This window comes from Reyranella sp. (genome assembly GCF_004297265.1).
Lineage (GTDB): Bacteria > Pseudomonadota > Alphaproteobacteria > Reyranellales > Reyranellaceae > Reyranella.
Genome location: NZ_SCUT01000030.1, coordinates 111,252 through 209,226, shown reverse-complemented (window position 1 = coordinate 209,226; position 97,975 = coordinate 111,252). Strand labels below are relative to the sequence as shown.

90 protein-coding genes and 2 pseudogenes (1 of these 92 running past the window's edge) are annotated in these 97,975 nt (G+C 63.9%); 57 read left to right on the top strand and 35 right to left on the bottom strand.

Annotation, left to right across the window (positions count from 1 at the left end; translation table 11 throughout):
* Both EPO41_RS14850 and EPO41_RS14845 read left to right on the top strand, forming a co-directional pair.
* A pseudogene (locus tag EPO41_RS14850) lies at positions 1-193 on the top strand (hypothetical protein); the annotation flags it as partial.
* 133 nt (positions 194-326) lie between these two features.
* On the top strand, positions 327-3,437 hold the full coding sequence (locus EPO41_RS14845) for a glycosyltransferase (RefSeq protein WP_296326421.1): 3,111 nt from the start codon (positions 327-329) through the stop codon (positions 3,435-3,437).
* An 8-nt stretch (positions 3,438-3,445) separates the two neighbouring features.
* On the opposite strand, the gene EPO41_RS14840 is transcribed toward EPO41_RS14845, so the two are convergent.
* Both EPO41_RS14840 and EPO41_RS14835 read right to left on the bottom strand, forming a co-directional pair.
* Positions 3,446-5,239 (bottom strand): glycosyltransferase, encoded by a 1,794-nt coding sequence (locus EPO41_RS14840; protein ID WP_296326419.1) that lies wholly within the window; start codon positions 5,237-5,239, stop codon positions 3,446-3,448.
* A 32-nt stretch (positions 5,240-5,271) separates the two neighbouring features.
* Positions 5,272-5,769 carry a hypothetical protein gene (locus EPO41_RS14835; protein ID WP_296326414.1) on the bottom strand — a complete coding sequence of 166 codons (498 nt, stop codon included), beginning with the start codon at positions 5,767-5,769 and terminating at the stop codon, positions 5,272-5,274.
* 296 nt (positions 5,770-6,065) lie between these two features.
* On the opposite strand from EPO41_RS14835, the gene EPO41_RS14830 reads away from it, so the two are divergent.
* From EPO41_RS14830 to EPO41_RS14820, 3 genes are all read left to right on the top strand, one after another.
* Complete coding sequence (locus EPO41_RS14830; protein ID WP_296326409.1) at positions 6,066-7,268, top strand: polysaccharide biosynthesis/export family protein; 1,203 nt, start codon at positions 6,066-6,068, stop codon at positions 7,266-7,268.
* Between the two features lie 89 nt (positions 7,269-7,357).
* The gene (locus EPO41_RS14825; protein ID WP_296326407.1) at positions 7,358-8,578 is read left to right on the top strand and encodes an NAD-dependent epimerase/dehydratase family protein; all 1,221 of its coding nucleotides are present in this window, start codon (positions 7,358-7,360) and stop codon (positions 8,576-8,578) included.
* A gap of 30 nt (positions 8,579-8,608) precedes the next feature.
* A complete protein-coding gene (locus tag EPO41_RS14820) occupies positions 8,609-9,544 on the top strand; it encodes an NAD-dependent epimerase/dehydratase family protein (protein ID WP_296326405.1) in 936 nt (311 codons plus the stop codon).
* A 19-nt stretch (positions 9,545-9,563) separates the two neighbouring features.
* Here the strand turns inward: EPO41_RS14820 and EPO41_RS14815 are convergent, their stop codons facing one another.
* Genes EPO41_RS14815 through rfbC (EPO41_RS14805) form a run of 3 tightly spaced genes read right to left on the bottom strand, consistent with a single transcriptional unit; the run spans position 9,564 to position 12,043 of the window.
* Positions 9,564-10,541, bottom strand: a complete 978-nt coding sequence (locus EPO41_RS14815; RefSeq protein ID WP_296326402.1) for a hypothetical protein — start codon at positions 10,539-10,541, stop codon at positions 9,564-9,566.
* 50 nt (positions 10,542-10,591) lie between these two features.
* Entirely contained in the window at positions 10,592-11,488 is an 897-nt protein-coding gene (gene rfbD / locus EPO41_RS14810; RefSeq protein ID WP_296326399.1) for a dTDP-4-dehydrorhamnose reductase, read from the bottom strand.
* A gap of 3 nt (positions 11,489-11,491) precedes the next feature.
* On the bottom strand, positions 11,492-12,043 hold the full coding sequence (gene rfbC / locus EPO41_RS14805) for a dTDP-4-dehydrorhamnose 3,5-epimerase (RefSeq protein WP_296326396.1): 552 nt from the start codon (positions 12,041-12,043) through the stop codon (positions 11,492-11,494).
* 90 nt (positions 12,044-12,133) lie between these two features.
* Between rfbC (EPO41_RS14805) and rfbA the strand changes: the two genes are divergently transcribed.
* The 6 genes from rfbA to EPO41_RS14775 all read left to right on the top strand — a co-directional run bounded on the left by rfbA (position 12,134) and on the right by EPO41_RS14775 (position 20,828).
* Entirely contained in the window at positions 12,134-13,021 is an 888-nt protein-coding gene (rfbA, locus tag EPO41_RS14800) for a glucose-1-phosphate thymidylyltransferase RfbA (RefSeq protein WP_296326393.1), read from the top strand.
* A 110-nt stretch (positions 13,022-13,131) separates the two neighbouring features.
* Complete coding sequence (locus EPO41_RS14795) at positions 13,132-16,134, top strand: glycosyltransferase family 2 protein (protein WP_296326391.1); 3,003 nt, start codon at positions 13,132-13,134, stop codon at positions 16,132-16,134.
* Positions 16,135-16,185: 51 nt separating this feature from the next.
* On the top strand, positions 16,186-17,274 hold the full coding sequence (locus tag EPO41_RS14790; protein ID WP_296326386.1) for a glycosyltransferase family 4 protein: 1,089 nt from the start codon (positions 16,186-16,188) through the stop codon (positions 17,272-17,274).
* Positions 17,275-17,379: 105 nt separating this feature from the next.
* Positions 17,380-18,774 (top strand): hypothetical protein, encoded by a 1,395-nt coding sequence (locus tag EPO41_RS14785; protein WP_296326383.1) that lies wholly within the window; start codon positions 17,380-17,382, stop codon positions 18,772-18,774.
* Positions 18,775-18,984: 210 nt separating this feature from the next.
* Positions 18,985-19,806, top strand: coding sequence for an ABC transporter permease (locus tag EPO41_RS14780; protein ID WP_296326380.1), 822 nt, complete (start codon positions 18,985-18,987; stop codon positions 19,804-19,806).
* 539 nt (positions 19,807-20,345) lie between these two features.
* Positions 20,346-20,828, top strand: a complete 483-nt coding sequence (locus EPO41_RS14775) for a hypothetical protein (RefSeq protein ID WP_296326377.1) — start codon at positions 20,346-20,348, stop codon at positions 20,826-20,828.
* Between the two features lie 332 nt (positions 20,829-21,160).
* Here the strand turns inward: EPO41_RS14775 and EPO41_RS14770 are convergent, their stop codons facing one another.
* From EPO41_RS14770 to EPO41_RS14760, 3 genes are all read right to left on the bottom strand, one after another.
* Complete coding sequence (locus tag EPO41_RS14770; protein WP_296326374.1) at positions 21,161-22,810, bottom strand: hypothetical protein; 1,650 nt, start codon at positions 22,808-22,810, stop codon at positions 21,161-21,163.
* Positions 22,811-23,475: 665 nt separating this feature from the next.
* A complete protein-coding gene (locus tag EPO41_RS14765) occupies positions 23,476-24,624 on the bottom strand; it encodes a glycosyltransferase family 61 protein (RefSeq protein WP_296326371.1) in 1,149 nt (382 codons plus the stop codon).
* 115 nt (positions 24,625-24,739) lie between these two features.
* Positions 24,740-25,288 carry a MarR family winged helix-turn-helix transcriptional regulator gene (locus tag EPO41_RS14760; protein ID WP_296326369.1) on the bottom strand — a complete coding sequence of 183 codons (549 nt, stop codon included), beginning with the start codon at positions 25,286-25,288 and terminating at the stop codon, positions 24,740-24,742.
* Between the two features lie 171 nt (positions 25,289-25,459).
* Between EPO41_RS14760 and EPO41_RS14755 the strand changes: the two genes are divergently transcribed.
* A complete protein-coding gene (locus tag EPO41_RS14755; protein WP_296326366.1) occupies positions 25,460-25,852 on the top strand; it encodes a hypothetical protein in 393 nt (130 codons plus the stop codon).
* Positions 25,853-25,979: 127 nt separating this feature from the next.
* On the opposite strand, the gene EPO41_RS14750 is transcribed toward EPO41_RS14755, so the two are convergent.
* On the bottom strand, positions 25,980-26,669 hold the full coding sequence (locus EPO41_RS14750) for a hypothetical protein (RefSeq protein WP_296326363.1): 690 nt from the start codon (positions 26,667-26,669) through the stop codon (positions 25,980-25,982).
* Positions 26,670-26,898: 229 nt separating this feature from the next.
* On the opposite strand from EPO41_RS14750, the gene cysD reads away from it, so the two are divergent.
* Positions 26,899-27,831 carry a sulfate adenylyltransferase subunit CysD gene (cysD, locus tag EPO41_RS14745; protein ID WP_296326434.1) on the top strand — a complete coding sequence of 311 codons (933 nt, stop codon included), beginning with the start codon at positions 26,899-26,901 and terminating at the stop codon, positions 27,829-27,831.
* Positions 27,831-29,729, top strand: coding sequence for a sulfate adenylyltransferase subunit CysN (gene cysN, locus EPO41_RS14740; RefSeq protein ID WP_296326359.1), 1,899 nt, complete (start codon positions 27,831-27,833; stop codon positions 29,727-29,729). The genes cysD and cysN overlap by 1 nt, the downstream gene beginning before the upstream one ends.
* Before the next feature lie 123 nt (positions 29,730-29,852).
* Here cysN and EPO41_RS14735 read toward each other — a convergent pair whose 3' ends face one another.
* The 4 genes from EPO41_RS14735 to EPO41_RS14720 form a co-directional block, all read right to left on the bottom strand.
* The gene (locus tag EPO41_RS14735) at positions 29,853-30,677 is read right to left on the bottom strand and encodes a sugar phosphate isomerase/epimerase family protein (RefSeq protein WP_296326358.1); all 825 of its coding nucleotides are present in this window, start codon (positions 30,675-30,677) and stop codon (positions 29,853-29,855) included.
* On the bottom strand, positions 30,674-31,465 hold the full coding sequence (locus EPO41_RS14730) for an NAD-dependent epimerase/dehydratase family protein (RefSeq protein WP_296326355.1): 792 nt from the start codon (positions 31,463-31,465) through the stop codon (positions 30,674-30,676). The genes EPO41_RS14735 and EPO41_RS14730 overlap by 4 nt, the downstream gene beginning before the upstream one ends.
* 7 nt (positions 31,466-31,472) lie before the next feature.
* Positions 31,473-32,561, bottom strand: coding sequence for an FAD-dependent oxidoreductase (locus tag EPO41_RS14725; RefSeq protein ID WP_296326351.1), 1,089 nt, complete (start codon positions 32,559-32,561; stop codon positions 31,473-31,475).
* Positions 32,562-32,855: 294 nt separating this feature from the next.
* Complete coding sequence (locus EPO41_RS14720; protein WP_296326348.1) at positions 32,856-33,353, bottom strand: hypothetical protein; 498 nt, start codon at positions 33,351-33,353, stop codon at positions 32,856-32,858.
* Positions 33,354-33,432: 79 nt separating this feature from the next.
* On the opposite strand from EPO41_RS14720, the gene EPO41_RS14715 reads away from it, so the two are divergent.
* From EPO41_RS14715 to EPO41_RS14700, 4 genes are all read left to right on the top strand, one after another.
* Positions 33,433-35,643, top strand: coding sequence for a hypothetical protein (locus EPO41_RS14715; protein ID WP_296326345.1), 2,211 nt, complete (start codon positions 33,433-33,435; stop codon positions 35,641-35,643).
* Positions 35,644-35,932: 289 nt separating this feature from the next.
* Entirely contained in the window at positions 35,933-36,589 is a 657-nt protein-coding gene (locus tag EPO41_RS14710) for a hypothetical protein (protein ID WP_296326342.1), read from the top strand.
* A 245-nt stretch (positions 36,590-36,834) separates the two neighbouring features.
* Positions 36,835-37,185, top strand: coding sequence for a hypothetical protein (locus EPO41_RS14705; protein ID WP_296326339.1), 351 nt, complete (start codon positions 36,835-36,837; stop codon positions 37,183-37,185).
* 326 nt (positions 37,186-37,511) lie between these two features.
* Positions 37,512-37,751, top strand: coding sequence for a hypothetical protein (locus EPO41_RS14700; RefSeq protein ID WP_296326337.1), 240 nt, complete (start codon positions 37,512-37,514; stop codon positions 37,749-37,751).
* Between the two features lie 267 nt (positions 37,752-38,018).
* Here the strand turns inward: EPO41_RS14700 and EPO41_RS14695 are convergent, their stop codons facing one another.
* The gene (locus EPO41_RS14695; protein WP_296326334.1) at positions 38,019-38,567 is read right to left on the bottom strand and encodes a hypothetical protein; all 549 of its coding nucleotides are present in this window, start codon (positions 38,565-38,567) and stop codon (positions 38,019-38,021) included.
* A gap of 107 nt (positions 38,568-38,674) precedes the next feature.
* Here EPO41_RS14695 and EPO41_RS14690 point away from each other — a divergent pair, with 107 nt between their 5' ends.
* The gene (locus EPO41_RS14690; protein WP_296326332.1) at positions 38,675-38,875 is read left to right on the top strand and encodes a hypothetical protein; all 201 of its coding nucleotides are present in this window, start codon (positions 38,675-38,677) and stop codon (positions 38,873-38,875) included.
* A gap of 80 nt (positions 38,876-38,955) precedes the next feature.
* On the opposite strand, the gene EPO41_RS14685 is transcribed toward EPO41_RS14690, so the two are convergent.
* Positions 38,956-39,294 (bottom strand): hypothetical protein, encoded by a 339-nt coding sequence (locus EPO41_RS14685; RefSeq protein WP_296326330.1) that lies wholly within the window; start codon positions 39,292-39,294, stop codon positions 38,956-38,958.
* 156 nt (positions 39,295-39,450) lie between these two features.
* Between EPO41_RS14685 and EPO41_RS14680 the strand changes: the two genes are divergently transcribed.
* The 8 genes from EPO41_RS14680 to EPO41_RS14645 all read left to right on the top strand — a co-directional run bounded on the left by EPO41_RS14680 (position 39,451) and on the right by EPO41_RS14645 (position 46,953).
* Positions 39,451-40,422, top strand: coding sequence for a UDP-glucuronic acid decarboxylase family protein (locus tag EPO41_RS14680; RefSeq protein WP_296326327.1), 972 nt, complete (start codon positions 39,451-39,453; stop codon positions 40,420-40,422).
* 45 nt (positions 40,423-40,467) lie between these two features.
* The gene (locus tag EPO41_RS14675; RefSeq protein WP_296326321.1) at positions 40,468-40,941 is read left to right on the top strand and encodes an Rrf2 family transcriptional regulator; all 474 of its coding nucleotides are present in this window, start codon (positions 40,468-40,470) and stop codon (positions 40,939-40,941) included.
* 133 nt (positions 40,942-41,074) lie between these two features.
* A complete protein-coding gene (locus EPO41_RS14670) occupies positions 41,075-42,121 on the top strand; it encodes a sulfate ABC transporter substrate-binding protein (RefSeq protein WP_296326432.1) in 1,047 nt (348 codons plus the stop codon).
* A 14-nt stretch (positions 42,122-42,135) separates the two neighbouring features.
* Positions 42,136-42,978, top strand: coding sequence for a sulfate ABC transporter permease subunit CysT (cysT, locus tag EPO41_RS14665; protein WP_296326431.1), 843 nt, complete (start codon positions 42,136-42,138; stop codon positions 42,976-42,978).
* Positions 42,971-43,813, top strand: a complete 843-nt coding sequence (gene cysW / locus EPO41_RS14660; RefSeq protein ID WP_296326319.1) for a sulfate ABC transporter permease subunit CysW — start codon at positions 42,971-42,973, stop codon at positions 43,811-43,813. The genes cysT and cysW overlap by 8 nt, the downstream gene beginning before the upstream one ends.
* Positions 43,779-44,894, top strand: a complete 1,116-nt coding sequence (locus tag EPO41_RS14655) for a sulfate/molybdate ABC transporter ATP-binding protein (protein ID WP_296326316.1) — start codon at positions 43,779-43,781, stop codon at positions 44,892-44,894. The genes cysW and EPO41_RS14655 overlap by 35 nt, the downstream gene beginning before the upstream one ends.
* Before the next feature lie 26 nt (positions 44,895-44,920).
* Positions 44,921-46,336: an FAD/NAD(P)-binding protein gene (locus EPO41_RS14650; RefSeq protein ID WP_296326313.1), complete on the top strand. Its 1,416-nt coding sequence runs from the start codon at positions 44,921-44,923 to the stop codon at positions 46,334-46,336.
* A gap of 26 nt (positions 46,337-46,362) precedes the next feature.
* A complete protein-coding gene (locus EPO41_RS14645) occupies positions 46,363-46,953 on the top strand; it encodes an NUDIX hydrolase (protein WP_296326310.1) in 591 nt (196 codons plus the stop codon).
* A 13-nt stretch (positions 46,954-46,966) separates the two neighbouring features.
* On the opposite strand, the gene rfbB is transcribed toward EPO41_RS14645, so the two are convergent.
* On the bottom strand, positions 46,967-48,028 hold the full coding sequence (gene rfbB / locus EPO41_RS14640) for a dTDP-glucose 4,6-dehydratase (RefSeq protein WP_296326308.1): 1,062 nt from the start codon (positions 48,026-48,028) through the stop codon (positions 46,967-46,969).
* Between the two features lie 139 nt (positions 48,029-48,167).
* Here rfbB and yghU point away from each other — a divergent pair, with 139 nt between their 5' ends.
* The 10 genes from yghU (at position 48,168) to EPO41_RS14590 (ending at position 56,173) form a co-directional block, all read left to right on the top strand.
* Positions 48,168-49,043, top strand: coding sequence for a glutathione-dependent disulfide-bond oxidoreductase (gene yghU / locus EPO41_RS14635; protein ID WP_296326303.1), 876 nt, complete (start codon positions 48,168-48,170; stop codon positions 49,041-49,043).
* A 97-nt stretch (positions 49,044-49,140) separates the two neighbouring features.
* Positions 49,141-50,148: an asparaginase gene (locus EPO41_RS14630; RefSeq protein WP_296326299.1), complete on the top strand. Its 1,008-nt coding sequence runs from the start codon at positions 49,141-49,143 to the stop codon at positions 50,146-50,148.
* Positions 50,149-50,182: 34 nt separating this feature from the next.
* Entirely contained in the window at positions 50,183-51,085 is a 903-nt protein-coding gene (locus tag EPO41_RS14625; RefSeq protein WP_296326295.1) for a LysR family transcriptional regulator, read from the top strand.
* A gap of 108 nt (positions 51,086-51,193) precedes the next feature.
* Positions 51,194-52,180: a tripartite tricarboxylate transporter substrate binding protein gene (locus EPO41_RS14620; protein ID WP_296326292.1), complete on the top strand. Its 987-nt coding sequence runs from the start codon at positions 51,194-51,196 to the stop codon at positions 52,178-52,180.
* A 16-nt stretch (positions 52,181-52,196) separates the two neighbouring features.
* Positions 52,197-53,282, top strand: coding sequence for a hypothetical protein (locus EPO41_RS14615; protein WP_296326289.1), 1,086 nt, complete (start codon positions 52,197-52,199; stop codon positions 53,280-53,282).
* A gap of 17 nt (positions 53,283-53,299) precedes the next feature.
* A complete protein-coding gene (locus EPO41_RS14610; RefSeq protein WP_296326286.1) occupies positions 53,300-53,818 on the top strand; it encodes a UGSC family (seleno)protein in 519 nt (172 codons plus the stop codon).
* Positions 53,819-53,889: 71 nt separating this feature from the next.
* The gene (locus EPO41_RS14605) at positions 53,890-54,219 is read left to right on the top strand and encodes a metalloregulator ArsR/SmtB family transcription factor (protein WP_296326282.1); all 330 of its coding nucleotides are present in this window, start codon (positions 53,890-53,892) and stop codon (positions 54,217-54,219) included.
* On the top strand, positions 54,216-54,716 hold the full coding sequence (locus EPO41_RS14600; protein WP_296326279.1) for an SRPBCC domain-containing protein: 501 nt from the start codon (positions 54,216-54,218) through the stop codon (positions 54,714-54,716). The genes EPO41_RS14605 and EPO41_RS14600 overlap by 4 nt, the downstream gene beginning before the upstream one ends.
* 12 nt (positions 54,717-54,728) lie before the next feature.
* Positions 54,729-55,145: a GFA family protein gene (locus EPO41_RS14595; protein ID WP_296326276.1), complete on the top strand. Its 417-nt coding sequence runs from the start codon at positions 54,729-54,731 to the stop codon at positions 55,143-55,145.
* Positions 55,146-55,198: 53 nt separating this feature from the next.
* Positions 55,199-56,173, top strand: a complete 975-nt coding sequence (locus EPO41_RS14590; RefSeq protein WP_296326274.1) for a tripartite tricarboxylate transporter substrate binding protein — start codon at positions 55,199-55,201, stop codon at positions 56,171-56,173.
* A gap of 31 nt (positions 56,174-56,204) precedes the next feature.
* Here the strand turns inward: EPO41_RS14590 and ogt are convergent, their stop codons facing one another.
* A complete protein-coding gene (gene ogt / locus EPO41_RS14585) occupies positions 56,205-56,723 on the bottom strand; it encodes a methylated-DNA--[protein]-cysteine S-methyltransferase (RefSeq protein WP_296326272.1) in 519 nt (172 codons plus the stop codon).
* Positions 56,716-57,768, bottom strand: coding sequence for an AlkA N-terminal domain-containing protein (locus EPO41_RS29755; RefSeq protein WP_363246971.1), 1,053 nt, complete (start codon positions 57,766-57,768; stop codon positions 56,716-56,718). The genes ogt and EPO41_RS29755 overlap by 8 nt, the downstream gene beginning before the upstream one ends.
* A 116-nt stretch (positions 57,769-57,884) precedes the next feature.
* On the opposite strand from EPO41_RS29755, the gene EPO41_RS14570 reads away from it, so the two are divergent.
* The 4 genes from EPO41_RS14570 (at position 57,885) to EPO41_RS14555 (ending at position 61,692) form a co-directional block, all read left to right on the top strand.
* Positions 57,885-59,306 carry an MFS transporter gene (locus EPO41_RS14570; RefSeq protein WP_296326269.1) on the top strand — a complete coding sequence of 474 codons (1,422 nt, stop codon included), beginning with the start codon at positions 57,885-57,887 and terminating at the stop codon, positions 59,304-59,306.
* 21 nt (positions 59,307-59,327) lie between these two features.
* Entirely contained in the window at positions 59,328-60,797 is a 1,470-nt protein-coding gene (locus EPO41_RS14565) for a DUF2252 domain-containing protein (RefSeq protein ID WP_296326265.1), read from the top strand.
* A gap of 79 nt (positions 60,798-60,876) precedes the next feature.
* The gene (locus EPO41_RS14560; RefSeq protein ID WP_296326262.1) at positions 60,877-61,200 is read left to right on the top strand and encodes an antibiotic biosynthesis monooxygenase family protein; all 324 of its coding nucleotides are present in this window, start codon (positions 60,877-60,879) and stop codon (positions 61,198-61,200) included.
* An 81-nt stretch (positions 61,201-61,281) separates the two neighbouring features.
* Positions 61,282-61,692 (top strand): nuclear transport factor 2 family protein, encoded by a 411-nt coding sequence (locus tag EPO41_RS14555; RefSeq protein WP_296326259.1) that lies wholly within the window; start codon positions 61,282-61,284, stop codon positions 61,690-61,692.
* Positions 61,693-61,698: 6 nt separating this feature from the next.
* Here EPO41_RS14555 and EPO41_RS14550 read toward each other — a convergent pair whose 3' ends face one another.
* A complete protein-coding gene (locus EPO41_RS14550) occupies positions 61,699-63,741 on the bottom strand; it encodes a molybdopterin-dependent oxidoreductase (RefSeq protein ID WP_296326257.1) in 2,043 nt (680 codons plus the stop codon).
* 126 nt (positions 63,742-63,867) lie between these two features.
* Positions 63,868-64,080 (bottom strand): annotated as a pseudogene (gene rpmE / locus EPO41_RS14545) (50S ribosomal protein L31); the annotation flags it as partial.
* 126 nt (positions 64,081-64,206) lie between these two features.
* On the opposite strand from rpmE, the gene cyaY reads away from it, so the two are divergent.
* A complete protein-coding gene (cyaY, locus tag EPO41_RS14540) occupies positions 64,207-64,512 on the top strand; it encodes an iron donor protein CyaY (RefSeq protein WP_296326254.1) in 306 nt (101 codons plus the stop codon).
* Complete coding sequence (locus EPO41_RS14535) at positions 64,509-66,263, top strand: ABC transporter transmembrane domain-containing protein (RefSeq protein WP_296326252.1); 1,755 nt, start codon at positions 64,509-64,511, stop codon at positions 66,261-66,263. Before cyaY ends, EPO41_RS14535 begins: the two co-directional genes overlap by 4 nt.
* Before the next feature lie 206 nt (positions 66,264-66,469).
* On the opposite strand, the gene EPO41_RS14530 is transcribed toward EPO41_RS14535, so the two are convergent.
* Together EPO41_RS14530 and EPO41_RS14525 are read right to left on the bottom strand one after the other, a co-directional pair.
* Positions 66,470-68,113, bottom strand: a complete 1,644-nt coding sequence (locus EPO41_RS14530) for an AMP-binding protein (protein ID WP_363246970.1) — start codon at positions 68,111-68,113, stop codon at positions 66,470-66,472.
* Between the two features lie 17 nt (positions 68,114-68,130).
* A complete protein-coding gene (locus tag EPO41_RS14525; RefSeq protein WP_296326248.1) occupies positions 68,131-69,399 on the bottom strand; it encodes a hypothetical protein in 1,269 nt (422 codons plus the stop codon).
* Between the two features lie 79 nt (positions 69,400-69,478).
* Here EPO41_RS14525 and EPO41_RS14520 point away from each other — a divergent pair, with 79 nt between their 5' ends.
* Both EPO41_RS14520 and EPO41_RS14515 read left to right on the top strand, forming a co-directional pair.
* The gene (locus EPO41_RS14520) at positions 69,479-71,590 is read left to right on the top strand and encodes a molybdopterin oxidoreductase family protein (RefSeq protein ID WP_296326246.1); all 2,112 of its coding nucleotides are present in this window, start codon (positions 69,479-69,481) and stop codon (positions 71,588-71,590) included.
* Positions 71,587-72,522, top strand: coding sequence for a division plane positioning ATPase MipZ (locus tag EPO41_RS14515; protein WP_296326244.1), 936 nt, complete (start codon positions 71,587-71,589; stop codon positions 72,520-72,522). The genes EPO41_RS14520 and EPO41_RS14515 overlap by 4 nt, the downstream gene beginning before the upstream one ends.
* On the opposite strand, the gene EPO41_RS14510 is transcribed toward EPO41_RS14515, so the two are convergent.
* Positions 72,440-73,696, bottom strand: coding sequence for an MFS transporter (locus EPO41_RS14510; RefSeq protein WP_296326242.1), 1,257 nt, complete (start codon positions 73,694-73,696; stop codon positions 72,440-72,442). The two genes, EPO41_RS14515 and EPO41_RS14510, sit on opposite strands and share 83 nt — an antisense overlap.
* Positions 73,697-73,760: 64 nt before the next feature.
* Here EPO41_RS14510 and EPO41_RS14505 point away from each other — a divergent pair, with 64 nt between their 5' ends.
* Genes EPO41_RS14505 through EPO41_RS14495 form a run of 3 tightly spaced genes read left to right on the top strand, consistent with a single transcriptional unit; the run spans position 73,761 to position 76,955 of the window.
* Complete coding sequence (locus EPO41_RS14505; protein WP_296326241.1) at positions 73,761-74,477, top strand: VWA domain-containing protein; 717 nt, start codon at positions 73,761-73,763, stop codon at positions 74,475-74,477.
* Positions 74,474-75,673: an acyl-CoA dehydrogenase family protein gene (locus tag EPO41_RS14500; protein WP_296326240.1), complete on the top strand. Its 1,200-nt coding sequence runs from the start codon at positions 74,474-74,476 to the stop codon at positions 75,671-75,673. The genes EPO41_RS14505 and EPO41_RS14500 overlap by 4 nt, the downstream gene beginning before the upstream one ends.
* Entirely contained in the window at positions 75,666-76,955 is a 1,290-nt protein-coding gene (locus EPO41_RS14495; protein WP_296326239.1) for a hypothetical protein, read from the top strand. Before EPO41_RS14500 ends, EPO41_RS14495 begins: the two co-directional genes overlap by 8 nt.
* On the opposite strand, the gene EPO41_RS14490 is transcribed toward EPO41_RS14495, so the two are convergent.
* Both EPO41_RS14490 and EPO41_RS14485 read right to left on the bottom strand, forming a co-directional pair.
* Positions 76,952-77,704 (bottom strand): SDR family NAD(P)-dependent oxidoreductase, encoded by a 753-nt coding sequence (locus tag EPO41_RS14490; RefSeq protein ID WP_296326236.1) that lies wholly within the window; start codon positions 77,702-77,704, stop codon positions 76,952-76,954. The two genes, EPO41_RS14495 and EPO41_RS14490, sit on opposite strands and share 4 nt — an antisense overlap.
* 11 nt (positions 77,705-77,715) lie before the next feature.
* Positions 77,716-78,969, bottom strand: coding sequence for a hypothetical protein (locus EPO41_RS14485; RefSeq protein ID WP_296326233.1), 1,254 nt, complete (start codon positions 78,967-78,969; stop codon positions 77,716-77,718).
* 100 nt (positions 78,970-79,069) lie between these two features.
* Here EPO41_RS14485 and EPO41_RS14480 point away from each other — a divergent pair, with 100 nt between their 5' ends.
* Both EPO41_RS14480 and gmk read left to right on the top strand, forming a co-directional pair.
* Positions 79,070-79,954, top strand: coding sequence for a YicC/YloC family endoribonuclease (locus EPO41_RS14480; protein WP_296326231.1), 885 nt, complete (start codon positions 79,070-79,072; stop codon positions 79,952-79,954).
* Entirely contained in the window at positions 79,944-80,594 is a 651-nt protein-coding gene (gene gmk, locus EPO41_RS14475; RefSeq protein WP_296326228.1) for a guanylate kinase, read from the top strand. Before EPO41_RS14480 ends, gmk begins: the two co-directional genes overlap by 11 nt.
* Here gmk and EPO41_RS14470 read toward each other — a convergent pair.
* From EPO41_RS14470 to EPO41_RS14455, 4 genes are read right to left on the bottom strand one after another with little or no spacing between them, the layout of a single operon-like run.
* Complete coding sequence (locus EPO41_RS14470) at positions 80,569-81,372, bottom strand: 1-acyl-sn-glycerol-3-phosphate acyltransferase (RefSeq protein ID WP_296326225.1); 804 nt, start codon at positions 81,370-81,372, stop codon at positions 80,569-80,571. The genes gmk and EPO41_RS14470 overlap by 26 nt on opposite strands.
* A gap of 21 nt (positions 81,373-81,393) precedes the next feature.
* Positions 81,394-82,233 carry a 16S rRNA (adenine(1518)-N(6)/adenine(1519)-N(6))-dimethyltransferase RsmA gene (rsmA, locus tag EPO41_RS14465; RefSeq protein ID WP_296326223.1) on the bottom strand — a complete coding sequence of 280 codons (840 nt, stop codon included), beginning with the start codon at positions 82,231-82,233 and terminating at the stop codon, positions 81,394-81,396.
* The gene (gene pdxA / locus EPO41_RS14460) at positions 82,230-83,228 is read right to left on the bottom strand and encodes a 4-hydroxythreonine-4-phosphate dehydrogenase PdxA (RefSeq protein ID WP_296326220.1); all 999 of its coding nucleotides are present in this window, start codon (positions 83,226-83,228) and stop codon (positions 82,230-82,232) included. Before pdxA ends, rsmA begins: the two co-directional genes overlap by 4 nt.
* A gap of 19 nt (positions 83,229-83,247) precedes the next feature.
* Complete coding sequence (locus EPO41_RS14455) at positions 83,248-84,582, bottom strand: peptidylprolyl isomerase (protein ID WP_296326216.1); 1,335 nt, start codon at positions 84,580-84,582, stop codon at positions 83,248-83,250.
* A 137-nt stretch (positions 84,583-84,719) separates the two neighbouring features.
* Between EPO41_RS14455 and EPO41_RS14450 the strand changes: the two genes are divergently transcribed.
* Both EPO41_RS14450 and EPO41_RS14445 read left to right on the top strand, forming a co-directional pair.
* Positions 84,720-85,763: an FkbM family methyltransferase gene (locus EPO41_RS14450; protein WP_296326213.1), complete on the top strand. Its 1,044-nt coding sequence runs from the start codon at positions 84,720-84,722 to the stop codon at positions 85,761-85,763.
* 36 nt (positions 85,764-85,799) lie between these two features.
* On the top strand, positions 85,800-86,957 hold the full coding sequence (locus EPO41_RS14445; protein WP_296326211.1) for an AGE family epimerase/isomerase: 1,158 nt from the start codon (positions 85,800-85,802) through the stop codon (positions 86,955-86,957).
* A gap of 10 nt (positions 86,958-86,967) precedes the next feature.
* Here the strand turns inward: EPO41_RS14445 and rfbC (EPO41_RS14440) are convergent, their stop codons facing one another.
* The 4 genes from rfbC (EPO41_RS14440) to EPO41_RS14425 form a co-directional block, all read right to left on the bottom strand.
* A complete protein-coding gene (gene rfbC / locus EPO41_RS14440) occupies positions 86,968-87,474 on the bottom strand; it encodes a dTDP-4-dehydrorhamnose 3,5-epimerase (protein WP_296326208.1) in 507 nt (168 codons plus the stop codon).
* Positions 87,475-87,491: 17 nt separating this feature from the next.
* Positions 87,492-88,607, bottom strand: a complete 1,116-nt coding sequence (locus EPO41_RS14435) for a hypothetical protein (RefSeq protein WP_296326205.1) — start codon at positions 88,605-88,607, stop codon at positions 87,492-87,494.
* Entirely contained in the window at positions 88,559-89,578 is a 1,020-nt protein-coding gene (locus tag EPO41_RS14430; RefSeq protein WP_296326201.1) for a GDP-mannose 4,6-dehydratase, read from the bottom strand. The genes EPO41_RS14435 and EPO41_RS14430 overlap by 49 nt, the downstream gene beginning before the upstream one ends.
* 113 nt (positions 89,579-89,691) lie before the next feature.
* Positions 89,692-90,624, bottom strand: coding sequence for a class I SAM-dependent methyltransferase (locus EPO41_RS14425; protein WP_296326199.1), 933 nt, complete (start codon positions 90,622-90,624; stop codon positions 89,692-89,694).
* 138 nt (positions 90,625-90,762) lie between these two features.
* On the opposite strand from EPO41_RS14425, the gene EPO41_RS14420 reads away from it, so the two are divergent.
* The 3 genes from EPO41_RS14420 to EPO41_RS14410 all read left to right on the top strand — a co-directional run bounded on the left by EPO41_RS14420 (position 90,763) and on the right by EPO41_RS14410 (position 93,824).
* Complete coding sequence (locus EPO41_RS14420) at positions 90,763-91,713, top strand: NAD(P)-dependent oxidoreductase (protein ID WP_296326195.1); 951 nt, start codon at positions 90,763-90,765, stop codon at positions 91,711-91,713.
* A gap of 75 nt (positions 91,714-91,788) precedes the next feature.
* Positions 91,789-92,715 (top strand): thiamine pyrophosphate-dependent dehydrogenase E1 component subunit alpha, encoded by a 927-nt coding sequence (locus EPO41_RS14415; protein WP_296326193.1) that lies wholly within the window; start codon positions 91,789-91,791, stop codon positions 92,713-92,715.
* Between the two features lie 14 nt (positions 92,716-92,729).
* Complete coding sequence (locus tag EPO41_RS14410) at positions 92,730-93,824, top strand: transketolase C-terminal domain-containing protein (RefSeq protein WP_296326190.1); 1,095 nt, start codon at positions 92,730-92,732, stop codon at positions 93,822-93,824.
* On the opposite strand, the gene EPO41_RS14405 is transcribed toward EPO41_RS14410, so the two are convergent.
* Complete coding sequence (locus EPO41_RS14405; protein ID WP_296326187.1) at positions 93,821-94,798, bottom strand: NAD-dependent epimerase/dehydratase family protein; 978 nt, start codon at positions 94,796-94,798, stop codon at positions 93,821-93,823. The two genes, EPO41_RS14410 and EPO41_RS14405, sit on opposite strands and share 4 nt — an antisense overlap.
* Positions 94,799-94,927: 129 nt before the next feature.
* Between EPO41_RS14405 and EPO41_RS14400 the strand changes: the two genes are divergently transcribed.
* Together EPO41_RS14400 and EPO41_RS14395 are read left to right on the top strand one after the other, a co-directional pair.
* The gene (locus tag EPO41_RS14400; RefSeq protein ID WP_296326184.1) at positions 94,928-96,958 is read left to right on the top strand and encodes a radical SAM protein; all 2,031 of its coding nucleotides are present in this window, start codon (positions 94,928-94,930) and stop codon (positions 96,956-96,958) included.
* Entirely contained in the window at positions 96,880-97,947 is a 1,068-nt protein-coding gene (locus EPO41_RS14395; RefSeq protein WP_296326181.1) for an aldo/keto reductase, read from the top strand. The genes EPO41_RS14400 and EPO41_RS14395 overlap by 79 nt, the downstream gene beginning before the upstream one ends.
* Here EPO41_RS14395 and EPO41_RS14390 read toward each other — a convergent pair.
* Positions 97,901-97,975, bottom strand: partial view of an HAD-IIIA family hydrolase gene (locus EPO41_RS14390; RefSeq protein ID WP_296326179.1) — the 3' portion only. The gene runs 1,143 nt beyond the window's last position; the window shows 75 of its 1,218 coding nt (coding positions 1,144-1,218); its start codon lies beyond the right edge, outside the window; its stop codon occupies positions 97,901-97,903. The two genes, EPO41_RS14395 and EPO41_RS14390, sit on opposite strands and share 47 nt — an antisense overlap.

Sequence of the window (97,975 nt, the reverse complement as noted above, 5' to 3'; positions counted from 1 at the left end):
GCACGAGTTCCGCGGCCTCGACCCGCGCCGGCTGAAGGAGGCGATGCGGCAGCCCCGCATCGTCGACCTGCGCAACATCTTCGATCCCGACGAAATGCGATCCCTCGGCTTTGCCTACGAGAGCATCGGCCGGGGCGGCAACCAGTCTCCGGGAAACGGCCCCGGAGTACCGTCCGCCCCGCCCGGCCCCTGACCGGGCCCTGACCGGCCCCGGGTTGGTCACGGCGCCGTGCGCCGGGGTCCCTTGACGTGACGGCCGGCGTACAGGTCAGATGACCTGTATTGACCCAACTCCTTGATTCGACTTGTCCGCCCGCGGAGGTGTGGTGAACCACGACGCCGATAAAGAAGCCGGCTACCAGCTTGGCAGCCGTGACGTAGGCAGTGTCGCCATCGAGGAAGTGCTGTGCCAGCCGGTGCCCGTCGGGCACCTGGAGACGCTCGTCCCGCGGACGTCGGTGGCATGGTCGATGACCTTCCCGGGGCTCGATTCGCTTCCGCGCTTCGAAGGCGTTTCCCGAAGGCTGCGGATCTGCATCGCCACGGAGGACATTGTCGGGCCTGTACGCAACGGAGGCATCGGCACGACCTACGCGGCCCTGGCAGAGTTTCTGGCCAAGCAGGGTCACGAGGTGATGATCCTCTATCTGAAAGGCCATGAAGTCGAAAACGAGACCCTGGATCACTGGGTCGAGCATTATGACAACAAGGGGATCAGGTTCGTTCCGGTACCGAACTACGCCCATGCCGACAGGTACTCCGCCGGCAACGATCGATGGATACATGCATCCTACAACCTGATGCGCTATCTCATCGCCTACCCTGCCGACGTGGTCCATGTCTCGGAATGGCGGGGAAGCGGCTATCTCAGCCTCCTGGCGAAGCGCCAGGGTCTCGCGCTCGACAACACCCTCTTCATCGTCAAGGCATCCTCGCCCTGGATGTGGAACAGGCTGTACGGCCTGCAGCCGCTCGAGCGCCTCGACGATCTGGCGAGGGTCCACGGCGAGCGGCGCAGCGTCGAACTGGCCGACATGGTCATCGGCGGCAGCCTGCATCTTCTGCGCTGGATGCTCAGTCAGGGCTACGCCATCGCCCCCAACACCACCTTCGTCCAGCCGAACGTGGCGACATTCGATCACCTCGCCCCGCTGCAGAGCCGTCGCGGATTGGAGTATGGCACGCGCCATCCGATCGACGAGATCGTCTTCTTCGGAAGGCTGGAGGCGCGCAAGGGTCTGTTGATCTTCATCCAGGCCATCAACCGCATGTTGCGGGAGAACCGGCCGCTTCCAAAGGTCATATCGTTCCTGGGAAAGGCCGGTTCCTCCCTGACGGAACGCAACGGCGAAAGCGTCCTCGAGTTCATCCGGGCCGAAACCGCGACCTGGCCCACGAAGATCGAGATCCACACCGATTTCCAGCAGGTCGAGGCGCTGGAGTATCTTCTGGCCGGCGACCGCCTCGCGGTGATGCCTTCGATCATCGAGAATTCGTCGCTTGCCGTCTACGAAGCGGCGATCTGCGGGATCCCCTTCGTCGCCTCCGACTCCGGCGGCACACCGGAGCTGATCCTGCCATCCGATCGGCCCCACGTGCTCTGCCCGGCCCATCCGGTCTTCCTTGCTCAAAAGCTCGTCGAGGTGATGCAGCAGGGCGGGTATGTCGCCGCGCCCAGTTTCGACAATGCCGTGAACCTGGAGCAATGGACGCGGTTCCACGACGATCTCGGCCGAGGCCTGCTGCAGCACTTGCTGCCGCGGCGGCCGGCCAGACCGAGTGGCCCCGCCGCCAGCATTTCCGTCTGCATCTATCACATCGACGACGACGCCCGCCTGATGACGACGCTGTCATCGCTGCCCAAGGATCATCCCATCGAGATACTCGTCGCGATCGACACCGATGATGCTTCCGCCGTGCAGCGCGTGACCTCCGCCGTCGACGACGCGGGCTTGCGGGTGAATGTTCTCTCGGCCTTCGATCTCGGTGCCGGTGCGGCGTTCAATCTCCTGGCCGCCGCAAGCCGCGGCGATCGCCTGCTGTTCATCTGGTCGGGTACGCTTTTCCGAGCGGATGCCCTTTCAACCTTCGCAAGAGTGGCTGAAGTCAGTCGCTGCGACGTAATGACGTGCCTGTTTCGCGTGATGTTCCCCGCACAGTCGACGGGCCGCAACTTCCTCAGCGCCGAACTGCTCGGTGACACAGCCCAGGGATTCTTTCACACCGATATCACGCCGATGCCGCTCTTCGTCCGGCGCACAGCCTTCGACACCCTCGGCGGCTTCACCGCTGACTACGGCGTTCTCGCCCACGATCATGAGTTCGTTGCGAAGGCGCAGCTTGCGGGATTCGACTGTCAAACCGTCCTGCGGGAACTCTGCAGCGTGGACGGCTGGGATGACGAGCGCCTGCACAAGAAGAAGTACAGCCGCGCCACGTCCGAGTTTCGCTCGGCCCGGCCGCAACTTGCGGCGGCCCCCTTGGCATTGCGCGAAACCCTGCTGATGGCCAAGGGCCTGCAGAGAGCGCTGGGTCGCCGCGGTCGATTGGGAGGGTCCGTCGCCATTCGGCGGGCGCCGCTGCATGTGAAGGGTCGCGTGGAGACCCTGCTGGACGCCATCGCCACGCCGTTGCGCCGGCTCGGCTGGTTGCCCGAATCGAAGCGGGTGCACCTGCGTCGCCGTAGAGCCGGCGCCTTGCCGCCGAACGCGAAGTACAGACGGCTGGCCGCAGAGAGCGAGGCGGCTGCTGCCCTGGGGATGGGCTTCCATTGGCAGGCCGACAATGGGGCGCGGTACATCGGCCGCGTATTCGGAATCCACAACGGTATCGTGCATGGCTGGGCAAGAGACCTCGACCATCCAAGGCGTGTGGTGGAGATCGAGGCCGTCATCGACCATCGTCGCTCCCTGACGGTGCTGGCAAACCTCACGGCGCCGGCGATCGCGTTCCCCAGCCGAGAGTCGCGAGGCTGCGGTTTCGCACTGGAGGTCTGGCGTGGTCCCTTTGGCTTCAAGGGCGACTGGCGTACCAGGGACCTCAGGATTTCCATCAAGGGCACGGATATCGTGCTGGGGGAGTTCTCCGTCCCGGCAAATGTGACGGCGTTGGAGGAAACCGGCCATGAAGGCTATTGCGACCTCGTGGATTCGAGGATTCGCGGCTGGATATGGCAACCAGACCATCCCGAGCATTCGGTCGAAGTGGCGGCTTTCGTGGACGGAAGGTTCCTGGCGCGCACGGTCGCCAACGCCGTACGCAACGATCTGCGGTCACATAATATCGGCACAGGCGCCTATGGCTTCCAGATCGCGCTGCCGCGTGCTCTGAAAGAGGGGCAAACGCATCGTATCGACGTCGTCGTTGCCGATACCGGCGTCCTCCTGAAGCGGGGTCGCCTTGTCCTGAAGGGAAACGATCTCACCTACGCGAAATGACTTGAGCCTCAGAGATCGCCCAGCTCGAGATTCTGAGCGTAGCGAGCAACCATCTCGGCGTCGAACCGGCCGCGATAGGCGTTGAAGACGAGGGCCCGCGCGCCAGCCTGGTCCAGCTTGGCCGCCTGGATGTCGGCCCGTGCCGTATCGCGACGATATCTGACGGCCGGCCATTGGAGAACGCCGATCCTCAATCCGCGGCCGTAGGCCTTGGCTAGGCTGACCCAGTCGAGGCACGGATACTCGCAGCTCATCTCGTGGAAACATCCCAGGGGCGCGAAGGCTGCCTTGCGCACCGCCATCGCCGTATCGCCGAAGAAATTGTAGAAGAGGCCCGCGGAATGAGCCTCGCCGAGGAAGATGAGGCGGCCGGAACTCGGCGCCCCTTCGTGGCCGTCGAAGATCTCGAGATTGGTGACCACGACATCGTGTGCGCTCGCGGCCGCCGCCAGGCGGGCCAACCCATCGCGAACGTAGAAGTTGTCGTCGTCGAGAAAGGCCACGACGTCTCCCTCGGCCGCGGCGAGCCCCAGATTACAGGCGGCCGCCTGGGGAAGTCGTTCCTTCAGGTCCAGAACCTTCAGACGGCGTCGCTGGCCGGCAACCGCTTCGATCCGGTCCTTCATGCCGCTCATGGGGGTCGCATTGTCGACGACGATGATTTCGACATCCTGGCCGTCGATGGTTTCCGGGATGCTGGAGAGCGCGCGCTCCAGCAACGGCAGGCGGTCATAGTGGAGGACGCAGACCGAGATCTTCACGGACGTTGTCTTCTTCGCACGGATGGGTTGAGCGAGAATATTCTCCAGCAGGTCCTTCCAATCGACTTCGGTTTCCGGGAGCGGATCTTGTCCCGCATCGTGCAAGGCGGAAGAGATTGCCGCCGCAAGACCGGAGACGAGATCGCCGTCGGACATCGGCCGCGCCGGATGCGTCAAATGACGCGGGCAACGCGCCCGGATGGCTTCTATCTCGTCGCCATCGGATGAAATGCCGACGGCCAGACGTCCCGCCTGCCCTGCATAGACGAGGGCGGCTTCCCGATTCGATTCCGGCACGACCCGAAAGCGGAACGTCCACCGGGCCGCTCTCTGGCCCAGCCATTCCTTGCTCAGGCCGTACCGCGAATCGCCGATCGGTCCGAGGAACGTGACCAGGCGCCCGCCCAGCACGCCGCTTCTGTCCAGCTGCTCGATGGCTTCGATGAATTCCGGCACGCCGCTCGAGCGCTGGAACGTTCCGACGAGGACGATCTCCTGAACGTCCGCCGCAGGGCCGGGAAGCGGCGGGCGGGCAACGCGACGGCAGGAAACGTGCGGAAGCTGGTTCAGGCTTTCTCCCAGGGTGACCGGCGGGCCGGACGCGTCGTCGACGATGAGGGCATCCGCCAGGGATAGGCACTGGCGCTCCATGGCGTCGCCGATCACGGGGGAGAGATCGCCGACCTCCGCATCTCCGGCGATGAGCCGGTCGCGTGACGGCACGTTCGACCACAGCGCAAAGCGTGTTTTCGCGAAGGCCTCGCCGCATGCCCTTGCCATGAGGGGTGCCTGGGCGATCCCGCCCCGCAAGGGCGCGATGACGAGGTCGGGAGGATTTTCGGCCAATTGCATTGCAAGCCGGTGGCTTGCAAGCATGTGCCGCGTCGCAGTCGCGCGGTTCTGCGCGGTGAGAAGCGGGGGGAGGGCGCCTGAACCGACCCGTGAGGCGTCGATCACCATCACGTCGTGCCCCATGCCGGAGAGGCTGCGTGCCGCTTGCTGAAAGGCATGGGTGGGTCCCTGCCAACCATCCGTCGACACGGCATCGATCAGTGCAATGCGAAGTCTGTCCATCAGTCGAGGTCGATCGCCGTCCCGGTTGAGGCATCGACAATGGCGAGGCCCGACGAAGCGTCGACAGGAGGCAGACTGAAACCGTGCAGTCCGTCGCCCCCCTCCGACAGGCTATCCTCGCGAAACAGAGTGGCCGTTTGAGTGGCAACGATGTGGCCGTTCGCGCACAGGAGCAGGCGCCGCCGGTGCTCGAGGTCCTGGCGGTTCAGGGCCCATCCGGTCAGGCCCGCGGCGGCAGGGCGTCGGTCGATCCGGAGGACCAGGGATCCCGTCTTGAAGGTGGCGGCTTTTGGAGCAGCCGCACGAAATGAAAAGCGCCCCAGTTCGCGCAGCGGGTGACCGCAAAAAAAGCGGACACGCGCGGACGGATCGAAGTGTTTCGCGGGAACTGCGAAGCCGCAGTACCCATCTCCGATTCCCTGTTTGTGCACGTCGGCGCGATAACGATCGGCAAGCACCCTGCGCAATTTTCCGCCGCGGGCCGTTTCGAAATGCACGACTGCGCGATCGCCGGGGGCCTCCGGGTCGATCGCCCACCCCCGGACTTGACCTCGGGACAGCCCATCTACGTGACCAATGTGAGCCATGCGCGGTGGGCCCGATCTGAGGGATGCCAAATTTAACGGGATAGACATGAATATTTTGGGGCGCTCCCGCACACCGTTCAACGATTTAATACACAACGGTCACGGCCGCATGCTGCCTTGCGTCTGGAAATTTATGATACGTTTGATCCCAGCCTGTTGCCGACCCGAGGCACGGGACCACTTCCTTTCACGGATTCCGGCAGGAAATGACGCTGTTTTTGCGGATACTGTTATGTTCCTTCCTCCTGAGCCTCGCGGCCTGCGATGCCCTCCCGGGGGTTGCGCCGACCGCCACTCAGCTGATCCGGACCAAGGACGAAAACTGGGACGTGTACGTCGTGAAAGTCACGTCCCTGGTGAGTCGCACTCTGGCGAGTTACCGACCGGAGAGCTTCCCGGCCGCCTTCCGAGCGAGCAAGTACACACCCAATGTGGCACTGAAGCCGGGAGATCTCATCGGCGTGACCGTTTACGAGACGGCCGGTTCCACCTTGTTCCAAGGGACAGTCCCTCCGATGCTGACGGGCACGCCGGGTATGGCGGCCCCGCAGGCGTCCACGCTTCCGCTCCAGTTGATCGAGTCCGACGGAAAAGTGACGGTACCCTATGTCGGGCGAGTGAGCGTGGCGGGGCGCACACCTTCGCAGGCTGCCGCTCTCATCCAGGAAGGCCTGGCCAGTCAGACGGTACGTCCGCAAGTCGTGGTGTCGCTGGTGAGCAACGCGGCCAACACCATTTCCGTCGGCGGCGAAGTCAACAGGTCGGGCCTCATGCCACTGACCTTGCGCGGCGAGAAGCTGCTCGATGCAGTGGCCTGGGCCGGTGGGCCCAAATCGTCCGCCATCCAGATGGATCTCCGGCTCATGCGCGGGCGGGAGGTTTTCTCGGTGCCGCTGACCCAGGTGATGTCGGTTCCCGAAGACAATATCCTGGCCCAGCCCAACGACAATATTTCGCTGGTTTTCAATCCCAAGACCTTCCTCGTCATGGGAGCGACGCAGAAGGTCAACCAGTATCCCTTCGACGTCGAATCGATCACCTTGGCGGAAGCCCTGGCGCGTGCAGGTGGCGGGGTCGAGACGATCACGAATCTCGCGGCCATATACCTCTTCCGTTACGAGCCCGCTCCTCTGGCGCGGAAAGTGCTTACTGTCGATCATCAAGCTGTCGATACGCGGTATGTGTCGTCTCGCGTGGACGGCCTTGAAGCTGCGGGCACCATCCCGTTCATCTACAGGATCGATCTCACCCAGGCGGATGGCTATTTCTTTGCCCAGCAGGTGCAATTGCGCAACAAGGACATCGTCGTGCTGGCAACGGCGGAGGCCGCGCAGTTCCTGAAGCTGATGCAGGTCATTCGTGCGGTTTCCGGGACGTACTACGATCTGACGAGGAGCACGAACTACTGAGGCTCGCTGCCGCCCCCGACGTCACGGTCGGGGGGAACTTGTTAAGCTCGCCGAAGCCGGGTAAGGAGTCCCTATGTTGGAACTGCACAATGGCTGAGGGCACGGTCGTTGTCTTTGGCGGTGACGGCTTCTGCGGTTGGCCTACCAGCCTGCATTTGAGCCGCGCCGGATATGACGTTGTAATCGTCGACAATTTCTCCCGTCGCCGTATCGAGGCCGAGCTTTCCGCAAGCTCACTGACACCGATTCGCTCGCTGGACGAGCGGCTGGCAACCTGGAAGGCCCTGACAGGCCGGACGATCGATTTCCGGCAGCTGGACGCCTCAACCGATTTCGACGCGATCCGTGACGTATTGAGCGAGTTCCGCCCGCTGGCCTGCGTTCATTTTGCCGAACAGCGCGCGGCCCCATACTCGATGAAGTCGGCGGCCTGCAAGCGCTACACGGTCAACAACAATCTCAACGCGACCAACAACATCCTGGCCGCCATCGTCGAGGTGGATCGCAACATCCAGTGCGTGCATCTCGGCACCATGGGCGTCTACGGATACGGCGCCCTGGGAGGGGTGGTTCCGGAAGGATATTTCAACATCAAGGTTCCGCTGCCCAATGGAACCTACGTCGATCGTGAGATCCTGTACCCGCCGGATCCCGGCAGCATCTATCACATGACCAAGACGCAGGACGCTCTCTTCTTCCAGTTCTATGCCAAGAACGACAAGCTGAAGATCACCGACCTGCATCAAGGCATCGTGTGGGGAACGCAGACACCCGAGACGGTGCTGGACGAGAGTCTCATAAACAGGTTCGACTACGATGGCGACTACGGGACGGTGCTCAACCGTTTCCTGATGCAGGCTGCCGTCGGGTACCCCTTGACCGTTCACGGGACGGGCGGGCAGACGAGGGCGTTCATTCATATCCGTGACACGGTGAATTGCGTCCGACGGGCCATTGAATCGCCTCCCGAGGCCGGCGATCGCGTCCGCATCATCAATCAGATGACCGAGACACATCGCATTCGCGACCTCGCTGCGCTCGTGCAGAAGCTCACCGGCGCTGACGTGGAGAACATCCCCAACCCGCGCAATGAGGCCGAGGAGAACGAACTCACGGTCTCAAATCCCAACTTCCAGGCACTCGGAGTGTCCGCGACGACCCTGGAGCACGGCCTGCTCGAGGAGATCACGGCCATTGCCCGCCTCTATCGCGATCGAGCCGATTTCTCGAAGATCCCGTGCGCATCGTACTGGACGCCGGAGCGCGCGCGCATCGCCCGGGAGCATTTCGACAAGATCGCTGCAGAATAGCAGCCCGGATTTACCGCAGCGGTTCAGCGCGTGGCCAAGCAGAAAATCCTGATTACCGGTGGGCGCGGCTTCATCGGGACCAACTTGATGCGCCGGATCAGGAACAGGAGCCCGGAGACGGAACTCGTCGTATTCGACAACGGCTCGATGACGGTGCATGGGGGCGCCGGCGAGGGGACGTTCATCGATGAGGAGGGCGATGTCCGCGATCTCGCCGCAGTCAGGCGTGTCGTCAGCGGTTGCACCTCGATCGTCCATCTCGCAGGCCAGACGCGCGTGGTGGAATCGATCCAGGATCCGGAGCTCAGTTTCGAGGTCAATGCGCGGGGCACGTTGAACGTGTTGCTGGCCGCCCGGGATGCGGGCATCCGTCATGTCGTGCTCGCCTCGACAGGCGGCGCCATGTTCGGCGATGGCAGCAACCCGATCCATGAAGGCATGCTGCCCAAGCCATCGTCGCCCTACGGAGCGTCGAAGCTCGCGATGGAAGCCTATGCGCACGCCTTTGCCGGTTCATACGGCCTGCACTCGGCCGTGCTGCGGTTCGCGAACGTCTATGGACCCTACTCGGGCCGCAAGGGCAGCGTCATCGCCCACCTGTTCCGGCAGATCCTCGCTCACGAGCCGATCACCATTTATGGCGATGGAAGCCAGGCCCGCGACTTCGTCTTCGTCGACGACCTGTGCGACGGGATCATCCAGGCGATGGACGCCGCAGCCTCCGGCATCTTCCATCTCGGCTCAGGGAGCCCGACGTCGCTCACCGAACTGCTGGAGAAGGTGGGCCACGTCGTCGGTCCGGACTGGCCTCTCGAAGTGCGCCATGCGCCATGGAGGGTTGGTGAGGTGAGGCGAACCTACACCGATATCTCCAAGGCGGGGGAGGCTTTCCGCTATTCGCCCAGGACCGGGCTGGATGCAGGCCTCCAGGCAACGTGGCGCTGGTTCCTCGACCGGGAGCGATGACCGCGTGATCGGCAGGCGATCAGTAGTTGTCGCTGTCGGGCAGTATCCTTTCGAAGAGTTCGACATAGGCCCGCCGGACGACCTCGGGAGCGTGTCGCTGCCAGATCTCCCTCTGCACGTCCGCCACATAGAGGCTGCGTCGCGCGGGATCGGCCAGGAATTCCAGGACGCGGTCGACGTCGAGCGTCGTGCCGACGGAAAACTGAGGATAGCCGGCCGCCGCGAGGATCTCGTCACAGGCCGGTGATCCGCTGGCCAGGGTGGGAACGCCTTGCGTCATCGCCGTCGCAAAGCGATTGGGACTCTTGAAGGGCTCCGCTGGAGAATGCGACACGACGCAAAGCGCTGCGGCGGCGAGTTCCGACCTGACGGCATCGATGGACCAGGCGGTACAGAAATCGGCATAGGCCGGATAGCGGCGCCGAAGCGTGTTCGGGGTGGTGACGAGCACCGGCTGATAGCCGTGCGCCGATACGAGGTGATCGATCATCCAGCGCACACTCTCGAAGTTGCCGCGCGTCGTATGGCCGAACCAGACGAGACGGCGGGAGTCCGCCGGGCTGGCGGGAGACGGTACGGCGCCGTAGTCGACGAGTTCGGGCAGGTACACGCACGGCTTGGCGGGGAAGCGGGCGTTGAGTTCGGCCTTCAACTGTCGCGTGGGGGCGATCAGCACATCGGCGCGATCGATGATCTCGAGGCAGCGGCTTTGCGAATGCAGAACACCTTCGTCGGTCCTGAAGATGCTGTCCGTCGCGAAGAAGCGATCGCAGATGTCATAGACCACCACCTGGTCTCGATTCCTGTTGATCTCCTCCAGGTTCCGGTCGCTGCACAGCTGGACGATGACCGCGATGTCCGCGTCTTCGCCGTAGTCCAGTTCGACCTCCCAGCGCGGGTCATGCCGCAGCAATTCGACGACGCTCTTCGCCCGCAGGCGGGAGGTGGCGTACTGTTCCAGCGGATACCAGATCGGCACGAAGCAGACTTTAGGCACGAAGCATACCGTCGTTTATGCGTTGGTCGCCGCGAGCAACCAGAACAGGCCTAGATGCCTGAAGCGACGAGGTCGTCCAGCACGGTGGCGAGGCCGGCCGACCAGTCCGGTGTCGAACGCCCCAGAACCTGCTCCAGCTTTGACAAATCGAGGCGCGAATTGATCGGACGCTGTGCCTTGGTTGGGTAATCGGCCGTGCCGATGGGAAGGAGGCGCTCCACCTTCAATGGAACGCCTCGTGCCCGCAGGCCTTCGACGATGGCGGTCGCGAAGCCGTGCCAGCTGGTGCTGCCGGCGGCCGCCACGTGGACGAGGCCCCCCGTACGTTCGATGGCCGAAGGAAGTCCTCCGGCCGAGGCGAAGAAGGCGGCCAGCGCATCGGCAATGATGGCCGCCGACGTGGGGGCGCCGATCTGGTCGGCGACGATGCGCAGCTCCTCGCGTTCCCCGGCCAGTCGCATGATGGTGCGCAGGAAGTTGCTGCCCGTTGGCGCATATACCCACGATGTCCGGACGATGAGATGCTGGCCCGCCGCTTCGCGGATGGCGGCCTCACCGGCCAGCTTGCTGGCGCCGTAGACCGAAAGCGGGCCGGTCTCGTCGCATTCTTTCCAGGCAACGCTTCCATGGCCGCTGTAGACGTAGTCGGTCGAGAAGTGCAGCAGCGGTACACGCCGCCTTGCCGCCCACTGGGCGAGGGCTCGCGGCGCTTCGGCGTTGACGACGAATGCGAGATCGCGTTCGTCTTCGGCCCGATCGACGGCCGTGTAGGCGGCAGGATTCACGATGACGTCCGGCGAAATCTCGTCCAGACGCGGTCCGATGTCCTGCGGTTGCGTCAGATCGAGCACGGTGCGGGCGGCAGGCACGACGGTCCCGAAGGCCGCCAGCTTCGTTGCCAGAGCCGACCCGACCTGTCCCGTCACGCCGGTGACAAGAATACGCAACCGTCAGCCCTCGTACCGGGGAAGGTTCGGGATCTCCGAGAGCAGGGGAGCCGCCGCGTCCTTGGCTGAAACCTGGGGAGTGGCGACGCGCCAATCGATGCCGAGCGCCGGATCGCACCAGCGCACGGTGATTTCATTCTTCGGGCTGTAGGGACCGTCGCACTTGTAGAAAAAATCGGCCGTTTCCGAGAGGACGACGAATCCGTGCGCAAAGCCTCGCGGAACGAACATTTGCCGGCCGTTCTCCTCGCTGAGCTCCGTCGCGAAATGCTTGCCGAAGGTTGGGCTGCCGACCCGAACGTCGACGGCGACATCGAGCACCGCACCGCGCAGGACGCTTACGAGTTTGCCTTGGGAATGGGGGTTTTGCAGATGCAGGCCGCGCAGTACGTCCCGACTCGACCTCGACAGATTGTCTTGCACGAACGGGCCGGGGACGCCGGCTGCCGCGTAACGTTCGGCCTGAAACGTTTCTACGAAGAAGCCGCGGGCATCGCCGAACCGGCGAGGCTCGAAGACAATCACCCCTGGCAATGACGCCTCGATTGTCTGCATGCCGCAACTGCTCCTACTACGTAACCTCCTTTTTATAGGAACGATTCTGGTCTAATGGCAAGGTGGCGAAGCAGCAGCGCGGGGCACAGGATGAAAGGCATTATTCTTGCGGGCGGCACGGGCAGCCGCCTGTATCCCGTGACGGCGGTGGTCTCGAAGCAGCTGTTGCCCGTCTTCGACAAACCGATGCTGTATTATCCGCTCTCGACGTTGATGTTCGCGGGAATCCGGGAAATCCTGATCATCTCGACACCGCTCGACATGCCACTCTTCAAGAGGCTCCTGGGCGATGGGAGCCAGTGGGGGCTGCGTCTCGAGTATGCCATCCAGGAGACGCCGCGCGGCCTGGCCGACGCCTTCATCGTCGGACGTGACTTCGTCGGTTCGGACCGGGTTGCCCTCGTTCTGGGCGACAACATCTTCTACGGCCACGGACTCCCCGAGGCGTTGGCCGGGGCCATGGCGAGGGAGGTGGGCGCGACGGTTTTCGCCTATGTGGTGTCCGATCCCGAGCGCTATGGGGTCGTCGAGCTCGATGCGCGGGGGCAGGCGATTTCGATCGAAGAAAAACCTGCCCACCCAAAGTCGAATGCGGCGGTGACCGGCCTGTATTTCTATGACAATCGTGTGATCGACATCGCCGCGAAGTTGAAGCCCTCGCCGCGCGGCGAGATCGAGATCACCGACGTCAACCGCGCCTACATGGAGCAGGGCGAGCTTTTCGTCGAGGTTCTGGGGCGCGGGTTCGCCTGGCTCGACACCGGCACCCACGAGGCGCTGACCGAAGCCAGCCAGTTCGTGCAGATTCTTGAGCAGCGCCAGGGCCTGCGAGTGTCCTGCCCGGAAGAGATTGCCTTGCGACTGGGTTACATTTCGCTCGAGGCGTTTCGGGAACTGGCGCTGTCGGCAGGCAAGAGCCGCTATGGCCAGTACCTGATGTCCGTGTATAATAGCTTCGCAAACGACGGACGTGGCTAGCAGGCCAAGGGTGACGTAACGGGCCGATGGTTTGACGGCTTTGCCGTCTTTTGCTTCGGTATGCTTATTGCTAAATGTCTGAAGCATCGCTGGGAACTGCGGGGTAAAGAATGCTGGGCGACGCCGGCGGCGGGCATCTTTTCAACTCGACGTTCGAGAACTGGGTATCTGCAAGCGTTGTGAACCCGAGGAGCGGGTTCCGGTTCTGCAGGGAATGGTTTCTCACGCATGTAAGCCGCGGCCAGCCGATACAGATTGCCGTCGAGCCTCTGGATCCGAAATCGGAAAGGGGCGTGCGGCTGCTGCTGACGACGCCGCCCGAGCAAGTGCGGTTGTGGCATGCGCTGGAGCAGGGGGCGCTCGAAGGCGGCGCGAAAGCCGTCAGGGTTCGCCTCAGAGGGTTGCAGGGCGAGGGAGCGAAACTGCAGCTGGACTCGATTGCCTTGTTCAACGGCAATGACGAGCAGCGGAAAGTGGATCGCCGATTGATCGGTGCGGTTCCGCTGAATCGCGATTGGCACGAATTCGCCGTTCCGCTGCGGCCGAGTGGCAACCCGCCGCAGGGACAGCGCTACCTGTCGCTGCGGTTCTCCGGCGCGGGCACGGTCGAAATCGAATTCTGCCGCATCGAGGATCCGGTCGTCGCGACGAGGGTTCTGGCATCGGCCAGGAGCTTCGCGGCGAGGTTGGTGACGGGTTTCCGTCGGACAGCGCCTGTGGTGCCTGGTGGGGGCGGATCGCTCGACGAAGGGCCCGGGGGCGCCGAGCCGCCGCTGGTCGTCTCCGCGGCTGCACCCGAGGTCGCAAGCGTCCACATTGAGCCCGCCGCCGCGGCGGCTTCGCCGCCGCCCAGCCCGACGGCCACCGCGACGGCCGCCAACGCACTGCTCAATGCCCGGTTCGAAAAATGGACCGAAAATCGGCCGGCCCATTGGACCGTATCCGCACCGGCCGGGGTGACGATCAAGCGTGAGGCCGCTGCACGGGATCGTCCGTTTGCGACGCCCTGCCTGTCGGTGATCTTCGGCAAATCGCCGGCAAACCACGTCGTTTCAATTGCCCAGCGCATAGAAGGCTTTGCGGCGCAGCAGTTCGTGGACATCGTAGTCGTGGGACGGGCTGAGGCTCGCACGGAGATCGAGGTCGTGCTCACCGATGCTTCGGGCAAGATCATTCCCGGAGCGCGGGCTACGGTCATACTTTGGCCGAAGTGGCTGCTTCGTCCGGCTCGTGTCAGGTTGCCGGCAAAACTCGAGGCGGGCCAGCAAGGCATTGCCCTGATCGTCCGGGATGGACAAAGCAGCTCCGTGCAATTGGCGTTCGTGGCGGCTGGCGTCGCCGGGGGAGAAATCGCTCGCGAATTCGAGGCACGCCAGGTACTAATCGATTCGAATGCGGTCGTGAATGGTCGTTTCGAGCACTGGTCGGGCAGGCTGAAGCTCTCCCTGACGACCCGCCGGACGGACATCACCGATGAGTGGGTCCTGAACGGAAAGGCGCCTTGCCCTGCCGTCGACGCACGGCTCACCGAAATCGCGCCGCGCGGGCTGAAGGATGGACGCGACCATTCCAGCGTTCTTGCCCTCGCCCTCCATGGGGAGATCGCGGGATCCTACTTGCGGCTGGAGGCGGGGCTGGACTCCCTCCAGATACTGGCGGCGTCACCGCGGGAACTCAGTTTCTGCGCGCGTTCCGCCGAGCCCTCGGCATCGATGGCCAAGCGGGAGCCTTTGGTCATCCAGCAGATCATCGTGGCCGAGCGTCGACGGATTGCTCCCGACAAGCCCGAGTTCGACGTCAAGCGCCTGTTTACCATCAGGAAGAACGTCCGGATCAGCCGCATCGGGGAATACCATACTCTGCCCATCCGGGCGGACCATCGTGTGCTTCTGGAAGCGAAGGCCAGGGAGACGTTGCGCGATGCCGGCCACAGTCTCGTACTGATTTTCGAGTTCGCGGGGTTCGTCGATGTCGCCCTCGGCGATGTGTATCTGGGAAGCGGCGCGTCGCTGGCGGAAGAAGCCGGGCCCGCCCCCCACGAGGTGGCGATGGAGGACCCCAACATTGCCGGGCAGCTGGCGCTCCTCAAGGGCCTCGAGCAGTGGCAGTCGACGCGGCCCATCCTGGCAATGTCGCCGTCTTCGGGGGCCGGGGAAGGCGAACCGGTCAACTGGACGTGGCTGCCCGACTCCAGGTTTTCCGTCGATATCGTGATCTGTGTGTACAATGCGGTCGAGGAAACGTTGGATTGCCTCGAGTCCATTGCCCGGAACACCTCGCTGCCGCATACGGTCACGGTCATCGACGACAAGTCGGGCGATACGACGCGCCTGCAGCTGCGGTCGTATGTGCGGGGCAAGCCCTGGATCCGGTTGATCGAGAACGAAAAGAATCTCGGCTACACGAAGTCGGCGAACATCGGCATGAGTCGTTCCGCCGCCGAGTGGGTCGTGTTGCTGAACAGCGACACGATCGTCACGCCCGGTTGGCTGGAAGGACTGTTCGAGGTCGTCCAGGCCCACCCCAAGGCGGCGATGATCGGACCGGTGTCGAACGCGGCCTCCTGGCAGTCCGTGCCGGAACTGCATGACGTGAAGGGGGGCTGGAGCAGCAATCCGTTGCCGGAAGGTGTGCGGCCGGAGGACGTTTCGCGGCTCGTCAACAACCTGTCGCCCCGGCAGTTCCCGGAAGCGACCCTGCTCAATGGCTTTTGCACACTCATGAAGCGCGAGGTGATCGAGCAGGTCGGATTCCTGGACGAAATCGCGTTCCCCATGGGGTATGGCGAGGAAAACGACTTGTGCCTTCGGGTGAGGAAGGCCGGCTATACGCTGGTGGTCGCCGATCACGTCTACGTTTATCACGTCAAGTCGGCGAGCTTTGGAAGCGCACGCCGGGCCGAGCTTTCGAAACGCGGCACAGCGCAGCTGGCGCTCAAGCATCCGGAGGTCGACATGAAGGCGGTCCAGCGCGAGATGGCTGAATTGACTTCGCTGACGGAGCTTCGGAAGAGGCTGCGTCGGTCGTTGCAGGCCGACGCCGTGCAGGTCACGACGCGGCCTCCCGCGAAGCCCGCCAAGCCGGCCTCGGTCGGCGGCGTGGCCGCTTCCTGATCGCAGGATTCCGAAGGCGGACTGTAAAGCTCTCTGGAGCGGGACGTATCGATGGAAACCGTCAGTGTCATGTTCGTGCTGCCGTCCGGCGGCGGTGGGGGTGGCTCCAACTCCGTCGCCCAGGAGGCCATGGGCCTCGCCAGACTGGGTGTCGACGTGCGGTTGGCCGTCAACGCGCCGAACTACGGTAAATTCCTCTCGAGCTATCCCGAGCTGGAAGCGCTGAACATCCCGGTCCTGTCGTATGCCGACGGAGCAGGTCTCGCCCAGCATCTCGCCACCTGCAAGCTCGCCATCGCGACCACCAACGCTTCGGTCTTCGACGTCGCCAATGCGCGCGCCGAGCTGATGAAAGGTGAGCAGGCGTCGGTCCCGAAACTCGCCTACTACGTCCAGGACTATGAGCCGCTGTTCTATCCGGCCAACAGCGAGCGCTGGATCAAAGCCGGCCAGTCCTACGCGGCATTGAAGGATGCCATGCTGTTTGCGAAGACGAACTGGCTGTGTGACATCGTGTATGCGAATCACGGCATCAAGGTGCTCAAGGTCGTCCCGTCGATCGACCACGACGTTCACTATCCAAACCTGCGCCGGGCGGGTTCACCGCTCTCGGTCATCGCCATGCTGCGACCGGCGACCCCGAGGCGTGCGCCGAAGCGGACGGTTCGGATCATGCGGGCCGTCGCCGGGAAATACGCCGATGTGTCCATGCAGGTGTTCGGCGCCAGCGACGAGGAACTCGAGGCCGCGGGCATCGCGCTGCCGGCCAACGTCAAGAACTGGGGTGTCCTCAAGCGGTCAGAGGTGCCGGACCTGCTCCGGTCCAGCGACCTGTTTCTCGATTTGTCGGACTATCAGGCGTTTGGGCGAACCGGCCTGGAAGGGATGGCGTGCGGATGCATCCCGATCGTTCCCGTACTGGGGGGCACCAGCGAGTATGCCGTTCATGGCCGCAATGCCTTTGTCGTCGATACGCGCAGTGACCAGGAGGTCCTTACGGCCATTGATACCTTCGTCTCGATGACGCCCGGCGCCCGTGCCGAGATGAGGCAAGCGGCGCTTGAAACCAGCGCCGAATTCACAGTAACAAAGGCGGCATTATCGGAGTTGAGGATTTTCCAGCAGTTCGCAAGGGGTTAGGGCGGAAAATGCACAATGCCCTAGAACATTTCGGCTGCTAGAATACACCGGATGTCCTAGACTAACTGCGCGCATCATTGCTTATTTCAACCTCCAGGAAGCTTGATGGCGAACCCAAATCCCGGAAAGCATCTCTCGCTGCTCGAGGCGATCAATTCGGACGGTGAGAGTCGAGAATCCAGGCAAAAAGGTGAGGCCACAGCCGGCGAATCGCGGGAACGGTCTGCGGTAGCCTACTCCGAAGGCGGTGTCGTGGACCGGCGCGAGGACGCACCGGCGGGGGTTCCGGGCCAGACAGAAGCCCGGGGCGTGACGGTGGAGCCAGTTCGCCGCGACGACGCGGTCGTGGACGTGCAGGTTCCCGAGTTGCCGAAACGCTCGCACAAGCGCCGATGGGGCGGCCTGGTCTCGTTCATTCTCTGCGTCGTGCTGCCGACGGTGATCGCCGGCGTTTACTATTTCGCCTATGCGACCGACCAGTACGTCGCCAGCTTCAAATTCATCGTTCGGGACATCAGCACGTCGACCAGTACGTCCGCGGCTACGGATGCGTTGACCGCGATGGTCGGCACGTCCTCGAAGGCGAGTCCATTTGAGAGTTACATGCTCGTGGAGTACATGACCAGCCGGCAGGCGGTGCAGGATCTCCAGAACAAGATCGACATCGTTACGCGCTATTCGCGGCCCTTCATCGATTCCTGGTCACGTTTGGACCCGTCAGCCTCGGTGGAGGGCATTGCAAGGTATTGGAAGCTCATGGCCCGGGTGGAATATGACACCGTACAGGGAACTTCCGCTGCCGAGATCCGGGCGTTCACGGCCGAGGACGCCTTCCTTATAGCTGAGACGCTGCTGTCCCTCGGCGAAGATCTGGTCAACGAGATGGCGCAGCGCCCGCAGCGCGAGGCGGTTCAATACGCAGAGGCCGAGGTCAAGCGCGCTGAAAATCGCCTGAAGACCGTCATCGCTGATTTGGCGGCATTCCGGAACGAGTCCGGAGTAATTGATCCCCTGACGAATCTAGTGACTTCCAATGCTAAGGTAGCGGCGGAACTTCGTTCTTCGATGGCTATGATACAGACTGAAATGGCTGCGATGAAGAGGCAGGGACTTAACCCGAACGCCCAGCAATTGCAGGCGCTGCAGACAAAGCTCAGGGCAACCGAGGATCAGTTGAAGGAGGTGGAAGCGCAAGTCTCCAAAACCAAGCAGTCAGGGAACTCGTCGATCGCGAAGATTGTCGCCCGCTTTGAGGAGCTGGAACTGGAACGTGTGTTTGCGCAGAACATGCTTACGTCGACGATGCAGACGCTGGAACAAGCCCGCGCCAATGCTTCGGCAAAGCGGCTCTATGTGACGGCATTCGTCAAGCCGGCCGAGCCGCAGGTATCGACCTATCCGAGGCGATCCATATCAGTGCTGACGGTCGCCGGCGCCGCCCTGCTGCTATGGACGATCAGCCTCCTCCTGAGCCGTTCCATCGGTGAGCACCTCACCTGATCGGTTACCGATCACCTGTGATCGAGTCTCAGAGTTATCACAATCGTGCCGACGATTACTCCCACGATCAGGACGGCCCACATCGTATGGTCTGCAAACCAGTGTGAGAGGAAGTCTAGTAAGCGGACAAAAACCGGCGCCATGCAGAAGTCCTTTTGACTGCGAGCTCACAAATCGGAAGGAGCCAACTGGCTTGGGGGTGATACTCAAATGACGGCACTGGTCAGCAATTGGTTCCTAGGCCTCACCGTCTGGTTTGGGGCTCTCATCAACTGGCGGCGCGTCGTCTGGCTGGCAATGTGTCAGGTCATGCTCGGCTTGAGTCGCAGGAATCGCCTGGGACTGATCTGGGCACTGGCCGAACCTCTGGTGGCCATATCATTAGTCTACGCTGTTCGTGGTCTACTCAGGATGAGAGGGCCGGAGTATGGCACATCTACCTTCCTCTTTTTCGCGACTGGATTTCTACCATACTATTTGTTTATTCGCCTCTCCACTCGCATCCGAGTTGCCCGAATGGGACCAGGAACGAGCCTGCCGGGTGTGTCGAGCCTGGATGAATATATTGCCACCATCCTGGTAAACGCCGTCATTTGGATCACCATGATCGTGGTCCTCTTCTTGGGAATGTGGTGGGTCGGTGACATCGAAGAGGTGGGCTTCATCGACATACCCGTAAGCGCCGTGCCGCTTCTTTTGTTGATCGCGCTTGCAACGGGCATTGGCCTGCTCAATGGCGCCATCAGTCGATACATTCCTTTTTGGGTATTCATCTACTCGATCCTTACCCGTGGACTTCTGTTCCTATCCGGCGTCCTGCAGATAGTTGATCTCCAATCGTTGAGCATACGCCAGTATGCGATCCTCAATCCCTTGTCGCATGCCATTGAATGGTTCCGCCTCGGCGTGTGGGAGCGCTATCCACATAATTCGTTGGACGAGGACTATCTGATCACATGGGTCGTGGTGTGCCTTTTCCTAGGGTTGGTCGTTGACCGTGCATCGCTCAGGACGTTGAGTAGACAGCGATAAAGCTATCCAGAAGGTGATGGTCCGGACAAGCTTCCGGGAGGGGATCTGCGCCGTACACGGCGAGATCACACTGCAGCGATTCTGGCCGCCAAATCTTTCCGGGTTGGCGAGGCCCCTTCCAGGAGGACAGCTCACGTTCCGCAGGAGAACGGAGTAGCTGCTTGAGGGGGCAATTGTACCGAGAGCCGCCCGCCTTAGAGGCCTATGTATGCCGCCGCCAGATCGGGACGATTGCACTTTACGGCTGTATCCGCGGGGCCATGAACTGGAGTTTGACGTTTACGTGTTCGTCCTATCAAGAGAGCATGGCCATGTTCTTCAAGCAGCAGAACTACAAAGGCGGCAAATCGCTGGACGACACTCCCGCGGCCGCGTAACTTTTCCATTGTGATCGCGAGGCGATTCAGAGCGAGAGGAATATGTCAACTATAGAGGTTCCAAGCCAGCCACATATGCCTGCTATTCAGATCCAATATTTGCAAGACAGGTTGGCGCACTCAAAATGCTTTCTTGAATATGGAGCAGGAGGTAGCACAAGGTTGGCTGCCAGAATGGGAGTCAGTCGGATATTTTCCGTTGAAAGCGATGTACAATATTCGAGAAAAGTAATCGGGGCGGCTTTGGCAGATCGAGCCGATCTCAACTTGACTATGAAAACACCCGATATCGGCGTCACCGGGGCTTGGGGATTCCCTGTGAACAAAGAGAAATTTCACCTCTGGCCCAGATACGCGCTCGATATATGGGATGATATTCAAAAGGTGGGGCAATCTCCGGATCTTGTTTTGGTTGATGGACGATTTCGGGTCGCTTGCTTTATGGCGAGCATGATTTTCTGTAACGAGAACGCCGAAATTCTATTTGATGATTACACCAACCGTACAAAAAAATACGGAGTGGCTGCGACCTTGTGTAAGCCAACCCGCATAGTCGGGGGGATGATGGTATTTCACGTGCCACCCAAGCGGTTGTTTCCGCAATTAAGTGCAGCTTTGGCGAGATATTCTTGCATTCCTGATTGATCTTCTCGATCTACGCGCGACGGCCGATGGGTTGCTTGCCAATTGACGCCGAGAAGGTCAGGAGGGGGCTTGCTGGGATTGAGTATTCCGGCGAGTTGTTCAACTGTGGGACGCGTCGCCATGGACGAGCAAGCGCGCTGGTCCTGTCGGGGGGAGACCAGCGAGTCTTGTACCGCTCAGCTTCTCCACATGAGCGGATCGCTTACGCTACTCGATAGTCCATACGAAAGCCTCGGGCAGCGAGATCGCCGTTCAGCCCATTCGGGGTGAGTTCGCTCTCGCGACGACGCTGACCAACTCGGGAGGGGGGATTATCCACTCTTTGGTAGGTGCTATTGCGTCGTGACGATCTTTCGTTGACGTTCCATCTCATTACCAAACGCGCTTTCATTCCCTGCAGCCTTGTTGAGTGAGGCACGAAACAGTTCTTCAATCTCACCCAAAATCCGGGCCGGATTTACAATCCGAAAGTTGATCGAACTAAGGCCGCCCGAGCCTTCGAATGATATCAGCGGTGTGCCATCGGGGCCGTTCGGGAAAAGATCCTCCACATCGTCAGGCCTGTTGCTGAGGAGAGGCGCGGGCGCCTCGGTGTGTCCCTTGTGACTGTAAAGGAAGACGCGTCCAGACTGGCTCAGGTTGATTGCGCTGGTTAGCACGTAACCCGGAACGTTCAGTACCCAGCGCAGCTTGGCAAGCCCGCCGCCTTGGGGCGCCACGAACATGTCCGCATAGCTCAGCCAGATGAGATTCTCGGCCGTGGTCATCCCGACACAGGAAATCACCTCCACCGGCAAATCGGCCAGCTGCAACCGCAGTTCCTCCACAAAGGCGATTTCGCGCTGGATCAAGCTTTCAGGCGCGACAATCGCGCCTGTCGGCATGGCGTTCATACCATCCACCACAACGAACATGCCCTCAGGCGCGCAGCTCGTATAGAGATGCCTGACAACCTGCTCATAAAAGCCGGCCAGATCGGGCACGCTTCGATTTTGAAGGCGTAGGCCGAGCGCAAGGACCGGGCGTCGTGGCCCGTCTCCGTTTCGGCCCAGCCACTTACGAACAAGTGGGACAACGGCACTCGCGACCATGTCCTTGTTCACAGAGCGCTGAATCCGCTCGCGCAGCGATGTGGGGACCTCGGCGAGCCTGAAGCTGAGAAGGTGCCGTCGTTCCCGTGTCGCGTCCACGAACGCCCTTACATCCAGAAGGTCGTCATCGATCGGACGACGGAGCTGGATGGATGACTCGGGGAAGAGCTGTCCGAATGAGCCGTAGATGTCTGCCCCCGGTCGAATAGACAGGTCATAGACGATCAGCGGTTGCCCGCCTGTCTCGCATTCCGCCAAGAGGCCATGCACACCTGAAAGATTGTTCCAGACGAGATGGCCAAGGTGATTGCCGTTCGCTGGACGATAGGCGAGGGCGGGCCCCGCCGGCTCTCTGAACCAGGGGCCGATTGCGTCGCCCGCTGCGGCGTATAGCGCTGCGAGAGCACTCAGCTGCACTTCTGCAAGCGAGCTGTCGCGATGCTCCGGTGTAACCAGGGTTTCTCCATCAGGCAGGAGGACCCAGTTCGTGAAACCTCGCGCGGTCCACTTACCGACGTTGACCAAGGCGACCCAGGCGGGTAGTCCCGGGCCATCCTGCACATGAATTAGGCAATCCCGAACGTTGAGGCGCACAAAGCTAGCGCGCCAAGCCTCACCTGGGCCGGACAGAGCAGGCATGGACAGTCTGCCGGTGCGAAACATGGTCCGAATGCGGTCTGTCCAGTTTAGCCGGAAGACCTCTTCCAGCCGTTCAGACCACGATACACCTAGTGGATACTTTTCATCTTGAGGAAAGGTCACTGCGCGGAGCGTGGGAACGGCCACGGCTCGGAGCAGTCCAACCCGGCACGCAAGGCTCGGGCGCTGCAGGGCCGAGAAATCGGGGTCGGAGACCAAGGCCAGGGGGGCTCGCAGCATGGTCTTGAGCATCGGCTGTAGGGCCGCAGACAGCAGGGGGCGCAACGCAACCCACGCTGGTTGGCGGGCACTTTTGCGAGACTGCCAAGGTGTCAAGGCGACTACCTTTGAGGTGCCATCCAGAACCCATGCGGCCGTCATGCCGTCAGCATGGACGAGGTCGACTACCGCACCGGCCTCACCAATGCGAAGCAGGCCACGAGCGGCCCAACCCGAACTGAAACTGGCTATCGGGTGACCCTGCGAGTCTAGAATGGCCCGACGCTCGCCAGTGGCAGAGACCGCCTGGAGGCACCCCTCCGCCGTGATCACATCTGACCAAGTTACTATACCCATCGGCTTCACCGCCCCCTCGGTTTCTGTCGAGTTGCCCCATTTACTCGTCAGCCACACCAACGTATTTCCTCCGTCGCTTGGGAGCGATCCTCGGGCTTGCAGGGCAGCGACCAAACGTGAGATTAGCCAAGCCATGCGCGGTCTACGGCCAAACATTCACGTCTCATTCATGACTCCATGTCATCTTGCGCGAGGCGCAGTTGTCGATGCATCTGCCATGCCGAGTCCGGCGGAGGAGTAACGGGCCGAACTCGATGTGCTGGTCTGGACATCGGGGCGATGTCGTTCGCGAATTCGTCTCCACCTCATTGGCCATTCCTGCCGTAGCGAGAATTTCCAATCTACGATCTCCGTTCTGCGTCGAGTACCCGCCGTACGAACGAGAGAAATGACGATTTTTCGATGATCAGATCGGCGTTGTTGGGGTTTTTCTTAGACTGCTTGTTCTCAACTTTCTGGCCGACCACGTAGTAATAGTTGAAATTGAGCTGGCTCGCGATTCGCAGAAACGCCGAGCCGTGCACGCCACCTTCGGGGAATATCTCGACCAGGGTGGTATTGGGACGACAGAAGAGGATGTTGGTTAAACCAGCCCCATGGGGCGAGAGGACGACTCGCGCATTGCGGAACGCTTCGATCTGCTCGTTCAAGGAGAGCTTTCCTGGTGCGACGATCCGGAAGCCCATGTCCCTGAGCCCCGGTAGCAGATCGTTCTCGTTCAGAATGCGCCGCATCGAGGATTCATTGCGCGACACATACAGCAATTCCCCGCTCTGATCCCGAACGCGATGTTCTGGCGGAATGATCAAAGTGTCGAGAAAAGAGGCCATCTCTCGTACCAACCCGGCAATGCGTTGACCGCCGCCAAAGGTCAGGCCGGACGAATTCACGGTTCGACCGTGCAGAAATCGATTTCTCTGGTCCTTAACGAACGGCTGCCAAGAGAACAAATCGACGACTTGCTGCTGAAACTGAGTGGCGAGCTGGGGAAGTACGACATCCAGGTTGCTGCCCCTCAGATTGTCGCGAAGCACGGTCGACCTTCCGCAAACGAAGAGCTTGGCGACGCTGTCCAACCACCAGCGGCAATAGTTGCCCATGCGCTGAGATGCGAGCGGCAGAACAATGCGGCCATCTTCGACCCGCGGCGCTAACGCCAACTCCTCGGTCGACGGACCTTGATAGGTTGTCACAAGCTTCGGCACGACGGCGGTTTCGCGTACTGGGCGGCCGTCGATCAACGTGAGCCCCGCCTGGGTATCGACATAGCCGTCCTCAGCGTAGACGACGTACACGGGCCCCGAATCGAAACCAGGCTCAATACCGTTCGACTCCGGAAGAGATGCCCGAAAATGCCGATGTGTCTTGAACTTCTGGGTTTCCAAAACTTCGAGGAAAACGCCCTTCCGGACTTCGAATACGCCGACCTTGTTCTTCGCGGAAGTCGACAGCGATAATACATCAGCCGGCAGGGTATCACTGGGACTCACGCGCCCCTCCTATTTCGGGATCGACAAGATTGAAAGCACGCAATAGCAAGTGCCTTCTTTCATCAACCTTGGGAAGCATCCATCCATGTTGCGAGCCCAAGCCGCCCTTTTGTGATCATTTGATGCTCGTTGGCGCATCATTTTTCACAACTTCAACGGCCATCTTCCGCTCTCTTCTTTTCGATAACTTCGCCGCCATTTCTGGTGTTCCGGCGTGGACAATTCTCATCATGAGACGCATATGCTTCCCGGCTCTCTTCAGAGATTGGCTTCTTCCCCCCAAGGCCCCGGAAACAAGTTCCTGTAACTGCAGGTTGAGGCTTTCGAGCTGCTTCTTCCCTGTGTCCGTGATGTTGATGACGTTCCTACGACTATCGTCCTCGGCGTTCGTGATCGAAATCAACTTCGCTTCGCTCAGTGACGTGCATAGCTGATTGGCGCGTTGCCCGGTAACGCTCAGGCTGCGCGCAAGCATCTTGTTGCTGATCCCCTCTCTGGCTGCGAGGATCGACAAAGCTAGCCATTCCGTCAGGCTTACGTGGGCGCTCTTGAAAAGGGGAAGATTCGCTAGCCCGCCAATCAACCTGCTTGCGGTCATCACTAAGGTCGCCACGTCAAGAATATCGATTGGGCTCGAACGGTCCGGTTCGTCAGCCATCGTCATGGCCCTGGCTCCATTCTCATTCACGGTGCCTCCCTTTGCATCCGCTTACGGCTTATTGTAAAGTACCTTGTCTATTGTGCAAGGGGCTGTCCGCGGCCGCTTCGAAGTTTCCCGGCGCCATCGACGCATGTGTGACCGAATATTTGGCTGAATTGACTCTGAGGGTGAAGGATGAAGAAGATTCTGCGCTATCTGATGGGAGACAAAGGATCACCTCCCTCGGTGCAGAAGCGGTTCGTACCCGCTCATGAGCTTGCTCTGAAAGCGGTCGTGCGCCGGCGCGGCGAGAACGGCAGCGGGGATTCTGAAACCCAGGCAACTTCTGCATTGCCAGCCGTTGCTGAACAACCGGTGACGGTAGCCAAAGAAACAACCGGCAGTGGCCACGGAGCGACGCCATTGCCGCGCCCTCGGGCGGAGCGGCGTGGCGAGCGGAAACAGCGCAGGCGGGAGCAAAACCTTGTTGCTAAGCAAGTTGTCTCGGCTGGCGAACAAAATGGAGCGACGCCGCCGCCGCATCATAAAATGAAGGATGGTGCTTCGAGTGCAGACAATACAGGCTGAAGTAAAGCCCTTCCGGAATTGAGGTACTGTTTGAAATCAGTACATTGTGATTCAGGTGACAAACTTGCCATAGACGTATCAAAGACTGTCAGAGATACCGACCATTTACTTGGACGTGTCGCAATCTTCACAGGAGGAGGTCGATCTCGTCATGGGATTCGCCCTCAAGTGCTTCGTTCGGGATTGCTGGTTCGGGATCCAATTGCGCGAACACCACAAGAGCGTCGTCCAGCCGTTCGTAGAGCGTGAAATTGCCACCATAGAGGATCGCAGCTTTTGCGTCCGAACCGAGTGATCTTGCAAGGCGTTCTGAGCCGGTTCCCAGCAGCATGGTCGCCTCTTTGCTTCTGCGGGCCAATATCTGTTGGCCCACTTTGTATAAATCGGGGCGACAGCCCCGAGGCGTTCCATAAAAATAATAATCGCACGGGATCGCATAGGTCAGTATGAAATTGAGTTCGCGCCTCAGCAGCGCGGGAAGTTGGGCGAGCGGTGTGCGAAACAGTCGATCGTGTCGAATGGTTGCAGATACGAAATCGAGAACCTGCTCAGTATCAAACCGATAAAGAGGTGCAAGCAATCGAATAAGTTCTAAAGGGGTTCCGCCCGAGGAGTATCTGAGAAACCCCCCTGGAGGGGATATCGTCCCTTCACGTCTGATATGGCCTTCGCTCGGTATCGAAAGACCCGCAATGACGTTCAGGAAAACGGCAAGAGATTCCGGCTGATTGCTGAGAATGACGTACTGCGATCGCGGCTCGATTGCCCACGTGACATCCTTGGCAATCGTGCGCTGAAAGCGCTTCGGCCCGATCACTTTCGAGACGGAGTATAAATTGATCGACAATGGCGCCGAAGGGTTGGCAGAGATTGAGAGGTTCTTGGCTTCAATTGTACAAGCCGGTATTCTGTTGGAGCAAGGGGTGTGCGCATCCTTAGTCTAATCGGAAACTATGCGCGATCTCTATCGGGTCCCGATCAGCGGGAATGCTGCATCCTGCGATCGAGGAAGTAAGGTGTTGCCTGCTCCGAGCGGCGCCTTCAACATTGCCGAGGAACGGATTTTGCTCACCGCAGTCGACCGTCTGAGTCACCTTCAGCGCCTGGAAGCTGAAAGCATCTTCATCATGCGCGAAGTCGTGGCCGAGTGCGAGAACCCGGTCATGCTCTACTCGATCGGCAAGGATTCAGCCGTGATGCTTCATCTCGCGATGAAGGCATTCTATCCAGCCAAGCCGCCATTTCCCGTAATGCACATCGATACCAGGTGGAAATTCCGGGAGATGATCGCGTTCCGTGACCGTATGGCGGCCGAGCTGGGGCTCAAGCTCATCGTCCACACGAATCCCGATGGGCTTGCACGCGGGATCAATCCCTTCACCCACGGCTCGGCCATCCATACCGATGTCATGAAGACGCAGGGACTGAAGCAGGCACTGGATTTGCATGGCTTCGATGCGGCATTCGGCGGCGCGCGCCGGGACGAAGAGAAGTCGCGGGCGAAGGAACGAATCTTCTCGTTCCGCAGCGAGCATCACCGCTGGGATCCGAAGAACCAGAGGCCGGAGCCTTGGAACCTGTTCAATACGCGCAAGCGCAAGGGCGAGAGCATTCGAGTCTTTCCGTTGTCCAATTGGACGGAGCTCGACATCTGGCAATACATCCATCAGGAGAAGATTCCGATCGTACCCCTGTACTTCGCCAAGCCCCGGCCGGTCGTCGAACGCGATGGAAACCTGATCATGGTCGACGACGAGCGCATGCCGCTCATGCCGGGTGAGAAGCCCGAGCTGAAGCTGGTCCGCTTCCGGACTCTCGGGTGTTATCCGCTGACCGGCGCCATCGAGAGCGAGGCAGCGACATTGCCGGCGATTCTCGAGGAAATGTTCCGCGCCAAGAATTCGGAGAGACATGGGCGGGTCATCGATCGCGACGGCGAGGGGTCGATGGAGAAGAAGAAGCAGGAAGGCTATTTCTGATGGACGGGTCGGAAGAGCGGCTGGACGCGTATCTGCGCCAGCAAGAGCGCAAGGAACTGCTTCGCTTCATCACCTGCGGAAGCGTCGACGACGGCAAGTCGACGCTGATCGGCCGGCTCCTCTACGAGGGCAAGATGCTCTTCGAGGATCAACTGGCGAGCCTCAAGACGGAAAGCGCCAAGGTCGGAACGCAAGGCGGGGAGCTCGACTTCGCGCTTCTCGTCGACGGGCTGGCCGCCGAGCGGGAACAGGGCATCACCATCGATGTGGCCTATCGCTTCTTCGCGACCGACAAGCGCAAGTTCATCGTCGCCGACACGCCCGGTCACGAGCAATACACCCGCAATATGGCGACCGGTGCGTCGACCGCCGACCTGGCGATCATCCTGGGCGACGTCCATCGCAGCAGGGACCTGCTGACGCAGACCCGGCGGCACACCTACATCTGCTCGATGCTCGGCATCCGGAAGCTGGTGCTGGCCGTCAACAAGATGGACCTCGTCGGCTACGACCAGGCCGTCTTCTCGGCGTACACCGCCAAGTACATGGCCTTCGCCAGGCAGCTTGGCATCGAGGAGGTCGCCTGCATTCCCATTTCGGCCCTGCTCGGCGACAACGTCGTCGCGCCGAGCCCGCTCATGCCCTGGTACCATGGCCCGGCGCTGCTGCCTTACCTGGAGACGGTCGAGATCGCTCCCCAGGACGAGAAGCGTCCGTTCCGGATGCCGGTGCAATGGGTGAACCGCCCGAATGCGGATTTTCGCGGCTATGCCGGCACGATCGTGAGCGGAACGGTCCGGGAGGACGACCGCGTCAAGGTGCTGCCGTCGGAGCAGGAGGCGATCGTAAAGCGGATCGTTACCGCCGACGGTAACCTTCCTGCCGCGATATCTGGACAGGCAGTCACGCTCGTCCTCGATCGGGACATCGACGTCAGTCGCGGCGACCTCTTCTGCGACCATGGCCATTCCGTGCCGGTCGCGGACCAGATCGTCGCGCGGCTGCTCTGGATGGCGCCCGACGAGATGCTGCCTGGCCGAACCTATCTGATAAAGGTCGGAGCGACGACGACCGAAGTCACGGTGACGTCGCTCAAGCACCGGATCAACATCAATACGCTGGAGCATACCGCCGCCAAGACTCTCGCGTTGAACGAGATCGGCGTATGCAATCTTTCATTGTCGAAAGCCATTCCGTTCGCGCCGTACGCTGAGAGCCGCGAACTCGGCAGCTTCATTCTCATCGACCGGGTCAGCAACCAGACCGTCGGCATGGGGTTGCTCGACTTCCCGCTGCGGCGGGCCACCAACATTCACTGGCAGGAGCTGGACGTCAGTCGCGAAAGCCGCGCCTCGCAGAAGGGCCAGAAGGCGGCCGTGGTCTGGTTCACGGGCCTGTCGGGGTCCGGCAAGTCGACCATCGCCGTGGCGCTCGAGAAGCGGCTCTTCAGCCTGGGGCGTCACAGCTACATCCTGGACGGCGACAACGTCCGGCATGGGCTCAATCGCGACCTGGGATTTACGGACGCGGACCGCGTGGAGAACATTCGAAGGGTCGCGGAGGTGGCGCGGTTGATGGCCGACGCGGGGCTCGTCGTGATCGTCTCGTTCATCTCCCCGTTTCGCAGCGAGCGCCGGATGGCGAGAGAATTGATCGGGCAGGGCGAGTTCATCGAGATCTTCGTGGATACGCCGCTGGAGGTCTGCGAGGCGCGGGATCCGAAGGGGCTGTATCGCAAGGCGCGCATGGGCCAGATCCCCAATTTCACCGGCATCAGCTCCGTATACGAGGCGCCGGAGAACCCCGAGATCAGGCTCGATACCGGCGCGCAGTCGGTCGAGCAATCAGTGGAGCAATTGATTGCCTATCTGAACGACAACGGCAGTCTGAAAGCGTAGAGGGTAGCGAAGATAGTCGAACTCTTCGCGCCGTTGCATTGGACGTTCTGGGCAGATCGACCGTTTGCCAGTTGCCGATGTGGGGCAGCCTGATCGAAATATATGTAAAGACAGTTTTTGATTTTATGCCGCCTGGCCGTGCCGTTCGACATACTGACGGCGGACGAATCGCAAAGCGGCTGGCACCGCGGTTTCCCAGTCGTCAACCTGGCGCATCTCGATCGATATCCAGCCAGCATATTCAATTTCCGACAGCGCTCGAGCTGCCGCAACATGGTCTGCCACCGGATTGGCGAATACTCCCAACTGGGGTTCGGCGGCGTGAAAGTGTGACAACCAGGAAGCTCCGGCGCGCACCGATGCGGAGATGTCGCCGCCGCCGAGCTTGACGCATCCGGTGTCGAGATGCAGCCGGAGCCCGGGATGCGCAACGGCGCGAACCATGCTCGTTACGTCTTCCGCCATTTCCAGGAAATCGCCGCCATAGGCAGCTGGGACGGGTTCAAGCCCGAGGGCAACTCCCGCCTCATCGTGGACAGCCTCCGCGCACCTGCGAAGCCGCTCTTCTCCGAGGACCAGAGCTTCCGGTATTGGCAGGTTTCCGCGGCTCCGTTGGCGGGGCGACCCAAACACCATGATCCGGGCCCCCAAAAGGGCGGCAATACCCGCGACTTGGCGAAGGTGCTCGACCAAGCGCTCGAAGGACTCCTCGTCTCCCAAGAGCGCTACCCCATCCTTTCCAAAGAGGAGTGCCTGCAAGGACGGTACGACAAGACCCAAATCCTCGAGCGTGCGCCGGTAGTTCCTGAGCATTTCCGGCGTCAGTTCATCCCACGGCGCGAGGCGCGTCGGAGCCACTTCGATACCCGTGAGCCCTTCCGCCTTCCAGAGCGGCAACGACTTCGGGATCGCTTCGGAGGGGAAGGCCAGGTTCGACATCGCGATCATGGTTTGCCTCCATTCAGCCTCACCGCAGAGACGTAGCTGCTGAGTTCGGCAAAGGCATTTGAAGCGTCCATGTGATAGTCGCCCCTTCCTCCCAGCAGTGCGGCATGCCGCGTTCTCATGTCATAACGTGCCACAGGAAGGTCAGGAGAACCGATTGCAACGCCGGGAAACAGCTGTTCGGCAATGTCGCCCGTTCGCAGGGCTTCAACGGCGATATTGATCAGCCGGACATCGGCGTCGATCACACGGCGGATATCTGCAGCGATACGGGCCACCGGATACCATTGGTACACGCCATTTGGATTGATGCGGTCCACAAGGTTCCCGACCAGAAGATCGAAGATGGCATTCTTCTTGAGGCCCGGTCCAAACAAGGCGGGGAGACGCAGGATATGGTGGCGGGGAAACTTGTTCGCGATCCAGTATTCGAGTTCCAGGCGATGCCGGCCATAAGGTTCGCCTGCTCCCCGTGGGGGGAGGTCATCTTCCGTGACGTTGAGCGGAGTTGGGTAGACATCAATGGTCGATATCAGAACGAATCTGTTCGCCGACACCGTGTCCAGGATGTCAATCAGGCGTTGTATCGAGGACCAGTCGGCATCAGGTGCGCGATTGGCTTTCCATTTCTCTGCATAGACGCCCGCGCAGACGACCGTATCGAATCGCTCGCCTCTCATCGTCTCGATGTTGGCGGAATTGAAGCGCGCCGCAAAAGGCCAATCCGAGCGATTGATCGTATCTCCGACGAAGCCCGTATAGCCGATCAATGCGTCACGTTTCGACTGCATCCTGCCCTCACACCGTCGGCATTAGAATGTTCTGGCGAAACGAAGTCGGCCCTTCGGACGAGGATCTCATGGAATTGGCAGCCGCCATTAGCGAAAGGATCCGCTCTGTCGCAAAGAAGATCGTGTCGATCTTCCCGGACATCACCGAAAAAATGCGTCCGTCCTGGAATACGTAGCAGCTTCTGTCGTCATAGGTTGCGATGGGTTTGGTCTTGATCCCAAGTTGTATTCCCGCGAAGCGAAACATATCGCGAAACGCCGGGAAGTTGACGCTTGCCTGCGCCTCCATCGCCATCCGCTTTTCCTTCACCAGACTGAGGTCGACCTGAGCGTGTCGTGCCCGAGCCTCTGCCGCCGTTGCATATCGACCTAGCGACGTATGAACGACCGAGGACAACGTATGGATCTGCGGATCCTCCGTCGGATATACCGAGAAAAGAGGCCCATCCACGAGAGTCAGCGCCGGCACGTCCTTGCTTTCATAGTAGAGCAGCAACGTCGGCTCGAAATAGACGTTGATCGGAAGCGGACGCAAATGCCCCCACGTGGCATCGACGACATAGTCGAAACGCTGACCGTTGATCGAGACGTGATCGCCCGCATCGCGAACGGATTGCACCTCGGTTTCCAACTGCAGGTTGCTGCCGAGATTCTCCTGAAAGAACGCCCGGGCGCGATGGAGATGGATGACCCGCTCCCGCGTGAGCAGGCAGCCTTCGATCGACTGCAGGAAATCGGGCACGTCTTGCATCTCGACGTAGTCGATGCCTGACGCGGCCATGACCAGTTTGTAGGTGTTGAAGTCCAGCAGACTGCCTTGCTCCGGCACCGCGTAGATATTCTTGGTTATTTCTCCGCTAAGCGTCGGATAGCGCTCGATGAAGCGCTGGAATCCGTCACGCGACTGGAGGCGTGTCGCGTGGTGCCGCGCATAGTGAAATCCAAGATGAAGGCGAAATTGATTATTGCCAGATGCTTCCTGCATCAGGACGGAATGGCGATCGAACAAGGCAACGTCGAAGCCCAGATTGCCGAGAGAATATGCGATGTGACAGCCGTACCAGCCGCCCCCGATTACTCCGACTCTGAATTGCATGCGTTGCCCAGTTGTTAGCGCCGATGCAGTGACCGGCTGCGCCACTATTAGAGAGGCAATGCCTCGCACTTCCCTGAAAATCGCTCAATAGACTTGACTTTCTATCACGGGCGGCCGAGCTTGTGAAGCTGCCTCTGTGGTAAGAGCGATGAAGGGCTTCATTCATCACGTCCATTGGCTTGGTCAACTATCGATTTGCTGCTTCTGTCGCACATCCAATTTTCTGAGGAGGCCATAGCGGGCCGATTGCAAGCGCTACGGTTCTGCTGACGCCTTCCGGCCGGTGGCCGTGCTTTAGGCTGTCGGACCGGTCTTGTTAGAGGCGGCCAACTGGCGTCTCCGATCGCGTCGGGCCCTCTTCGTTGCGTTCTTGGCCTCCACGGCTTTCTGGAGGGCCAATGTTTTTTCAAGAAGAAGCAGCTCACGTTCCATAGGAGAAAGGAGCAGCGGCTTGACGGGCTCAATTGCTCCAATATCCTGGCGCCTCCGGAGGCCAATGACGGCCGCCACTGTCAAAGCCAGGACGATCCCCCCCAGCCATATGATTTCAGAATAGACTACGGACACGGGATACCACCGTTCAATCATAGGGACCTGCAGCTTGCCGGTCCATTTGAGGCAAGATAGCATAGCCGGGTTTTTCAGGCAGCCGGGGAGCTCCACCTTCTCGGTGCCGATGAGGTCCTTGGGGTGACTTCGCCCGCAATACCTCGGGCTTTGAAACTTACTGAAGCCACAAAGAGCGACATAAATATCGGCTGCGTGAGTGACGATCCCTTCTGATTTGGCCATTCCTCGTGTCGACTGAATGGGTAGTCTGCAACGGACCTGATGCATTCTTGGTTTTCACAGATCCTATGCGGAGGATTGCATGCGTGTTGGGGCCTTTCTGACCGCCTTTGCCCTCGCCGGCCTATCCTCGGCGAATGCTCAGGACGCCGGCAGACCCAACTCGGAGAAACAGCCGGTCGTCCGCGGCGGAGGCGCTGCAGGCTGTGACATTGCCGTGCATCCTGCGGTCGTCCTAAAGGCAGGCCAACAGGTTAATTTGACCTGGACGATCCGAAATGCCGATTCGGCGATAATCGTCCATGACGGCAATGTGATCGAAGTCGAACAGGATAAGAATAAATCGCGAGTAGAGCGTCCGTCACGCACGACGACGTATACGATGTTCGTGCCCGGTGCCAAAGGTACGGCCAAGTGTCAGGTATCGGTCGCCGTTCCGGAAAGAACTCAACCGGCTCATTGGCCTCCACCTCTCCTGGCTTCGATGCCGGCGGCATATTTGGACCGCGCTCGCGCATCACTGATGGATGGCATCACCAATGCCCAGCTTGTCTCTGATCGCAATTGGACAATTTATGCGATTGCGTCGCTGCTCTTCGAGCAGGACATGGAGAGGATCAACAAGTATTTCGCTGAAATTTGGCCGTTGGAGAGCCATACAAAGGCGGACTTCGGACTGTTTTCCCTCGAGGACATCCGCCTCTATGGACTTTTCAACGGACGTTCGGGAGCTTTCCCTGGAAGACTGGGACGAGGGGCGCAACGCAATCTCGAGGAGGAGTTTTTCAAGGTCGCCTCGCTGAAGAAGCCCAGATACGCGGTGGACCTGAGCAATGTCTGGAAGCTCCAGGGGTCCGAGAACCACTCCCTGGTGGCATGGTCCTCACATCTGCTGGCTTCGCAGTTCCTGAAGAACAGTCCTGCGTTCGCCAACCGCGCATTCGAGGACGGGCGGACTGCGGCCGAGCACTACGCGAGCTGGCGCAACTTCTGGTCGAACCTCCTGGATGAGCGTGCCAGGCGCGGCATGTACATGGAAGTCGGTTCGCCGACCTATGAGAAGTACACCCGCGGCGCTTTCCAGAACATACGGGATTTCAGTGAAGACCCGGTCCTGAGGCAGAAGGCCGAGATGCTGCTGGATCTGACCTACGCGCTCATTGCCCAGGAAACCCTGGCCAATGGTGTGCGAGGTGGCGCAAAGAGCCGTGTCTATTCCTTCCGCAGTGCTGCCCGGCAGGGAGGGGAAGATCGAAACTACAACCTCCTCTTCGAGCCCGTTGGCTTTCGCCCGATCTACGCCACGCAGGCAAGCAGCTCCTACTTCCCGCCGCCCGTCATATGGCGTTTGGGAAGGGATCCGGCAGCAAGGGGCCAGTACCGTATCGTCCAACGGGGCCCAGGCATGGGGCAGGAAGACAGGCCGGGGGGGACTGCCGTGATCGATCCGAACGAGAGCGTCGTTCGCTACAGCTTCGTGACGCCTTCGTATATTCTCGGATCCTTCGTCCACGATCCCGACCACTGGGTGATAAGTTCGCAGAATCGTTGGCAAGGCGTGGTATTCAACGGAGATCTCGGGACGCGTATCGCGCCGCAGATCACCCGCCTTAACAAGGCCGGTGCGCTTGACCGAGAGCAACGCGTAGGCAATGGATTCACGTCCACTCAGGACCGAAACGTGCTGATCACGCAACGCTCGGGCTATGATACCGGGTATCGATCGCGGACCGACATCTATATCTCTGGCACACTCGACCTGCTGGACGAGGAAGAAGGCTGGATCTTCGTGAAGGAAGGCAGCGCGTTCGGTGCCGTGCATGTCGTCCATCAGGGCAACGATGGCTATCGTTGGCTCGATCAGCTCAACAAAAACAAGGGGCTCGACAAGAACAGTCACTTCGTCACCCTCACGGATCCCGATGCGCCGATCATCATTGTCGCCAACGAGGCGAGCGACTACGGTAACGACTTCGAGAAATTCAAGTCATCCCTGAAGGCACAGCGCGTGAAGCAGGAAGGCGGCACGACCACATTCGCCGGCCTCACTTTCTACGGGCCCAAGCGGGGCGGGATTGGCGTCAGTCCGTACAGGGCGAGAACCTACGATTCGCCGTTCATCCGTTCTCAATGGGCCAGCGGCGCCATCTATATCCGCCAAGGCCGGGAAGGTCTCTTGCTAGACCTGAGTACTCCCGAGAAACCCCTAAAACGGGTGGTCGAGCCGGCTCTGACACCGGACTTCCCGAATGGAGTAGGCGAGGCACGTCCCATCGTATTCCAAGGCGGGTAATGCTCGGAAACACGGAAGGGGCGGGCGCTCCTTTTACTCTTCCTCGCAGCGGGCTTGTGCAAGATCCGCGGCTGTCTCGGACGGGCGAACAGAGCCGCTCGAGCGCGAGGCCGCCGCTGCGATCTCGCGACCCGGCAAAGACGGTCAACCCGGCCGCTGCTTCCCGGTCGCCGAAGGCGGCGAGCGCCCCATCACGGGCTTTCATCTGCAAATTGGTTGCGCGACATCAATCGTTGATCAAACCTCCGGATTCTGCATTAGACTACCGACGCTGTAATTGGAGTGGAATATGGGTAGCAGCTTTCACGGTGTGCTCATGAAGAATGAGCACAGAGTCACTGACCGGAAATCGATAGTGATCTGCGGCGCGCCCCGTGGTGGCACGTCGTTCGCTGCTTCCGTCTTCTCACGCCTCGGCGTGCCGTTCAGGCGAACCCCGAACGACCGCATAAGCCCACGTCACGAGCATAACCGCTTGAAAGAAGCGTTTCAGGAGGAAGATCATGCCAGGATGCGGCGGATAATCGGGGAGTTCTGCAGTCTGCATCCCGTCTGGGGGTGGAAACTCCCGGAGATCGAGAGCCGTTTCTCTGCCATATCGGAAATGGTTCCGAACCCGCACTTCGTTATGATCTTCAAGGAACCGCTTTCAATCGCTGTCCGGTCAGCCACGCGGAGGTCGAAGAACCCAATCAATGTCCTGCAGCAGGTCGTGGCGGTGCATCAGCGCCTGGCGGCCATCGCCGCCACGACCGAGCATCCCCTGTTTCTGGTTTCCTACGACAAGGCCGTGGTGAGCCTGCCAGCCTTCCTGGCGGACGCCGCCTCATTCGCGGGGATCAAATCCTACGATGAAGCTGCCGTCATCGCCGGTATCCGGGCGGACGCGCAGCAGTATCTAGAGAAGCGGCAAAGCGGAAACCCTGCCGCGGCCCCATCCCTTTGACGGTCGCCCGAGCGACCTCGGCAAGCTAAGCCATTGCGTACCGGGCCGTTTCAAGGGGGCCAGGACTTCAGGTCGAACAAGGGCCTCCTGGACGCGCATGATGCCGATGCCGTGGTGTCGCAAGTAGGGAGAAAATTGCACTTTGCGGTAGAGATGTTTGCGCACCTCCAGTAAGTGTGGGCGGGTGAGGGAGTGTTCGCCTTCGAGAACTCTCTCCGCGTCGATGAGAGATTGGAGACTACGCTATGCTTAAAGAGGAGAAAATGGAGCTCGGCAGGAAGCTGATTGAGGAGATGCGTGAGGCATTCATCCGTGGTGATTGGGGCGCAACGACGAGCGCCTATGAGCAGATGAAAGATATCAAGACCGACCGTGCTCTCAAGCTGGAGGCAACGTGCCTGGCGGTTCGCGCCCTGATTGCCGCCAACGACCGCCCCGCGGCTCGTCAGTTGCTCGCAAAAGTCACGACGGAGGGATACAGGAAGCCTGCCCATTACGAGTTCCTGGCGCGCGCATTTCTCGACCTCAAGCGGTACAAGGATGCAGCAGTCGCATGTGAGCGAGCCGATGAACTGCGAATCGCCGAGTTGAAGTAGCCAATGTTTCTCACCTCGTAAGCGATTGATCGTCGCTATTTTTTCGGGGCGTAGGACACTTACCCAGCTTTTTGTCTTGCTCCGGCGTCGTCATCAGGTGCGTGCGCGGCTCGCGCCAGCTTCTTCTGTCGCGCCTTCCGCGTCTGGATTGCGGCCAGCGTCGGATCGTTCCAAGCGCGGTCATACCACCTCCTTGGCGCACGCCATCAGCGGCTTCATCAGGGAGGGGCAGTCTCGGACGGCCTTCATGCCGCACTCGGCCGAGCCGGCTCGACTATTGCCTCCCCCGGTCGCAGAATTGGCGGGCCAGCAGGGAGACGAGACAAATGGCTGACGACATGAGCCCGATGGACCGAGACTGCATTGTCGCCGCTATCCTGACCACCGGGATGAAGGATGACGACGACGTTACAGTCGAGGAAAGAACCGTGGTGGAAAGGTTCATTCGGATCCTCAGAGAGATTCGCGATGACGGGGGCACCGCAGAGTTGTGGCAAAAAGGCGCCAACGCCGCTCAACGCAAGCTCCAGCGCCGGGAACGCCGCAAGGCCGCCGCCACGGATTGAGCGAGGTGATCGCGTTGGTGAGGCGGTCGTTGGCGTAGGATACGTCGGCTGCCTCGGTCTTCACGGCCAACAGGAAGCGAACCTTCGTCTCGGCTGGAAACGAGTCGCCGCATGTACGCCCCAGCGATTTCGTCGAAGACCTGAAGGGGCGCCTGAAATCCGCCCTTGGTGACGATAAATTTCGCCGACCTCCTAATCGGCTTGCCGCGTGAATGGCGAGCAAATCATCGCTCAATCTTTCTCCCGGACGTCTCTCCCGCAGGCGTTTTATGTTCGGGAGAGCAGATTCCTTGCCACTTCGGTGAGATTCCAGAAGCCACGAATTTCCGTTTGCCTTCCCGACCTCGGCGGGCCCTGCAGTTTATACTTGGAGGAAGAGGCCGTTGCCCCGAGCGCCTGATAAAGGGCTTCTGCGAGCATCTCGGGTGTAACCGGAGCTTGGCTTTTTGTTTCGGCAGGGGCTGCCTGAGGTTTGGGAGGCATAGCCTTACGGATCGCCTTGGAGGCCATCCGGACTGTCCCAGAAATAAGCTGCTTATCCAGGTCGGTTGCTTTCGTGACGTAGTACTCCACCGCCTTGTTCGTAGTTTCAATGTACCCCAAAGTCGCCGCGTATTTTGCCGTGCCGGCAGCTCGCAGCTCTTGCGCAGCGCCTTCAATTTCTTTGATTTCGTCTGGCGTTGCTTCGATTCCATCCATCATTCGAACGGAAAGTCGCCTCAGATCGATGGTGGCGATGGGTTCATCCGTGGACATGCTCCCGCGCGGCGGCCTGGCGACTTTGATGCGACGGCGCCGCACTGTGTAGGTGAGCATGGAATATCCTCCGACGAAATTTATCCAATACTGCAAAGTCTGCCCTGATGCGGAGCCTTTGGAAACAGGGATTCGCCTGCTAACGTTTGACCCAATCGGAAGTCTAGATGAATCCGGTGCTGCCCGTCAGCATTCTAATTGTCGGAGCCTCTTCGATCGGCACTGGAGCCGGGCTTTTGGCTGGCTCGATGAATCCGGTCGTCGGCAGCGAGCAACTCGGTGAGGGCGTGGTCCTCGCCAACTTCAGCCTTCAGATGCTCCAATCCGGCTGGGTCAAGGAAAGAAATCGAGAAAGGTGGCTGCAATAGATCAGCAGCTAGCGAGTTGTAGTATGGGCCTATCTCACCGGGCAGAATCATCGCCCGTATTCCTGCGGCCTACGAAGAACTCAGCGCGTGTCGGCCGCATCCTTGCTCATTTGCTCCCGGATGTGATCGGAGCGCGCCAGCGCCTTTCTCATCAGCCGGTCGACGAACGCCTTGCCGGAGCTGTGAAGACGGCCGCGATCGTCCGCACGGGTGATGCTTGGGCTCGAACCTTCGCCATATCGCCGTTCCCAGCGTTCGATCGCGAGGCGGGCGAGCTTCCGTGCTTCGTCGTGTCCTGTTTCCAGCATGTCGCGCGTCAGCAGGATCTCGAGGATGAAATCATGTGCCATTGCCATCGAGAGAGCGGCTGTATTTGAATCGATGCCGCGAATTCGCTCATCTTTCTCGAGTTCGAACATGTCCGCCCCCCAAACGCTGCCGGACCGGGACGATAGCGATAGTCCTCCACAGGGGGAAGGCGGGAAAGTTCGCCCGGCCCCGCGTCACTTGTTTTGAATTCGAGAGCTTGATCGCCTAGTGTCGTGGGGCCGAAGGAGGCGTTTCCAAGGGGAGTCATGGGCAAGCGTATTCTGGTCACGGGCGGGGCGGGGTTCCTGGGCTCGCATCTGTGCGAGCGGCTGCTCGAGGGGGGCCACGACGTGCTGTGCGTCGACAACTATTTCACCGGCAGCAAGGCCAATCTGGTAGCCTGTCTGGACAATCGGCGCTTCGAGCTGATGCGCCACGACGTGACCTTTCCGCTCTATGTCGAGGTCGACGAGATCTACAATCTCGCCTGCCCGGCGTCGCCGATCCACTACCAGCACGATCCGGTGCAGACGACCAAGACCAGCGTGCACGGCGCCATCAACATGCTGGGGCTGGCCAAGCGGGTGCGGGCCAAGATCTTCCAAGCGTCGACCAGCGAGGTCTATGGCGACCCGACGGTGCATCCGCAGGTCGAGAGCTATTGGGGTAACGTCAATCCGCTGGGTCCGCGGGCCTGCTACGACGAGGGCAAGCGCTGCGCGGAGACGCTGTTCTTCGACTATCACCGCCAGCACCGACTGCGGATCAAGGTGGCGCGGATCTTCAACACCTACGGGCCGCGCATGCATCCCAATGACGGGCGGGTGGTGTCGAATTTCATCGTTCAGGCGCTCAAAGGCGAAGACATCGTGATTCACGGCGACGGGATGCAGACGCGGGCGTTCTGCTACGTCGACGACCTTCTGGACGGATGGCTGCGGCTGATGGACCACACGCCGGACGACTTCACGGGACCGGTGAACATCGGCAATCCGGTGGAGATGCCGATCCGGCACCTCGCCGAGAAGATCATCGAGAAGGTGGGCAGCAAATCGAAGCTGATCTTTCAGCCTCTTCGGGTCGACGATCCGATGCAGCGCTGCCCGGACATCACCCTGGCGCGCGAGATGCTGAAGTGGGAGCCGAAGGTGGCCCTCGAAGATGGCCTCACGAAAACCATCGCCTTCTTCGACGACCTGCTGAAGAGCAACAGGGGCGTGAGCGGTATCGGACGGTAGTCGATCACGCCTGCTGGGGGCTGTGATCCGATAACGGGGCTTGGAATGATCTCGCAACGGGCACGGTATGCACTCAGGGCCCTGGTGGCTCTGGCCCAGGCGGACCCCGATCACGCCGTCATGATTTCCGATCTGTCGACGTCCTGCTCTATCCCGAAGAAGTTCCTGGAACAGATATTGCTCGACCTCAAGCGTCACGGTCTCGTGCGCAGCAAGCGTGGCAAGCTTGGGGGCTATCAGCTCAACAGGCAGCCTTCGCGGATCACCTTCGGAGAAGTCCTGAGGATCGTCGATGGGCCGATTGCCTTGTTGCCTTGTCTTTCGAAGATTTCCTATCGCCGGTGCAAGGATTGCACCGACGAGGCGAGCTGTGAAATCCGACGCGTGTTCGCGCATGTCGCGAAGTCGAGCCGGGACATTCTTGATAACACGAGTCTTTTGGACGCCATGACGGGGGAAGGCGAGCGCAGAAGGCCGGCGTCGGAAAAGGCAAGTGCACGAGGTCCCCATCCTGTGTGACGGGCGTCAGGCAAGAGGTTCACGGGCCGACTTCCGCCGCAGAGTTGACAATCTCTACTAAATTGGTCGACAAACCGATTGGGCATCTGCAACCTGCTCTGATACAGCCGCTCGACTGACTGTAGGAGGCATGATGATGGTCTTGCACCGTCGTACTTTTCTCGCAGCAGGCGCCGCGACGGGCGCGTCGACTGTCTCCTGGCCCGCACTGAGCCAGACATCGGCTCCCGTCACATTGACAAACGTCTCCTACGATCCGACGCGCGAACTCTATCGCGCGGTGAACGATGCCTTCGCCGGCGAATGGCAACGCAGCGCGGGGCAGAAGGCGACGATCCGCACGTCCCATGGCGGATCCGGCCGACAGGCACGATCGGTGATCGACGGTCTCGAAGCAGATGTCGTGACCCTGGCGCTGGCCGGCGACATCGATGCGATCGCTCGCGAATCGAAGCGATTGCCGGAAAACTGGCAGTCGCGCCTCCCCAACAATTCATGCCCCTATACGTCGACGATCGTGTTCGTCGTCCGCAAGGGCAACCCCAAGGGCATCAAGGAGTGGCCGGATCTCGGGAAGGCCGGCGTGTCGGTCGTCACGCCCAATCCCAAGACGTCCGGCGGGGCGCGCTGGAACTATCTCGCCGCGTGGGCCGATGAACTCGATCGGACGAAGGGCGACCAGGCGGCCGCCCGCAAGCTCGTCGAGGCGATCTTCAGGAACGTACCGGTGCTCGATTCCGGCGCGCGGGGATCGACCACGACATTCGCCCAGCGTGCCGTCGGCGATGTCCTGATCTCGTGGGAGAACGAGGCATTCCTGATCCTGCAGGAGTTCGGCGCCGACAAGTTCGACATCGTCGTGCCGTCCCTGTCGATCCTGGCGGAGCCGCCCGTCGCCGTCGTCGATGCCGTCGTCGACAAGCGTGGCACGCGCAAGGTGGCGGAGGCCTATCTCGACTTCCTCTACTCGCCCGCCGGCCAGAAGATCATCGCCCGGAATTTCTACCGGCCGTTCAAACCGGAAGATGCCGAGGCTGCGGACATCGCCCGGTTTCCGAAGCTCAAGCTGGTCACGATCGACCAGGTCTTTGGCGGCTGGAAGAAGGCGCAAGCCGAGCATTTTGCCGACGGCGCCATCTTCGATCAGATCTACAAGCCAGCGGGCAAGGCCCCTCGGTGACGGTCGCTCCCGTGATGGGGCAACGTTTCACCTTCGTGAGACCGAGCGCCCTGCCTGGCTTCGGGATCACGCTGGGCTTCGCCACCACCTACCTGTCGCTGATCGTGCTGCTGCCGCTGATCGTGCTGGTGTGGCGAGCGAGCGCGCTCGGGTTCGATGGGATCTGGCAGGTCGCGACCACGCCGCGCGTCCTGGCGGCCCTCGAAGTCAGTTTCGTGACCTCGGCGCTGGCGGCTCTGCTGAATGCCGTCTTCGGCACGCTCGTTGCCTGGGTGCTCGTCCGGTACGACTTTCCCGGCCGGCGGCTGCTCGACGCTGCCGTGGATCTGCCGTTTGCCCTTCCGACCGCGGTGGCGGGTATCGCGCTGGCGGCGCTCTATGCGCCCAACGGATGGATTGGCGCGCTTTTTGCGCCATGGGGCATCAAGATCGCTTTCACGCCAGCAGGTATCTTCATCGCTCTCGTTTTCATCGGCCTGCCCTTCGTCGTGCGCACGGTGCAACCCGTGCTGCAGGACTTCGAATGCGAGGTCGAGGAAGCGTCGGCGACTTTGGGCGCCACCAGGATGCAGACCGTCTTTCGCGTCGTTCTGCCGGCCCTCGTGCCGGCCTTGGTGACGGGTGTGGCCTTGGCCTTTGCGCGTGCCGTGGGAGAGTACGGCTCGGTGATCTTCATCGCCGGCAACATTCCCTTCGTCTCGGAGATCGCGCCGCTGCTCATCGTGACCCGCCTCGAGGAGTTCGACTATGCCGGGGCGTCGGCGATCGCCGTCGTGATGCTGACCATCTCGTTCGTCGCGTTGCTGATCATCAATTCCGTCCAGGCCTTGAGTCGCCGGAGATACGAAGGTGCGTGAGACGGCGCTCAGCGAGAGCCGTCCGCTGCAATGGCTGCTGATTGCCGTCGCCGTGGCGTTTCTGGCGCTGTTCCTGGTCCTGCCGCTGGCGGCCGTCTTCGTCGAAGCGCTGCACCGGGGCGTCGGGCCGCTCCTTGCCACCTATACCGACGCCGATACGCTCTCGGCGATCTGGCTCACGCTCATCGTTGCGGCCATCACGGTGCCGCTCAACCTGGTATTCGGTATTGCAGCGGCCTGGGCGATCGCGAAGTTCGAGTTCCGCGGCAAGAGTCTCCTGATCAGCCTGATCGACCTGCCTTTTTCCGTGTCGCCCGTCGTGTCGGGGTTGACCTTCGTGCTGTTGTTCGGCGCGAAGGGGGTCTTCGGCCCGTTGCTCGACGATTGGGACATCAAGATCATCTTTGCCGTGCCGGGAATCGTGCTCGCCACGGTCTTCGTCACCTTTCCCTTCATCGCCCGCGAGCTCATTCCCCTGATGCAGGAGCAGGGCACGGCGGAGGAGGAGGCTGCGCTCACGCTGGGAGCGTCGGGGTTGCGGACGTTCATGACCGTCACCCTGCCCAACGTTCGCTGGGCGCTGCTGTACGGCGTCCTGCTCTGCAACGCGCGCGCCATGGGGGAGTTCGGCGCCGTGTCCGTCGTGTCTGGCCATATCCGGGGGCTCACCAACACCATGCCGCTGCAGGTCGAGATCCTCTACAACGAGTACAATTTCGTCGGGGCATTCGCCGTCTCGGCCCTTTTGGCAGGGCTGGCCCTCGTCACCCTTGCTGCGAAGTCGCTCCTCGAATGGCGACATGCAGAAGGCCTCCCAACTGCACGACGTCACTGAAATGGGAGACACCACGGTCGATCTGGGCAAGGGCGAACCGATCGCCATCACGGCGGAGGGGCTGGCCAAGTCGTTTCCCGGCGTTGCCGCCGTCAATGGCATCGACCTGCAGGTGAAGCCGGGCGAGTTGATGGCGCTTCTCGGCCCTTCGGGATCCGGCAAGACGACGTTGCTTCGCCTGTTCGCTGGACTGGAAACTCCGACGGCCGGGCGCATCCTGTTCGGCGACGAGGACGCGACGCATCTTCCCGTTCGAGAGCGGCGCGTCGGCTTCATGTTCCAGCATTACGCGCTGTTCAAGCACATGAGCGTCGCCGAGAACGTGGCCTACGGGCTGCGTGTCCGGCCGCGCCGGCTGCGGCCGTCGAGCGCGGAGATCGCCAAGCGGGCCGAGGAGCTGCTGGAACTGGTGCAACTCCCGGGCCTGGGCAGGCGCTATCCGGCGCAACTGTCGGGCGGCCAGCGCCAGCGTGTGGCGCTGGCCCGCGCCCTGGCCGTGGAGCCGCGCGTGCTTCTGCTCGACGAACCGTTCGGCGCGCTCGATGCGCAGGTGCGTCGCGATCTTCGCCGGTGGCTGCGCGAACTGCATGATCGCACCGGCCACACCACGCTGTTCGTGACGCACGACCAGGAGGAGGCCCTCGAACTGGCCGACCGGGTCGCCATCCTCAATCGCGGGCGCCTCGAGCAACTCGGGCACGCGGACGATATCCTCGATCATCCCGCAACGCCCTTCGTCGCCGGCTTCGTCGGCGATGCGATTCGACTGCCGGTGACTGTCGAGGCGGGATGGATCAGCCTCGGGCGAGGGAAGGTGCCGGCGCCGTTCCAGTTCCCGTCGGGTCCCGCAGAACTGTTCATACGCCCCTCGGACCTCACGCTGGCCCATTCGACAGGGCACGGCACCTTCATGGGCAAGGTCGTGGGCACGCGCCGCGTCGGTTCGGCCCGGCGGGCGGAACTGGTCCTCGAGGACGGCCTGCCGTCGGTCGAGGTGACGCTCCCGCTCGAGCATTCGGTGGCCAAGGGCGAGGAACTCCACCTGAACCTGCTCACCATGAGACTGTTTCAAGCACGCTGACGGAGGATCGCCATGCCGAGATCTGCATGCACGCGCACGCCAAGCCTGCGGCGCGAAAAGTGACCGGCGACAATCGCCCCACCTTCGGCATCGTCGGCGGAGGTTTCACCGGCACGATGCTGGCCGTTCACCTGATCGAGCAGTCGCCGGTGCCGGTGCGCATTCTCCAGTTCGATCGTGCGGCTGCCTTCGGCAGCGGAGTGGCCTATTCCACGCCCAATGACAAGCATCTGCTGAACGTCCGGGTCGGCAACATGAGTGCGTACGATTCGCGTCCCGACCATTTCATCAAATGGCTGGAAGGATGCGCGAAGGCCGCGGGCGCCGAACCCCGCGGGCCGTTCGTGTCTCGCGGACTGTACGGGCAGTACCTGCGCTCGACCCTGTCGGCCTGCCTGGCCGCACATCCGGCGTCATCGATGATCGGGGTCGATGCCGAGGTCGTCAGCCTGTCGGCCGGTGCCAATTCGGTCGAGCTGCAGACTTCAGATGGCGCGCGGCATGCGGTGGACCGTGTAGCGCTGTGCGTCGGAAACTTTCCGCCGGCACTCCCCGTGAAGCCGCAGACGGGCGACTCCGGCGAGGACCGATATTTTGCCAATCCCTGGAGTGGCGGGCTGGCGCGCATCGGCAAGGATGATGACGTCGTCCTGGTGGGGACGGGTCTGACCATGGTGGACGTCGTCCTCGATCTCCATTCGCGCGGACATCGGGCGAAGATCACCGCCGTTTCGCGTCGGGGCCTCATGCCGCTGCCCCACCGCGACGTCGGCCCCTACCAGGCCTTCCTGAACCCGGACGCCCTGCCGAGAACGGTGATGGCGCTGACCCGTATGGTCCGTCGCGAAGTCGAGGCGGCCGCGGCCAACGGCGTCGACTGGCGCGCCGTCCTCGACTCGATGCGTCCGCAGACACAGGCGCTGTGGCGCGGTCTGCCCGTCGCCGAGCGGCGGCGGTTCCTGCGTCACGTGAGGCCTTACTGGGAGGTGCATCGCCATCGCGTGGCGCCGCCCGTGGCCGCCGAGATCGAGGAATTGCTGCGCGCGGGCAAGCTCGCGGTGATGGCCGGCCGGTTGCAGGCCGTTGAGCTGGGCGCAACGGGCATCTCCATGACAGTGAAGGCGCGGGGCGACAAGACCGTGCAGCGGATCGAGGGCTCATGGCTCGTCAACTGCTCCGGCCCGCAGCTCGACTACGACCGGATCAGCGATCCCCTGATACGGTCGTTGTTCGACGGCGGCCTGGCGCGGCCGGATTCGCTGTCTCTCGGCCTCGATCTCGGCGACGACTATCGTCTGGTCAGCAGAAGCGGTATCCCGTCGGACGTTCTCTTCGCCCTGGGACCGCCCATTCGCGGCAACCTGTGGGAGACGACGGCGGTGCCGGACATCCGCAAGCAATGCGAGGCGGTGGCCCGTCATCTGACCAGCACGGCGGCGTAGGGGCCATAGCCGGGGAGCGGATTGCCATGGAACGCCTGGACGAAGTCAATCCCTGGAAGGTGCTGAAGGAGGAGACCGGTTACGACTGCCGGTACTTCTCGGTCCGTCATGATCGGGTGACATTGTCCGACGGAGAGCCGCGCAGCTATCACAGCGTGCGGATGAAGTATTACGGTGTCTGCATCGTGCCGGTCGATCGCGACGGCAGCGTCACGCTGATCGGGCAGTATCGCTATGTCTTGGATCGCTTCTCCTGGGAGATCCCCGGCGGAGGGGCCCGGGTCGGCGAGGACCCGCTCACGGTCGCGCGGGCGGAACTGAAGGAGGAGACCGGCTGCACGGCCGAGCACTGGCTCAAGATCGTGGAGGGCGCGGTTTCGCCGGGCATCTCCACCGAGGCCGTACCGGCCTTTGTCGCCTGGGGGCTGGATCGCGGCGCCCCGCAACCTGATGCCACGGAGAAACTGTTCCGCCGGCGGGTGCCGTTCGCCGATGCGGTCGCCATGGCCCTGACAGGCGAGGTTTCGAACCTGCCCGGGGTCGCTGCCCTGCTGGGCATCGAAGTCCGCCGCCAGCGCGGCGACCTGCCGCCGAGCCTGCTCGATCTGCTCAAATAGCCGGGGGTCGCGACTACGAGGCGGCTGTCAACCCGAGCCGCTCGCCGCGATAGGCGCCGCTCATCACGCGCTCCCACCAGCCGCGATTGTCCAGGAACCAGCGCACGGTGTCGCGGAGGCCGCTCTCGAAGTTGTGGCGCGGCCGCCAGCCGAGTTCGGTCGCGATCTTCGACGCGTCGATGGCGTAGCGGGCGTCGTGCCCCGGCCGGTCGGTCACGAAGTTGATCAGCGATTCGTGGGGACGGTGGGCCGCGTCGGGCTGCATCTCGTCGAGCAGGCGGCAGATGCCGCGCACCACGTCGATGTTCCGGCGCTCGCTGTTGCCGCCGATATTGTAGGTTTCGCCGGGCTTTCCCTTGCGCAGCACGAGGGTCAGCGCTTCGGCATGATCCTCGACATGAAGCCAGTCGCGAACATTCTCGCCCTTGCCGTAGACCGGCAGGCTCTCGCCACGCAGGGCGCGGATGGTGACCAGCGGGATCAGCTTCTCGGGGAAGTGATAGGGGCCATAGTTGTTGGAACAGTTGGTCGCCAGCGTCGGCAGCCCGTAGGTGTGGTGCCAGGCGCGGACCAGATGGTCGGATGCGGCCTTGCTCGCGGAGTAGGGGGAGTTGGGGGCGTAGGGCGTGGTCTCTGTGAACAGGCCGGTCGCGCCCAGCGAACCGAACACCTCGTCGGTCGAGATGTGCTGGAAGCGGAAGCGGCCGCGCGCGGCCTCGTCGAGCGTCCGCCAATAGGCGAGGGCGGCCTCCAGCATCGTGAAGGTGCCGTTGACGTTCGTCTCGATGAACGGCGCAGCGCCTGTGATCGACCGGTCGACATGGCTTTCCGCGGCGAGATGCAGGATGGCATCGGGCCGGAATTCGGCGAGGACGGCGTCGATCCCCGCACGGTCACAGATATCGGTCTTGTAATGGCGATGGCGGTTGCTGGTCCCTGCCTCCGCCAGCGATTCGAGATTGCCCGCGTAGGTCAGCTTGTCGACGTTGGCGACCGTCCAGTCCGTGTCGCGGATGATGTGACGCACAACGGCAGAGCCGATGAAGCCGGCGCCGCCGGTAACCAGAATTCTCATGGGGCCATCATGCAATGAAGCTTCCCCTACCTAGCATATCTTCTGCGCTGATTTCTAATTCTAGCTGCTCGGCGGGCAGGGCCCGGGAAAGACGCTAAGATGACGCCATTCACGAAGCCTTCATCAGAGGAAATCGAGCATGAGTGATGCATCCGAGTACACGCCGCCGAAGGTCTGGACCTGGAACAAGGCCAGCGGGGGGCGGTTTGCCAACATCAACCGGCCGATCGCCGGTCCGACCAGCGAGAAGGAACTGCCCATCGGCAAGCACCCGCTGCAGCTCTATTCGCTGGGCACACCCAACGGCCAGAAGGTCACCATCATGCTCGAGGAGCTGCTGGCGCTGGGTCACAAGGGCGCGGAATACGACGCCTGGCTGATCAAGATCGGCGAGGGCGACCAGTTCGGCAGCGGCTTCGTCGCCATCAATCCGAACTCCAAGATCCCGGCGCTGGTGGACCGCAGCGGTCCCCAGCCTGTCCGCGTGTTCGAGTCGGGCGCCATCCTGCTCTACCTGGCGGAAAAGTTCGGCGCACTCGTGCCGACGGAGAGCGCAAAGCGCGCGGAGTGCCTGTCGTGGCTGTTCTGGCAGATGGGCAGCGCGCCCTATCTCGGCGGCGGCTTCGGCCATTTCTATGCCTATGCGCCGACCAAGATCGAGTACGCCATCGACCGTTTCGCGATGGAGACCAAGCGGCAGCTCGACGTGCTCGACCGGCGCCTGGCCGAGAGCAAGTACCTGGCCGGCGACGATTACACGATCGCCGACATCGCGGTCTGGCCCTGGTACGGCGGCCTGGCCAAGGGCCTGCTCTATGGGGCCGGCGAGTTCCTGGCGGTGCATGAGTACAAGAACGTGCAGCGCTGGGCCGACGAGATCGGCGCGCGTCCGGCCGTCCGCCGCGGCCGCATCGTCAACCGCCTCCAGGGCGATCCCGCTGCGCAGCTCCATGAGCGCCACGACGCCAGCGACTTCGACCTGAAGACGCAGGACAAGATCGCGGCCAAGGGCTGAGGCACCCCGCGCCGCCGCAGCGTTGCCGTTCGGCGACGTTGCGGCGGCATCGATCTTGCGTTGACTGTCGGATGGACGAACAGCACGGGAGCATCGGGTGAGCAGCACCAACCGGCCCAAGGTGGCCTTCATCGGTACCGGCGGGACCATGGCCTCGCTGGGTGTCCATCCGCTCGAGCTGCAGGATTACGGCGTGCACGAGAACCGCATGCACGCCAGCGAGATCGTCGCGCGATTTCCGGTGGTCGAGGAGATTGCCGAGATCATTCCGGTCGATTTCCGCAACGTGCCGAGCCCGGAGATCTACTTCGCCGAATGGAAGGAGCTCGCGGCGCTCTGCCATCGCGTCGTGGCCGAGCATCCCGACCTGTCCGGCATCGTGATCGGCCACGGCACCGCGACGCTCGAGGAGACGGCCTGGGTCCTGAACCTGGTGCTGAGGGTCGATGTGCCCGTGGTGCTGATCGGCTCGCAACGGCCAGCCTCCGGCCTGTCGACCGACGCCGCGATCAACCTCGTGAACGGCGTGCGCACCGCCGCCAGTCCGCAGAGCCGGGGCCGCGGCGTGCTGGTGCTGCTGAACGACGAGATCCAGGCCGCGCGCGAGGTCACAAAGACCTCGAACTGGCGCATGCAGACCTTCCGCACGCCCGACTTCGGCGTCCTGGGCCACGCCGATGCCGACCGCATCGCCTACTACCGGCGGCCCGAGCGCCGGCACATGCCCGACACCGAATTCGACCTTTCGGGCCTCGACTCCCTGCCGAGGGTCGACATCGCCTACGCCTATGCCGGCTCCGACGGCAGCGCGATGCGCGCCTTCATTGCCGCCGGGGCGAAGGGGCTGGTTTCGGCCGGCTTCGCGCCGGGCATGGCGCCCGCCGCCGATCTCGCCGCGATGGAAGAGGCGGTGAAGCAGGGGATCGTCGTCGTGCAGTCCTCGCGGGCCGGTTCGGGCCGCATCTTCCGTGGCCAGAAGCTGGCCAAGGCAGGCGTTCTCGCCGCGGACAATCTCAACCCGCAGAAAGCGCGGTTGCTGCTGGCCCTGGCGCTCACCCGGACCTCCGACCCGGCCGAGATCGCCCGGATCTTCGCGACCTACTGATTGCCGCCCCTTCGCGGCCTGATACGCTGCGTCGATGGAGTTCAGGCAACTCGAACATCTGGTGGCGGTGTGCAGTGCGGGCAGCTTCAGCGGCGCGGCCAGGCAGCTGCACATCTCCCAGCCGACCCTGAGCAAGAGCATCGCGCGGCTGGAGAAGCACCTCGGGCTGAAGCTGTTCGACCGCAGCGGCGGCAGCGCCCGGCCCACCGTCTACGGACACGCGGCGGCCGAACATGCGGCCATTCTGCTGGCCGGCGTGGCGAGGATGAGCGATCAGCTGGAGGAACTCGCCGGCGGCGAGACCGGCAGCCTGCGCATCGGCGTGGGTCCGGCAACGCGCATCAAGCTGTTGCCTGAGGTCGTCCGGCAGGTCGGCAGGACCTTTCCCGAGCTGCGGCTCGAAGCGCGCTACGACGACGTCCAGACATTGATGCGTTCGCTTCGCATGGGCAGCCTGGACCTCGTCTTCTGCTACTTCGAGGCGCCGGACGAGCAGTCGGACTTCATCCGCGTGAAGATCTGCGACGACTTGCGGATCGCCGTCGTGCGGCCTCGTCACCCTGCACTGCGGCAGGCGCCGCTCGCGCCTGAAATGTTGCTGAAATACCCGATCGCCAGCGTCGGTACCGTGCCGAGCTTCCGCAGGTGGCTGGGGGCCTTGAGTGCGAAGGCGGCCCGCAACATGAACGCCTTCGTCTCCGATGACTATGCGTTGGTGAAGGGCCGGCCGCTCGATTCGGACTTCGTCGCCCTGGGTCCACGCTTCGTGTTCGAGCAGGAGTTGCGCGAGGGCACGCTGGTCGAGCTGAAGCTCCGAGTCGAGATCGGCTACGAATGCTGGATGCTCACCACCGAGGCGAAGTGGCGCTCGCCGGTGGTGAAGAAGGTCGCCGATTTCGCACGAACGGCCATGAGGCGGAAGACACCGCGCCGCTAGAGGCTATGCCTGCAGGCTATGGCTCATTCGGGTTTGGGCGATTGTCACTGAAGCGGGATCGGGTGCCTTTAGCGGGTAGAACAAGAAGATGAAGCCGATGGAGGATCCATGGCTAGAAGACACAGCCTGACGGGCCTGTGTGGGATGCTGTTGCTTGCGACAGCGATCGCCGCCAGCTTCACAGGGCCAGCGGCAGCGCAGTATCCCGACAAGCCTGTCCGGCTCATCGTGCCCTTCACCGCGGGCGGCTCGCCCGACACGACGGCCCGGCGTGTCGCGCAGCGCCTGACCCAGGAACTGAAGCAGCAGTTCGTCGTCGAGAACCGGCCGGGCGCCGCCGGCAACATCGGTGCGGAGACAGCCGCCCGTTCCGCGCCTGACGGCTATACGCTCATGATGATGGCCAACAGCCACGTCATCAATCCGGCGCTCTATACGAAGATCACCTACGACGTGGTGAAGGATTTCACGCCGATCTGCCTGCTCGTGCGCGGCGCCTCGATGATGGTGGTGCCGGCCAACAGCCCGGCAAAGACGGTCAAGGAATTCGTCGACATGGCGAAGGCCAATCCCGGCAAGCTCAACTTCGGTTCGGGCGGTGCGGGCAGCCCGGCGCATCTCGCTGCGGAAGCCTTCCGTCAGGCTACCGGCATTGACTACGTCCACGTGCCCTACAAGGGCGCGCCAGAGATCGTGCGCGCGCTCGTGTCCGATCAGGTGCAGGTCGGCTTCCCGACCTTCGAGACGGCGCTGGGACTGGTGCAGCAGAAGACGCTGCGCGCGCTCGCGACGACCGGCTCGAAGCGCTCGCGACAGCTTCCGGATACGCCGACCCTGCTCGAAGCGCTGCCCGACGGGTTCAGCCTCGAAGGCTGGCTGGGCCTCGTCGCGCCGGCGGGCACGCCACCCGAAGTGGGGCAGGCGATCGTCGCGGCCATGACAAACGCGCTCAAGGATCCGGCCTTCCGCGAGCAGCTCGAAAGCGGCGGCTCAGATATCGATTTCCGGCCGGGCCCCGAGTTCGGCGCGATCCTGCCGGGCGAGCTCGTGAAATGGCGCAAGCTCGTCGAAGGCGTCGGCGCCAAGGTCGAGTAGGGAAGGAGCGAAAGCCATGGCCGTCGCCGCCAAGCCCCGGATTCACGAAGTACCGGACGATCTGCTGGCCGCCATCGATTGGTGCTACGAGCAGGGATGGACCGACGGGCTCCCCGTCGTGCCGCCAGTCGTCGACCGGGTCGATGCCATGCTGGCGGCTGAGGCGCGTCCGCGGGAGATGGTGATCGCGCACCATCCGGCGACCGGCCTCGACCTGTCGCTGCATGCCGCCGCCGTGAACGCCGTGATGGCGGGTTGCCTGCCCGAATATTTCCCGGTGATCGTCGCCGCGTTCGAGGCGATGGATCGGACCGATTTCAACTTCCACGGTTCGACCGCCAGCACCGGCGGCTCGGCGCCGCTGCTGGTTGTCAGCGGTCCCTATGCCGAGGAGATCGGCATGAATGCCGACGTGAACCTGTTCGGCCCGGGCAACCGCGCCAATGGCACGATCGGCCGTGCGACCCGACTCATCCTGCGCAACGTCTTCCAGATGCTGCCGGGAATTTCCGACAAGTCGACACAGGGTAATCCCGGGAAGTACAGTTTCTGCATTGCCGAGCGCGCGCGCGGCAATCCGTGGCCGCTGCTCTGCGAGGCGCAGGGCTATGACAAGGGCGCGTCGAGTGTCACCTGTTTCGCCGGCGGTGGCTTCTTCAACGTCGAGAACCATGGCGGCAACACGCCGGAAGAGGTACTGGGCTCGGTGGCCGATTCGATGGCCAACTATGGCTGCATCAGCCTCGGCCAGAGCGTGGTGATTCTGGCGCCCGAGCATATGAAGATCGTGACCGATGCCGGCTGGTCGCGCGAGAAGGTGCAGGAGTTCCTGTTCGTCGCGGCCAGGCGTTCGGTCGAGGGTATGAAGAGCGCCGGCAAGTACCGCGACCGCGAATATGACACGCAGCACGGCGAGGGCGCGCATGCGCTGGCCATGGAAGGTTTCATGCACCGCGGCCTGCGGCCGGACGACATTCTCGTGACCATGGGCGGCGGCGATGCCGGCGGCCATTCCTGCTTTATCCCGTCCTGGAGCCGGGGGCGGACGTCGATCATGCAGCACCAGGCCATCACGCCGCCGCCCGCCGGCATACCGAAGTAAACGGAAGGAGTCCTCCGATGCAGCTCTATTCACCCATGTCGACGACGCCCAAGCGCAAGGCGTTCCGGGCGCCGCCGCTCGCCAGCCTCGAGGGCCTGCGAATCGGCCTACTGGAGAACGGCAAGCTCAATGCCGACGAGATGCTGCGGGAAGTCGCGGCGCTGTTCGTCGAGCGGCACGGCTGCACCATCCGCACCGTCGCCTCGAAGAGGAATGCCAGCGCCCCGGCGCCGTCGGCGACGCTCACCCAGGTGGCACAGGAGGTGGATTTCCTCATCACCGGCCTGGGGGATTGAGGGTCCTGCTCAACGTGCAGTCTGCACGACAGCATCAGCTTCGAACAACTCGGCAAGCGCGCCGTGGTGATCTGCACGACGCCCTTCGAGGTGACCGTGAAGAACATCGCACGGGTCCTCGGCATTCCTGGCTACCCGTTCGTGAAGGTCCAGCACCCGATCGGCAGCTGCACCTTGGACGAGCTCAAGGTCCGGGCCGAGGTGGCCTATAGCCAGGCGGTGGCGATCCTCCAGGCCTGAGGATCGCCCACCGAAGTGGCGGCGACTATTTAGTATTGACTAATGCATTAGTGTTAACTAATGAATTGGTCATGAACCAGCCTGCTTCCATTGACGCCGTCATGCGCACCCTCGCCGATCCCACGCGGCGGGCGGTGTTCGAACGCGTGGTCGGCGCCTCGGAAATCACCGTCGGCGAACTCACGAAGGGAAGCGGGGTGACGCAGGGCGCCATCTCGCAGCACCTCAAGTCCCTGAGGCTGGCCGGCCTGGTCGCCGAACGTCCCGAGGGCCGCAACGTCTACTACCGCGCCGAGCCCAAGGGGCTCGAGCCGTTGGTCGACTGGATGAGCCACTACGGCGTCTTCTGGCGCGAGCGTTTCGACAACCTCCGAATTCTTCTCAAGGAGATGGACCCATGAGCACCGAGGCCCGCAAACTCGAGACCCATGCCCTCGATACCCATGACATCGTCGTCGAGGACGTCTTCCCGCACGCGCCGTCGACGATCTGGAAGGTGCTCACCACCGGCGCGCTCATCTCCCGCTGGCTGAAGATGCCGATGGCCGGCTTCGAACCGGTGGTGGGCAATCGCTTCACCTACAAGACGACGCCGGCCGGTGGATGGGATGGCACGATCAACTGCGAGGTCCTCGAAGTGGTTGAGAATCGCCGTTTCGTCCATTCCTGGAAGGGTGGGCACGAGTCGAACGTGGGCTACGGCGCGCCACTCGACACGGTGGTGACCTGGACGCTGGCACCGGTCGAGGCCGGCACGCGCCTGCGCCTCGTCCATTCCGGCTTCGTGCTGCCGCGCAACGAGACCGCCTTCACGGGCATGGGCAACGGCTGGAAGCAGGTCGTGAAGACCATCGACGCCCTTTCGGCGGAAGAGACCGCCCTCCGCAAGCCGCATTAGGGGAGGGACGTCATGAGCGAACCCTACTCGGGCGGCTGTGCCTGTGGCGCGGTCCGCTATGAAATCGCCGCCGAGCCGCTGGTGATGGCCGATTGCCAGTGTCGCGATTGCCAGCAGAGAAGCGGAACGGGACACGGGTCCTATCTGACCTTTCCGGGGCGCAAGGACGTGAGGCTCACGGGCACGGCGGCGCAATGGGACATTGCAGCGGACAGCGGCAACGTGAAGACGCACGCCTTCTGTCCAGCCTGCGGGACACCCGTTTATCTGACGTTCGCGGCCATGCCCGACCTCTTCACCGTGCACGCCGCGAGCCTCGACGAGCCGGGCCGATACAGGCCGCAGATGGTGCTCTACAGGGCGCGGGGTCATGCTTGGGATTCCATGGATCCGGCCCTGACGGCCTTCGAGCGGATGCCGCCGGCCTGAGCGGACGCAACGGCAGGCTTGGCTTGGCACGAAGTGTGATTAACCTACGTGCCATGATGACCCTCTCGCGACGCAGCCTGCTGGCTGCCGGTTCTGCCGTCGGCCTGGTCGGATCGTCCGCCCACGCGCAGGCGGCCTATCCGTCACAGACCATTCGCCTCGTGGTGCCGTATGCGCCCGGCGGCGGTTCGGATTTCACCGGAAGGCTTGTGGCGCAGAAACTCCAGGAGATCGGCGGCTACAACCTGATCGTCGACAACAAGCCTGGCGCCGCCGGTATGCTGGGCACGGAGATCGTCGCGCGGGCGCCGGCGGACGGATATACGCTGCTCTATGCCGACGTGGCGCACGGCATCAACCCCGCCGTCTATTCCAAGGCGCGTTACGATCCCGTGAAGAATTTCGTGCCGATCACGCTGGTCGGCGCATCGCCCCAGGTCCTGGTCGCCAATCCCTCGTTCCCCGCCAATTCGCTGAAGGAGCTGCTCGCGATGCCGCGCGATCAGCTCCAGAAGATCCCGGTTGGCACGCCGGGTCAGGGCAGCGGCCCCCATCTCACCTATGAACTGCTGCGCACCAAGGTTGGCCTCGATCTCGTCCATGTGCCCTACAAAGGCGGCGGCCCTGCGCTCACCGACGCGATCAACGGCCAGATCCCGTTGGTGATGAACGCAATGGCGCCGGTCATGCCGCATCTCCAGTCGGGCAAGCTGAAGCCGTTGGCGATTGCGACGGCAGAGCGTCATCCGCGCCTGCCCAACGTCCAGACCTATGCCGAGAGCGCGCCGGGCGTCGTCGTCTACAACTGGTACGGCTTCCTCGCGCCGACGGGCACGCCGCCGGAGGTGACGAACAAGCTGGCGGCCGACATCGCCCGCGTGCTGCTCCTGCCGGACGTGAAGGAGAAATTCGAGGCCGCCTTCCTCGATCCCATGCCGCAAGGCAGCGCCGAGATGGCGCGCTTCCTCGACGGGGAAGTGCGCCAGTGGAAGACGGTGGCGGCGGAGACCGGCGTCTCACTGGATTGAGAGCCTTCTCCGCCAACCCAAACTGGAGCGCCTACAGCGCACCCTCGTGCTCCAGCAGCCACTTCTTGCGCGGCAGGCCGCCACCGTAGCCGGTCAGCGTGCCGTCGCTGCCGATGACGCGATGGCAGGGTACGACGATGCTGATCGGGTTCTGGCCGTTGGCGAGGCCGGCGGCGCGGACGGCCTTCGGCTTGTCGATGCGCGCGGCCAGCTCGGCATAGCTGATCGTCGTGCCGCGGCGGATCTTGCGCAGCGCCCGCCACACGCTCCTCTGGAACGGCGTGCCCGTCGTCTCGACCGGCAGCGTTTCGATGACCGCGATGTCGCCCCTGAAGTACGACCGCATCGCCTTCGTCAGCCCGCCAGGATCGCGCGCGGCCAAGAGTGAATAGCGCCCCTTGCCATAGTAGCGGTCGAGCAGGACGCGCATGCGGGCCTCGTGGTCGGTCCAGTCGATGGTACGCAGGCGGCCTTCGCCATCGGCCACGATCAGCAGCTCGCCGATCGGCGTCGTCAGGCGATCGATGCGGAAGTCGAAATGCTCAGCCATGACGGGCCATCCTGAGATGTTGGGCGGCATAGGCGTGCCAGGGCCGCCAGGCCGGCGGCGCTCCGTCGTCGATGGAAATGCCTGCGGCATCTCGTTCCCAGTCGCCCGGCGCCCGCAGGCCGGGGCGCCTCGCAATCAGCGGCGCCAGCTTCGGGTCGCGGGCGAGATGGCTGTCGATGGTGGCGATGTCGGCGCCGAGGTCGAACACGCGCCGCACGCGCGCGACGATCGCCGGGAGCGCCTTGACCGACGGGACGCGGATGGTGACCGCGACGGCATTGCGGTCGGGCAGATGCGCGACGGCGACGCTGCCGTGCTCGCCCTCCAGATCGATGCGGCGATGCCAGACGTCCTCTTCGATCCATTCGGTGCCGGGCGCAGACCGGGCGGCCAGCGCCGCCAGCATGCCGGGCCAGTCGTACGGTGGGCGGTAGGCGAGCTTCAACGTGACTCCGTCCCTGGCCGAGGTATCGGCGCCGCTCCTGCGGCGCAGCGCGCTCGGCGGCCGGCCGAACAATGCACGGAACGTCTCGTTGAAGCGCCGAACGCTGCCGAAGCCAGACGCCAACGCCACCTCCGCCATCGGCAGGCGCGTGTCGTGCAGGAGCTGCTTGGCGAACAGGACGCGCCTCGTCTGCGCCACCGCGATCGGCGATGCGCCGAGATGGCGCTGGAACAGGCGGCGAAGCTGCCGGCCGCCGACCCCCTGCCGCTCGGCCAGCGCTTCGACGCCGGCTTCATCCTCGTCGAGCGCGCCATCGGCGATCAGGGCCAGCGCGCGACTCACCGTGTTGGCGGTGCCGCGCCAGAAGGCCAGGTCGGGGGCGATCTCGGGTCGGCAACGCAGGCAGGGCCGGAAGCCCGCCTCCTGCGCGGCGGCGGCCGACGCATAGAAGCGGCAGTTCTCGAACCTGGGCGTACGCGCGGGGCAGACCGGCCGGCAGTAGATGCCGGTCGAGGTGACGCCGACGAACACGCGCCCGTCGAAGCGGGCGTCACGGCTCTGGAAGGCGCGGTAGTAGGTCCTGCGGTCGAGCAATTCCATGAGGCCAATCCTTTCACGCGCGTGCGAGCGGCGCTCGCGGTTTTCGGACCCGATAGTCATACGCCGTTTGGGGCCTTCGTTTGACCGCGGCTCGGGAAAATGATCAGTCGCCGGCCATGTCGGTGACGGTCGGTTGGTCGGCGCTCCTGAAGCGCCAATGGTTGCCTCTTCTGGTGGCGCTGGTGGGCGGCGTCCTCCTGCATTCGATGAACGTGCTCATGCTGGCGACGGTGCTGCCGAGCATCGTCGAGGAAGTCGGCGGCGCGGCGATGATGAGCTGGCCGACCACGGCCTTCCTCGCCTCGTCGATCGTCGCGGCGACCTGCACCGGCCGCCTCACGGCGCAACTCGGCGCCCGTGCGGCCTTCTGTGCGGGAGCTGTCGTGTTCGGCGCCGGCGCCCTGGTCTGCGCCGTGGCGCCGTCGATGGAAGCGGTGGTGGCCGGCCGCTTCGTGCAGGGCTTTGGCGGCGGAGTGTTGTCGGCGATGGCCTACGTGCTGGTCGGCAAGTCCTTTCCCGAGCCGATGTGGCCCAGGGTCGCCGCGCTGCTTTCGGGCGCCTGGAGCATGTCGGTGCTGATCGGCCCGTTGATGGGCGGGGCTTTCGCCACCTGGGGCAACTGGCGTGGATCCTTCTATGCCGTGACCGGTCTCGCGGCCCTGCTGGCCCTGGTGGCAGCCCGCGCCCTGCCACGGGCCACGGCCGACACGGGAAGACCCGGACGGGCGATGCCGGTGGGACGCATCGTGCTGATCTGCCTGGCGATCGCCACCATGTCGGTGGCCAGCGTCGTCACCCTGGCGGCTGCCAAGGCGGGGCTCTTCCTGACGGCGGTCGCGCTGCTCGTGGCGATGATCCTGCTCGATCGCCGTTCCGGCGCGCCGCTCTTCCCGAGCGATTCCTTCTCGCTGCGGAGCACCACAGGCGTCGCCATGTGGTTCGCGCTGCTGGTCTCGATCACCTACAGCCCGCTCTCGATCTTCGTGCCGATCTTCCTGCGGACCCTGCACGGCTTCGATCCGCTGGCCGCAGGCTATACCGTCGCCGGCGCCTCGATGGGCTGGACCGCTGCCTCGCTCGTCGTCGCGGGCTGGTCGCCCCGGGCCGCCGGGCGCTTGCTGAGCCTGGGCCCGCTGGCGATGGCGGTGGGCCTGGCCGGCGTGGCGTTGCTGATGTCGGTCCATCCCGTGGTCGTCCTGCCAGCGTCGATCGCGCTGGTCGGCCTGGGCATGGGTGTTTGCTGGGGCTTCGGCGTGCAGCGGTTGATGGGCGGCGCCAGGGCCGGAGAGGGCGATCTCGCTGCCTCCGCGGTCGCGACCGTGCAGCAGACCGGCTTTGCGCTCGGAGCCGCGGCGGCCGGCATCGTCGCCACCCTGGCGGGGTTCGCGCGCGGGCTCGAAACGGAGGGCATCGCCCGTGCGGCCTTCTGGGTGCCGGCGAGTTTCGTATCCGTCGCTCTCCTGGCGGTTGTCGCCGGCTCTCGCCTGGCAATGCTCGCCGGCCGCGCAGATGCTAACAAGGCGACAGTGCGACGTTGAATTGCGGGAGCGGGGGCGACCATGGCGGTGGTGAAGATCCAGGCGAACATCGACCGGACCTACGAGCGCTTGAATACGGCGATCGACAACATGTCGCTGCGCGACAGCTTCGTTGCCCCACGGCCGACGCTCGAAGAGCGTATGCAGGCCGGCAAGGCTCTGCGCGCGCAGGTGCCCCGCGCGTCGCACGCCCGGTTTGAGAAGGCTTCGGACCGCCCCGATCCGGTCGCCATCCTCGAGGCGCAGAACGAAAGCCGGGTGCAGAAGCTGGTGCCGGTGCGGTTTGCGCGCATGCTGGCCTCGCCCTTCGCCTTCCTGCGCGGCTCGGCGGCGGTCATGACGGCCGACCTGTCGACCACGCCGGTCACCGGCATGGGCGTTGCCGCCTGTGGCGACATGCACGTCTCGAACTTCGGCGTTTTCGCCTCGGCCGAGCGCAACCTGATCTTCGCCATCAACGACTTCGACGAGGTCCATCCCGGCCCCTGGGAATGGGACCTGAAGCGCCTCGCCGCCAGCGCCGCGGTTGCCGTGCGTTTCATGGGCGGCGATCGCGTTGCGGCGGAGGAGGCGGCGCAGGCGATCGTGCGCTCCTACCGCAAGCGCATGCGGCGCTACGCCGACATGGGCTATCTCGACATCTGGTACGACCGGATCGACGAGCGCGCGGTGCTCGACACGCTGTCTCCGCGGGCGCGACGCGGCGCCGAGCGGCTGATGGACAAGGCCCGCGCCAAGGGTCATGTCAGCGTTCTGGAGAAGCTGACCGAGCAGGTCGACGGCGAGCACCGCATCATCGAGGAGGTGCCGCTCATCGTGCGCGAGACGCATACGGCGGCAGGCACGCCGGCCAATGAGGCGCTCGACATCATGCTCCAGGCCTATGTTGCGTCGTTGCCGATCGACCGGCGGATGCTGCTGTCGCGCTATCGCATCGTCGATTCCGCCCGCAAGGTGGTCGGCGTCGGCAGTGTCGGCACGGGCTGCTGGATTCTGCTGCTGCAAGGCCACGATCCCGACGATCCGCTGTTCCTGCAGGTGAAGCAGGCGCAGGCGTCCGTTCTTGCGCCCTATGTCGACCAGAAGCTCAGGTTCGAGAACCAGGGCAGGCGGGTCGTCGTCGGCCAGCGGCTGACGCAGGGCTCGCCCGACATCTTCCTCGGCTGGGGCGAGGCCGACGGCAAGGATTTCTACGTCCGCCAGCTCGCCGACATGAAGGGCAGCGTCAAGTTCAACGAGAGCGACCCGAGCGGCATCGACGGCTTCGTCGAGTACTGCACCCTGTGCGGCTGGGCCCTGGCGCTGGCGCATGCCAAGTCGGGCGATCCCGCCATGATCGCAGGTTACTGCGGCAACGGCGATGCGCTCGACGAGGCGATCGGCAAGTTCGCCATGGCCTATTCCAGACAGACCGACGAGGACTACGAAGCGCTCGACAAGGCCCGCCGCACCGGCCGCATCCGGGTCGCGGCGCAGGAGATGGTGAAGTAGTCGCTTCGACCTCGACCGAAACGACGGCGCGGACGGCCGACCTAGAACCTTCCCGTCAGCAACGACAGGAGAAGCACACATGGTCGATCTTCATTCCCTGAAAGACGGGCTCGTCGTCACGGCGTTCTGGGAGGCCATCCCCTCCGAGGCCGACGCCGTGGCAACGATCGTCCGCGAGTACCTGCCGCAGGCCCAGCGCGAGCCCTGGGTGCACGCCTTCCAGATCCATCGCTCGATCGCGGAGCCCGAGAAGTTCTTCTTCTACGAGGTGTTCCGCGACGAGGCGGGATTCGCCTCCCACCAGGAGACGCCGCACTTCAAGGCGTTGATCGTCGGGCAGGCGCTGCCGAAGCTCACGAAGCGCGAGCGCACGCAGCACCGCTTCGTCCTTGGCGACAAGTGACGGACAGGACGTAGAGTCCGAACTCCGCCAGACCGGCCGGTCGTGGGTGCGTAGCTTCCTCTCTCGATAAGGAGCACCGCAATGACCGAGCAGGACGTTCAGGAGTTCGTGACACGCTTCGCTGCCGCGTGGGCCTCGCGCGACGGCGAGGCCTTTCTGGCGCTGTGGCATCCTGACGGGCTGCTGCAGTCGCCGCTCTACGATCGCCCCGTTCAGGGCAAGGAATTCGGGCGGCTGACCGACTTCGTGCGGGAGGCGGCGCCCGATCTCGTCTGGCAGCTTCTCGACTGGACGTCGCGTGGCGACGTCGTCGTGATCGAATGGCAGACGACGCGCATTGTCAGCGGGCGCCGGCTCGACACGCGCGGTGTCGACAAGTTCCGTCTGCGCGAGGGCCTCATCGTCGAGGAGCGTGTGTATACCGACACCGCCCCGTTGCGCGTCTTCCGGCGGGGAGAAGCCCTTGAGCCTCTTGTCCGGCTGGAATGGTGACGGCCGTCAGGCCGCCGCCGCATCCTTCCACGGCGCAACTTCGAGCCAGGTGCTCTGGTAGGTCGCGCCTTCGCCCATGTCGGTGTAGCGATCCGAGCAGAGCATGTTGATCGTGCCGGAGACGGCTTCGCCGACGGGACGCTGGCCGGGCACCAGGAGCACGCCGGGCTGGACCTCGTCGGCGACCTTGAGGACAAGGCCGATCTCGCCGCGGTCGTTGAATACGCGCACCGGGGCGCCATCCACGAGACCGCGCTTCGCGGCGTCGTCGGGGTGCAGGATGCAGAACGGCTTGCCCTCGCGCTCGCGCAGGAAGCCGACGCCGGAGAAGGCCGTGTGGGCCTGGAAGTAGCCTGGCGCGGTCAGCAGGCGCAGCGGCCAGCGCGCGGCTTCCTCGGCCTCGATCGGATCGGCTTCCCAGTCCGGCATCGGCGGCAGGCCCTGTTTGGCGAGCTGTTCCGAGTAGAATTCGAGCTTGCCCGACGGCGTCTTGAAGGGCTGGCCGTCCCAGTCATGCTTGATGTTGAGCGGCACGCCGGCGAACAGCTCGTCGCGGTCGACCTTCGAGGCGGGCCCGGTCGAGCCCTTGAAGAATTCCTCGGCCGCCTCGCGCGGCGACAGGCTGAAGATCGGGTCGGTGATCCCCATGCGCTGCGCCAGCGCCTGCGCCACATGGAAGTTGGAACGCGCTTCGCCGGCCGGCTCGACCGCCTTCTGGCCCCATTGCATCCAGTAGGCGCCATAGGCGCGGTAGAGATCGTCGGTCTCGAGATAGTTCGCGGCCGGCAGTACGATGTCGGCGTAGCGCGCCGTGTCGGTCATGAACGGGTCGTGCACGATCGTGAACAGGTCCTCGCGCATCAGGCCCTTCCGGACCTTGTACACTTCGGGGCAGGTCACGACCGGATTGTTGGCGGCCACGAACAGCGAACGGATCGGCGGATCCTTCATGTTGAGGAGCTCTTCGCCGAGGCGCAGGTGGTTCACCATGCGCGCCGTCGCCGGCCCGGAGGGCTTGCGCACCGCCGCATAGTTGAGGTCGCAGGAGGCGGCCGTGAGCAGCAGCGCGCCGCCGCCCTTCACGCCGTAATGGCCGGTGACGCCCGGCAGCAGCGCCACGCTGCGCAGCGCCTGGCCGCCATGGGTGAGGCGGGTCATGCCTTCGCCGAGCCGGATCAGTGCGGCCTTGGCCTTGCCGTACATCGAGGCGAGCTTCTCGATGTCCGCCACGGGCAGGCCGGTGATTTCGGCGGTGCGCGCCGGCGTGAACTTCGGCAGCACGTCGCGCTCGACCTTGTCGAAGCCCAGCGTGTGGCGGGCGATGTAGTCGCGGTTGGCGAGGCCGTCGCGCACCAGGATGTGCATGACGCCCAGCGCCAGGGCGGCGTCGGTGCCGATGCGGATCGGCAGATAGAGGTCGGCGGCCTTGGCGCTGCGCGTGCGGCGCGGGTCGATCACGACGATCGGCATGCCGGTCTTCTTGCGCTGGCTCTCGGCCAGAGCCCAGAAATGTACGTTGGTGGCGGCCAGGTCGGCGCCCCAGGAGATCACCATGTCGGAGTGCACGACCGATTCGGGATCGGCGCCGCCCACCGGGCCGACCGTCATCTCCCAGGCGGTCTCGCAGCACGTGTCGCAGACCGTACCGGCCTGCAGGCGCGACGTGCCGAGCGCATGGAACAGGCCGTTCACCAGGCCGCGGTTCATCAGGCCCTGATGGGCGGAGTAGGCGTAGCCCAGGATGGCGGGCGGGCCGCTCTCCGCGATGATGGTCTTCCACTGGCCGGCGATCTCGTCGAGCGCCTGGTCCCAGGTGATGGGCTCGAACTGGCCCGAGCCCTTCGGCCCGGTGCGGCGCAGCGGCGTGGCGATGCGCTCGGGAGAATTCACCAGGTCGCTGTCGCGATTGACCTTGCCGCAGGCAAAACCGGCCGTGTAGGGCTGGTCGGGGTCACCCTGGATGCGCACGACCTTGCCGTTGTCGACATGTGCGATGAGCGAGCACATGTCGGGACAATCGTGGGCACAAACAACTCTGACAGATTTCACTACGCCGCCTCCCGAAGGGTATCGCGGCGATAGTTTAGCAGAAGTCGAAATAGCGAGCGGGTGCTACTTCTTGTCTGCGGCCGGCTTGGCGGGAGCCGCCTTGGCGCCCGCGCCGACGCCGGCATCGCCGATCATGCCGAAGCGGTTCTTGAAGCGCTGCACGCGGCCGCCGCGATCGATGCTCTGGCGCACGCCGGTCCAGGCCGGATGCGTCTTCGGATCGATGTCGAGGCGCAGGCTGGCGCCTTCCTTGCCCCAGGTCGACTTCGTCTCGAAGGACGTGCCGTCGGTCATCACCACCGTGATGGTGTGGTAGTCGGGGTGGATCTTCTCTTGCATACTATCTCTCCAGCGCTTCAGGGCCGATTCCGACCGGCCGGCGCGACAAGGGCGGGGATATACAGTCCCGGGAGCGTGGCGACAAGCTGGTTGTACGGCTTCGCTATGGCTTGTAGACCGGCCGCCATGAGCGATTCAGCCTTCGAAAGCCTCGCCGACAGCCTGCTCGCAACCCTCGAGGAGGCTTTGGCGGACCATGTAGACGCCGAACTGCAGGGAGGCATCCTGACGGTCGAGGGGGACGAGGGCACGTGGATCGTCAACAAACATGCGCCCACCCGGCAGATATGGCTGAGCTCGCCCGTGAGCGGCGCCCGGCACTATGCATTCGATGCCGACAGCGGACAGTGGCAGGACACACGGGGCGGGGGCGACCTGCTCGCCGCGCTCGGGGGTGAACTAGGCGTCGAACTGAACTGGCAGGCCCCATGAACCGGTTCGGCGGACTGGCCCTGCTGGGGCCCTATCTCAAACCTTATCGCGGGCGCACCATCCTCGCCCTCCTGTCGCTGCTGGTCGCGGCGGGGACGGTGCTGGCGTTCGGCGCCTGCCTGCGCGCCCTGATCGACCGCGGCTTCGCACAGGGGCGGCCGGACATCCTGAATTACGCCCTGGCCTCGCTGCTGGCCGTGGCCGTCGTGCTGGCCATCGCTTCCGGGGCACGCTTCTACCTGGTCTCGTGGCTGGGCGAGCGGGTGGTGGGCGACCTGCGCCGCGATCTCTTCGACCATGTCGTGCGGCTGGGGCCGGCCTGGTTCGAGATCAAGCGCTCGGGCGACGTGATGAGCCGCATCTCGGCCGACGCGCAGCTCATCGAGCAGGTGATCGGTTCCTCGGCCTCGGTGGCGCTGCGCAACACGCTGATGTGCCTCGGCGGCGTGGTGATGCTGGTCGTAACGAATCCCAAGCTCGCTTTGTGGACGCTCGCGGTCGTGCCGCTCACCGTCGTGCCCATCGTCGTGTTCGGCCGAAAGGTGAGGGCGCTGTCGCGCGAGGCCCAGGCGCGCATGGGCGAGATGGTGTCGGAAGGGGCGGAGACCCTGGACGGGGTCCGCACCGTCCAGGCCTTCGCCCAGGAGGATCGTGCGGCGCAGCGCTTCGGCGAAGCGACCGAGCGGGCGTTCGTGGCGGCCACCCGGCGGGTGTCGCGCCGCGCAGTCATGACCACGCTGGTCATCTTCATCGTGTTCTCGGCCGTCGGCTTCCTGCTGTGGATGGGCGGCCACGACGTGCTGACCGGCCGGATCAGCGCCGGCGATCTCTCGGCCTTCGTGTTCTACGCGGTGCTGGTCGCCAGCTCGGGCGGGGCGATCAGCGAGACGATCGGCGACCTGCAGCGGGCCTCGGGGGCCGCCGAGCGGCTGGCGGAGTTGCGCGCCGAGCCGCCGTCGATCGCCGAGCCGGTCAACCCCAGGGCGCTGCCGAAGCCGGTCCGGGGAGCCGTGGCCTTCGAAGACGTCTCGTTCCGCTATCCGACGCGCACCGACGCGCTCGCCCTCGATCGCTTCGACCTCGCGATCGCGCCCGGTGAGACGGTAGCGATCGTCGGTCCCTCGGGCGCCGGCAAGACCACGGCCTTCAACCTGCTGCTGCGCTTCTACGATCCGGAGAAGGGCACGGTCCGCCTCGACGGCATCGACATAAGGGATCTGGCCCTGGGCGAGCTGCGGCGGTCGCTGGCCGTGGTTCCGCAGGACCCGACCCTGTTCAGCACGTCGGTCGCCGACAACATCCGCTACGGCCGGCCGGACGCCAGCGATGCCGAGGTGCGGGCCGCCGCCGAGGCGGCCTCGGCGCTGGGCTTCATCGAGGCCCTGCCGCACGGTTTCGGGACCGACCTCGGGGCGCGCGGCGTGCGCCTGTCGGGCGGCCAGCGCCAGCGTATCGCCATCGCCCGGGCTCTGCTCTGCGACCCGGCCGTGCTGCTGCTCGACGAGGCGACGAGTGCCCTCGATGCCGAGAGCGAGCTGGCGGTCCAGCAGGCCCTGGACCGGGTGATGCGCAACCGCACGACCCTCGTCATCGCCCATCGCCTGGCCACCGTGCAGAAGGCCGACCGCATCGTCGTTCTCGACCAGGGACGGGTGGTCGATATCGGGAGCCATGCCGAGCTGGTGGGTCGGGGCGGCCTCTATGCCCGGCTCGCGGAGCTGCAGTTCAACGTGTCGACGGCCGCCAGCTGAAGTTTCACTTTAGGTCTGTCGATAAAATCGTTGAATTTCAATGAAGTGTCGGATATAGTTAATCTATATTACGAACTTCATTTGGATCAGACGACCATGTTTTCCACGGACCCTGCGACCCGCCTCGTTTCGTGGTGGCCGGCGGCCTTGATCGGCCTCGCCACGCTCCTGAACAGCCTTGCTGAAAGCGTCCAGACGCTCCTGACCTAACGCAGTCGAACGACCACGCCGCGCTCGGCATCGAGGCGCCTCAGTTCCCGGCGCAGGATCTTGCCCGTTGTCGTGAGGGGCAGTTCCGGCACGAACTCGACCTCGCGCGGATATTCGTGCGCAGCCAGTCGGGTCTTCACGAAGCCCGCCAGGTCGGCCTTGAGGGAGTCGGTGGGCACGATCTCGGGCCTGAGCTGGACGAAGGCCTTCACGATCTCCGTCCGCAGCCGGTCGGGCACGCCCACGACCCCGACCATCGCCACGGCAGGATGCTTCATCAGGCATTCCTCGATCTCGCCCGGCCCAATGCGGTAGCCGCCCGAGGTGATGACGTCGTCGTCGCGGCTCTTGAAGAAGACGTAGCCCTCCGCGTCGATCGTGCCGAGGTCGCCGGTCAGCAGCCAGTCGCCGGCATACTTGCGTTCGGTGGCCTCGGGGTTGCGCCAGTATTCCAGCATGACGATGGGATCGTGCCGCCAACCCGCGATCTGGCCTTCCTGGCCGGGCGGCAGGACGTTGCCGTCGCCATCGACGATCGCGACCTTGCGGCCGGGGCAGGCGCGGCCGCAGGAGCCCGCGCGGACCTCGAACCAGTCGGGTGAGTTCAGCAGCATCAGGTTCATCTCGGTCTGGCCGTAGCCCTCCGAAATCGTCGTGCCGAACGTGTCGCGGCCCCAGCTCAGCAGCTCCTCGCCCATGGCCTCGCCGCCGGTCGAGATGGCGCGGATGTCGTAGGTCCAGCGCTCGCGCGGCTTGTGGACCTGGCGCATCATCTTGAGTGCGGTCGGCGGAATGAAGCTCACGCCGACCTTGTGCTTGGCCAGCATGGCGAAGGCGCGTTCCGGGTCGAACTTGGCGAAGCGATGGGCCAGCACCGGCGTGCCGTAGTACCAGGCGGGGAACAACGCATCGTAGAGGCCGGCGATCCAGGCCCATTCGGCCGGCGTCCACATCACCTCGTTGCCGCGCGGCCAGTGGCCCAGCCACTGCTCCACGGCGGGGATGCAGCCCAGCATCATGCGGTGGGCATGCAGCGCGCCCTTGGGCTGGCCCGTCGTTCCCGACGTGTAGATCAGCAGCGCGGGATCCTCGGCCGCGGTGTCGACTGTGGTGAAGCGGTCGGAGGCGGCGCCGAGCAAGCGGTCCCAATCGAGAAATGCAGAACCGTGTGCGCCGGCGCCGATCACGATCACCGTCCTGAGGTGGGGCAGGCGGTCGCGCACGGCCAGCAGCTTCGGCAGCTGGCTCATGTCGGTGATGACGGCCGAGGCCTCGGCATTGGCCAGCCGGTATTCGATCGCCTCCTCGCCGAACAGCGTGAAGAGCGGCAGGACGACCGCACCCATGCGATAGCCCGCGAGATGGCAGAGGGTGAGTTCGGCGCCCTGGCTGAGGAACACGGCGACGCGATCACCTTTGTTGATGCCGCGCGCGACCAGCGCATTGGCCAGCCGCGAGCTGGCGGCGAGGAGCTGGCCGAAGGTCCAGTTGCGCACCGAGCCGTCGGCATTCTCGACAATCATCGCCAGCGTGTCGGGCGCGTGGCGCTCGCAGACGGCGCGGCCGATGTTGAACCGCTGGGGCGCGGGCCAACGGAACCGCTTCATGGCGTCGTCGTAGGAAAGACCGCGAGGGATCATGCCGAAAGGTACCTCCGTCAGCGATTTACGCGTTGCACGACCCGGCCGGCCAGCAGTTCCTGCGGCGTCGGCGTCCAGATTTCGTCGGGTGGTGTGTCGATCACGCGCTGCGCGAACTCGGGCGTGACGCCGCTCGCGACCAGGAAGCGCCGCATGTCGCGGTTGCTCTCGTACAGGTCGTTGGGGCCCATGCCGGGGAAGCTGCCCTGGTGGAAGCCGAGGCGCCCGCTGGCTGAGATCGAGCGATCGTTGCCGCCGAGGAAGGCGATGGTGCAGGCGGAGGCGCAGCCGGTCTCGACACGCGTTGCAAGCTTGCGATTGCGGATCATGCGGTTGATCTCGAAGGCGGTGCCAATGCGCCCGCCCGGACCGGCCAGGACGACGCGACGAATCGAGGGATTCCTGTGCAGCGCCTGCCGCACGGCAGCGGCGCTGCCGGTGCCGTAGGCGCCCTCGACGTTGAGCGCCGTGCCATCGGCACTCACCGAGACGGCCAGTGTGTCGAGTGCCTCGTCCCCGGAGTAGATCGCCCACAGTTCGCCGATGGACGGCACGGCCCGTTCATGGAACAGCCCCCCGATGCCGGCGATCGACAGCGCGGCGGCGACGAAGATGCCGAGGGCGATGGGGACGGGCGCGCGCCGTCTCGCAGCTATCGCGATCAGGCAAACCTGCACGAAGGCGAAGGCGGAGGCGCCCAGGCAGAGCAGGGCGGGCCCGAGCACGTGCAGCAGGGTGACCTCGCCAGGCCCGAAGACGGCGAGGGTGATGCTCCCGAACCCGACCAGCAGTGCCATCGCGGCCCACACGCCGCGATAGTAGAGCGTGAGGTCGAACGGTGCGGCGCCATCGCGCCACAGCGGCACGCCCAGCGCCTCCAGATGGTCGATCATCCGGGCGAGCTTGCCGGTGCGGATGCGCTTTACGCCGCCGCGATAACCGAGCGACGTGGCGAGATCGGGCGGGACGGCACCGGCGGCGAGGCGCACCTCGCGCAGGCCGATCGCACGCGCCGTCAATTCGGCGAAACTGATCAACGCGCGCGCGATCTCGTGGCGTTCGCCATCGGGCACGGTCGCCAGGGGCCCGACGGCCAGATGACCGGCGGCCTGCTCCAGCAGCACCGCGCCAGACGGGCCCACTTCGCCATCGATGAGGAAGATCGCCCGCGTATCGCTCGTCGAGGCCAGGGACGGGAAGCTGGGGAAAAGTCGAGCGATGCCCTCGGCATCGGCAGCGGTGGCGCGCCGAACGGCGCCCACGGAGACCCGAGCCTGAGAAGACACGCTACTTTCCACTCCCTGAGGCCGCTTTCATGGCCGGTGGCCGGCCTGTATGCTGCTGCACTTCTCGCGGAGCGTCCACATGTCACCCGACGATCATGCCTACCCGCCGGTGGGCCGCGCCAAGCTGCACGAGTCCGGCACGACGACCGTCCCGTCGGTGTGTCCGCACGACTGCACAAGTACCTGCGCGCTGGATGTCGAGAGGCTGAGCAATACCAGGATCGGCCGTATCCGCGGCTCGATGCGCAACGACTACACGGCGGGCGTGATCTGCGAGAAGGTCGCGCGCTACGCCGAGCGCATCCACCATCCCGACCGGCTGATGAAGCCGCTGCGCCGCGTCGGCCCGAAGGGCTCGAAGCAGTTCGCCGAAATCTCGTGGTCGGACGCGCTCGACATCGTGGCGGAACAGTTCATCGCCAAGGCGCGGCAGTACGGCAGCGAGACGATCTGGCCCTATTACTATGCCGGCACGATGGGGCTGGTGCAGCGCGACGGCATCAACCGCCTGCGCAACGCGATGAAATACTCGCGCTATTTCTCCACCATCTGCGTGACCTTGTCGGACACCGGCTGGATCGCCGGGGTCGGCGCCAAGCGCGGCGCCGACGTGCGCGAGATCGACGAGCATGCCGAGCTGGTGGTGATCTGGGGCGGCAATCCCGTCAACACCCAGGTCAACGTCATGACCCACGCGATGAAGGCGAAGAAGCGTGGCGCCAAGCTCGTCGTGGTCGATCCCTATCGCACGGGCACCGCCGATCAGGCCGACATCCATCTTGCGGTGCGTCCGGGCACCGACGGCGCGCTGGCGGTCGGCGTGATGCATGTCCTCTTCAAGGAGGGCTTTGCCGACTGGGACTATCTGCGGAAATACACCGACGCGCCGGACGAGCTGGCCGCGCATGTGGCGACGCGCACGCCGGAATGGGCTTCGAAGATCACCGGACTTTCCGTCGAGGAGATCGTGGCGTTCGCGCGCCTCTACGGACGGAGCAAGGCGTCGTTCATCCGCTGCCATCACGGCTTCAGCCGCAGCCGCAACGGGGCGGCCAACATGCATGCCGTGACCTGCCTGCCGGCGGTCACCGGTGCGTGGCAGTACAAGGGCGGCGGGGCCCTCTACGGCCACACCGGCATGTACCCGATCAACAAGACGCTGATCGAAGGGCTCGACGTGGTCGATCCGTCGATCCGCGATCTCGACCAGTCGCGCCTCGGGCCGATCCTGACCAATGATGCCGCGGCACTGAAGAACGGCCCGCCGGTCACCGGCATGCTGATCCAGAACACCAATCCGGCCATGGTCTGTCCGGAACTCGAGCTCGTGCACAAGGGCTTCAAGCGCGAGGACCTGTTCACCTGCGTGCACGAGCAGTTCATGACCGAGACAGCGGCCTTCGCCGACATCGTGCTGCCGGCCACCATGTTCCTCGAACATGACGACTTTTACACAGCCAGCGGCCACACTTTCTTCCAGGTGACCAAGGCGGTGATTGACGCGCCAGGCGAGTGCCGCGAGAACCACTTCGTGATTTCTGAACTTGCAAAGCGCCTGGGCGCCAGGCACCGCGGCTTCGACATGACGCCGTGGGAAATCATGGACGAGACTCTCAAGGTCTCGGGCATGTGGGATGCCGAAACCAACTGGCAGAAGGGCGGCCAGGACTTCCATCTGGGCTTCGAGACGTCGCACTTCCTCGACGGCTTCGCCTGGCCCGACAAGAAGTTCCGCTTCAAGCCCGACTGGGCGGCCTATGGACCGCGCGGCAAGGAGATGCCGGTCCTGCCTGACCATTTCGACGTGATCGACAATGCCACCGACGAGAAGCCGTTCCGGCTGGTGGCGGCGCCGGCGCGCACCTTCCTCAACTCGACCTTCACCGAGACGCCCAGTTCGCAGAAGCGCGAGGTCCGGCCGACGGCGCTGATGAATCCCGACGACTGCCTGGCGATGGGCATCGTCGAGGGCGAGCGTCTCGAGATCGGCAACGAGCGCGGCCGGACCGTCGTCAACGCCAAGCCGCGCGAGGGCCAGCAGAAGGGTGTCGTCGTCGTCGAGGGCATCTGGCCCAACCGCAATTTCGAGACCGGCATCGGCATCAATGCGCTGACCTCGGCCGATCCCGGCTGGCCCAACGGCGGTGCGGTGTTCCACGACACCGCCATCTGGATCCGCAAGGCCTCGTGAGCGAGGGATTCCAACCAGCGCCCAATCCGAGCATCGCCCAGACACAGGCCCCTCGGATCGAGGGCCGCGGCCACGTCCTCGTGATCGGCAACGAGAAGGGCGGGTCGGGCAAGTCGACGACGGCGCTGCACATCGCCGTGTCGCTGATGAGGGATGGCGCCCGCGTCGCGACACTCGACCTCGATGCGCGGCAGGGAACGCTCAGCCGCTACGTCGAGAACCGCGCGGCCTATGCGGCGAAGAAGGGCATCGACCTGCCGATGCCTATGCACACGCCGGTGATGATTTCGACCCTGAACGACCGTCGCGAGGCCGAAGCCGACGAGCGTGCCCGGCTGGCGGCGGCGCTGGAGCCTGCGGTCGGCGCGGCCGACTTCGTGATCGTCGATACGCCGGGCAGCGACACCCATCTCAGCCGGCTGGCCCACACCTGGGCCGATACCTTGCTGACGCCGCTGAACGACAGCTTCATCGACCTCGATCTTCTGGCCCGGGTCGATCCCGATACGCTGAAGATCGTGCGCCCGTCGATCTATGCGGAAGCGGTCTGGAAGCAGCGCCAGATCCGCGCCATCGAGGGTGGCCGGCCGGTCGACTGGATCGTGATGCGCAACCGCCTGTCCTCACTCGCCGCGCGCAACAAGCGCGACATGGGCAACGTGATCGAGGCGCTGGCCAAGCGCATCGGTTTCCGGATTGCCGCGGGCCTCAGCGAGCGCGTGATCTACAAGGAGCTTTTCCTGATGGGGCTCACGCTGCTCGACCTGAAGCGCAGCGGCGGCGCCGGGCCGTCGTTGACCTTGAGTCATGTTGCCGCGCGCCAGGAAGTGCGCGACCTCGTCATGGCGCTCAACCTGCCGGGGGTCGCTCCTGCAGAAGTGGACGCGCCCGCGACAGAAGAAGCCACAGAAGCCCCGCCACCTGCAGGATGAACAGCAGGCCGAACGACCAGCTGTAGCCGTCGGGCGAATAGCCGGTAGCGGTGCGGGGCCACTGGTCGACGACTTTGCCGATCGCCCATTGGCCCGCGAAGATCACCGTGAAGACCACGAGGTTGGAACTGGTGCTGACCCGGCCGGCATATTGCGGCGGAAACGAGCGTGCCAATAGCGGCATGTACTGGATCGGATAGGCGCCGAGGAAACCGAACAGCAGCCAGGCCGCGACCGGGCAGAACGACGGCAGGAAGGCGAGCCAGGCGCAGACCCCGGCGAACAGCGTGCTGACGAGGTTGGCCGAGGCGAAGTCGCTGATGCCGACGCGCCGGAAGGCGCCGGCCAGCACGCCGCTCAGCGCAAAGCCTGCCGTCATGACCGCCGTCGTATAGAACTGGATGTCGGCCCGGGTCTCGTTGCTGGCGAAGCCGCCGACATCGCGCAGCCACGGGCCGATCCAGAGGGTGATCGCAGCGATGAAGGCCATCTGCTGGAAGGTGAGCAACGGCTGGATGCGCCAGAAGAAGCCGTTGGTCAGCACGACGCCGGTGATGCGGAACTGGTCGCGCAGCGTTCCCGAGGCCGTTGGGGTGCCGCGCTCCGGCACGACGGTGAACAGGATCGCGGAGACGACGAGGCAGAGTCCGGCCAGCCAGAAGAACAGTCCTTGCCAGCTGATGACCGAGAGCGACCACTGAATCGGCAAGGTCGCGGCCATCGACCCAAGGCCGCCGGCCATCATGTGGAAGCCGGTGATGAGTCCCCAGCGTTCGGGCGGATACCAGAGCGTGATCGCCTTGATGGCGGCCATCAGGCCGCCGGCGAAGCCCAGGCCGATCAGTACGCGGGCCACGATCAGCTCGCCCAGCGACAGGCTGAGGCCAAAGAGCGCCGAGCCGATCGCCGCCATCGCCAGCAGCAGCGCCTGCACGCGTCGCGGGCCGTAACGATCGAGCATGACGCCCAGGATCGGCTGGCATCCGGCGAAGAACAGGAAGAAGGCCGAGGTGAGGAGGCCGAGGTCGCCCGCGCTGATTCCGACATCCCGCTCGAGGTACGGGAAGATCACCGCGTTCACGCCGCGGAAGATGTACGAGAGGAAATAGGCGAGCGCGAACGGGACGAAGACGCGCAGCAGCAGCGTGGCGAAAGTGGGGGCGTTTCCGGTCATGCTTCAATGTTGGCGCGAACGCGCGGCTGCACCATATTGAACGCGCCGCAGGGGGTCAAAGGACATGGCCGAGGATCGCGCCAGAGATCGCAGCGTCCCGTCTACCGCAGGTGCGAATGCGGTCGATGCGTTCGTGCGCGAAGTGGGCAAGCTGCCGGCTGATCGCCGGGCGGGCGGGCGCGGCCGTCTGCTGTTCGCCATGGACGCGACGGCGAGTCGCGAGCCGACCTGGGATCATGCCTGCGCCATCCAGGGAGAAATGTTCGTGGCGGCGGATGCGCTGGGCGGGCTCGATGTCCGGCTCGCCTTCTATCGCGGCTTCGAGGAATTCAAGGTCAGCAAGTGGACGTCCGACGGCCGCGAACTCGCCCGTCTGATGAGCAGCGTGCGATGCGCGGCCGGCCGCACGCAGATCGCGCGCCTGCTGCGCTATGCGGGCGAGCAGCGGCGCGAGAGCCCACTCGATGCCGTAGTTTTCGTGGGCGACTGCTGCGAGGAGGATGCCGACGCCGTCGGCCACGAGGCGGGCCAGCTCGGGTTGCTCGGCCTGCCGGTGTTCGTGTTCCAGGAGGGGCAGGACCGTACGGCCTCGCGCCTGTTCCCCCAGATCGCAAAGCTGACGCGCGGGGCCTACTGCCGGTTCGACCGGTCGAGCCCGGACCAGCTCAAGCGCCTGCTCGGCGCCGTTGCGGCCTATGCTGCCGGTGGCCGCTCCGCATTGCTCAAATACGGCAAGGACCAGGGCGGCATCGCGGCCCTTCTCACCAACCAGATGAAATGACCACGAACCTGCTGGCTGCCGTCGAAGAGTTCTTCGACGAGGAAATCCTGCCGCGCCATCGCGAATGGGCGGCTCATGTCTCGGCCCGCAAGGGGACGCCTCCGTTCGTCGCGGAGCTGAAGGCGAAGGCGCGTGCCGCCGGCCTATGGAACCTCGGCCTGCCGGACCGGATGAGCAATCGAGCCTTTGCGCCGCTCGCCGAGATCATGGGGCGCCTGCCCTGGGCACCCGAGGTGTTCAACGCCCAGGCGCCCGACGTGCCGAACATGATCATGCTGCAGCACGCGGCGAATGCCGATCAGAAGAAGCGCTGGCTGGAGCCGCTGCTGGAGGGGCGCGTGCGCTCGGCGTTCGGTATGACCGAGCCTGACGTCGCCTCTTCCGACGCGACAAACATCGCCACGACCCTGCGGCGAGACGGGGGCGAGTGGGTGGTGAACGGCCGCAAGTGGTACATCACGGGCGGCGCCCATCCCGACTGCGCGTTCGTCATCGTGATGGGTGTGTCGCGGCCCGAGGCGCCGCGCACCGGCCGGCATTCCTGCGTGATCGTGCCGATGCCGTCGCCCGGACTGCGGGTCGTGCGCGAGCTGCGCTTCCTCGGCTGGGAGGACAGTATCGCGCCCATCGCCGAGCTGGACTTCAACGATGTGCGCGTGCCGGCGGAGAACCTGCTGGGCGAGGAGGGCGAAGGTTTCGCCGCGGCGCAGGTGCGGCTGGGACCGGCGCGGCTGCATCACTGCATGCGCGCGATCGGCACCTGCGAAGTGCTCGTCGAACTCATGATGGCGCGTGCCGCCGAGCGCCGGACCTTCGGCCGTGCGGTGATCGACTACGATTCGGCGCAGCAGGCGATCGCGCGCTCGCGCATCGAGATCGAGCAGGCCCGCCTGCTGGTGCTGCGCACCGCGGAGCGGCTGGACAGCGACGGCCACCAGGCCGTGTGGCGGGACGTCTCGATGGTCAAGGTCGCGGTGCCGGAGACGGCGCAGCGCATCGCCGACCGCGCGATGCAGCTGTTCGGGGCAATGGGCGGCAGCGACGATGCGCCCATCCATCGTGCCTTTGCGGTCGCACGCATGCTGCGCATCGCAGATGGGCCGGACGAAGTCCATCTGCGGCAGATTTTCCGGCAGGAGAGGCCGGCCCGCTGGACCGTCTCGGACTCGCCCTATATTACGCCGGGCGATGACTGAGAACGGCCGCAAGCGAATCTACGCGATCGTATTCGGCCTGATCCTGACGGGGATCACGCTTGCGGGCCTCGAACTGCTGGCCTCGCTGGAGGCGCCCTCATGGCCCGCGCGGGCGCTGAGGTCGACGCTGCCGGTCAACGTGCAATCGACCGACTTCACCGGTCTTGCCGACAAGCCGTGGATCTTCGAGCCGTTCAATTCCTGGGGCATGCGCGACAAGGAGAGAAGCGTCGCCAAGCCGGCGGGGAGCGGCTTCCGGACGGTCTTCATCGGCGACAGCTATCTCGAGTTCCAGCTGACGCGTCTCACGCTGCCGGGGGAGGTCGAGCGGCGCTTCGTCGAGGCCGGGCAACCGAAGGCCGAGATGATCAACCTCGGCATCTCGGCTACCGGCCCGCGCAGCTACTACTACCGGATGCGCGACGTGGCCTTCGCGCTGTCGCCCGATGCGCTGGCGGTGTTCTTCTTCTCGGGCAACGACTTCCTCTTCGACGGTCAGGGCTACCGGCAGGGAATGCTGCCCAGCGTGGTCGACGAAGCCCCGGGCGGCTCGATCCTCGGCAACATCATGCCAAACGCCAACTGGGTCCTGGTCAATCGGCTGCGCCTCTCGGAGATGCTGACGACCAACAAGCCGGTGCCGCAGGAGTTCGACACGCTGGCGAAAATCGCTCGTCTTCCGCCGGAAGAGCGCACGCCGGCGCTCGCCCGCCACGTCAAGCGCTACTACTACCCGGACCTGAGCGAGCCGCAGATCGTCGCAATTTTCGACCGGGATGGCGACGCCTTCTGGCAGGCCTACGCCTCCGGCAAGGCCGACGACGAATCGTTGCAGGGTTGGCTGCTGGACCTGATGACCAAGGCCGAGGTCGAGAAGTCTCCCTACTTCGAGGTCACGACCAGGGAGCAGGCGGCGCGCCTGGTGAGGGAGGGCGACATCCAGGCGACCCTGTCCTGGTTGACCGCCATGGACCGCGCCGCCCGCGAGCGCGGCGTGCCGCTCGTCCTGTTCATCGTGCCGCCAGGCAGCGTCGATCCCGACTATGTCGACTACTGGAAACCGTGGCCGCGCTTCTATGCCTTCAACGTGATCGCCGACTACCGGCAGGACAGGCTGCTGGAGGCCTTGAGCAAGACCTCCGTTCGCTACGTCGACCTGCGCAAGGATTTCGCGGGCGTGCGGGGCGCCTATCGCCGCAGCGACGCCCACTGGACGGACAAGGGCGTCGAGATTGCCGCCAATCGCGTCTTCCAGGAATTGCGCCGGCTGGAACGGCGCTAGGCCGCGCCCAGCAACCGCGCCGTCCAGCTGCCCGGCAGGACCGACCCCAGCCAGACGCCGGCCTTGGTGCCGATCGGGAAGGCGATGCGCGGCTTGTTGGCGGCGAGCCCGCGGCGGATGATCTTCGAGGCCTGCGCCGAGCTCATGAGGAACGGCATCGGGAATGGCGCTTCGGCGGTAATGCGGCTGACGACGAACCCGGGGCAGATGACGCTGACGCCGATCCCGTCCTTCTTGAGTACATAGCGAATGCTTTCGCCCCAGACACGCACCGCGGCCTTGCTGGCATTGTACGAGGCCGAGTAGGGCAAACCGATGAACCCGGCGAGCGACGAGACGATTCCGATCTGACCGCGCTTGCGAGCCATCATCGGATGGAGCAGCGGCTCCACCGTGTTCAGTACGCCGTTGATATTGACGTCGAGCGTCTTGCGGATGATCGAGAAATCGTCGAGCGAAGAATTGTCCTTGTCGATCGAGACGCCGGCATTGGCAAGCACGAGGTCGACCGGATGGGCCTCGTCGAATGCCGTCAGCCAGGGCAGGAAGCGCTCGCGATCGGTGACGTCGATCGTATCCGCGACGACTGTGGCGCCCTTCGCGCGGCAGGCCGCGGCGACCGCCTCGAGCCGGACGGTATCGCGTCCGGTCAGCGCAAGCGCCACGCCGGGACCGGCATAGTCGAGGGCCAAGGCCTCGCCGATGCCGCTCGAGGCGCCAGTGAGCACGATGCCGGAGAAGGTCTTCATGTGCGAGCGCCCTAGTGTTGGGGTTTCGTGCGCCAGCCCCACGCGGCGGCCATGTCCTGCGTCATGCGGGCAGCCATCAGTTGATACCCGCGGCTGTCCATGCCCTGCCGTGCGGGATGGATGTCGTCGGCGTAGATCGTCTCCTTCTCGTCCTTGTAGATGTCGAGGAGGCTGCGGATTTCGATGTGCCTCTCCCGAAGAGCGAGGAGGCGCCTGGCGATCTCGGCGTAACGCGCCCCGTACGCCGGGTCGGGCGTGCCGCGCTTCTCCTCCGCCGTGAGCGTCTTGTCTACGGCGGGAACCGGCTGGAGGAAGAACATCGACTTGATGCCGAAGTCGCGAGCCGTGAGGTCCATGATACGGATGTACTTCGCATACTGCGCTATCTGCCAGTCCACGGTGGCTTCGGACGAGTCCGTGATGCTCCTCGGAAGACTCATCATCGCGCGGTAGGTCTTGGCGCCGAAGCCGTCGTCGTGGTCGTAGGGCTTCGATGTCAGGGCGCTGGCAATCAGGTAGGCCGCGTGCGAATGGGAGGTGATGCCATTGCCCAGCCATCCGGCGATGCGGCCCATGAACCAGCTCACCGCGAGGTTGCCGAAGCCGTCCCGTGAGATGATCGGGTTCACGCCGAGGAAGTTGTTGGCGGGCAGCTCGAAGCGGTAGGTGACGCCTGGCCTGATCATGTGCTGTTCGTTGTAGCCGTCGAGCGTCACCACGGCGTCGATGAAATCGCCGTAGATCGCCAGCAGGATCATTTGCTGGGGCTGCTTCCAGGCTCCGATGCCTCCGTTCAGGACCTGGAACGGCTTACCCGTGGGGCTGACGTAGTTTCGGTTGAGCTCCTCCTCGATGATGCTGCGACGGGGCGGAGCCACCTGCTGGGCGAGCTGCGAGGCGACCGAACCACCAGTGACCAGGACGACATAGCGGTCCGGATTCCGGACGACGGGATAGGCGTCTCCGAGCAGCCCGATATCGTTGGCGGAGGATACGCCGCATGGATCGTCGTGATGGTGGACGAATGCCAGGTAGGGCTGTGGAAACATCGTATCGATGTATCGGCAATTTCCGCCCCGCGTGATGTCCTGGATGTAGGTGTTGCGGGCGTTGGCGAACAGCGCGGCGGCGGAGGAGTAGTGGCCGTCGCGTATCGTCAGCCATGCTGTCGAGAGTATCTCCAGACCGACGAGCGCCACCGCCACGCCAACGAGCAGCGCCGTCGCTTTGAGGGCGGCCTGCCTTGCCCAATTGATGTCAGCCATGACCGGGCGCTTGCCTCAATAGTCGATTGAATCGAAATGCCGATCCACCTATGGAGTGATCGTGCCCAAGAATGGGGCTGGGGGCAATTTGATTGCAAGTATGACGGGCTACGCCCGGGCGCAAGGATCGGACGATCGGCGGCGCTGGGTCTGGGAAGCGCGCAGTGTCAACGGGCGGAACCTCGAAATCAGGTGTCGCGTGCCGGCCGGCTTCGACCGCCTGGAAAATCCCGCTCGGGTCGCCGTTGGCGGGAAGTTGAAGCGCGGCAACGTCTCGCTGACCCTCACGATCACGAGCGAACGCCACGCCAAGCCGCTCACGATCAATCGCACCTTGCTGGCGGAGCTGGCGACGCTGGTCGACGAAGTGCGACGGAGCACCGGCGCGGCAGCGCCGTCGGCCGACGGCCTGCTGCGCGTGCGCGGCGTCATCGAGGAAGAGGAAAGCGGCGAGGAGTCGGAGGAGGCGCTGACCGTCCTCGACAAGGCGCTCCAGGTCACACTCGACGAGGCTCTGAAGGCCCTCGTCTCGTCGCGTGCCGCCGAGGGCAAGGCGCTGGCCAGGGTCATCGAGGGTCACGTCACGGAGATCGAGGGCCTGTGCGGCCGTGCGACGGAACGTGCGCTGGCGCAGATCGGCACCGTTCGGTCGCGCTTCGAGGCCCAGCTCGCCGAGTTGCTCGGGCGCGTGCCTGCGCTTTCGGAAGAGCGCTTCGCCCAGGAAGTGGCGCTGCTGGTCGGCAAGGCCGACGTGCGCGAGGAGCTCGACCGGTTGAACGCCCACATCGCGCAGGCGCGGACCTTGCTCGCCGATGCGCGCTCCGACAACCCGGTGGGCCGGAAGTTCGATTTCCTGTGCCAGGAGTTCAATCGCGAGGCCAATACGCTCTGCTCGAAGTCGGCCGACATCGAGCTGACGCGAATCGGCATCGATCTCAAGGGCGCCGTCGAGCGTATGCGGGAGCAGGTCCAGAATGTCGAATGAGGTGGATGCCGGCCAGATCCAGCGGCGCGGCCTGATGCTCGTCCTGTCGTCACCCTCGGGCGCCGGCAAGACGACCCTGTCGCGGCAGCTCCTCGACAACGACAAGCAGATCCAGCTCAGCGTCTCAGCGACCACGCGCGCGCGCCGGTCGGGCGAAAAGGACGGCGTCGACTACCACTTCGTCGATACGGCCACCTTCAACGGCATGATCGAACGCGGCGAGTTCCTCGAGCATGCGAGGGTCTTCGACCATTTCTACGGCACGCCGCGCGCGCCCGTGGAAGCCGCCTTGCTGGCGGGCCGCGACGTGCTGTTCGACATCGACTGGCAGGGCACGCAGCAGCTCAAGGAGAAGGCGGGCAGCGACCTCGTGACGGTCTTCATCCTGCCGCCGTCGACCCGCGACCTCGAACGCCGGTTGGTCACCCGCGCCCAGGATTCGATGGAGGTCGTGCAGAAGCGGATGGCCAAGGCCGCCGACGAGATGAGCCACTGGGCCGAGTATGACTACCAGATCATCAACCGCGACATTGCGACCAGCCTGATGGAACTCAAGGCGATCCTGACGGCCGAGCGGCTGAAGCGCGAGCGGCAGGTCGGCCTCTCGAATTTCGTCAAGGCGTTGCGCGAGGGGCGGTGACCGGCGTGCCGATGCCGGTTTGTCCCTGCGAGCGCAGGACGAGCTGGCTGGGTCGGTAGGGACGACCGGCGAATTCCGCGATCAGCCGGTCGCTCGCGCTCTCGATCGTGTCCTCGAGGCGGCGCATGAAGGTCTCCTTGTCCAGGCCCGATTCGATGGCGGGCAGGAATTCGACCGCGGCCCGGCCGGCCTTCTTGCGCCAGTCGCGGCGATTCCACACCAGTCCCACCGATGTAGCGACCGGCGTCACGGGCAGGCCGAGGTCACGATAGAGATAGTAGATACCCGAGCGGTAGCGCTCGCGTTCACCAGGCGCCATCAGGTTGCCCTCGGGATAGATGGCGATGTGCCGGTGGCCGTCGTAGGCGCGGCGGGCGAACTGGGCGAGGTTCTCTCGCTCGCGGCCGCCACCGCATGTATCGACGCGGATCATCTGCAGGCGATACAGGATCGCGCCGATCAGCGGGTAGCGGAAGAGTTCCTGCATGGCGACGAAGGCAATGCCGCGGATCCTCGCCGCCAACAGGATGCCGTCGCTTTCGCTGTGGTGCTTGTTGGCGAGGAGTGCGGGGCCGTGGAAGGGGAGGTGCTCGAGGCCCCGGAACTCGATCCTCATGCCGCCGATCCAGCGCATGCCCCACACGACGGCTCGAGCCCAATGAAAGAGCAGGCCGCGCAGCAGGACAGGCGTGGGGATGGGCACAAGGACGATGCCGACGACCGCCACGAGCAGGGTGCCGACGTAGAAATAGACGTTGAAGCCTAGAGACCGGATCATATCCACAACAATAGTGAGCGCTCACTCACTGTCAAGAACTCCTGCCAACCTCACGAAATCATCGACCGTGAATTCCTCCGCCCGCGCCGTCGGCGGCAGGCCCAATCGCTCCAGGATAGCCACAGGGTCCGCAAAAACGCTCGCCAGGGAGCCCCGCAGCATCTTGCGGCGCTGACCGAAGGCGGCGGCGGTGACCCGCTCCAGCGGTCCCAGATCGGCCAGGCGAGCCGCTGGCGGCCGGGGCGTCAGCCGTGCGACGGCCGAGGTCACTTTCGGCGGCGGCACGAAGGCCGTCGGGGCGACGTCGAACAGCCGGCGAACCTCGCAGACATGCTGGGCGAGCACCGAAAGGCGGCCATAGTCCTTCGTCCGCGGCACGGCCACCAGGCGATCGACGACTTCCTTCTGGAACATCAGCACCATGTCGGCGATGTCGTTTGCGGCATGAAGCCAGCGCACCAGCAGTGCAGTCGATATGTTGTACGGCAGGTTGGCGACGATCCGGCGGGGGGCCGCCCCGAGCTCCCGGGGCTCGACCTTCAGGGCATCGGCTTCGACCAGATCGAGTCGTCCGCCCGCTGCCGCCTGCAACTCCAGCAGCGGCCCGAAAGCCCGGGCATCGACCTCGACCGCGACGACATGGCCGGCGCCTTCGAGCAGAAGCGCGCGGGTGAGGCCGCCAGGCCCTGGACCGATCTCGATCACGGTCCCTTCGCCAAGTGGCGCTGCCGCGCGGGCGATGCGGCGCGTCAGGTTTAGGTCGAGCAGGAAGTGCTGGCCGAAGCGCTTCTTCGCGTCTAGGCCGTGCGCCGCGATGGTCTCGCGCAGCGGTGGCAATGCGATGACGCCATCCGTGCTCAATGTCGGCGCCGGCGCGCCATGTCGTCGGCCATGTCGATCGCCGCGAGCAGGCTCGTCGGATCGGCGCGTCCGGTCCCGGCGATGTCGAGCGCCGTTCCATGATCGGGCGAGGTGCGCACGAACGGCAGTCCGAGCGTGACGTTGACCCCGCCGGCGAAGTCGATGGTCTTGATCGGGATCAGGGCCTGGTCGTGATACATGCACAACGCGACGTCGTAGGCTGGCCGCGCCGCCGCATGGAACAGCGTGTCGGCTGGCGCCGGCCCGCTCGCCTCGATGCCCTCGCGGCGCAGGGTCTCGATGGCGGGCATGATGATTCGGCGCTCCTCATCGCCCATGGCGCCCTGTTCGCCGGCGTGCGGGTTGAGGGCGGCCACGGCCAGCCGGGGCCGCTCGATGCCGAACAGCATGCGCAATCCCCGGGCCGTGATCCGGCCGGCGCGCACGATCGCTTCGCCGTCGAGGGTGCGCACGGCTTCGGCCAGCGAAAGATGGATGGTCACCGGGACGACCCGGAGCTGCGGGCATGCCAGCATCATCGCAACGTCGACCCCACCGGCGAGCTCGGCAAGGAATTCCGTGTGGCCAGGATGGCGGAATCCCGCATCCTGCAGCGTCTTCTTCTGGATCGGATTGGTGACGATCCCGGCGACGATGCCCCCTTGGGCGAACCGCACGGCCCGTTCGATCGCCTCGATCGTGGCGGGGGCATTCGCGACGTCCGGCCGGCCGGGCGTCGAAGGCGCGCCGAGACGAACCGGGAGCACGGGCAGGGCACCGGAGAAAACCGAAGCGGCCTCCCCAGGACCGGTGATCTCGCGCAGGGGCACGTCGATCCCGAGCCGGTGCGCAAGACCGGCAAGGCGGTCCGGATCGTCGAGGACGAAGAAAGGACGGTTGCCGGAGCGCCGCGCCTGCCAGGCCTTGAGGCTGAGCTCGCCGCCGACGCCGGCCGGCTCGCCCATCGTCACGGCGAGCGGCGCAGTTGCGGTCATGGCCGGCCCGTCAGCCGCGTCACGACTTGATGTCGATCGTGGCCTGACGGCGAAGATCGCGCATGTAACGGCGTCCGGCCGCGTCGAGCTTCTGGATGAGGAGCTGCTGGGAGATCGCGTCGCGAGTCGGCATGCCATCGCCGCCGGACTTGCTGCACAGAGCGACCACCTGCAGGCCTTCGGCGACGCGGAACGGGCCGGCCGTGCCACCGATGGGCAGGCGCGGCAGCTGCTCGTACATCTGCGGGTTGGCCGCCAGATCCCCGACCCTGACGTTGTTGAGATCGCCCGAGGTACTGCCCTTGACCTGGCGGGCCTGGACGTGAAGGTCGGTGCACTGGCGGACACCGGACATCGCCTTTTGCGCTTCCGCGGTCGCGCGGCTGGTCTCGTCCGGCGAAGCGTTGGGGGGCAAGGCGAGGGTCATCTGGACCAGGTTGAGCTTGACGTCGTCAGGCCGCGCCGCGGCGAAAGGCCGGCGATCGACGACATAGAGGATATGCCATCCGGATCCCGAACGGATTGGTTCCGAGAACGACCGCGGCTGGACCTTCTCGAGCGCTGAATCGAGCGAGGGATCGAGCGCACCCGGCAGCACCCAGCCCAGGTCACCGCCGGCCGCCGCGGAGGCGCCCTGTGAGAATTGCTGTGCGACGGCGGCAAACGGAGCGCCGCGACGCAGCTGCTCCATGATGCGGTCGGCGCTTCGCTTCCCTTCGTCCACCGAATCGGCCCGGTCGACCGGCACGAAGATCTCGGCGACGCGGGTTTCGGTCTTGCCGATGTTGGTACGCATGCGACTCAGCGCATCGTCGATCTCCGCCTCGGAGACGTCGACCTGAGAGCGGACCTTGCGGCGAATGATCTTGCTCCAGGCAATCTGCGCTTCGATCTGCTGCGTGGCGATGTCGGGGGCGATGCCGACGCTCTGCAGGTATTGCCGGAACTGGCCGCGTCCCAGGCCAGCGGCGCGCTCGATCTCGGTATAGCGGTTCTGAATCTCGGCTTCCGTAGGCTTGACGCCAAGCTTCTTCGAATCCAGGACCTGAAGGCGTTCGTCGATCATCTGCCGCAGCATCTGCGGCGCCATGCGCTGGCGCAGATCGGGACTGTCCTGCAGGCCCGATGTCTTGATGGCGAACAGCACCCGCTGCGACAGATCGAAGTCGGTGATGGCGTCGTCATTGACGCGGGCCACCACGCGCAGACCCTGACTGGGCGCGGTCTGTGCTGCCGCTCCTTGAGCCGTCGGCCTTTGGGCGGAGGCGGCAGCGGGCAGCAGCATGACCGTGAGGACGACGAGAGCGCGGGACAGAGGCGCGAACATTTCACCAGCGGCGTGTAAGAGGGACATTTATTATATTTCCGCAGCAGGTTGGCTGCAATGCACGGCACTAAAGACAGAAAGTGGCAACACACAGGCACGCTTGACGCTTGGCGGTGGGTACGTTAGCCGAACGGTCGCATAGTTGGGGGCAAAATAGTTCAGGCATGAGAGCGGCCCGCCGTTCGATCAGCGTTGCCGGCGCCTGGGAACGGGTTTGCTCCGGCATTGGCTACCATCTCGACAATATGGGGCGCTGGCTGATTGTGCGCGCGCCCACGATCGGTGCTGCCTACGCCGCGATCCTGGCGCCGGGCACGCCCCGGCTCGAGCCGCGGCCCGGCTGGCGGTTCGCCGAGGAATATTACGACCAGAGGCGCTGGTTGGCTTGCCGGCGCGGCGCCCTGTGGGAAGCAGCGCGTGAAAAGGAGCTGGCGGTGCCGCTCACCGTGCGCTGGCACGGCGGCACCACGGTGGATGTGACCCTGGGCAACGACAACAGCCTCTGCCTCTATGTCTGCGGTTCCTTCGAACCCAACGAATTCGCCTTCGTCGACCGCATGCTGAAGCCCGGCATGGTGTTCATCGATGTCGGCGCCAACGACGGTTACTACACCCTCTTCGCCGCCCGCCGCGTCGGTCCCTCGGGCAGGGTGATCGCCGTGGAGCCGAGTTCGCGCGAACGCGCGCATCTCCAGCGCAATCTCGGCCGCAACGGGCTCGACAACGTCCAGGTCGTCGCCGCGGCGCTCGGCGCCGAGGCCGGGTTCGTAGACCTGCATCTCGCCCATGGCGTTCATGCCGGCCACAACACGCTGGGCGACTTCGCTCATGACGACGTCGTGCGCGCGAGTTCGGAACGCGTCGCGCTGGACACGCTCGATGCGGTCGTGGCGCGGCAGGGACTGTCGCAGGTCGACATGGTCAAGATCGACGTCGAAGGGGGCGAGGCGGGTGTCGTGGCCGGCGCGCGCAAGGTGCTGGCGACGGCGAGGCCGGTGCTCCTGATGGAGCTGAACGAGCGCGCGTTGCACGCGCAGGGCCAGAGCGCGGACGCCTTGCTGGCCGTGCTTCAGGATGAGCTGAACTACCAGATCCTTACATTTTCTCAGGTCGGCGGCTGGCCCGAGTGCGTCGACAAGGGAGCGCCCTTGTCTCCGAACGTCGTGGCCGTGCCGAAAGAACGTGCCGACTCTCTGCCCAAAGCGTAGGAATCCGCGCGCAATGCGTGCCTGGATTACAGCCTGATGTTCCAGGACGTGCGATCTGCAGCGACGTTCATGGAAGCGTGGATGCGTGAGCAGTCCCTGCCTCTATGGGCGACGTCAGGGTTCGACCCGGAAGCCGGACGTTTCGAGGAGGGCCTGACCTTCGCAAGAGAGCGGCTTCGGCAGGTGCCGATCCGGTTGCTCGTGCAGGCCCGGCAAATCTTCGTCTACGCCCTTGCGGAAGCTCGGCAGTGGCATTCGGGCTCGGACGCGCTCGTGGAACGCGCCTACGCTGCGATGCGGAGAGACTATTTCCGCCCTGACGGCCATGCTGGATGGGCATTCTCGATAAGCCGGGACGGAAGCGTCGTCGATCCCACTCGTGACCTCTATGCGCATGCGTTCGTACTTCTTGCGGTTGCTTCCTATGTGCGGGCGACCGGCAAACGTGAAGGACTGGCTCTGGCTCACGAAACGCTCACCTTCCTGGACCGCGACATGGCGGCACCGTTGGGCGGTGGCTACCTCGAGGTTCTGCCCGCGCGGGAAGGGGCGCGCCGGCAGAACCCGCATATGCACCTGTTCGAGGCCATGCTCGCCCTCTGGGAATGCTCGGGAGACCGTCTCTTTCTCGACAGGGCGGAGAAGCTGTTCGACCTCTTCGTCTCGCGATTCTTCCAGGGCGAGCAGGGAGTGCTTCTGGAGTATTTCGACGCGGCGCTGATGCCTGCCGCCGGCATCGATGCGATTGTCGAGCCGGGGCACCACTTCGAATGGTGCTGGCTCTTGCGTCGCTATGAACAGGGGACGGGTGACGGCCGGGTTCCGGCGATCGTCAACAGGCTGTACGAGCATGCGAACCGCAATGGCTTCGACAGGGACCGCCTAATCGTCGATGAAGTGCGCCCCGACGGCACGACCGCGAAAGCCTCTCGCCGTTTGTGGCCGATGACCGAAGCCATCAAATGCAACCTGGCCGAAGCGCGACGCGGGCGAACAGGTTCCCTCGAGAGCGCGCTCGAACTGATCCAGGCGATGTATGACCGTTTCCTGAGGGATGCGCCGCGAGGCGGGTGGATCGACCGCTTCGGCGAGGATGGATCGCGACTCGGCGACTTCATGCCCGCGACGAGCCTTTATCATCTCGCCGGCGCGGTCGACGAGATCTCCAGGTTCGCCGCCGCCGGGAAGATCTAGCCGGATCCGGCTACAGCCCCTGGTCCCTCTGCGAGACGATCGGATTCTGGACCGGCCACCAGATGTTCAATGCCGGATCGTTCCAGATGAGCGTGAACTGGCCCGAACGATCGTAGTCGGTGGTCTGCTTGTAATGGAAGATCGCCTGCTCGCTCATGACGACATGGCCATTGCCGAATTTCGGCGGCACCAGCACCTGCAGCCGGTTGCTCTCCGAGAGGGTGAACGACGTCCACTTCCGGTATTGCGAGGACTGGGGATCGTTGTTGATCACGACCATGTAGAAGCTTCCCTGCAGGCAGGAGATGAGCTTCCAGGTCTTGTCGTCGCCATGGATGCCTCGAAGCACATGCCGGCGCGACATCGAGATATCGTCCTGGATGAAATGCTGGTCGATCCCTGCCTCGCGGTAGAGGCGCTCGTTGTACGTCTCGACATACTGGCCGCGAAAATCCTCGAAGATCGTCGGCGGCTTGATCAACCGGACCGAGTCGAGGGGCGTGGCAAAGGTCTCCATGTGAATTTCCGTCGATTTCAGGATTGCGGCAGTGTTTCGAGCTGGCGGTAGACGATCGTCGATCCGGTGAAGTCGATCCCCGCCGGCACGTGAAGAAGATGGGAAAGGGCGGCCCGAACCCGGGGTTGCTTCTCCGGCGGCACGATGAAGGCCATGAAGCCCGCACCGCCGGCGCCCAGCAGCTTGCCGCCGAGCGCGCCCGCGGATAGGGCGGCCGCGTAGACATCGTCGATGCTCGTCGTCGTGACGCCGTCCGACAACTGGCGCTTGAGCTGCCAGGCTTCGTTCAATAGCTGTCCGAATGACTCCAGATCACCCATGCGAAGCTGCTTCGCGGCGGGATCGACCATGGCGTGCATTCGCTGCAGATGTTTGCTCTTCGCGGCGAAATTGGAGACCAGCAGCTTCGCGATGGTCGAAGAGAGCCTGGTCGTGCCAGTGTAGAAGAGCAGCAGCCAGTCCTCGAGCTTCCGCTGGTTCTGGCCCGAAAGGTCCAGCGGCACGACGTCGATCGCGCCGTCCTTTCCAAAGCTGATGACGTTCAGGCCGCCATAGGCGCTGGCAACCTGATCCTGGCATCCGACCGTTTCCTGCAGAATGTCGCGCTCGAGGTGGATGGCGGCGTTGGCGAGATCGCGCTTGTTGATTGTCTGGCCGCGCATCGCATGGAGAACGTTGATCAGGCCCACGGAGAAGGAGGAACTCGAGCCGATGCCCGAGCGGGCCGGAAGATCGCCTTGATGATGGATTTCGACGCCCCGATCGTTGTCGAACTCCATGTACTGCAGCCCCGCACGAACTGCCGGATGCAGGATCTCCGAGATGGAGTTGACGGTTTCGATATGGGACCAGACCACCCTGTGACGCGTCGCAAAGAAGGGCGGCAGGTGACGCCCGACGATATAGCAGTACCTGTTGATGGCCATCGACAGCACGCTGCCGCCGTGTTCCCGGTACCATTCGGGATAGTCCGTACCGCCGCCGAAGAACGACACGCGGTAGGGCGTTCTCGACATTGCCATCGACATGTTGTCGCTTGCCGGAGGGCGCTTCATTTCTTGGATGCTCTGCTCGGTTCTTCTGGCTAACGCGTCAGGAAGCGGTTGCCCTCGACGCCGATGCGCTGGCGCCAATAGTCGAGCAGATCACGCATCGTCTGCTCGAAGGGGATTTCGGGCCGCCAACCCGTATGCTTCTCGAATTTCGAGGTATCCGGAACCTGGAGATCGGCGTCGATGGGGCGAAGCCGGTCCGGATCGACCTCGACCTTGATGTCCGCACGCTTCGGCGACAGCGCTATGAGATGCTCGAGGATGTTCCCGACGGTGCAGGAATGGGTGCCGCCAATGTTGTAGTATGCGCCTGGGACCGGATCCTTCGTCACGAGGAGGTAGTAGGCGCGCACCGCGTCGCGCACGTCGGCCACCGTACGCAGCGATTCCAGGTTGCCGACCTTGACCACCGGGGGAACCAGGCCGTGCTCGATCATCGCGATCTGCTTGGCGAAGGTCGACTCGGCGAACACGTCGCCGCGGCGCGGGCCGGTATGTGTGAACATGCGGGTGGTCATGACTTTCATGCCGTAGGCCTCGGCATAGAAGCGACCCACGAGATCGGTCCCGACCTTGGAGATCGCATAGGGTGAGGCGGGGTGGAAGCTGCATTCCTCGGAGATCGGCAGCTTCTCCTTCGGCACCCGGCCGAAGACCTCGGACGAGGCGCAGACATGAATGACCGCATCCGGCGCGGTCGTGCGCAGAGCATCCAGGATCCTAACCGTCCCGAGGATGTTGGTGTCCATCGTGTCGAGGGGGGAGTCGAAGCTCGTGCGGGGGAAGCTCTGGGCGGCCAGATGGAACACATAATCCGGCTTCGCCGATTCGACGCAGCGCTGGATGGACAGGGTGTCGCGCAGGTCGCCGTAGACGAGCCGAACCCGGGAGCCCGAATTGATCGAGCCCACGACTGCGCTGAGATTGTCGAGGGGGCTCCGCCAGCGCAGAAGCCCGACGATTTCCCAGTCGGTGTGCTTCAGGATGTATTCGGCAAGGTGCGAGCCAACCATTCCCGTGATGCCCGTGATCAGGGCGCGCTTGGCCGACATCTTGAGGTGCCTTTCGCTTGGCTTTGGATCTGGCCGGGCGCTTCCGCGCTCCGGTCGGGCCTCATTAGCCCGTCTCGCCCGTGAATGCGACCCCGGGATTGGGGCCGGGCCGGTCAGACCGGTTCCCAGGCAACCACGGAGAAGCACTCGTGGAAGCGGCTGCCGAACTTCAGGCGTTGCACCTTGAGGAAGCGGATGGAACCGGCCTTCTCGAGCGAGCGCAGATGAGGCAGGAGCCCGCTGAGGTACTTGCGCTGCTGGTGATACCGGATGGCCAGGGCGTCGTGCGGCAGATCCGGATCGTAGAGTTCCAGCATGGGCTCCACATGCACCACTCGCTGCGGGCGCTTTGCGAGGAGGAAATCCAGGAACGGCTGGAACCTGTCGCCCACCTGTTCCAGCGCACACATGGTCAGCACGCTGCTGTTAGGAGCGAACTCGAAACCGCTTTCCGGGGCGAAGAAATCGAACCGCCGGCCGGAGATCTTCATGCCATGCCGCTCGCCCAGCAGGTCGGCGATCTTCACCGCAGCGGGTGCCCAGTCGAGCGCGGTGATCGAGGTCTGTGGATAGAGTTTCGCATAGGCTGCGACGTTGAAGGCGCTGCCGCTGCCGAACTCGTAGAGATGCGACGCATCCGCAAGATAGGTCCGGAACAGCCAGTCGCGGAAGATCTCGAGGAAGGCCAGCTCGAAGCGCTCGGTGACACCCTCGATATAGGCGCCCTGCCAGCGCAGGAGGACGGTGCCGCCCACGAACCGCGGATTGAGCGCTTCCAGCGCGTGTCCGGACCCGATGAAATCGTCCAGGTGATCTTGCCACGCGTCGCGCCAGATGGAGGCGCGATGCTCGCCGACGACCGTGAAACCGCGGTCGATGTCCTCGGCCACGTTCGCGCGCGCGGCCGCCTGGGCTTGGTCGTCGAGGGCTGAAAACAGCAGCGGGGTCTTCTCCAGGAGCGCCTTGGTGCGCTCGTCCAGGCTTCCCGCCGGGATCCCGACCGCGACTTCGAATTCTTTCTGTCCAAGGCGCTGCTGCGGCGACATTCCCATTTTCCCGTCAACTCGTCCGTTTGCGCGCGTTCCTTAGCACGTCCAACGGCCCGGTCGACCGAACTATGCGACAATCTGCCGGCCGGCGGTTACGGTCGACGCGGCAAGCAGATGAGGGGAGACCGAAGGACGATGACGATCGCAGTGGCGGGTGCGACGGGCCTGATCGGAAGGCACGTCGTCGAGGTGCTCGCTGGCCCGACGGGAGAGCCCGTGGTTGCGACCTACAGGTCGCGCCGGCCCTTTGCCGCCGAAGGCATCCAGTGGGTCCAGTGCGATTTCAACGATCGGGCCCAGGCGTCGCGCGCTTTCGCCGGCTGCAACACGGTCGTCCTGTGCGCCGGCCGGGTCTCCACCAGTGCCGTGCTGCGGGAGGAGCCGGTGGAGTCGGTACTCGACAACCTGCGTATCGTCACCAATGCCCTGGAAGCCGCGGCACGAGGCGACGCGAGGCATGTCGTGCTCGTCAGCTCCTGCACGGGCTATCCGCCCGCCACGGAGTTGCTGGAGGAGGAGCAATACGAGTCCGGCAATCCACCGGGGCACTGGTTCGGGGTGGGGTGGATGCACCGCTACCTGGAAAAACAGCTCGAATGGTATGTCAGGACGCTGGGTTGGCTGGACTCCGCCATCGTCCTGAGACCGACCCTCGTCTACGGTCCGCACGACGACTTCGACCCGCGAACAGGCCACTTCCTGCCGTCGCTCGTCCGACGGGTGGTCGAGCGCACCCGGCCGATCCGGCTGGCCGGAGATGGTACCCAGACGCGAAACCTGATCCACGCCCGCGATCTGGCCGCGGCCGTGAAAGCGGTCTGCCGGCCCGACGAACGGGGCTTCCGGGCTTTCAACGTGGCAACTCCGGACGAAGTCTCGGTCCGGTCGATCCTGGAGGCGCTGCTCGACGCCGACGGCTTTGGCGATGCGGAGGTCGAACTGGAAGGCCAGAATCTGGGCCCTGCGATGCTGCGCGTTTCTGGGCGCCGGTTCATGGAAGCCACGGGTTGGCGTCCGGCAACGTCGGTTCAGGACGGACTGACCGAACTGCTCGCCTGGTATCGGGCCAACCGGAATGTTGAATAGTTGCAGGTGTATCGCTAGGAGAGGCGGCACCGGCGGCCGGAATGGCCGACTTTCAGGCTTGGGGAATGTAGTTTGATGGACAGCGACGAGCGCTACCGCCGACTTTTCCGGACAGCGCTGACGATCAGGCTGGTCGAAGAGCGCATCATCGAGCTCTACCCCTCCGACAGGATCCAAAGCCCCGTTCATCTGTCGATCGGCCAGGAAGCCGTAGCCGTCGGGGTTTGCGACGCCTTGAACGTCGACGATCTCGTGTTTGCGACCTATCGCTCGCATGGCTTCTACATCGCCAAGGGCGGCTCGCTGCCCAAGATGTTCGCGGAACTCTATGGCCGCGTCGGCGGCGTCTCCAAGGGAAAGGCTGGCTCGATGCACCTGTCGGCGCCGGAAGTCGGGCTGATGGGCTCCTCCGCCGTCGTCGCCAGTTCCATTCCCCACGCCGTCGGCGCGGCGCTCTCGTTCAAGCGCCGGGGCAGCTCGCGCGTGGCCGTCGCGGTGTTCGGCGACGGTGCGACCGAGGAGGGCGTCTACCACGAGAGCCTGAACTTCGCGGCACTCATGAAGGTGCCGGTCCTGTTCCTGTGCGAGGATAACGGGCTCGCCGTGCACAGTTTCAAGAACGCCCGGCAATCCTACAATCTGCTCGAACACGCCAAGACCTTCGGCATCGAAGCGCGACGGCTGGACGAGGGTTGGGACATGCTGGCGATCCGGCAGGCCACGCTGGATGCGTTGTCCGTCGTACGGGCAGGCCGCCCCTTCGTCCTCGAGATCGCAACCGGGCGCTACAAGGAGCATGTCGGCGTCGGCGACGATTTCCATTTCGGGTATCGCAACGCGACCGACATCGACGCCTGGAAGGCGCGCGATCCGCTGCTGCTCGACGAGAAGCTCGTTGCCGAGCTCAAGCCGGAGATCGATCGGGAGATCGCGGCAGCCGCCGAGTTCGCCGAGACAAGCCCCTTCCCGGGGCGCGATGAACTGCTGACCGACATCATCTAGACAGGGCTTGAAGCATGAACGTCTCTTCGAAAGAGCGTCCGTCGACACAGACGCGCGTCCTGTCCTATGCCGGTGCGCTGCTGGAGACGATGGACTCGGCGCTGGCCGACCATCCGAACGTCTTCATCATGGGCCAGGGCGTCGACGACTTTAAGGGCATCTTCGGCTCGACCACCGGCCTCGCGCAGAAGTACGGCGCCCAGCGCGTGTTCGACGTTCCGTTGATGGAAGAAGGCATGACGGGCGTGGCGATCGGTGCGGCGTTGGTCGGCGACTATCCGATCACAACGCACATCCGCGCCGACTTCTCGTTCCTGGCGATGAACCAGATCGTCAACCTGGCCTCGAAGTACCGCTACATGTTCGGCGGCATCATGTCGTGCCCCATGCTGATCCGCCTCGTCGTCGGGCGCAGCTGGGGGCAGGGCGCCCAGCATTCGCAGAGCCCGCAGGCGACGTTCGCCCATTATCCCGGCCTGACGGTCGTCATGCCGTCGACCAGCCAGGCGATCGTGGACATGTATCCGCAGATCATCGTCCGGCATCCGGGCCCGGTGGTGAGCATCGAGCACCGGCTCCTCTACAACCTGGACTTCTCCGTTTCCGCCGGGACGCCGGCGAAGCCGATCCCGCTCACCAGCTACGTGGCCCGCGAAGGGCGCGACGTGACGGTCGTGGCGACGTCGGTGATGGTGCTCGAGGCGTTGCGCGCGGCCCAGTACGTTGCCGAGAAGGCAGGCATCGAGGTCGAAGTCATCGATCTCAACTCCATCAGTCACCCGGATTGGGAGCTGGTGATCGGCAGCATCCGCAAGACGGGCCGTCTGGTCATCGCTGATACGTCCTGGCTCGAGTATGGCGTGGCTGGCGAGGTCTGCCGTCAGGTCATGATGCGGGATCCGGCGATGTTGCGGCAGGCGCCAGCGATGCTCGGCATGGCCGCGGCACCTTGCCCGACGGCGAAGAGCCTCGAGGACATCTACTACCCGAGCCAGCACGAGACCGTGGAAGCAATCCTGACGCAGGTTTGTGGCAGCCGCCACGGCATCGAGCTTCCGGTCGAGCGATCGATGACCGAAGGCTACAAGCGCTTCAGGGGCCCGTTCTAGCGGCGCGCCGGGCTGGCCGGGTCGCTCCTGTACCAGGCCAGGGTTCGCCGGAGGCCTTCCGCCAGGGATAGCTTCGCCTCGAAGCCGAGCAGCGAGCGGGCGAGACCATTGTCCATCAGGCGCACGGGAACCGTGCTGGGTTTCGAGGCATCGAACGTCACTTGGGCGTCGTGGAATGCATCGACGTCCAGCAGCGTTTCGAGGACCTGCCGGACGGCATAGCCTTGGCCGGCGCAGATGTTGATGGCCAGGAACGGCCGGTCCGTCGCGACGGCGGCAAGGGTGCCCTCGACGAAATCGTCGATGTAGATCAGGTCCCGGATGTCGTCGCCGGTGCCCCACACTTGGAGCGGCGTCTGCCGTTCGGCGACCCGCCGCACCAGCGCGGCCGTGACGTGGCTCACGGCAAAGTCGAACTTGTCGTAGGGGCCGTAGACGTTGGAGGGGCGGATGACCACGGTGGGCATCGGATTCGCGATCTTCTCGGCATAGGTCCGGCAGAGGATCTCGGCGTAGCGCTTCATCCAGCCGGCGGGAAAATAGACCTCCTCCGGATCGCCGTTGAACATCTCCGCTTCCGTCACGGGCCGCGCGCCCGTCCCCGGATAGGCGGCGCCGCTCGAAATGAAGCACACCTTCTTCACCTGCGCCTGGTAGGCGGCTTCGAGGAGGAGGCTGTTGATCAGCACGTTGGGCGTGACATGCACCAGGGGAGTGGTGCGGATGACGCCCGCGCCGGAAGTCTGTGCCGAGCAGATGAAGACGACGTCCATTCCTTCGACGACGCGGGCGCAATCCTCGGGGCGTCGCAGGTCGGCTTGCACGAGTTCGGCGTCAGGGAACGCGACCTGAAGAGGCTTCCGATGCATCGTGAGACGCAGTCTGGCGCCGAGGGCCGTCAATTTCAGAGCCAGGTTGGTTCCCAGGAATCCGGCCCCGCCGGTGATCAGAATCTTTTTGCCCGCAAACTGCATTTTCGCCTCAGGACACCGAAAAATCCCTGCTGAACCATGGGATTATGGCAGTCAATCCTATTGCAATGCGAAGAGTGGCGCTCTACCTCTTCGTCTTCCGCCAAGAAGACCGGACACAGAGCGCAGCGAATGTCGACGCCCCACGCCGCAGAAGCCGCTACGCAAGCCACGCCCCGAGCGGGGGCCTTGGTCGTCGGCCTGGTTCAGATCAACAACTCCTTCTCCGGCCAGAACTATCTGCCATATTCGGTCGCGTTGCTGCAGACCTACGTGAAGAAGTTTGCAGCCGAGCCCGAGCTCTACCGGTTCCTGCCGCCGCTCTACAAGCGCGTGCGCATCGCCGATGCGGTCGAGGCCCTGAAGGATGCCGACATCGTCGGCTTCAGCACCTATGTGTGGAACGGCCGGATCTCGCTCGAGATCGCCCGTCGCCTGAAGGCGTTGAAGCCGGGCATCGTCATCATCTTCGGTGGGCCGCACGTACCCGACCAGCCCGAGTCCTTCATGCGGGCCAATCGCCAGATCGATCTCGCCGTCCACAATGAGGGCGAGCGGACTTTCCTGAAGCTCCTGGAGACATTTCACGATCGGAGCACCTGGGACGCCATTCCCGGCATCAGCATGGTGAAGCCCGACGGCAGCTTCGTCCGCACCAAGAATCTCGACCGCGTGCGCGACCTCGACGAAATTCCTTCGCCCTTCCTCGAAGGCGCCTTTGACGAGATCATGGCGGCCAACCGGACGGAAAGCTGGATCGGCCTGTGGGAAACCAACCGCGGTTGCCCGTTCCGCTGCACCTTCTGCGACTGGGGGTCGGCCACGGCCGGCAAGGTCACCAAGTTCGGTGAAGAGCGGCTCTATCGCGAGGTCGATTGGTTCGCCGAGAAGAAGATCGAGTACATCTTCTGCTGCGATGCCAACTTCGGCATCCAGAAGCGCGACGTCGACATCGCCAACTACGTCGCCGACGTGAAGACGAAGACCGGCTTTCCGGTGGCGCTCTCGGTCCAGAACACCAAGAACGCCACGGAACGGGCCTATGAGACCCAGAAGATCCTGTCCGACGCCGGCCTGAACAAGGGTGTCGCCCTGTCGATGCAGAGCGTCGACATGCCGACGCTGGAGGCGATCAAGCGCGACAACATCTCGCTCGGTACCTACATGGAACTCCAGCGCCGATTCACGCGCGACAAGGTCGAGACCTACTCGGACCTGATCCTGGGCCTGCCCGGTGAGACCTACGAGTCCTTCGTGCGCGGTGTCGATCAGCTGATGGAGAACGGCCAGCACAACCGCATCCAGTTCAACAACCTGTCGATTCTGCCGAACGCGGAGATGGGCGATCCCGCCTACCAGGCCAAGTACGGCATGGTTACCGTGGAATCGAAGATCATCAACATCCACGGCGAGCGCATCGAGCTCGACGACGATGTGCCGGAAGTCCAGGACCTGGTCATCGCCACCGCGGCGACGCCGCTCGACGACTGGCGCCGCACGCGCACCTTCTGCTGGATGACGGCGCTGCTGCATTTCGACAAGCTGTTCCAGATCCCGCTCATCCTGGCGCACGGTATATCCGGCATTTCCTACCGCGACATGATCGAGGCCTTCATGGCCGCCGACGCGAAGCGGTTTCCGACGATCGCCTGGATCAACGACTTTTTCGAGAGCGAGGCCCGGTCCATCCAGCAGGGTGGTTCCGAGTACGTCTTCTCGAAGGAATACCTCAATATCTTCTGGCCGGCAGACGAGTACATCTTCGTCAGGCTGACGGCCGACGGGAAGTTCGACGACTTCTACCGCGAAGCCGGCGAGCTGCTGTCCGAGACCGTGCAGGCGCGAAGCTCGGGCCTTCCCATCGAGGTCGTCGAAGAGGCCATTAAGCTGAACCATGCGTTGGTCCACCAGCCCTTCGTCCGGGGCAATGTGAAGGTGAAGCTCAACTACGATCTGCTGGACTACTGGAACAAGGTGCGCGGCGGCGAGCCGGCGCTGCTGCGCAAGGTGCCGATCGTCGTGGAAATCGACCGCACGAGCCGGCCCTACGACGACTTCCAGAAGTGGTGCCGGGAGATCGTCTGGTGGGGCAACAAGAAGGGCGCCTATCTCTATTCGCCGCGCGCCGTCGAGATCACGCCCGAGCTGGCCGGACACTACTGACCGCGATCGAGGCGATGAAATATCGTAAGCTGGGCGAGACCGGAATTCTGGTCTCGGAGGTCGGATTCGGTGCCTGGGGGATCGGTGGCAGAACGGCCGGTGCAACCTCGTACGGCGATACGGATGACGCCCAGTCCCTGGCGGCGCTTCGACGGGCGCTGGACCTCGGGATCACTTTCTTCGACACGTCCAGTGCCTACGGTTCAGGGCATAGCGAGGTCCTGATCGGCAGGGCGGTGGCGGGCGGGCGGGACAAGGCCGTGATCGCCACCAAGGCCGGCTACGACGATTGGACGAAGCCGGCGGATTTCTCGGCCGCCGCCATCAGGCGCTCGACAGAACTCAGCCTGAAGCGCCTGGGGACGGATTATCTCGACGTCCTGCAGCTCCACAATCCTCCTTCGGACGTTCTGTCCGCGGACGAGACCAGGGAGGTGATCGCCTCGTTGCTAGCCGAGGGGAAAATCCGGGCCTGGGGCGTCTCCGCGAAGAATCCGGGAGGGGCGGTCGAAGCGCTGCGTGTCGCCCGCGCGCCCATCGTTCAGGCCAACTTCAACATGATGGATGTTCGCGTCGTCACGGAGGGACTGCTTCAGGAAGTCATTCGGCAGGGGGCGGCGTTCATCGCTCGAACGCCGCTTTGCTTTGGCTTCCTCACGGGTACGATCGACCGGTCGACCGCCTTCGCCGCCGGTGACCATCGGGCGGCGTGGTCGCGCGTCCAGCTCGACAACTGGATCGATGGAGCGCGCGATCTGATATCGGCGGTCTCGGCGACACCGGGACGGGAGGCCGTGCTGAGCGCCTTGCGCTTCTGCCTTTCGTTCGACGGCGTCTCGAGCGTCATTCCGGGCGTGCTGCACCCGGCGGAAGCCGAGACGAACGCCGCAGCGAGCGATCAGGGACCCTTGCCCCCCGAAATCGTGGAAAGAGTGCTGGAAATCAACGCGAAGAGGGATTTCTTCGTTTCGCCGGCGCGTGCATCCTGACGAAATCCAGGAGGTTGCCGCCGGGGAA

Excerpts from the sequence above, each read along its gene's own strand:
- EPO41_RS14570 (WP_296326269.1), top strand. The coding sequence starts at position 57,885 with ATGTCGGTGACGGTCGGTTGGTCGGCGCTCCTGAAGCGCCAATGGTTG.
- EPO41_RS14730 (WP_296326355.1), bottom strand. The coding sequence starts at position 31,465 with ATGCAGTCGAAACGTGACGCATTGATCGGCTATACGGGCTTCGTCGGA.
- EPO41_RS14710 (WP_296326342.1), top strand. The coding sequence starts at position 35,933 with ATGGGTAGCAGCTTTCACGGTGTGCTCATGAAGAATGAGCACAGAGTC.
- EPO41_RS14760 (WP_296326369.1), bottom strand. The coding sequence starts at position 25,288 with ATGACGATGGCTGACGAACCGGACCGTTCGAGCCCAATCGATATTCTT.
- EPO41_RS14415 (WP_296326193.1), top strand. The coding sequence starts at position 91,789 with ATGGACAGCGACGAGCGCTACCGCCGACTTTTCCGGACAGCGCTGACG.
- rfbB (WP_296326308.1), bottom strand. The coding sequence starts at position 48,028 with ATGAGAATTCTGGTTACCGGCGGCGCCGGCTTCATCGGCTCTGCCGTT.
- rfbA (WP_296326393.1), top strand. The coding sequence starts at position 12,134 with ATGAAAGGCATTATTCTTGCGGGCGGCACGGGCAGCCGCCTGTATCCC.
- EPO41_RS14425 (WP_296326199.1), bottom strand. The coding sequence starts at position 90,624 with ATGTCGCCGCAGCAGCGCCTTGGACAGAAAGAATTCGAAGTCGCGGTC.
- ogt (WP_296326272.1), bottom strand. The coding sequence starts at position 56,723 with ATGGCTGAGCATTTCGACTTCCGCATCGATCGCCTGACGACGCCGATC.
- EPO41_RS29755 (WP_363246971.1), bottom strand. The coding sequence starts at position 57,768 with ATGGAATTGCTCGACCGCAGGACCTACTACCGCGCCTTCCAGAGCCGT.
- EPO41_RS14830 (WP_296326409.1), top strand. The coding sequence starts at position 6,066 with ATGACGCTGTTTTTGCGGATACTGTTATGTTCCTTCCTCCTGAGCCTC.
- EPO41_RS14790 (WP_296326386.1), top strand. The coding sequence starts at position 16,186 with ATGGAAACCGTCAGTGTCATGTTCGTGCTGCCGTCCGGCGGCGGTGGG.
- EPO41_RS14625 (WP_296326295.1), top strand. The coding sequence starts at position 50,183 with ATGGAGTTCAGGCAACTCGAACATCTGGTGGCGGTGTGCAGTGCGGGC.
- EPO41_RS14770 (WP_296326374.1), bottom strand. The coding sequence starts at position 22,810 with ATGCTCAAGACCATGCTGCGAGCCCCCCTGGCCTTGGTCTCCGACCCC.
- EPO41_RS14485 (WP_296326233.1), bottom strand. The coding sequence starts at position 78,969 with ATGGCTGACATCAATTGGGCAAGGCAGGCCGCCCTCAAAGCGACGGCG.
- EPO41_RS14715 (WP_296326345.1), top strand. The coding sequence starts at position 33,433 with ATGCGTGTTGGGGCCTTTCTGACCGCCTTTGCCCTCGCCGGCCTATCC.
- EPO41_RS14825 (WP_296326407.1), top strand. The coding sequence starts at position 7,358 with ATGGCTGAGGGCACGGTCGTTGTCTTTGGCGGTGACGGCTTCTGCGGT.
- EPO41_RS14470 (WP_296326225.1), bottom strand. The coding sequence starts at position 81,372 with ATGATCCGGTCTCTAGGCTTCAACGTCTATTTCTACGTCGGCACCCTG.
- EPO41_RS14600 (WP_296326279.1), top strand. The coding sequence starts at position 54,216 with ATGAGCACCGAGGCCCGCAAACTCGAGACCCATGCCCTCGATACCCAT.
- cyaY (WP_296326254.1), top strand. The coding sequence starts at position 64,207 with ATGAGCGATTCAGCCTTCGAAAGCCTCGCCGACAGCCTGCTCGCAACC.
- EPO41_RS14675 (WP_296326321.1), top strand. The coding sequence starts at position 40,468 with ATGATCTCGCAACGGGCACGGTATGCACTCAGGGCCCTGGTGGCTCTG.
- EPO41_RS14735 (WP_296326358.1), bottom strand. The coding sequence starts at position 30,677 with ATGATCGCGATGTCGAACCTGGCCTTCCCCTCCGAAGCGATCCCGAAG.
- cysT (WP_296326431.1), top strand. The coding sequence starts at position 42,136 with ATGGGGCAACGTTTCACCTTCGTGAGACCGAGCGCCCTGCCTGGCTTC.
- gmk (WP_296326228.1), top strand. The coding sequence starts at position 79,944 with ATGTCGAATGAGGTGGATGCCGGCCAGATCCAGCGGCGCGGCCTGATG.
- pdxA (WP_296326220.1), bottom strand. The coding sequence starts at position 83,228 with ATGACCGCAACTGCGCCGCTCGCCGTGACGATGGGCGAGCCGGCCGGC.
- EPO41_RS14400 (WP_296326184.1), top strand. The coding sequence starts at position 94,928 with ATGTCGACGCCCCACGCCGCAGAAGCCGCTACGCAAGCCACGCCCCGA.
- EPO41_RS14565 (WP_296326265.1), top strand. The coding sequence starts at position 59,328 with ATGGCGGTGGTGAAGATCCAGGCGAACATCGACCGGACCTACGAGCGC.
- EPO41_RS14430 (WP_296326201.1), bottom strand. The coding sequence starts at position 89,578 with ATGTCGGCCAAGCGCGCCCTGATCACGGGCATCACGGGAATGGTTGGC.
- EPO41_RS14520 (WP_296326246.1), top strand. The coding sequence starts at position 69,479 with ATGTCACCCGACGATCATGCCTACCCGCCGGTGGGCCGCGCCAAGCTG.
- EPO41_RS14655 (WP_296326316.1), top strand. The coding sequence starts at position 43,779 with ATGCAGAAGGCCTCCCAACTGCACGACGTCACTGAAATGGGAGACACC.
- yghU (WP_296326303.1), top strand. The coding sequence starts at position 48,168 with ATGAGTGATGCATCCGAGTACACGCCGCCGAAGGTCTGGACCTGGAAC.
- EPO41_RS14530 (WP_363246970.1), bottom strand. The coding sequence starts at position 68,113 with ATGATCCCTCGCGGTCTTTCCTACGACGACGCCATGAAGCGGTTCCGT.
- EPO41_RS14670 (WP_296326432.1), top strand. The coding sequence starts at position 41,075 with ATGATGGTCTTGCACCGTCGTACTTTTCTCGCAGCAGGCGCCGCGACG.
- EPO41_RS14500 (WP_296326240.1), top strand. The coding sequence starts at position 74,474 with ATGACCACGAACCTGCTGGCTGCCGTCGAAGAGTTCTTCGACGAGGAA.
- EPO41_RS14405 (WP_296326187.1), bottom strand. The coding sequence starts at position 94,798 with ATGCAGTTTGCGGGCAAAAAGATTCTGATCACCGGCGGGGCCGGATTC.
- rfbC (WP_296326208.1), bottom strand. The coding sequence starts at position 87,474 with ATGGAGACCTTTGCCACGCCCCTCGACTCGGTCCGGTTGATCAAGCCG.
- EPO41_RS14505 (WP_296326241.1), top strand. The coding sequence starts at position 73,761 with ATGGCCGAGGATCGCGCCAGAGATCGCAGCGTCCCGTCTACCGCAGGT.
- EPO41_RS14725 (WP_296326351.1), bottom strand. The coding sequence starts at position 32,561 with ATGCAATTCAGAGTCGGAGTAATCGGGGGCGGCTGGTACGGCTGTCAC.
- rfbC (WP_296326396.1), bottom strand. The coding sequence starts at position 12,043 with ATGCAGACAATCGAGGCGTCATTGCCAGGGGTGATTGTCTTCGAGCCT.
- EPO41_RS14555 (WP_296326259.1), top strand. The coding sequence starts at position 61,282 with ATGACCGAGCAGGACGTTCAGGAGTTCGTGACACGCTTCGCTGCCGCG.
- EPO41_RS14690 (WP_296326332.1), top strand. The coding sequence starts at position 38,675 with ATGAATCCGGTGCTGCCCGTCAGCATTCTAATTGTCGGAGCCTCTTCG.
- EPO41_RS14480 (WP_296326231.1), top strand. The coding sequence starts at position 79,070 with ATGACGGGCTACGCCCGGGCGCAAGGATCGGACGATCGGCGGCGCTGG.
- EPO41_RS14700 (WP_296326337.1), top strand. The coding sequence starts at position 37,512 with ATGGCTGACGACATGAGCCCGATGGACCGAGACTGCATTGTCGCCGCT.
- EPO41_RS14510 (WP_296326242.1), bottom strand. The coding sequence starts at position 73,696 with ATGACCGGAAACGCCCCCACTTTCGCCACGCTGCTGCTGCGCGTCTTC.
- EPO41_RS14420 (WP_296326195.1), top strand. The coding sequence starts at position 90,763 with ATGACGATCGCAGTGGCGGGTGCGACGGGCCTGATCGGAAGGCACGTC.
- EPO41_RS14560 (WP_296326262.1), top strand. The coding sequence starts at position 60,877 with ATGGTCGATCTTCATTCCCTGAAAGACGGGCTCGTCGTCACGGCGTTC.
- EPO41_RS14445 (WP_296326211.1), top strand. The coding sequence starts at position 85,800 with ATGTTCCAGGACGTGCGATCTGCAGCGACGTTCATGGAAGCGTGGATG.
- EPO41_RS14705 (WP_296326339.1), top strand. The coding sequence starts at position 36,835 with ATGCTTAAAGAGGAGAAAATGGAGCTCGGCAGGAAGCTGATTGAGGAG.
- EPO41_RS14685 (WP_296326330.1), bottom strand. The coding sequence starts at position 39,294 with ATGTTCGAACTCGAGAAAGATGAGCGAATTCGCGGCATCGATTCAAAT.
- EPO41_RS14755 (WP_296326366.1), top strand. The coding sequence starts at position 25,460 with ATGAAGAAGATTCTGCGCTATCTGATGGGAGACAAAGGATCACCTCCC.
- EPO41_RS14680 (WP_296326327.1), top strand. The coding sequence starts at position 39,451 with ATGGGCAAGCGTATTCTGGTCACGGGCGGGGCGGGGTTCCTGGGCTCG.
- EPO41_RS14795 (WP_296326391.1), top strand. The coding sequence starts at position 13,132 with ATGCTGGGCGACGCCGGCGGCGGGCATCTTTTCAACTCGACGTTCGAG.
- EPO41_RS14615 (WP_296326289.1), top strand. The coding sequence starts at position 52,197 with ATGGCCGTCGCCGCCAAGCCCCGGATTCACGAAGTACCGGACGATCTG.
- EPO41_RS14780 (WP_296326380.1), top strand. The coding sequence starts at position 18,985 with ATGACGGCACTGGTCAGCAATTGGTTCCTAGGCCTCACCGTCTGGTTT.
- EPO41_RS14720 (WP_296326348.1), bottom strand. The coding sequence starts at position 33,353 with ATGGCCAAATCAGAAGGGATCGTCACTCACGCAGCCGATATTTATGTC.
- EPO41_RS14495 (WP_296326239.1), top strand. The coding sequence starts at position 75,666 with ATGACTGAGAACGGCCGCAAGCGAATCTACGCGATCGTATTCGGCCTG.
- EPO41_RS14455 (WP_296326216.1), bottom strand. The coding sequence starts at position 84,582 with ATGTCCCTCTTACACGCCGCTGGTGAAATGTTCGCGCCTCTGTCCCGC.
- EPO41_RS14645 (WP_296326310.1), top strand. The coding sequence starts at position 46,363 with ATGGAACGCCTGGACGAAGTCAATCCCTGGAAGGTGCTGAAGGAGGAG.
- EPO41_RS14490 (WP_296326236.1), bottom strand. The coding sequence starts at position 77,704 with ATGAAGACCTTCTCCGGCATCGTGCTCACTGGCGCCTCGAGCGGCATC.
- EPO41_RS14535 (WP_296326252.1), top strand. The coding sequence starts at position 64,509 with ATGAACCGGTTCGGCGGACTGGCCCTGCTGGGGCCCTATCTCAAACCT.
- cysN (WP_296326359.1), top strand. The coding sequence starts at position 27,831 with ATGGACGGGTCGGAAGAGCGGCTGGACGCGTATCTGCGCCAGCAAGAG.
- EPO41_RS14785 (WP_296326383.1), top strand. The coding sequence starts at position 17,380 with ATGGCGAACCCAAATCCCGGAAAGCATCTCTCGCTGCTCGAGGCGATC.
- EPO41_RS14620 (WP_296326292.1), top strand. The coding sequence starts at position 51,194 with ATGGCTAGAAGACACAGCCTGACGGGCCTGTGTGGGATGCTGTTGCTT.
- EPO41_RS14410 (WP_296326190.1), top strand. The coding sequence starts at position 92,730 with ATGAACGTCTCTTCGAAAGAGCGTCCGTCGACACAGACGCGCGTCCTG.
- EPO41_RS14450 (WP_296326213.1), top strand. The coding sequence starts at position 84,720 with ATGAGAGCGGCCCGCCGTTCGATCAGCGTTGCCGGCGCCTGGGAACGG.
- EPO41_RS14590 (WP_296326274.1), top strand. The coding sequence starts at position 55,199 with ATGATGACCCTCTCGCGACGCAGCCTGCTGGCTGCCGGTTCTGCCGTC.
- EPO41_RS14695 (WP_296326334.1), bottom strand. The coding sequence starts at position 38,567 with ATGCTCACCTACACAGTGCGGCGCCGTCGCATCAAAGTCGCCAGGCCG.
- EPO41_RS14650 (WP_296326313.1), top strand. The coding sequence starts at position 44,921 with ATGCACGCGCACGCCAAGCCTGCGGCGCGAAAAGTGACCGGCGACAAT.
- EPO41_RS14605 (WP_296326282.1), top strand. The coding sequence starts at position 53,890 with ATGAACCAGCCTGCTTCCATTGACGCCGTCATGCGCACCCTCGCCGAT.
- EPO41_RS14595 (WP_296326276.1), top strand. The coding sequence starts at position 54,729 with ATGAGCGAACCCTACTCGGGCGGCTGTGCCTGTGGCGCGGTCCGCTAT.